Origin of the sequence: Bradyrhizobium sp. R2.2-H (assembly GCF_004346455.1) — a bacterium.
Taxonomy (GTDB): domain Bacteria; phylum Pseudomonadota; class Alphaproteobacteria; order Rhizobiales; family Xanthobacteraceae; genus Bradyrhizobium; species Bradyrhizobium diversitatis.
On sequence record NZ_SMBR01000001.1, the window covers coordinates 281,144 to 393,185 of the forward strand.

At 63.1% G+C, this 112,042-nt stretch carries 111 protein-coding genes, 1 tRNA gene, 2 pseudogenes and 1 riboswitch (1 of these 115 only partly in view); of the genes and pseudogenes, 68 read left to right on the top strand and 46 right to left on the bottom strand.

The annotated features are described in order from the left end of the window. Positions 1-10: 10 nt before the first annotated feature. Positions 11-384 (top strand): annotated as a pseudogene (locus EDE08_RS01325) (PRC-barrel domain-containing protein). A gap of 21 nt (positions 385-405) precedes the next feature. Continuing rightward, positions 406-564: a hypothetical protein gene (locus EDE08_RS38175; RefSeq protein ID WP_165935696.1), complete on the top strand. Its 159-nt coding sequence runs from the start codon at positions 406-408 to the stop codon at positions 562-564. A 168-nt stretch (positions 565-732) separates the two neighbouring features. Here EDE08_RS38175 and EDE08_RS38940 read toward each other — a convergent pair. Further along, positions 733-843: pseudogene (locus EDE08_RS38940) on the bottom strand (winged helix-turn-helix transcriptional regulator); the annotation flags it as partial. Between the two features lie 122 nt (positions 844-965). Between EDE08_RS38940 and EDE08_RS01335 the strand changes: the two are divergent. The 4 genes from EDE08_RS01335 (at position 966) to EDE08_RS01350 (ending at position 5,145) form a co-directional block, all read left to right on the top strand. Beyond that, positions 966-1,967: an NAD(P)H-dependent flavin oxidoreductase gene (locus EDE08_RS01335; RefSeq protein WP_131866437.1), complete on the top strand. Its 1,002-nt coding sequence runs from the start codon at positions 966-968 to the stop codon at positions 1,965-1,967. Between the two features lie 109 nt (positions 1,968-2,076). Continuing rightward, positions 2,077-2,496: a hypothetical protein gene (locus EDE08_RS01340; protein WP_131866439.1), complete on the top strand. Its 420-nt coding sequence runs from the start codon at positions 2,077-2,079 to the stop codon at positions 2,494-2,496. Between the two features lie 118 nt (positions 2,497-2,614). After that, positions 2,615-4,180: an alkaline phosphatase D family protein gene (locus EDE08_RS01345; RefSeq protein WP_131866442.1), complete on the top strand. Its 1,566-nt coding sequence runs from the start codon at positions 2,615-2,617 to the stop codon at positions 4,178-4,180. A 146-nt stretch (positions 4,181-4,326) separates the two neighbouring features. Next, complete coding sequence (locus EDE08_RS01350; RefSeq protein ID WP_131866444.1) at positions 4,327-5,145, top strand: aldo/keto reductase; 819 nt, start codon at positions 4,327-4,329, stop codon at positions 5,143-5,145. Between the two features lie 60 nt (positions 5,146-5,205). Here EDE08_RS01350 and EDE08_RS01355 read toward each other — a convergent pair whose 3' ends face one another. Next, complete coding sequence (locus tag EDE08_RS01355) at positions 5,206-5,436, bottom strand: hypothetical protein (RefSeq protein ID WP_061878705.1); 231 nt, start codon at positions 5,434-5,436, stop codon at positions 5,206-5,208. A 173-nt stretch (positions 5,437-5,609) separates the two neighbouring features. Further along, positions 5,610-6,059 carry a hypothetical protein gene (locus EDE08_RS01360; protein WP_245524688.1) on the bottom strand — a complete coding sequence of 150 codons (450 nt, stop codon included), beginning with the start codon at positions 6,057-6,059 and terminating at the stop codon, positions 5,610-5,612. Positions 6,060-6,219: 160 nt separating this feature from the next. Here EDE08_RS01360 and EDE08_RS01365 point away from each other — a divergent pair, with 160 nt between their 5' ends. Then, positions 6,220-6,492: a helix-turn-helix domain-containing protein gene (locus tag EDE08_RS01365; protein ID WP_061878412.1), complete on the top strand. Its 273-nt coding sequence runs from the start codon at positions 6,220-6,222 to the stop codon at positions 6,490-6,492. 2 nt (positions 6,493-6,494) lie between these two features. Here the strand turns inward: EDE08_RS01365 and EDE08_RS01370 are convergent, their stop codons facing one another. Further along, positions 6,495-7,727, bottom strand: a complete 1,233-nt coding sequence (locus EDE08_RS01370; RefSeq protein ID WP_131866449.1) for an aminotransferase-like domain-containing protein — start codon at positions 7,725-7,727, stop codon at positions 6,495-6,497. A 252-nt stretch (positions 7,728-7,979) separates the two neighbouring features. Then, positions 7,980-8,504: a DUF3124 domain-containing protein gene (locus tag EDE08_RS01375; RefSeq protein WP_165935695.1), complete on the bottom strand. Its 525-nt coding sequence runs from the start codon at positions 8,502-8,504 to the stop codon at positions 7,980-7,982. A gap of 67 nt (positions 8,505-8,571) precedes the next feature. Here EDE08_RS01375 and EDE08_RS01380 point away from each other — a divergent pair, with 67 nt between their 5' ends. The 4 genes from EDE08_RS01380 to EDE08_RS01395 all read left to right on the top strand — a co-directional run bounded on the left by EDE08_RS01380 (position 8,572) and on the right by EDE08_RS01395 (position 14,028). Continuing rightward, on the top strand, positions 8,572-10,302 hold the full coding sequence (locus tag EDE08_RS01380) for a cation:proton antiporter (protein ID WP_131866453.1): 1,731 nt from the start codon (positions 8,572-8,574) through the stop codon (positions 10,300-10,302). Between the two features lie 190 nt (positions 10,303-10,492). After that, entirely contained in the window at positions 10,493-11,569 is a 1,077-nt protein-coding gene (gene ribB, locus EDE08_RS01385) for a 3,4-dihydroxy-2-butanone-4-phosphate synthase (protein WP_131866455.1), read from the top strand. Between the two features lie 131 nt (positions 11,570-11,700). Beyond that, positions 11,701-12,915 carry an acyl-CoA dehydrogenase gene (locus EDE08_RS01390; protein WP_131866457.1) on the top strand — a complete coding sequence of 405 codons (1,215 nt, stop codon included), beginning with the start codon at positions 11,701-11,703 and terminating at the stop codon, positions 12,913-12,915. A gap of 189 nt (positions 12,916-13,104) precedes the next feature. Continuing rightward, on the top strand, positions 13,105-14,028 hold the full coding sequence (locus EDE08_RS01395) for an MBL fold metallo-hydrolase (protein WP_131866459.1): 924 nt from the start codon (positions 13,105-13,107) through the stop codon (positions 14,026-14,028). A 114-nt stretch (positions 14,029-14,142) separates the two neighbouring features. Here EDE08_RS01395 and EDE08_RS01400 read toward each other — a convergent pair whose 3' ends face one another. Both EDE08_RS01400 and EDE08_RS01405 read right to left on the bottom strand, forming a co-directional pair. After that, on the bottom strand, positions 14,143-14,997 hold the full coding sequence (locus EDE08_RS01400) for a DUF1499 domain-containing protein (protein WP_131866461.1): 855 nt from the start codon (positions 14,995-14,997) through the stop codon (positions 14,143-14,145). A 204-nt stretch (positions 14,998-15,201) separates the two neighbouring features. Beyond that, positions 15,202-16,830 (bottom strand): fatty-acid--CoA ligase, encoded by a 1,629-nt coding sequence (locus tag EDE08_RS01405; protein WP_131866463.1) that lies wholly within the window; start codon positions 16,828-16,830, stop codon positions 15,202-15,204. A 64-nt stretch (positions 16,831-16,894) separates the two neighbouring features. Between EDE08_RS01405 and EDE08_RS01410 the strand changes: the two genes are divergently transcribed. Further along, entirely contained in the window at positions 16,895-17,977 is a 1,083-nt protein-coding gene (locus tag EDE08_RS01410) for an extensin family protein (protein ID WP_131866465.1), read from the top strand. A gap of 36 nt (positions 17,978-18,013) precedes the next feature. On the opposite strand, the gene EDE08_RS01415 is transcribed toward EDE08_RS01410, so the two are convergent. Next, entirely contained in the window at positions 18,014-18,700 is a 687-nt protein-coding gene (locus tag EDE08_RS01415; RefSeq protein WP_131866467.1) for a L,D-transpeptidase, read from the bottom strand. 331 nt (positions 18,701-19,031) lie between these two features. Here EDE08_RS01415 and EDE08_RS01420 point away from each other — a divergent pair, with 331 nt between their 5' ends. Further along, entirely contained in the window at positions 19,032-20,009 is a 978-nt protein-coding gene (locus tag EDE08_RS01420; RefSeq protein WP_131866469.1) for a magnesium transporter CorA family protein, read from the top strand. 205 nt (positions 20,010-20,214) lie between these two features. Continuing rightward, on the top strand, positions 20,215-20,433 hold the full coding sequence (locus tag EDE08_RS01425; protein ID WP_131866471.1) for a hypothetical protein: 219 nt from the start codon (positions 20,215-20,217) through the stop codon (positions 20,431-20,433). A 78-nt stretch (positions 20,434-20,511) separates the two neighbouring features. Here the strand turns inward: EDE08_RS01425 and EDE08_RS01430 are convergent, their stop codons facing one another. The 3 genes from EDE08_RS01430 to pdxH are packed head-to-tail and all read right to left on the bottom strand — an operon-like array spanning position 20,512 to position 22,717. Further along, positions 20,512-21,282: a class I SAM-dependent methyltransferase gene (locus tag EDE08_RS01430; protein ID WP_131866473.1), complete on the bottom strand. Its 771-nt coding sequence runs from the start codon at positions 21,280-21,282 to the stop codon at positions 20,512-20,514. 15 nt (positions 21,283-21,297) lie between these two features. Next, positions 21,298-22,050, bottom strand: a complete 753-nt coding sequence (locus EDE08_RS01435; protein WP_131866475.1) for an SDR family NAD(P)-dependent oxidoreductase — start codon at positions 22,048-22,050, stop codon at positions 21,298-21,300. Positions 22,051-22,075: 25 nt separating this feature from the next. Then, complete coding sequence (gene pdxH / locus EDE08_RS01440; RefSeq protein ID WP_131866477.1) at positions 22,076-22,717, bottom strand: pyridoxamine 5'-phosphate oxidase; 642 nt, start codon at positions 22,715-22,717, stop codon at positions 22,076-22,078. 119 nt (positions 22,718-22,836) lie between these two features. Between pdxH and EDE08_RS01445 the strand changes: the two genes are divergently transcribed. Together EDE08_RS01445 and EDE08_RS01450 are read left to right on the top strand one after the other, a co-directional pair. Then, positions 22,837-23,238 (top strand): RT0821/Lpp0805 family surface protein, encoded by a 402-nt coding sequence (locus EDE08_RS01445; RefSeq protein WP_349627613.1) that lies wholly within the window; start codon positions 22,837-22,839, stop codon positions 23,236-23,238. Between the two features lie 106 nt (positions 23,239-23,344). Further along, a complete protein-coding gene (locus tag EDE08_RS01450; RefSeq protein ID WP_131866481.1) occupies positions 23,345-24,310 on the top strand; it encodes a DnaJ C-terminal domain-containing protein in 966 nt (321 codons plus the stop codon). Positions 24,311-24,628: 318 nt separating this feature from the next. Here the strand turns inward: EDE08_RS01450 and EDE08_RS01455 are convergent, their stop codons facing one another. Both EDE08_RS01455 and EDE08_RS01460 read right to left on the bottom strand, forming a co-directional pair. Further along, positions 24,629-25,399 carry an anti-sigma factor family protein gene (locus EDE08_RS01455; RefSeq protein ID WP_131866483.1) on the bottom strand — a complete coding sequence of 257 codons (771 nt, stop codon included), beginning with the start codon at positions 25,397-25,399 and terminating at the stop codon, positions 24,629-24,631. Positions 25,400-25,504: 105 nt separating this feature from the next. After that, a complete protein-coding gene (locus EDE08_RS01460; protein WP_028180365.1) occupies positions 25,505-25,993 on the bottom strand; it encodes a sigma-70 family RNA polymerase sigma factor in 489 nt (162 codons plus the stop codon). Between the two features lie 173 nt (positions 25,994-26,166). Here EDE08_RS01460 and fabI (EDE08_RS01465) point away from each other — a divergent pair, with 173 nt between their 5' ends. The 5 genes from fabI (EDE08_RS01465) to EDE08_RS01485 all read left to right on the top strand — a co-directional run bounded on the left by fabI (EDE08_RS01465) (position 26,167) and on the right by EDE08_RS01485 (position 30,580). Then, positions 26,167-26,982 (top strand): enoyl-ACP reductase FabI, encoded by an 816-nt coding sequence (gene fabI, locus EDE08_RS01465; RefSeq protein WP_131866485.1) that lies wholly within the window; start codon positions 26,167-26,169, stop codon positions 26,980-26,982. A 12-nt stretch (positions 26,983-26,994) separates the two neighbouring features. Then, complete coding sequence (locus EDE08_RS01470; protein WP_131866487.1) at positions 26,995-27,594, top strand: histidine phosphatase family protein; 600 nt, start codon at positions 26,995-26,997, stop codon at positions 27,592-27,594. A gap of 205 nt (positions 27,595-27,799) precedes the next feature. Further along, on the top strand, positions 27,800-28,888 hold the full coding sequence (gene aroC / locus EDE08_RS01475) for a chorismate synthase (protein ID WP_131866489.1): 1,089 nt from the start codon (positions 27,800-27,802) through the stop codon (positions 28,886-28,888). 62 nt (positions 28,889-28,950) lie between these two features. Next, positions 28,951-30,141 carry an adenylate/guanylate cyclase domain-containing protein gene (locus tag EDE08_RS01480; protein ID WP_131866491.1) on the top strand — a complete coding sequence of 397 codons (1,191 nt, stop codon included), beginning with the start codon at positions 28,951-28,953 and terminating at the stop codon, positions 30,139-30,141. A 40-nt stretch (positions 30,142-30,181) separates the two neighbouring features. Continuing rightward, complete coding sequence (locus EDE08_RS01485) at positions 30,182-30,580, top strand: hypothetical protein (RefSeq protein WP_131866493.1); 399 nt, start codon at positions 30,182-30,184, stop codon at positions 30,578-30,580. A gap of 55 nt (positions 30,581-30,635) precedes the next feature. On the opposite strand, the gene clpS is transcribed toward EDE08_RS01485, so the two are convergent. From clpS to EDE08_RS01510, 5 genes are all read right to left on the bottom strand, one after another. Further along, the gene (gene clpS, locus EDE08_RS01490; protein WP_061878702.1) at positions 30,636-30,941 is read right to left on the bottom strand and encodes an ATP-dependent Clp protease adapter ClpS; all 306 of its coding nucleotides are present in this window, start codon (positions 30,939-30,941) and stop codon (positions 30,636-30,638) included. Between the two features lie 43 nt (positions 30,942-30,984). Then, positions 30,985-31,326 (bottom strand): DUF190 domain-containing protein, encoded by a 342-nt coding sequence (locus tag EDE08_RS01495; protein WP_131866495.1) that lies wholly within the window; start codon positions 31,324-31,326, stop codon positions 30,985-30,987. A 2-nt stretch (positions 31,327-31,328) separates the two neighbouring features. Next, positions 31,329-31,757: a fluoride efflux transporter CrcB gene (gene crcB, locus EDE08_RS01500; protein ID WP_131866497.1), complete on the bottom strand. Its 429-nt coding sequence runs from the start codon at positions 31,755-31,757 to the stop codon at positions 31,329-31,331. Between the two features lie 149 nt (positions 31,758-31,906). After that, positions 31,907-32,296: a fluoride efflux transporter CrcB gene (crcB, locus tag EDE08_RS01505; protein ID WP_131866499.1), complete on the bottom strand. Its 390-nt coding sequence runs from the start codon at positions 32,294-32,296 to the stop codon at positions 31,907-31,909. Between the two features lie 19 nt (positions 32,297-32,315). After that, a complete protein-coding gene (locus tag EDE08_RS01510) occupies positions 32,316-33,518 on the bottom strand; it encodes an MFS transporter (protein ID WP_165935721.1) in 1,203 nt (400 codons plus the stop codon). Positions 33,519-33,641: 123 nt separating this feature from the next. Next, positions 33,642-33,719, bottom strand: a riboswitch (Fluoride riboswitch). Between the two features lie 325 nt (positions 33,720-34,044). Between EDE08_RS01510 and EDE08_RS01515 the strand changes: the two genes are divergently transcribed. Both EDE08_RS01515 and EDE08_RS01520 read left to right on the top strand, forming a co-directional pair. Further along, positions 34,045-34,914, top strand: a complete 870-nt coding sequence (locus tag EDE08_RS01515) for a DUF1194 domain-containing protein (RefSeq protein ID WP_131866503.1) — start codon at positions 34,045-34,047, stop codon at positions 34,912-34,914. Positions 34,915-35,079: 165 nt separating this feature from the next. Then, positions 35,080-35,715: a hypothetical protein gene (locus EDE08_RS01520; protein ID WP_061878389.1), complete on the top strand. Its 636-nt coding sequence runs from the start codon at positions 35,080-35,082 to the stop codon at positions 35,713-35,715. 4 nt (positions 35,716-35,719) lie between these two features. Here the strand turns inward: EDE08_RS01520 and EDE08_RS01525 are convergent, their stop codons facing one another. Beyond that, positions 35,720-36,565, bottom strand: a complete 846-nt coding sequence (locus EDE08_RS01525) for a nucleotidyltransferase domain-containing protein (RefSeq protein ID WP_131866505.1) — start codon at positions 36,563-36,565, stop codon at positions 35,720-35,722. A gap of 108 nt (positions 36,566-36,673) precedes the next feature. Here EDE08_RS01525 and EDE08_RS01530 point away from each other — a divergent pair, with 108 nt between their 5' ends. Next, the gene (locus tag EDE08_RS01530; RefSeq protein WP_131866507.1) at positions 36,674-37,273 is read left to right on the top strand and encodes a hypothetical protein; all 600 of its coding nucleotides are present in this window, start codon (positions 36,674-36,676) and stop codon (positions 37,271-37,273) included. On the opposite strand, the gene EDE08_RS01535 is transcribed toward EDE08_RS01530, so the two are convergent. From EDE08_RS01535 to EDE08_RS01570, 8 genes are all read right to left on the bottom strand, one after another. Beyond that, positions 37,270-38,349 carry an Acg family FMN-binding oxidoreductase gene (locus EDE08_RS01535; RefSeq protein ID WP_131866509.1) on the bottom strand — a complete coding sequence of 360 codons (1,080 nt, stop codon included), beginning with the start codon at positions 38,347-38,349 and terminating at the stop codon, positions 37,270-37,272. The two genes, EDE08_RS01530 and EDE08_RS01535, sit on opposite strands and share 4 nt — an antisense overlap. A gap of 103 nt (positions 38,350-38,452) precedes the next feature. Further along, a complete protein-coding gene (locus EDE08_RS01540; protein WP_131867402.1) occupies positions 38,453-39,700 on the bottom strand; it encodes a class I SAM-dependent RNA methyltransferase in 1,248 nt (415 codons plus the stop codon). After that, a complete protein-coding gene (locus EDE08_RS01545) occupies positions 39,693-40,427 on the bottom strand; it encodes a TlyA family RNA methyltransferase (RefSeq protein WP_131866511.1) in 735 nt (244 codons plus the stop codon). Before EDE08_RS01545 ends, EDE08_RS01540 begins: the two co-directional genes overlap by 8 nt. Positions 40,428-40,454: 27 nt before the next feature. Beyond that, a complete protein-coding gene (locus tag EDE08_RS01550) occupies positions 40,455-41,009 on the bottom strand; it encodes a nucleoside 2-deoxyribosyltransferase (protein WP_131866513.1) in 555 nt (184 codons plus the stop codon). 175 nt (positions 41,010-41,184) lie between these two features. Beyond that, positions 41,185-43,113, bottom strand: a complete 1,929-nt coding sequence (gene dxs, locus EDE08_RS01555; protein WP_131866515.1) for a 1-deoxy-D-xylulose-5-phosphate synthase — start codon at positions 43,111-43,113, stop codon at positions 41,185-41,187. A 614-nt stretch (positions 43,114-43,727) separates the two neighbouring features. Beyond that, positions 43,728-43,979 (bottom strand): exodeoxyribonuclease VII small subunit, encoded by a 252-nt coding sequence (locus tag EDE08_RS01560; protein ID WP_008132970.1) that lies wholly within the window; start codon positions 43,977-43,979, stop codon positions 43,728-43,730. Between the two features lie 74 nt (positions 43,980-44,053). After that, the gene (locus tag EDE08_RS01565) at positions 44,054-44,983 is read right to left on the bottom strand and encodes a histone deacetylase family protein (RefSeq protein WP_131866517.1); all 930 of its coding nucleotides are present in this window, start codon (positions 44,981-44,983) and stop codon (positions 44,054-44,056) included. A 122-nt stretch (positions 44,984-45,105) separates the two neighbouring features. Beyond that, positions 45,106-46,755: a bifunctional metallophosphatase/5'-nucleotidase gene (locus EDE08_RS01570; RefSeq protein WP_131866519.1), complete on the bottom strand. Its 1,650-nt coding sequence runs from the start codon at positions 46,753-46,755 to the stop codon at positions 45,106-45,108. Positions 46,756-47,100: 345 nt separating this feature from the next. Between EDE08_RS01570 and EDE08_RS01575 the strand changes: the two genes are divergently transcribed. After that, positions 47,101-48,327 (top strand): MFS transporter, encoded by a 1,227-nt coding sequence (locus EDE08_RS01575; protein WP_131866521.1) that lies wholly within the window; start codon positions 47,101-47,103, stop codon positions 48,325-48,327. Between the two features lie 74 nt (positions 48,328-48,401). Here the strand turns inward: EDE08_RS01575 and EDE08_RS01580 are convergent, their stop codons facing one another. Next, positions 48,402-50,180: an acyl-CoA dehydrogenase family protein gene (locus tag EDE08_RS01580; protein WP_131866523.1), complete on the bottom strand. Its 1,779-nt coding sequence runs from the start codon at positions 50,178-50,180 to the stop codon at positions 48,402-48,404. A 255-nt stretch (positions 50,181-50,435) separates the two neighbouring features. Here EDE08_RS01580 and EDE08_RS01585 point away from each other — a divergent pair. From EDE08_RS01585 to EDE08_RS01600, 3 genes are all read left to right on the top strand, one after another. Beyond that, positions 50,436-50,510 (top strand) — tRNA-Gln (locus tag EDE08_RS01585). 571 nt (positions 50,511-51,081) lie between these two features. Then, positions 51,082-52,770: an amidohydrolase gene (locus tag EDE08_RS01595; RefSeq protein WP_245524666.1), complete on the top strand. Its 1,689-nt coding sequence runs from the start codon at positions 51,082-51,084 to the stop codon at positions 52,768-52,770. Positions 52,771-52,797: 27 nt separating this feature from the next. Continuing rightward, the gene (locus tag EDE08_RS01600) at positions 52,798-53,139 is read left to right on the top strand and encodes a 5-carboxymethyl-2-hydroxymuconate Delta-isomerase (RefSeq protein WP_061878380.1); all 342 of its coding nucleotides are present in this window, start codon (positions 52,798-52,800) and stop codon (positions 53,137-53,139) included. A gap of 25 nt (positions 53,140-53,164) precedes the next feature. Here the strand turns inward: EDE08_RS01600 and EDE08_RS01605 are convergent, their stop codons facing one another. From EDE08_RS01605 to EDE08_RS01615, 3 genes are read right to left on the bottom strand one after another with little or no spacing between them, the layout of a single operon-like run. Continuing rightward, positions 53,165-53,959: an IclR family transcriptional regulator domain-containing protein gene (locus EDE08_RS01605; protein WP_131866525.1), complete on the bottom strand. Its 795-nt coding sequence runs from the start codon at positions 53,957-53,959 to the stop codon at positions 53,165-53,167. Between the two features lie 60 nt (positions 53,960-54,019). After that, positions 54,020-55,258: an NAD(P)/FAD-dependent oxidoreductase gene (locus EDE08_RS01610; RefSeq protein WP_131866527.1), complete on the bottom strand. Its 1,239-nt coding sequence runs from the start codon at positions 55,256-55,258 to the stop codon at positions 54,020-54,022. Continuing rightward, positions 55,255-55,578, bottom strand: a complete 324-nt coding sequence (locus EDE08_RS01615; protein ID WP_131866529.1) for a 2Fe-2S iron-sulfur cluster-binding protein — start codon at positions 55,576-55,578, stop codon at positions 55,255-55,257. Before EDE08_RS01615 ends, EDE08_RS01610 begins: the two co-directional genes overlap by 4 nt. 217 nt (positions 55,579-55,795) lie before the next feature. Between EDE08_RS01615 and EDE08_RS01620 the strand changes: the two genes are divergently transcribed. The 8 genes from EDE08_RS01620 (at position 55,796) to EDE08_RS01655 (ending at position 65,158) form a co-directional block, all read left to right on the top strand. After that, on the top strand, positions 55,796-57,481 hold the full coding sequence (locus tag EDE08_RS01620) for an amidohydrolase (protein ID WP_131867406.1): 1,686 nt from the start codon (positions 55,796-55,798) through the stop codon (positions 57,479-57,481). 57 nt (positions 57,482-57,538) lie between these two features. Then, positions 57,539-58,897 carry an aromatic ring-hydroxylating dioxygenase subunit alpha gene (locus EDE08_RS01625; RefSeq protein WP_131866531.1) on the top strand — a complete coding sequence of 453 codons (1,359 nt, stop codon included), beginning with the start codon at positions 57,539-57,541 and terminating at the stop codon, positions 58,895-58,897. Positions 58,898-58,931: 34 nt separating this feature from the next. Next, positions 58,932-60,374: a glutamine synthetase family protein gene (locus EDE08_RS01630; protein WP_131866533.1), complete on the top strand. Its 1,443-nt coding sequence runs from the start codon at positions 58,932-58,934 to the stop codon at positions 60,372-60,374. A gap of 31 nt (positions 60,375-60,405) precedes the next feature. Beyond that, positions 60,406-61,581 carry an ABC transporter substrate-binding protein gene (locus tag EDE08_RS01635; RefSeq protein ID WP_131866535.1) on the top strand — a complete coding sequence of 392 codons (1,176 nt, stop codon included), beginning with the start codon at positions 60,406-60,408 and terminating at the stop codon, positions 61,579-61,581. Positions 61,582-61,824: 243 nt separating this feature from the next. Beyond that, complete coding sequence (locus tag EDE08_RS01640) at positions 61,825-62,694, top strand: branched-chain amino acid ABC transporter permease (RefSeq protein ID WP_061878373.1); 870 nt, start codon at positions 61,825-61,827, stop codon at positions 62,692-62,694. A 28-nt stretch (positions 62,695-62,722) separates the two neighbouring features. After that, complete coding sequence (locus EDE08_RS01645; RefSeq protein ID WP_245524689.1) at positions 62,723-63,700, top strand: branched-chain amino acid ABC transporter permease; 978 nt, start codon at positions 62,723-62,725, stop codon at positions 63,698-63,700. A gap of 32 nt (positions 63,701-63,732) precedes the next feature. After that, positions 63,733-64,464 (top strand): ABC transporter ATP-binding protein, encoded by a 732-nt coding sequence (locus EDE08_RS01650; RefSeq protein ID WP_131867410.1) that lies wholly within the window; start codon positions 63,733-63,735, stop codon positions 64,462-64,464. Continuing rightward, on the top strand, positions 64,445-65,158 hold the full coding sequence (locus tag EDE08_RS01655) for an ABC transporter ATP-binding protein (protein ID WP_131866537.1): 714 nt from the start codon (positions 64,445-64,447) through the stop codon (positions 65,156-65,158). Before EDE08_RS01650 ends, EDE08_RS01655 begins: the two co-directional genes overlap by 20 nt. A 250-nt stretch (positions 65,159-65,408) precedes the next feature. Here EDE08_RS01655 and EDE08_RS01660 read toward each other — a convergent pair whose 3' ends face one another. From EDE08_RS01660 to EDE08_RS01670, 3 genes are all read right to left on the bottom strand, one after another. Further along, complete coding sequence (locus EDE08_RS01660) at positions 65,409-67,022, bottom strand: MFS transporter (RefSeq protein WP_131867412.1); 1,614 nt, start codon at positions 67,020-67,022, stop codon at positions 65,409-65,411. 318 nt (positions 67,023-67,340) lie between these two features. Next, positions 67,341-68,111 carry an MBL fold metallo-hydrolase gene (locus EDE08_RS01665; RefSeq protein WP_245524668.1) on the bottom strand — a complete coding sequence of 257 codons (771 nt, stop codon included), beginning with the start codon at positions 68,109-68,111 and terminating at the stop codon, positions 67,341-67,343. Between the two features lie 106 nt (positions 68,112-68,217). After that, positions 68,218-69,285, bottom strand: a complete 1,068-nt coding sequence (locus EDE08_RS01670; protein ID WP_245524669.1) for an alpha/beta fold hydrolase — start codon at positions 69,283-69,285, stop codon at positions 68,218-68,220. Positions 69,286-69,351: 66 nt separating this feature from the next. Between EDE08_RS01670 and EDE08_RS01675 the strand changes: the two genes are divergently transcribed. The 3 genes from EDE08_RS01675 to EDE08_RS01685 all read left to right on the top strand — a co-directional run bounded on the left by EDE08_RS01675 (position 69,352) and on the right by EDE08_RS01685 (position 72,224). Beyond that, positions 69,352-70,275 (top strand): ring-cleaving dioxygenase, encoded by a 924-nt coding sequence (locus tag EDE08_RS01675; RefSeq protein WP_165935692.1) that lies wholly within the window; start codon positions 69,352-69,354, stop codon positions 70,273-70,275. A 460-nt stretch (positions 70,276-70,735) separates the two neighbouring features. Continuing rightward, positions 70,736-71,365, top strand: a complete 630-nt coding sequence (locus tag EDE08_RS01680; protein WP_245524670.1) for a helix-turn-helix domain-containing protein — start codon at positions 70,736-70,738, stop codon at positions 71,363-71,365. Between the two features lie 154 nt (positions 71,366-71,519). Next, complete coding sequence (locus EDE08_RS01685) at positions 71,520-72,224, top strand: alpha/beta fold hydrolase (protein ID WP_131866543.1); 705 nt, start codon at positions 71,520-71,522, stop codon at positions 72,222-72,224. A 93-nt stretch (positions 72,225-72,317) separates the two neighbouring features. Here EDE08_RS01685 and EDE08_RS01690 read toward each other — a convergent pair whose 3' ends face one another. Further along, positions 72,318-73,142 (bottom strand): alpha/beta fold hydrolase, encoded by an 825-nt coding sequence (locus tag EDE08_RS01690; RefSeq protein ID WP_131866545.1) that lies wholly within the window; start codon positions 73,140-73,142, stop codon positions 72,318-72,320. A gap of 342 nt (positions 73,143-73,484) precedes the next feature. On the opposite strand from EDE08_RS01690, the gene EDE08_RS01695 reads away from it, so the two are divergent. The 14 genes from EDE08_RS01695 (at position 73,485) to EDE08_RS01760 (ending at position 87,286) form a co-directional block, all read left to right on the top strand. Next, positions 73,485-74,135, top strand: coding sequence for a hydrolase (locus EDE08_RS01695; protein WP_131866547.1), 651 nt, complete (start codon positions 73,485-73,487; stop codon positions 74,133-74,135). A gap of 29 nt (positions 74,136-74,164) precedes the next feature. Beyond that, entirely contained in the window at positions 74,165-74,455 is a 291-nt protein-coding gene (locus EDE08_RS01700) for a XapX domain-containing protein (RefSeq protein ID WP_131866549.1), read from the top strand. Continuing rightward, positions 74,452-76,338: an amidohydrolase gene (locus tag EDE08_RS01705; RefSeq protein ID WP_131866551.1), complete on the top strand. Its 1,887-nt coding sequence runs from the start codon at positions 74,452-74,454 to the stop codon at positions 76,336-76,338. The genes EDE08_RS01700 and EDE08_RS01705 overlap by 4 nt, the downstream gene beginning before the upstream one ends. A 1-nt stretch (position 76,339) precedes the next feature. Next, on the top strand, positions 76,340-76,807 hold the full coding sequence (locus EDE08_RS01710; RefSeq protein WP_131866553.1) for a DoxX family protein: 468 nt from the start codon (positions 76,340-76,342) through the stop codon (positions 76,805-76,807). Continuing rightward, positions 76,804-77,733 carry a VOC family protein gene (locus tag EDE08_RS01715; RefSeq protein ID WP_131866555.1) on the top strand — a complete coding sequence of 310 codons (930 nt, stop codon included), beginning with the start codon at positions 76,804-76,806 and terminating at the stop codon, positions 77,731-77,733. Before EDE08_RS01710 ends, EDE08_RS01715 begins: the two co-directional genes overlap by 4 nt. Before the next feature lie 49 nt (positions 77,734-77,782). Next, positions 77,783-79,168, top strand: a complete 1,386-nt coding sequence (locus tag EDE08_RS01720) for an alginate export family protein (protein WP_502700564.1) — start codon at positions 77,783-77,785, stop codon at positions 79,166-79,168. 1 nt (position 79,169) lies between these two features. Further along, a complete protein-coding gene (locus EDE08_RS01725) occupies positions 79,170-79,850 on the top strand; it encodes a YoaK family protein (protein ID WP_131867416.1) in 681 nt (226 codons plus the stop codon). A 425-nt stretch (positions 79,851-80,275) separates the two neighbouring features. Beyond that, complete coding sequence (locus EDE08_RS01730; RefSeq protein ID WP_131866559.1) at positions 80,276-80,641, top strand: DUF2254 family protein; 366 nt, start codon at positions 80,276-80,278, stop codon at positions 80,639-80,641. Then, entirely contained in the window at positions 80,638-81,723 is a 1,086-nt protein-coding gene (locus tag EDE08_RS01735) for an AI-2E family transporter (protein WP_131866561.1), read from the top strand. Before EDE08_RS01730 ends, EDE08_RS01735 begins: the two co-directional genes overlap by 4 nt. 64 nt (positions 81,724-81,787) lie before the next feature. Further along, positions 81,788-84,007 carry a DUF3141 domain-containing protein gene (locus tag EDE08_RS01740; RefSeq protein ID WP_131866563.1) on the top strand — a complete coding sequence of 740 codons (2,220 nt, stop codon included), beginning with the start codon at positions 81,788-81,790 and terminating at the stop codon, positions 84,005-84,007. Between the two features lie 29 nt (positions 84,008-84,036). Continuing rightward, positions 84,037-84,999, top strand: a complete 963-nt coding sequence (locus EDE08_RS01745) for a phosphate acetyltransferase (RefSeq protein ID WP_131866565.1) — start codon at positions 84,037-84,039, stop codon at positions 84,997-84,999. Between the two features lie 5 nt (positions 85,000-85,004). Beyond that, positions 85,005-86,219 carry an acetate/propionate family kinase gene (locus EDE08_RS01750; protein WP_131866567.1) on the top strand — a complete coding sequence of 405 codons (1,215 nt, stop codon included), beginning with the start codon at positions 85,005-85,007 and terminating at the stop codon, positions 86,217-86,219. Continuing rightward, entirely contained in the window at positions 86,216-87,004 is a 789-nt protein-coding gene (gene fabI, locus EDE08_RS01755) for an enoyl-ACP reductase FabI (RefSeq protein ID WP_131866569.1), read from the top strand. Before EDE08_RS01750 ends, fabI (EDE08_RS01755) begins: the two co-directional genes overlap by 4 nt. Before the next feature lie 18 nt (positions 87,005-87,022). Further along, the gene (locus EDE08_RS01760; protein ID WP_131866571.1) at positions 87,023-87,286 is read left to right on the top strand and encodes a DUF3551 domain-containing protein; all 264 of its coding nucleotides are present in this window, start codon (positions 87,023-87,025) and stop codon (positions 87,284-87,286) included. A 42-nt stretch (positions 87,287-87,328) separates the two neighbouring features. Here EDE08_RS01760 and EDE08_RS01765 read toward each other — a convergent pair whose 3' ends face one another. The 5 genes from EDE08_RS01765 to EDE08_RS01785 form a co-directional block, all read right to left on the bottom strand. After that, positions 87,329-87,787: a MaoC family dehydratase gene (locus tag EDE08_RS01765; RefSeq protein ID WP_131866573.1), complete on the bottom strand. Its 459-nt coding sequence runs from the start codon at positions 87,785-87,787 to the stop codon at positions 87,329-87,331. 13 nt (positions 87,788-87,800) lie between these two features. Then, a complete protein-coding gene (locus EDE08_RS01770) occupies positions 87,801-88,451 on the bottom strand; it encodes a 3-oxoacid CoA-transferase subunit B (RefSeq protein WP_131866575.1) in 651 nt (216 codons plus the stop codon). A 4-nt stretch (positions 88,452-88,455) separates the two neighbouring features. After that, on the bottom strand, positions 88,456-89,109 hold the full coding sequence (locus EDE08_RS01775; protein WP_131866577.1) for a CoA transferase subunit A: 654 nt from the start codon (positions 89,107-89,109) through the stop codon (positions 88,456-88,458). A 91-nt stretch (positions 89,110-89,200) separates the two neighbouring features. Then, positions 89,201-89,800, bottom strand: a complete 600-nt coding sequence (locus EDE08_RS01780; protein WP_131866581.1) for a hypothetical protein — start codon at positions 89,798-89,800, stop codon at positions 89,201-89,203. Then, entirely contained in the window at positions 89,797-90,723 is a 927-nt protein-coding gene (locus tag EDE08_RS01785) for an alpha/beta fold hydrolase (protein WP_131866583.1), read from the bottom strand. Before EDE08_RS01785 ends, EDE08_RS01780 begins: the two co-directional genes overlap by 4 nt. Before the next feature lie 131 nt (positions 90,724-90,854). On the opposite strand from EDE08_RS01785, the gene EDE08_RS01790 reads away from it, so the two are divergent. Genes EDE08_RS01790 through EDE08_RS01800 form a run of 4 tightly spaced genes read left to right on the top strand, consistent with a single transcriptional unit; the run spans position 90,855 to position 94,932 of the window. Then, complete coding sequence (locus tag EDE08_RS01790) at positions 90,855-93,362, top strand: alpha/beta hydrolase (RefSeq protein WP_131866585.1); 2,508 nt, start codon at positions 90,855-90,857, stop codon at positions 93,360-93,362. 8 nt (positions 93,363-93,370) lie between these two features. After that, complete coding sequence (locus tag EDE08_RS01795) at positions 93,371-94,234, top strand: alpha/beta fold hydrolase (RefSeq protein WP_131866587.1); 864 nt, start codon at positions 93,371-93,373, stop codon at positions 94,232-94,234. A gap of 23 nt (positions 94,235-94,257) precedes the next feature. Next, positions 94,258-94,434 carry a hypothetical protein gene (locus EDE08_RS38180; protein ID WP_165935691.1) on the top strand — a complete coding sequence of 59 codons (177 nt, stop codon included), beginning with the start codon at positions 94,258-94,260 and terminating at the stop codon, positions 94,432-94,434. Between the two features lie 60 nt (positions 94,435-94,494). Then, positions 94,495-94,932: a potassium channel family protein gene (locus tag EDE08_RS01800; RefSeq protein WP_131866589.1), complete on the top strand. Its 438-nt coding sequence runs from the start codon at positions 94,495-94,497 to the stop codon at positions 94,930-94,932. Between the two features lie 458 nt (positions 94,933-95,390). Here the strand turns inward: EDE08_RS01800 and EDE08_RS01810 are convergent, their stop codons facing one another. Then, positions 95,391-96,074 carry a helix-turn-helix domain-containing protein gene (locus EDE08_RS01810; RefSeq protein ID WP_131867418.1) on the bottom strand — a complete coding sequence of 228 codons (684 nt, stop codon included), beginning with the start codon at positions 96,072-96,074 and terminating at the stop codon, positions 95,391-95,393. Positions 96,075-96,317: 243 nt separating this feature from the next. Here EDE08_RS01810 and EDE08_RS01815 point away from each other — a divergent pair, with 243 nt between their 5' ends. The 4 genes from EDE08_RS01815 to EDE08_RS01830 all read left to right on the top strand — a co-directional run bounded on the left by EDE08_RS01815 (position 96,318) and on the right by EDE08_RS01830 (position 98,921). Next, positions 96,318-96,950, top strand: coding sequence for a response regulator transcription factor (locus EDE08_RS01815; protein WP_061878357.1), 633 nt, complete (start codon positions 96,318-96,320; stop codon positions 96,948-96,950). A gap of 87 nt (positions 96,951-97,037) precedes the next feature. After that, complete coding sequence (locus tag EDE08_RS01820) at positions 97,038-97,502, top strand: response regulator transcription factor (protein WP_131866593.1); 465 nt, start codon at positions 97,038-97,040, stop codon at positions 97,500-97,502. A 127-nt stretch (positions 97,503-97,629) separates the two neighbouring features. Next, positions 97,630-97,977, top strand: coding sequence for a hypothetical protein (locus tag EDE08_RS01825; RefSeq protein ID WP_131866594.1), 348 nt, complete (start codon positions 97,630-97,632; stop codon positions 97,975-97,977). A 287-nt stretch (positions 97,978-98,264) separates the two neighbouring features. Further along, entirely contained in the window at positions 98,265-98,921 is a 657-nt protein-coding gene (locus EDE08_RS01830) for a helix-turn-helix domain-containing protein (RefSeq protein WP_502700565.1), read from the top strand. A 33-nt stretch (positions 98,922-98,954) separates the two neighbouring features. Here EDE08_RS01830 and EDE08_RS01835 read toward each other — a convergent pair whose 3' ends face one another. Both EDE08_RS01835 and EDE08_RS01840 read right to left on the bottom strand, forming a co-directional pair. Continuing rightward, entirely contained in the window at positions 98,955-99,539 is a 585-nt protein-coding gene (locus EDE08_RS01835; RefSeq protein ID WP_131866598.1) for an invasion associated locus B family protein, read from the bottom strand. A 29-nt stretch (positions 99,540-99,568) separates the two neighbouring features. Beyond that, complete coding sequence (locus EDE08_RS01840; RefSeq protein ID WP_131866600.1) at positions 99,569-100,465, bottom strand: alpha/beta hydrolase family protein; 897 nt, start codon at positions 100,463-100,465, stop codon at positions 99,569-99,571. 260 nt (positions 100,466-100,725) lie between these two features. Between EDE08_RS01840 and EDE08_RS01845 the strand changes: the two genes are divergently transcribed. The 5 genes from EDE08_RS01845 to EDE08_RS01865 all read left to right on the top strand — a co-directional run bounded on the left by EDE08_RS01845 (position 100,726) and on the right by EDE08_RS01865 (position 108,173). Next, positions 100,726-101,406 carry a YoaK family protein gene (locus tag EDE08_RS01845; RefSeq protein ID WP_131866602.1) on the top strand — a complete coding sequence of 227 codons (681 nt, stop codon included), beginning with the start codon at positions 100,726-100,728 and terminating at the stop codon, positions 101,404-101,406. Continuing rightward, entirely contained in the window at positions 101,403-103,094 is a 1,692-nt protein-coding gene (locus EDE08_RS01850; RefSeq protein WP_131866604.1) for a SulP family inorganic anion transporter, read from the top strand. The genes EDE08_RS01845 and EDE08_RS01850 overlap by 4 nt, the downstream gene beginning before the upstream one ends. Positions 103,095-103,240: 146 nt before the next feature. After that, positions 103,241-105,994, top strand: coding sequence for a decarboxylase (locus EDE08_RS01855; RefSeq protein ID WP_131866606.1), 2,754 nt, complete (start codon positions 103,241-103,243; stop codon positions 105,992-105,994). A gap of 11 nt (positions 105,995-106,005) precedes the next feature. Continuing rightward, positions 106,006-107,706 carry an aspartate:alanine exchanger family transporter gene (locus tag EDE08_RS01860; RefSeq protein ID WP_131866608.1) on the top strand — a complete coding sequence of 567 codons (1,701 nt, stop codon included), beginning with the start codon at positions 106,006-106,008 and terminating at the stop codon, positions 107,704-107,706. A gap of 32 nt (positions 107,707-107,738) precedes the next feature. Continuing rightward, positions 107,739-108,173 carry a hypothetical protein gene (locus EDE08_RS01865; protein ID WP_131866610.1) on the top strand — a complete coding sequence of 145 codons (435 nt, stop codon included), beginning with the start codon at positions 107,739-107,741 and terminating at the stop codon, positions 108,171-108,173. 129 nt (positions 108,174-108,302) lie between these two features. Here the strand turns inward: EDE08_RS01865 and EDE08_RS01870 are convergent, their stop codons facing one another. Beyond that, positions 108,303-108,818, bottom strand: coding sequence for a hypothetical protein (locus EDE08_RS01870; protein ID WP_131866612.1), 516 nt, complete (start codon positions 108,816-108,818; stop codon positions 108,303-108,305). 651 nt (positions 108,819-109,469) lie between these two features. Between EDE08_RS01870 and EDE08_RS01880 the strand changes: the two genes are divergently transcribed. Together EDE08_RS01880 and EDE08_RS01885 are read left to right on the top strand one after the other, a co-directional pair. Beyond that, a complete protein-coding gene (locus EDE08_RS01880; protein ID WP_131866616.1) occupies positions 109,470-109,739 on the top strand; it encodes a hypothetical protein in 270 nt (89 codons plus the stop codon). Positions 109,740-110,064: 325 nt separating this feature from the next. Next, entirely contained in the window at positions 110,065-110,808 is a 744-nt protein-coding gene (locus EDE08_RS01885) for an outer membrane protein (protein ID WP_131866618.1), read from the top strand. A 121-nt stretch (positions 110,809-110,929) separates the two neighbouring features. Here EDE08_RS01885 and ppk2 read toward each other — a convergent pair whose 3' ends face one another. Together ppk2 and EDE08_RS01895 are read right to left on the bottom strand one after the other, a co-directional pair. Beyond that, positions 110,930-111,730, bottom strand: a complete 801-nt coding sequence (gene ppk2 / locus EDE08_RS01890) for a polyphosphate kinase 2 (protein ID WP_131866620.1) — start codon at positions 111,728-111,730, stop codon at positions 110,930-110,932. 44 nt (positions 111,731-111,774) lie between these two features. After that, positions 111,775-112,042: the 3' portion of a hypothetical protein gene (locus tag EDE08_RS01895; protein ID WP_131866622.1), read on the bottom strand. It continues 188 nt past the right edge of the window; the window shows 268 of its 456 coding nt (coding positions 189-456); the start codon falls outside the window, past its right edge; its stop codon occupies positions 111,775-111,777.

Sequence of the window (112,042 nt, forward strand, 5' to 3'; positions counted from 1 at the left end):
GAGAATTGCGATGTTGAACCAAGACGAACTGGATCGCAGTGAGACGGGCCGTTTGATCGGCAGCGACAAGGTCGAGGGAACATCGGTCTATGGCGCCGATCGCAACCGGATCGGTTCGATCGAACGCGTGATGATCGACAAGATCAGTGGCCAGGTTTCCTACGCCGTGCTCGGTTTTGGTGGATTCCTGGGCCTGGGCAATGATCACTATCCGTTGCCCTGGCAGTCGCTGAAATACGACACCGAGCTCGGCGGGTATGTCACCGGCATCACCACCAAGGAGCTGGAAGGCGCGCCCAAATATGGCTCACGAAGCGATTGGAACTGGAGTGATGACGCCGCCGTGCGTGTATCAACTCCTATTACGGCGTCCCCTTTGCTTAACGTTTCAGGAAAGTGAGATCGATGAGCAAGGAACGGCCCAACGACGATCCCCGGCAGCAGAACGACTGGGGCTCGCATCGACAGACGGACAAGCCCTGGAAGGGCAACCCCGAGAAGGAGCAGGGATCGGACGAGGTCAAACCCGATCTTGAGAAGTGGCACGAGGCCAAGACGCACTGAAGGTGCGTGCGCCCATGGCGACCTCTTGAGCAAGCGCGGCGTCCATGGTGCCGCGTTGCTCCTTTGAGCCGTGCGTTCACGAATGACAGCGCTGCCGTTGCAGGAGCCGGGGACACTGGCGCAGGCCATTCTGGCGCAGCGCCAGCAATTTCCACCAGAGCCGCCTGCTCACCCCACCGCCTGGTCCCGCCCCGGCCCCGCATGCACATGCACCTGTCTGGCGTGCAGCGGCTCGCCGCACTCCGAGCACACCATCACGGGATCGAACAGCTTGCCGCAGCAGCCTAAGAGCGCCGGACCTTCGAGATGGAGATCCGTCCGTTCGGAGAGAAATGGTGACCGCGGCGCAATAATCCGGCTAGACTGATCTGAACATCAAGCAAATTCCGGGAGGACCTTAAGTGAAGACCGCGATCACCGAACTGTTCGGCATCGAGCACCCCATCATTCAGGGCGGCATGCATTTCGTCGGCTTTGCCGAACTGGCCGCCGCCGTCTCCAATGCCGGCGGGCTCGGCATCATCACCGGTCTCACGCAGAAGACGCCGGAACTGCTCGCGAAGGAGATCGCGCGCTGCCGCGACATGACCGACAAGCCGTTCGGTGTGAACCTCACCTTCCTGCCGACCTTCTCGGCGCCGCCCTATCCTGAATACATTGCGGCCATCGTCGAAGGTGGCATCAAGGCGGTGGAGACCGCAGGCCGCAGCCCGGAAGCCTACATGCCGGCCCTGAAGGCGGCCGGCATCAAGGTCATCCACAAATGCACATCGGTGCGTCACTCCCTGAAAGCCGAACGCATCGGCTGCGATGCCGTCAGCGTTGATGGTTTCGAGTGTGGCGGACATCCCGGCGAGGACGACATTCCCAACATGATCCTGCTGCCGCGCGCGGCGGAAGAGCTGAAGATCCCGTTCGTCGCTTCAGGCGGCATGGCCGATGGGCGCAGCCTGGTCGCGGCGCTGTCGCTGGGCGCGGCGGGCATGAACATGGGCACGCGCTTCATCGCCACCAGAGAAGCGCCGGTGCATCAGAACGTGAAGAATGCACTCGTTGCTGCGACCGAGCTCGACACCCGCCTGATCATGCGGAGCTTGCGCAACACCGAGCGCGTCCTGAGGAACGCCAATGTCGATCGTCTGCTCGAGATCGAGCGCGATAAGGGCGACAAGCTTACGATCGACGACATCCACGACCAGGTCGCGGGCGTCTATCCTAGGATCATGCTGGACGGCCAGATGGACGCCGGTGCCTGGAGCTGTGGCATGGTCGCAGGCCTGATCCACGACATCCCATCCTGCAAGGAACTCATCGATCGCATCATGGCGGAGGCGGAGACCATCATCCGCGGCCGTCTGATGGGGTTCCTGGACGGAACGGGAGCGGCACGAAAGGTCGCCTGACACCGTCAAACTTCTTAACCACGGTGGCATTTGACCGCTGGAATTGCGCGCGGCGCCTCCTAAATAGGGGTAAATTAGCCCTTTAATAAATCGATTTCAGGAGGCGTCCGTGGTCCTGAAAAACGTTCCCTTCGCAGTTGCCCTTGCCCTTGTAATCGCAGGGGGCGGCATTGCGCGCGCTGACGATTACAAGCCTGACGAATATCTCGGCCTCGATCTGTCCAAGGCCGTTCTGTCGCCGAAGCGTCTCGGGCCGGAGACGCGCTTCGCGCCGCTCGCACTCGAAGCGCGTGGCGGCAACGAGGCGCAGGCTCGGGCCGAGCCTGTCGACGTGCCGAAGAAGGTCGCGGCCGAGCGCGTTCGTGTGGTCGAGCCGAAGGCCGCGCATGCCAGGAGCGCAAAGGCGCGCGGGGCGGCCCGTGCGAAGCTTGCGCGCCGCCACGGCAATCCGCTCGACGCGCAGGCAATGGATACCCGCATCCAGACCTGGCCATGTCGCTCCGGCGGTATCTGCAACTGGAAGCGTTAGTCGGGGCCAAAGCCGTCATCGCCACGTCGCAAAACCGTAGGCGCAGAGTCAAGAAACCGTAAGCCGGGAGTCAAGGAGCGCAGGCACCTTCCGTCGTGATTCGACGAAGGTTTCCTGAATGGCAACGCTCCGCGCCCCGCGCGCATGGACCCGGCGGCAGTTCCTGGTCCGCTCCGCCTCCAGCCTCGCGATGGCCTCGCTTGCGAAGCCCTCCATCAGTCGTGCCGCCGACCGCCCGCAGATCGCGGGCGGAATCCAGTCCGGCGACGTCTCGGACGGCTCGGCCGTGATCTGGGCGCGAGCCGACCGGCCTGCACGGATGCAGGTGGAGTGCTCGACCGTCGAGAGCTTCAAAACGATCATTGCGTCGGCTTCCGGCGATGCATCGCCCGACGCCGATCTCACCTCAAAACTGCTGCTGACCGATCTGCCACCGGGCCAGGATATCTTCTACCGCGTGCGCTTCGACGACATTGCCACCGGTCTCGCCGGCGAAGGCCGGCTCGGCCATTTCCGCACCGCGCCGTCAGCTAGCCAGTCGATATCGTTCCTGTGGTCCGGCGATACCGCGGGGCAGGGCTGGGGCATCGACGTCTCGCGCGGCGGCTATCGCAGCTATCGGACCATGCTCGACAACCGGCCGGATTTCTTCATCCACTCCGGCGACCACATCTATGCCGACTGCCCGATTCCATCCGAGTTGAAACTGCCAAACGGCGAGACCTGGCGCAATGTGCTGACCGAGGAAAAGTCCGAAGTCGCGCACACGCTGGCGCAGTTCCGCGGCAATTACAAATACAACCACCTCGACGAACACTTCCGCGCCTTCCACGCCGAGGTGCCGATGTTCGCGCAATGGGACGATCATGAGGTCACCAACGACTGGTCACCGATCGGCAGCCATGATGAGGCCGGATGCGAGGACGACGGCACCCCGCGGCTGGTCGCGCGCGCCCGCCGCGCCTTCTTCGACTTCATGCCGATCCGGGACATCGGCGCGCGGCAGGGTCGGGTCTATCGCAAGATCGCCTACGGCCCGCTGCTCGACGTCTTCATGATCGACATGCGCAGCTACCGCGACGAGAGCTGGAACAAGGGCGACGATCACCGCGGCTGGATCCTGGGCGCCGAGCAGCTCGCCTGGCTCAAGCGCGAGCTCGCCGCCTCGCGCGCAACCTGGAAGGTGATCGCGGCCGACTTGCCGATCGGCCTGATCAGCCTGGACGCCGTCGCGCTCGGCAACGGGCCGCCCGACCGGCGCGAGCACGAGATCGCGGATCTGCTCTCCTCCATCAAGCGTGCCGGCATCCGCAACATCGTCTGGCTCACCGCCGACATGCACTACACCGCCGCGCACTATTACGATCCGAACAAGGCGCAATTCCAGGATTTCGAGCCGTTCTGGGAGTTCGTCTCCGGCCCGTTGCATGCCGGCAGCTGGGGGCCTGGCGAGCTCGACGACACCTTTGGCCCGGTCGCGATGTATCAGCAGGGCTGCAGCGCAGCGCAGGGCGAGAACCTCGCGCCATGTTTCGGACTGCAGTTCTTCGGGCGGGTCGACATCGATGGCCGCAGCGGTGTGATGACCGTGACCTTGAAGGACGTGGACAATCGTCACCTCTGGTCGGTCGATATCGTGCCGCAGCCGCATGGGCGGCCGGCCGTGGTGGCGCAGCATTCCTAAGCGCGAACCCGATCTTGATGATTGGCTGGCCGGCGACTCGCGCGCTATAGTCGCTACTCTCGCCGCCTCTTTCCGTCACCGAAGAGTCTGCTCACGCGGCATTGCTGCGCGCATCGGCGGCCTGCGATATCTCAGGAGCCTGTTTCATGGACCATCTGAAAACACAGGGCATCAGCTTGCCCAAGCTTGGCCTCGGTACCTTCCGCATGCAGGGCGATGCCTGCCGCGCTGCAGTCGAGAGCGCGCTGTCGATCGGCTATCGCCATCTCGATACTGCCGAGATGTATGCCAATGAGGAGCCGATCGGCTCGGCCATCGCGTCGTCCCGCGTGCCGCGCGGCGAACTGCACGTCACCACGAAAGTCTGGCACGAGAACCTCGCCCCTGACGCGATCCGGCGCGCCTTCGATGCCAGCCTGAAGAAGCTCAGGCTCGACCATGTCGATCTCTATCTCGTGCACTGGCCGTCGAAGGCTGCGGACTGGGGCGCGGTGTTCGAGACCCTGATGAAGCTCAAGGAGGAGGGGCGCACGCGGGCCATCGGCGTTGCCAATTTCACCACGGCGCTGCTCAAGGTCGCGGTCGAGGACATCAAGGCGCCGATCGCCTGCAACCAGGTCGAATATCACGCCATGCTCGATCAATCGAAGGTGCTCGGCTATCTCCAGGCCAGGTCGATTCCGCTCGTCGCTTATTGTCCGCTGGCGCAGGGGCGTATCGCCTCGGATCCGGTACTGGCCGAGATCGGCGCCAGGCACGAGGCGACCGCCGCGCAGGTCGCGTTGAAATGGCTGCTCGACCAGGACGGCGTCGCCGCAATCCCGAAGGCTTCGCGCCGCGAGAGCCAACAGGCCAATCTCGACGCGCTCAAGATCACGCTCGACGATTCCGACCGCAAGAAAATCGCCGCGCTGTCGAAGGACAGGCGTTGCGTCAATCCCGGCTTCGCGCCGGCGTGGGATTAGTTCGAGTGCTTGGGCAATAGAAATGGCCCCATGAGGGGCCATTTTCATTCGCGTTGCGCATTAGTCCCAGTGATGGTGGCGGTGGCTGCGCTTGATCACGACCACGCGGTCTCCGCGATGGTGGCGGTGCCAGCCGCGGTCATGATGGTGCATGCGATATTCGGCGCGGGCGCCGTGCGGGCCGTGATGGTGATGACCGCGCTTGATCACCACCGTCTCTGCGCTTGCCAGGGTCGGCGCTGCGATCACGAGCGCACCGAGAGCTGCAACCACATAACCAAGCTTCTTCATGATGTCCTTCTCCAAATGAATGCACATCTAAACCGTGTATTCACGCGAACGTTCCGGAGGAACGGGGAGAGAATTCTGAATGGATGTTCAGGTGGGCATGATCCGGACTCAAAGAGCCGCGTCAGCGCAAAGTGTGCGGCGGTGTCCGATTGGATCATGCTTGGGAATGACGGCTAATCGCAGCGTTGCTGCGCGGGCGTTGGTGCTCCGGTGGCGACGTACTTGCCGTCTTTGATCGTGTACTCGCCGCGCTCGCTGCGATTGTAGATCGCGCGCAGGCTGCCGTCCTTCTGCAGCAGGAGTCCGAATTCGCGAGTCTGATGCAGCGCCGGGAAGAACACCATCACGTCGAGCAGGCCCTCTGCACTGACTGTGGCCGACACCACCTCGTTCTCGTCTTTGGCTTCGCCGAAATTGCGCCGGTACATCACCCGGCCATCCTTCCTGATCTCGTAGGTCAGGAGCGCCCCCTTGTCGCGGTCTGGCCGGGCCGCGCAGTCGACCGCCCACGAGCCGAGCAGGCCCCATTGCTCGACGGTCGCGGCCAGCGTCTCGGCACCGGCCGTGGAGGTGAACGCAACCCACAGCACTACCGCCGCGATCCAGCGGTTCAAACGTCGCATCATGCCCTGAAAAACCCCGCCTCGAAGACTCCAAACTGTACCATCGCGCCCGCGGCCGTTCCACGGCGGCCGGCGATCACTCGTGAATTTGATCCGCGTCAATGAGGCAGCGCATTTCGAGGGTAGGATGGCATTCCCGAAGGCGAACGTGGATAGACCAATGCTGAATCAAGTCGTGGATTTTGCGGGCGAAGTGCTGCCGGGGAGCTGTGCCGTACCGCCTTACTCGGAGGCGGCGTTTCTGACCGAGCTGGGCGATCGCTTGCGGTCCTCGCGCATGCGCTGCGATCTCTCGCGCCGCGAGCTGGCCCGCCGCTCCGGAATCTCCGAGCGCTATATCGCCCAGATCGAGGCCGGCAAGGGCAACGTCTCGATCGTCCTGTTGCTGAGGCTCGCCTCCGCGATCCACGGCAGCCAGCCCCAGGCGGCCTGATATCAGGCCCGCTTCTCGACATTGGCGCTGCGGGCCGGCACGCCGAATTCCTTGCGGCAGACCTCGGCCAGCACGGCGACGCCCTCGCGGATCTGCTGATGCGTGGGGCTTGCAAAGCACAGCCGCAGCCGCGAGCTGGAATGGCTCTTGTTGGTCGACCATTCCGGTCCCGGATTGATCGAGACGCCGGCGGCGAGCGCGGCTTGGTACAGCTTCAGCGTATCGACCTGGTCGGGCAGCTTCACCCACAGGAAGATTCCGCCCTTGGGCTCCTCGAACTCGGCGGCCGTCCCGAACTGCTCGTTGAGCGCTTCCATCAGCGTGTCGAGCTTGGTGCGCAACGCCTTCGTCAGGGCCGGTACGTGGGTCGAAAAATGCGGCCTGCAATATGTGGCGAGCACCATCTGCTCGAGCGCGCCGGACCCGGCATCCGTCTTCAGCGACAGCATCCGCGACATCACCTCCCAGGGCGCGACGATGAAGCCGACGCGCAGCGCCGGCGCGATCGACTTCGAGAACGAGCCGATATGGATCACGCCGCCGTTCGGACTCATCGCGTAGATCGCCGGCGGCCGCTGCCCTGACCACACGAGGTCGGCATAGCAATCGTCCTCGAAGATGGGGACGCCGTATTCGGCCGCGAGCCGCACCAGCTCAGTGCGCCGGCTCTCGGGCATGATGCTGCCGGTGGGGTTCTGCACCGTTGGAATGGTGTAGATGTATTTCGGGCGGATGCCGCGGCTCTTCAGGTCGGCCAGCGTCGTCGCCAGCATATCCATGCGCATGCCGTCCTTGTCGAGGGGAATGCCGACGACATTGACCCCGAGCCGCGCCAGGCGGTTCAACGACCCCTGATAGCTGTCCTGCTCGAAGATCACGGTGTCGCCGCGCGCCAGCAGCGTGGCGTTGACGAGATCGAGCGCCTGGAGGGAGCCCGAGACGATCAGCAGATCGTCCACCGTGCAGGTGATACCGGCATCGCGCTTGAGTTTCGTCACCAGGAATTCGCGCAAGGGGAGGTAGCCTTGCGGGCCGTGCGCGAGCCCGTAGGTGGCGAGCGACCGGCCCTCGCTTTGCAGGGCGGAATTAGTCGCCTCGATCAGGCCGTCGAGCGGCAATTGCTCGGAATCGTTGTTGCCGCCGACGAAGCTGTACTTGGCAAGCCCCGTCCAGCGCGCAGAGGGGGCCGGCAGCCCTGCCGGAAACAGGGGCGCGAAATTGAAGCTGGACGTCATGGGCTTTCCTCGTTTTGTTCTTTTTTGGCGGCCGGCCTTGGCGCCGACCATGCTATTTCGATGGTGACATCATGCCAGTGTTTTGCCCGACGGGTCAAAGGGAATTCGTAAAATCCGCATCGGATCGCGCGTCTTCGACAAGCCATTGATTTTGCAGATCTGGCCTACTGTGCATGGGGTTGTTTTCGCGTTTTCGATCTGTGCTCGCGCCAGCACCTGCGCAGCGTGGCGCGTCACTGTGGTTTGCCTCACCTACTTGCCGGCCGTCCTGGTCGGGCGGCCCTGGCTGATGAAAGCGTAATGCGCATTGGCGATGCCGCCAACCATGAGGGCCTCGACCACCGGCTCTGCGATCTCGCCCGTGGCGGCCCAGTCGACCAGGAAGTTGGCCCCGGTCCCGCCGCGCAAATCGTCGGTCGGAACGAAGATCGAGACGGTGGCGAGCGGCCTCAGCGCCACCGGCTTCTTCAGATAGCTCTCGACCTGCTTGCCTGCGGTGTCGAAATAGGCGATGCGTTTAATGACCAGCGGCTGGGTCTCGGAGGCGTTGTGTACGCTGAGCGTCACCGAAAAGTCGACACGCAACTTGCCCTGGCTCATCGCGACGCTGGAATAGGCCGGCACGTAGAATCCGCCGGAGACCGCGAGGTCCTCCTTCGGCAGAGCGGTAAGCGAATCGGCAAAGTTTTGTTCGATATTGACCTTGGATTGCGCGGTGAGCGAATCGGCAAAGGCGAGGGGACCCAGCAGCATGGCTGCGACGAGCCCTCTCCGCATGTGACGAATTGCTCGCTTGCCGCACCGCAACCCGCCTCTAGGGTGCGGCAAAACGGACCAATATGGCATGCACGAGCTCATTCGCGACATCACTCTCTCAATCCTGTTTGCCTGGATGCTGGGCCTGCTCGCCCATTTCTCCCGGCAACCGCTGATCCTGGCCTACCTTATCGCCGGCTTCTGCATAGGTCCATTCGGCGCCGGCTGGGTCCATTCGCAGGAATCGATCAGCGTCATCTCCGAGCTCGGCCTGATTTTCATGCTGTTCATGATTGGGCTCGAAATCGACCTGAAGAAGATCGTGCGGGCAGGGCGGGTGATCCTGTTCGCGGCGGGCAGTCAGCTGCTCGGCGGCTGTCTGCTCGGCGTTCTGTTCTTCGTCGGCATCGGCCTGTCGCTTGGCGGGGGGCATTTCGATGCGGTCTATCTCTGCGTCGCCTGCGCGCTGTCGAGCACCGTCATCATCGTCAAGGTGCTCTATGAGAAACGCGAGCTCGATACGCTGCCGGGCCGCATCACCCTCGGCGTCCTGGTGCTCCAGGACATCTTCGCGATTCTCTTCCTGGCAGTGCAGCCGAGCCTCGCCAATCTGCAGGTCACCGTCATCCTGCTCTCGATCGGCCGCGTCGCTGTGCTGGTTGCCGCCGCGCTTCTGGTCAGCCGCTACGTGCTGCCGCGCCTGTTCCACCAGATCGCCCGGCGCCCCGAGCTGATCCTGCTCGGCGCGCTGGCCTGGTGCTTTCTCGTCGCCGAGATGGCCGAGCGGCTGTCGCTGTCGCGCGAGATGGGTGCACTGATTGCCGGCGTGTCGCTCTCGACCTTCCCTTACGCCCTCGACGTGACCGCCAAGGTCACCACGCTGCGCGACTTCTTCATCACGCTGTTCTTCGTCGCGCTGGGGATGACCATCCCCGTGCCCGGCCTCTCCGTGATCGGACTTGCCTTGATGATCGCGGCGTTCACGGTGGTGAGCCGCCTCGTCACCACCTTCACCCCGCTCTACCTGATGAAGCAGGGCCTGCGAGCCAGCCTGTTGCCGGCGCTGAACCTCGCGCAAATCTCCGAGTTCTCGCTGGTGGTGATCCAGACCGGTATCGCCGACCACCATATCGCCGCGGAGACGGCAAATGCCGTCTCCTTCGCCTTCGTGGTGCTGGCGGTGCTCTCGACCTTCGTGATGACCCGCAGCGACGAGATCACCCGCTGGGCGATCGGCCCCCTGAAGCGGATCGGCCTGCGCGACCTCGACCATGGCAACGGCCATGCCGAGGACGGGCACGAGGGCGGCCATGGCGAAGCCCGCCGCGTCGTCATCCTCGGCTTTTTCCGTGCCGCGAGCGCGCTGCTGGCCGAGATCGAGCGGCAGGCGCCGGTGCTGCTGGAGCAGATCACGGTGGTCGACTTCAACCCCAATGTGTACCAGACCCTGCTTTCGCGCGGCCTGCACGTGATCTATGGCGACATCAGCAATGTCGATACGCTGCTCCATGCCGGCATCGGCAAGTCCGAGATGATCATCCTCAGCGTGCCGGATTCGCTGCTGAAGGGCGCCACCAACGAGAAGCTGGTCCGCCACGTGCGCGCGCTCAATCCGACCGCGCTGATCGTCGCCACGGCCGACCTCCTGGCCGACGTCGGGGCGCTCTACGAGGCCGGCGCCAGCTACGTCACCGTGACCCGGCTCAGCGACGCCCACGAGTTGTTTACCGTGATCGAAGCCGCCCAGGCCGGCCTGCTCGCCGACAAGCGTGCCGAGCTCGATCAGCGGCTCGGCGAGCGGCGCGAGGTGCTGCCCTGACGGCGTCCGGGCCGCCTTCCTTGCGGGCCTTGCGCGCCTATATCCCTGGTATCTTCGGTGCAAGGCTGAAACCGCGTGGACGGGCCTGCCCCGGGGCATATGCGGTTGCGTTCAGGACACTAGCGTCCCGGGCCAAGTCCAGCTAAGGCGTCCGGCTGAGCCTCCGGCCCATAACCGATAGAGATTGGGAATGCCCGATACCGTCCAGGAAGTCTTGCAGGCCTTTGCCCGGGGTGAGCTCGTGGTCGTCACCGACGACGAGGACCGCGAGGGCGAGGGCGATCTGATCGTCGCAGCCTCGCTCTGCACCGCCGACAAGATGGCCTTCATCATCCGCCATACCTCCGGCATCGTCTGCGCGCCCGTGACGACCGAGGACGCGCGCCGCCTGCGGCTCGATCCGATGGTCGCCCACAACGATTCCGCGCACACCACCGCGTTCACGGTCTCGATCGACTACAAGCCCGATGGCGGCACCGGCATCTCCGCCGAGGAGCGCGCCTCGTGCTGCCGCGCGCTAGCCAATCCCAATGTCGGCGCCAACGACTTCGCCCGGCCCGGCCACATCTTCCCGCTGATCGCCAAGGATGGCGGCGTGCTGCTGCGCTCCGGCCATACCGAGGCTGCCGTGGACCTCTGCAAGCTCTCGGGCCTGCCGCCGGTCGGCGTCATCAGCGAGCTCATGAACGACGACGGCAGCGTGATGAAGGGCGAGCAGGTCGCCCGCTTCGCTGTCCAGCACAAGCTCAGGCACGTCACCATCGCGGATATGATCGCCTACCGCCAGGCGCGTGAAAAACTGATCGAGCGGGTCTCGACCTTCGTCACCGAGAGCCCGATCGGTCCCTTGCAGGGCTATGCCTACCGCTCGCCGTTCGATTCCATCGCTCACGTCGCCTTCGTCTATAACGGCGTCGGCGACGGCAAGAACGTGCTGACGCGCTTCCACAAGCCGAACATCGTCAAGGACACCTTCACCGGTCACAAGCGCATGGCGGCCGTGCTCGAGCATTTCAAGAAATCGGGCCGTGGCGTGCTGGTTTACCTGCGCGATGGCGCGGCCGGCGTCCCCGTGGCGCCGCTGCCGGACGAGTCGTCGACGGAGGCCGACCGCAACCGCCAGTGGCGCGAGGTCGGCGTCGGCGCGCAGATCCTGCGCGACCTCGGCGTCACCTCGATCCGGCATCTCACCTCCTCGGTGCACGACTACAAGGGTCTGTCGGGCTTCGGCATCGAGATCGTCGCCAACGAGCAGCTCGAAAGCTGACCACAACGTTTCCAGGTTCACGCCGTGGCGCGAGCCGGAATGACCGAAACCAGGATGCAATTGAACTTGTTGCCGCGGCGCTTTAGTTTGTCGGGCAATTATTGACGGAACCAGACGCGAAAGGACGTTTCATGAGCGTGCGCCCTCAGGCCAAGGACAAGCCGGCTGCGGCTTCTTTCCAGTGGGACGATCCGTTCCTGCTCGACGAGCAACTGACCGAAGACGAGCGCATGGTGCGCGATACCGCCCGCGCCTACGCCCAGGACAAGCTGTTGCCGCGGGTCTCCAAGGCCTATCTCGAAGAGAAGACCGATCGCGAGATCTTCAATGAGATGGGCGAGCTCGGCCTGATCGGCATCACGCTGCCCGAGGAATATGGTTGCGCGAATGCGAGCTACGTCGCCTATGGCCTCGTCGCACGCGAGATCGAGCGGGTCGATTCCGGCTATCGCTCCATGAACTCGGTGCAGTCCTCGCTGGTGATGTATCCGATCTACGCCTATGGCGACGAGAACCAGCGCAAGAAGTACCTGCCGAAGCTCGCCAGCGGCGAGTGGGTCGGCTGCTTCGGCCTGACGGAGCCTGACGCCGGCTCCGATCCCGCCGGCATGAAGACCCGCGCGGAGAAGGTTTCGGACGGCTATCGCCTCACCGGCAGCAAGATGTGGATCTCGAACGCGCCGATCGCCGACGTGTTCGTGGTCTGGGCCAAGTCGGCCGCGCACGACAACCAGATCCGCGGCTTCGTGCTGGAGAAGGACATGAAGGGCCTGTCGGCGCCGAAGATCGGCGGCAAGCTGTCCCTGCGCGCCTCGATTACCGGCGAAGTCGTGATGGATGGCGTCGTCGTTCCGGAAGACGCCCTGCTGCCCAACGTCTCCGGCCTGAAGGGCCCGTTCGGCTGCCTCAACCGCGCCCGCTACGGCATCTCCTGGGGTGCGCTTGGCGCTGCCGAGGACTGCATGCATCGCGCCCGCCAGTACACGCTCGACCGCAAGCAGTTCGGCAAGCCGCTCGCCGCGACCCAGCTCGTGCAGAAGAAGCTCGCCGACATGGAGACCGAGATCGCGCTCGGCTTGCAGGGCTCGCTGCGCGTCGGTCGCTTGATGGACGAGGGCAAGTTCGCGCCCGAGATGATCTCGATCATGAAGCGCAACAATTGCGGCAAGGCCCTCGACATCGCCCGTACCGCCCGTGACATGCACGGCGGCAACGGCATCTCGATCGAATATCACGTGATGCGCCACGTCCACAACCTCGAGACGGTCAACACCTACGAGGGCACCCATGACGTCCACGCCCTGATCCTGGGCCGCGCGATCACAGGTATTCAGGCGTTTTTCTAGACGCCGCGTTCTTTGGCCGTGGCTAGCTTGTTCCGCTGTCATCGCCCGCCTTGTGCGCAGTTGCGCACTGGGGCGGGCGATCCAGTATTCCAGAGACCTCGCCTTCGCCACAGACGCCGCGGCGTACTGGATACCCCGCCTTCGCGGGGTATGACGGCGCGGGTGGGGCTGTAGTGCACAGGAAGTCCCATGTCCGACAATGACGACGTCCCGTTCAATCGCAACTTTTCGCTGAAGCCCGGCATCGTCGAGGAGGTCCGCCCCGGCGTGCGCCGCGTGCTCTGCAACAATCCGAGCCCGTTCACCTTCACCGGCACGGTCAGCTACATCGTCGGCGAGGGCAATGTTGCCATTATCGATCCCGGTCCGGACGATGAGGCGCATGCGGCTGCGCTGCTCGATGCCGTGCGCGGCGAGACGGTGAGCCATATCTTCGTCACCCACACCCATCGCGACCATTCGCCGAACACCGCGCGCATCAAGCAGGCGACAGGTGCGCCGGTCTATGCCGAAGGCCCGCATCGCGCCTCGCGCCCGCGTTTCGAGAGCGAGAAGCACAATCCGGAATCCGGCTCAGACCGTGACTTCGTGCCGGACATCAGGATCGCAGATGGCGACGTCGTCGAGGGCCAGGACTGGCGGCTCGAGGCCGTGGCGACGCCCGGCCACACCGCCAACCATCTGGCCTTCGCCTGGCCGGAGCGAAAGTTCAACTTCGTCGGCGATCACGTGATGGGCTGGTCGACCTCGATCGTGGCACCGCCGGACGGCTCGATGATCGACTACATGGACTCGCTGGAGCGGCTCGCGGCACGCGAGGAGGATCTCTATTTCTCGGGCCACGGCCCGGAGATCCCCGAGGGCCAGCGTTTCGTGCGTTTCCTGATCCGGCACCGCAAGGCGCGTGAGGCTTCCATCCTGCACCGCCTCGCCAAGGGCGAGACCGACATCCCGACCATGGTTCGCGCAATCTATATCGGCATCGATCCCAGGCTGACGACGGCCGCCGGCTACTCTGTGCTGGCGCACCTCGAAGACCTGGTCGCACGCGGCGTGGTCGCGACGGATGGTGATCCCGTGATCGGCGGGACGTATCGGATGGCGAACGCCTAACTCGCTGTCATTCCGAGGCTCGCGAAGCGAGAGCCCGGAATCCATTCATCGGCAAACTCCGCCGCCCGATGGATTCCAGGTTCGTGCTTCGCACGCCCCGGAATGACAGCGAGGCTATTTCTTCACCGTCTTCGCCGGCGCCTTGGGCGGCGCGACCGGCGTCTTCTTCACCGGCTTGAGCGCGTCGGCATCGGCGGCGGTGTTGAGGTCGTCGATGAACTTCTTGACGCGCGCGGCGTTGCTGCCGAGATCGCTGTCGAAATTGCGCGAAGCGGAGCGCATGTCGACCCGGGAATCATCGCCATCCGGCACGACCCTTATCGAAACGTCCTCGCGAAAACCCATGATCGGCGTGCGCGCCACCGCCTCGATGCGGCCGATGCGGCGCGGCGGCTGCGGCGCGCGCTCGTCGATGACGATCCATTTGCGCTTGTGCACGAGCTGGAGCGCGATTGCATAGGCGCGGTCGGCGGAAATCTCGAGCTCGACGGGCACGATTTCGGGATAGAAGCGGCGCTGCTGCTCCGCCGAGTAGAGGCCGGCATAGACCGCGGTGTTGGTGCCCTCGCCGGTGCGCAGCCGCGCCATCGCGTCGAAGCGCGGCGGATCGATCGGGTCGGTGGTGATGTCGTAGATGGACGGCAGCTTGCGATATTGAAAGGCCAGATAGGCGGGATAGGCAAGGATCGCGCCGTCGATCAGGAGGGCGAGCAGGATGCGTGCCATGCCCCGCGAGCCGTTCTGCCAGATCGCGGCAAAGCCCGCGAGCCCGAACAAGATCGAGAGGCCGGCGATCGCGAGCCCGCCGAAGAAAGTCGCAAGCGCCGGTTTCGGCTCCAGGAAATCGAAGCGGACGACGATGACCGACACCACCACCGCCACCACCGCGAACACGGCCAGATTGCGCGCCCAGCTCGCCAGGTTGGACACGGGCTCCGACTGATAGGGAGCGGAAAACCTGCGGGCCATCGGGTGAGCTCTGCCGGGGTTGGCGATGCCGGCCGATCTGGCGCGACGATGGCTTGTTGAGACCACGGCGCGGCGGCAAATTCAAGGGAGACCGGACTGTTACTGCCCGTCATTCCGGGGCGATGCGGAGCATCGAACCCGGAATCTCGAGATTCCGGGTCTGGTCCTTTGGACCATCCCGGAATGACGTAGCCTGCTGTGCCGCTACGCGGCCGCGTTCGGGAAGCGATAGTCCTTGAACTGGTCGCGCAGCGCCGTCTTCAGGATCTTGCCGGTGGCCGTATGTGGGATGCCTTCGACGAAGGCGACGTCGTCGGGCATCCACCATTTGGCGATCTTGCCATCCATGAACTTCAGGATGTCCTCGCGTGTGGCCTGCTGGCCCTGCTTGAGCTGCACGATCAAGAGCGGACGCTCATCCCATTTGGGATGGAATACGCCGATCACCGCGGCTTCCGCCACGGCCGGATGGCCGACTGCGAGGTTTTCGAGGTCGATCGAGGAGATCCACTCGCCGCCGGACTTGATCACGTCCTTGGAGCGGTCGGTAATCCGCATGTAGCCGTCCTCGTCGATCGTCGAGACGTCCCCGGTGTCGAAGAAGCCTTCCTCGTCGAGGATGTTGGTGTCGACCCGGTAATAGGCCTTGGCCACGGCAGGGCCGGAGACCTTGAGGCGGCCGAAGGTTTTGCCGTCCCAGGGCAGCTCCTTGCCGGCATCGTCGGTGATCTTCATCTGCACCGCGAAGGGCGCATAACCCTGCATCTGAAGCACGTCGAGCTTGGCATCGCCCGTCGCATTGTGGAACGGAGGCTTCAGCGCCGCGACGCTGCCGATCGGGCTCATCTCGGTCATGCCCCAGGCGTGACGGACGTTGGAGCCCATGTCGAGGAAGGCCTTGATCATCGAGCGCGGCATCGCCGAGCCGCCGCAGATCACCATCTTCAGATCCGGCAGCTTGAGATTGTTGGCGGCCATGTGCTGGAGCAGCATCAGCCACACCGTCGGCACGCCGGCGGTGTGCGTCACCTTCTCGGTCGAGAGCAGCTCATAGACCGAGGCGCCGTCGAGCTTGGCGCCCGGCATGACCAGCTTGGTGCCCTGCGAGGGCGCCGAAAAGGCGATGCCCCAGCTGTTGGCATGGAACAGCGGAACCACCGGCAGCATTGTCTCGGACGCGCTGGTGCCGAGCGCGTCGACATTGTTGGCCATCAGCGCGTGCAACACGTTGGAGCGATGCGAGTACAGCACACCCTTGGGATCGCCGGTCGTGCCGGAGGTGTAGCACATCGCCGCCGCCGTGTTCTCGTCAAAGTCCTTCCATTTGAATTTGCCGTCGGCCTCGGCGATCCAGTCCTCGTAAGCGACCACATTCTTCAGCGTGGTCTCAGGCATATGGGCCTTGTCGGTGAGCACGACGTAACGCTCCACGCTGGGCAGCTTGTCCGCGATCTTCTCCAGGATCGGAACGAAGGTGATGTCGGTCATCACGATGCGATCCTGCGCATGATTGATGATCCAGGCGATCTGCTCCGGGAAAAGGCGAGGATTGACCGTGTGGCAGATGGCACCGATCCCCATGATGCCGTACCAGACCTCGAGATGGCGCCAGGTGTTCCAGGCGATCGTTGCGACGCGGTCGCCGAGCTTGATACCATCGCGCTCCAGCATCTGCGAGACCTTGAGCGCGCGCTTGTGGATCTCGGCGTAATTGGTGCGATGGATCGGTCCCTCGACCGAGCGCGTGACCACCTCCTGCTTGCCATGAATCCTGGCGGCGTGTTCGATGATCCGGTGGCAGAGCAGGGGCCAATCTTGCATCAAACCAAGCATTCTCACGTTCCTCCGAGAAGTCGCTGGGCGCGTTATCGCTCTCAGCTTGGGCCAAAGAATTGTCATGACTTTTAGCCTGCCGGACTTTCGCCGCAAATGGTCTTGTCGCGGCTATATGTCCGTCGGCGCGGCAATGGTTACCGCCGCGCTGGGGCTGCTGCTCGTGCCTGTCGAGAGGGCAGAGGCGCGGAAATATCCTGCGCCACTCGATATCTTCGGCCTTGGTACACCACGGCCGCGCGCGGCCGTTCGTACCGCGAAGATTCCCCTGCCAAAACCGCGGCCAGAAGAGGCCCCCAAAGCGACGGACGAGGCTCCGTCCGAAGCAGAGACAAGGCCATCTCCCGACAAGGCGGGCGCGGACAAGCCCGCCGAGGCTGCGCCGCCACCCCAGAAACAGGCCTCAGCCTGCCGCCTCGCGCTGACGGAGGACATTGCGATCGCACCCTCGATCCCGGACATCCGCGGCCCCGGCGCCTGCGGCGGCGAGGATCTGGTGCGGCTGGAAGCGGTCGTGCTGCCGGACAAGCGCAAGGTGACGGTCAAGCCGGCGGCGATCCTTCGCTGCACCATGGCGTCCGCGATCGCCGATTGGCTGCGCAAGGACATGGTGCCGCTGGCCACCAGCCTCGGCTCGCCCATCAGCGACCTCGACAATTTCGATTCCTTCGAGTGCCGCGGTCGCAACCGCGTCGCCGGCGCGATGCTGTCCGAGCACGGCAAGGCCAATGCCATCGACATCCGCGCCATCAAGCTCGCCAATGGGCAGTCGATCGGCCTCACGGACCGCACCCTGTCGCGCGACGTTCGCGAGCGCGTGCTGCACTCGGTCTGCGCGCGCTTTTCCACCGTGCTCGGTCCTGGCTCGGACTGGTACCATGAGGACCACATCCATCTCGATCTGGCGCAGCGCCGCAACGGCTACCGCATCTGCCAGTGGAACGTCTGGGATCCTCTGCCGCAGGTCGCCCCGCTCCTGCCGGCGGAACGTCCCGAGGAGGCGCCGCCGCGCGAGGTCGCAGCCAAGCCTGAGGCGAAGGAAGGTGCTGACGACGAGCCGGCGGAGAAATCGTCTTCACCTGAAGAGAAATCGCCCCCTGCCAAGAAGTCTCCATCGTCCAAGCAGGCAACAAAAAAGCGCCGGTAAAACCGGCGCCTTTTGTTGTCCAGAGGTCGTTGGCGATCAGTAGCTGGCCGCCTGGCCGGTTTGGCTGTTGCCGAGCGCCAGTCGCGAATTGTACGGCGAGTCCCCGTGCTTGGGCTCGAGCACCACGACGAGGGTCCCAACCTTGACGCGATCATAGAGATCAATCGCGTCCTCGTTGGTCAGGCGGATGCAGCCTGACGAGATCGAGGCGCCGATATATTCCGGCTGGTTGGTGCCGTGGATGCGGAACAGCGTGTCCTTGCCGCCCGAATAGAGGTACAGCGCGCGGGAGCCCATCGGATTGTCGGGGCCGGGGGCGACATAGGTCGGCACGCCCAGACGCGAAATTTCGCCGGGGGTGGGGTGCCAGGCCGGCCACTCGGTCTTGCTGCCCACCTTGGCGATGCCCGACCAGGCCATGGCCTCTTCGCCAACGGTGATGCCGTAGCGGATCGCCTTGCCGCCATCGAGCACGTAATAGAGGTAATGGTTGTCGGAATCGACCACGATCGAGCCCGGCGATTCCTTGCGGTGGTATTCGACGATGGCGCGGCGGAACGGCTCAGCGACCGGGGTGTTCTCGTACTTGACCTTGGCGAGCAGTTCCTTGTCCTTCGGCTTGAAGGACTTGGTGTCAGTCGCCTCATAATGAGTGGCCTGCATGCAGCCCGACAGCATCAGGCCGGCGGCAAAAATCCCCAACATAACTTTCAGCGACGACATGGTTTGGTTCCAATCAAAACAATACCGCACGGAAGGCTTGAGCTTGGCGCCCAAGTTCCTCGACTCCGTTAGGCCCATTATCGTTGAAATCTGCCGCAATTCCAGCTCTGAAGGGCTTATCCCACGCTACGAGAGCCCAGCTGTGGCTTTTCTGCCGCAAATTTTGCGCTGTTATGCAGATTTTTCGGCCGGATACGCCGAACTGTCGATTCCGTGCCACAGTTGAGCCTGGGATCGCCACAAGTCCAAACGCTCCGTTAATGTTGTTGTCATCGTGAACCTGCCAGAATCGCGCTAAGGGCTGGCTGTCGCAGGATCTCTGGAGCTTTTCATGTTTTCGGTATTTGTTCCCTCCGAGTCCGCCCTCAAGAAGGCTGTCATCGAGGATCTTGCGGCCGTGCCGGAGAACGCCGTCTGGATCGACCTCGTCAATCCGAGCGCGGCCGAGGACAAGGCGGTGGAGCGGCTCGCGGGCATCGCCATCCCGACCCGGGAAGACATGCAGGAGATCGAGATCTCCAGCCGCCTCTATATGGAGAACGGCGCGCGCTACATGACTGCGACGCTGATGTGCCACTCCGATACCGACATGCCCCGGACCACGGCGGTGACCTTCATCCTCGGCGACCACCGCCTGGTGACGGTGCGATATGACCAGCCGAAGCCGTTCGCGCTGGTCGAGGCCAAGCTCTCTCGCTCCTGCACGCCTTCCGTCACGGGCGAGATGGTGCTGATGGAACTGCTGGATGCGGTGATCGACCGCTGCGCCGATATTCTGGAGCGTTGCGGCGCCGAGATCGATCAGGTCTCGCACGACATCTTCGAGCCCGAGAGCGAGCGCCATGGGCAGGCAAAGAGATACTCCCAGATCCTGATCTCGATCGGCCGCAAGGGCGATCTGACCTCCAAGGTTCGCGAGAGCCTGGTCTCGATCGGCCGCGTCGTCACCTTCCTGTCCGCGGTGGTCGAGGGCGTGAAATGGTCGAAGGACATGCGCGAGCAGCTCAAGACCATGCAGCGCGACGTCGCCTCGTTGACCGACCATGCCTCCTATCTCTCCAACAAGATCACCTTCGTGCTCGACGCCATGCTCGGCGTCGTCAATCTCGAGCAGAACAACATCATCAAGCTGTTCTCGGTGATGGCCGTCGTCCTGATGCCGCCGACGCTGATCGCCTCGGTCTACGGCATGAACTTCAGAGTGATGCCGGAACTCGAATGGGTGCACGGCTATCCGATGGCGCTGGTGATGATGCTGATCGCCGCGGTCGTCCCGTACTGGATCTTCAAATGGAAGAAGTGGCTGTAGGAGTCGCGCTCGAGCGAAGATACCTACCGAGACCTTACGCCGCTCGTAGAGACAAAGTAGAACGTGTCGCAGAATAGATCGGGATTGAGGCGGCGCCGTGATGTCCGCGCCATGCCGCAATTCCTCCGGTAAAATTTGAGCGGTGGGCTGAACGTTTGCGCGAAACTTGTCTGCGATAAGCAGTGCGTAGCCGCGAGGAACAGCCATGGTTGAGAAACACATAACGACGCCCCGCAACGTCATCGATCTGGCGAACTATCGCCAGGTCCTGGCGAGCGGCAAGGCGCCGTCGATGTCGGCACGCATGTGCCGGCACTGTGGTGCTCCGCTGCTCGATGGTGAGAACGACGACGACTGCTCGACTGCATTCAGCACGGCCGCTCCGCGGTCGCGCGAGAGGTCGCGTCGGATTCGACTCGATTGAGGAACGGAAGGTAAGGGCGATCCAGGCCTTGCGGCGGCGTTGTCTGGATCGCCTTGCTTCCACTCTTCGGCAAATCTACTAGGGCTTAACTATCTGCGCCGTCGAGACGATGGTCTCTTCGATCGCATAGTCGCGGCTGAACGGGACGAGATGATGCAAGACCTCGCTCAGCATCGCCTCGACATTCTCGCCCAGTGCATCCCGTGACGAGGACGAATAAGTAAGCGTGCGCTTCGCCAAATCGTGCAGGCCGACCAGATGGCTGGTCTCGACGGTGACAAGCTCGGCGAGCTGCAACGGGCTGCCGTGGAAGAACGCAGAAAGGTCGCGATGTGTCCGCGTGCCCCGTCCTGCCTCCTCCCAGAGCTGCGCAGGCGACCAGCGACGGCGAATTTCGTTGTAACCATCGAGCCATGGGTTACGGCCGTCGGTAGCCGAGAACGAAGCGCAGATCGCGATCGCGCCCCCATGTGCGACCAGCTGGCTGAGTTGGGCCACCGTCGCATCGCGATCCATCCAATGCAACGCACGGCCGATCGTGACGATGTCGAAAGTGCCGATATCGGGTGGAAGCGTCTCTGCCTTGCCTTCAATCAGCGTGACATGTCGACCCGCGCCCGAAGCGGCAAGCCGCGCGGCGTCGAGCATCGCGGGCTCCGGATCGACTCCGACGACACGGCCGACATAGGGGCCGAAGCCGAGCGCCAGCAGCCCGGGTCCGGTACCGAGATCGATCAGGCTGCTCTGTTTGGTGAGACCGAGTTTTTGCGCGACGCAGCGGAAGAATTCGCGCGGATACGGCGGCCGCAAATGCTCGTAGAGTGAGGCAGTGCTTGCGAACCGGCCCATGCTTTCGTGCCCTGCCTACACGTGCTGGCCGCCGTTGATGTGGATCTCGGCGCCGTTGACGTAGGAGCTGGTATCGGTGCACAGCACGTAGATGATCTTGGCCACTTCGTCGGGCGTGCCGAGGCGGTGCATCGGGATCTGCTGCTCGACGATCTTCTCGGTGCCCGGCGACAGGATCGAGGTGTCGATCTCGCCCGGCGCGATCGCGTTGACGCGCACGCCGATGCGGCCGAAATCGGACGCCATCTCGCGCGTCAGCGACGCCAGCGCGGCCTTCGAGGTGGCGTAGGCGGCGCCCGCGAACGGGTGCACGCGCGAGCCCGCGATCGAGGTGACATTTACCACCGAGCCCCTGGCCGCCTTCAATTCATCGATCAGTCCGCGCGCCATCATGATCGGCGCGAAGAAGTTGACGTGGAAGACGTGCGTCCAGGTGTCGAGATCGGTGTCGACCGAGCCGAGCCGGGAGCCGCCGGGCCCCTTCGGCGAGATCGCGGCGTTGTTGACGAGGGCGTGCAGCATGCCGCCTTCGAGGCGGTTGCGGATCTCGGTGATCGCGCGCGCCGTGTCCTTGGGATCGCCGAGGTCGACCTGGATATGGTCCTCAGGGCCGGCGTCCCACGGGCAGTCCTCCGGGAAGGGATGCCGCGAACAGGTGATGACGCGCCAGCCCGCCGACGAGAAGCGGATCACAGTGGCGTGGCCGATGCCGCGGCTGGCTCCGGTCAGGAGCAGCGTGCGGCGCGGCGCATTGGACGAATGCGGCATGGACATCTTTCAGGCGGCCCAATCTTTACGGATACATCCGCGTCTTGGACCATGGCTGGCCGGCGGCGTCACGGCGAAATTCGATGCGGTCGTGCAGGCGGAACGGGCGGTCGTGCCAGAACTCGATACGCATCGGCGTGATGCGCCAGCCGCTCCAGCCCGGCGGCCGCGGCACTTCGCCGATGACATATCTGGCCGCAACCTTGGCGATGGCCTGCTCGAAGGCGAAGCGGCTCTCAAGCTCTTGCGACTGCTTGCTCGCCCAGGCGCCGATCTGGGCCTGCTTGGGGCGGGTGGCGAAATAGGCGTCGGCTTCAGTGTCGGTCACCGGCGTCACGTTGCCGCGGATGCGGACCTGACGGCGCAGCGACTTCCAGTGAAACAGTAACGCGGCCTTAGGATTTGCAGCGAGTTCGCGGCCCTTCTGGCTGGCGATGTGGCTGTAGAAGACGAAACCTTCGGTATCGAAGCCCTTCATCAGCACCATGCGGACGTCCGGCAGCCCGCCAGGGTCGACGGTTGCGAGCGCCATGGCATTCGGATCGTTCGGCTCGCTCTTGGTCGCCTCGTTCAGCCAGGCCTCGAACAGCGCAAATGGCTCGTCGGCGGCGGTGAAATCACCGGATGTTAAGGGTGTCTGGTGTTTCATCGAGGTCGTGTCGGTCATGTCTGGAGTCCGAGTTGCGTCCCGCGGCCCAAAATGCGTCCTTGTCCGCTACCGCCCTATATAGGGCATGGGATCGCGTTGGCCTATCGGCGATCCGGCCCCCCGGCCTCGTCGTGACGATGATTCTGGTCGGGCTCGGCGCCGGCGGCTGCAGCTTCTCCCGCAATGACATGGGTGCCTACGCCAAGACCGACGACAGCGATCTCACCGGCTCGATCGCGCGGCCGGCGAGAGACGCGGCGCCCACCGAGACCGATCTCGCCTTCGCGCGCAATGCCGCCTCCGACGTCCTCAGCAAGGGCGACAAGGATTCCAGCCAGCACTGGGAGAATCCGGAGACCGGGGCGCGCGGCTCGGTGACGCCGATCGCCCAGTCCTATGCCGCCGAGGACGGACGCAGATGCCGCGACTTCCTGGCGAGCTATGTCAACGGCAGCACCGAAAGCTGGCTTCAGGGCGCCGGCTGCCAAAGGAGCCGTGGCCGTTGGGAGATTCATACGCTAAAGCCGTGGCGGAGCTAGGTTCACCACGCTGCTAGTTGCAAAAATGCCACTCTCTTCCCACATGATCTGCAGGTGGGGCGGGGAGCCCTTTGAACAATTCGATTTCTTGAAGGAGACGTGACGAATGCGCGACCCCTATGAGGTCTTGGGGGTGCCGCGGAGCGCCAGCGCTGCCGCGATCAAGAGCGCCTATCGCAAGCTGGCCAAGAAGCATCATCCGGACAGCAACAAGGGTGATCCGAAGGCCGCCGAGCGCTTCGCCGAGATCAATTCGGCCAACGAGATCCTCGGCGACGAGGACAAGCGCAAGCAGTTTGACCGCGGCGAGATTGATGCCGAGGGCAAGCCGCGCTTCCAGGGTTTTCCTGGCGGCGGGGGGCCGCGCGGCCGCGCGAGTCCCGGCGGGTTCGAAAGCTATACGTTCCGGAGCGGCGGTGCGGGTGGCGGCCCGGGCGGCGGGGCGTTCGAGGATATCCTCAACAGCATGTTCGGCGGCGGGGTGCGCGGCGCCCGGCCTGGGGCCGGCGGCGGCGCCCAGTTCGAATTCGATACCGGCGGTATTGGGCTCGATCTCGATGTGAATGTCGCCATGTCCGTCTCGCTGGAAGAGTCGGTCAAGGGTGGCGAGAAGCGCGTCCGGCTGCCGACGGGCAAGGAACTCAACGTCAAGATTCCGGCCGGCGTCACCGAGGGTCAGCAGATTCGGCTGCGGGGGCAGGGCGAGAGCGCGCAGGGCCATCCGCCCGGCGATCTCCTGATCACCATCAACATCGCGCCGCACCCGTTCTTCAAGGTCGAGGGCGCCGACCTCAGGATCGACCTGCCGGTGACGTTGTATGAGGCGGTGCTCGGCGGCAAGGTCCGCGTGCCCACCCTCGGCAATGCCGTGGAGCTTTCGGTCCCGAAGAACACCTCCAGCGGCCGGACCTTCCGCCTCAAGGGCAAAGGCTTGCCGAAAGCGGGCGCAACCGGGGACCTCTTCGTGACCATCAGGATTATGCTACCGGACGGGAACGACGCCGAGCTCGAAGCATTGATGGAGAAGTGGAGGGACCACCACCCCTACAATCCGCGTAGCGGGCTCGGCTAGGGCGCTATCCGGCGCTACCTCGACGATCAGAGCATTCTCTTCCCGAAAGGATGATGCTCAACTTGCGCCTGAAGCGCATCGCACGTCGATGCTGACTTCAAGACGTGTCGGCTGTCCGGCGGGCAGCCGAGAATAAGGTGCGGCCTCGAGAGGGGGACCAGCGCGGTACCAAAAGCCCCAATCGAGGCCGCCCGCGTCGATCGGCGGATCGAACGCTGCTCATTTTCGCGTGATCATCCGGTGCGATAATGAGACGCGCCGATGTCTTGATTCCAAATTTTCAATGTCGGAATCTGGGCATCGCGCTTATGCGCTTGCTCAGGTGCCGTGTTTCTCCGCTTGGTCGTACACGGCCTGCGCCACCTTGGTCAGCCGCTCGCGATCGCCGCCGCCGCTGACGACGTAGCCGACGCCGCGTTCGGCCCAGAACAGCGCTCCGTCCTTGTCCGTTCTGGCGTAGCGCATCTGCGTCGCACCATTGTCGGTCTTGGTGGCGTAGATCGTGTACCGCTCACCCGAAGCGCCCTCATACATCAGGAACGACGCCGGACCGTTCGGCCCGGGCAGAAGCCGGCCGCCGACGAGCTTCAGACCGCTCGCCTCCAGGTTCGGAGCGAACACCGTCCAGCCGCAACGCCGGGTCAGCCAGGCCTGCAGATGGTCACGCTCGTTGCCGCCGACTTCGACGGGATGGCGGACCTCGACGACGTAGAGGCGGTGGGCATCGAGCGCGTCTGCCGTAAGGCTCTGAAACGTGGAGGGCGTGTTGGCGGCGCCATGTGCCACCCAGCCGGCCGTGCCGCCGGCAACGAAAGCAACCAGCACGGCCGCGGCGGCGCCATAGAACCATTGCCGCGGGCGGCGCTCCAGCCGCTCCAGCTCCAGCCGTGCTGGCACGGGCTCCTGCGCGACGGAATCGTAGCGGGCGTGCAGCATCTCGGCCATGCTCCGCCAGGATTGGACCCGCTCGGCCTCGTCAGGGTGGGCGGCGAGCCAGGCCTCGACATCGGCGCGACGTTCTGCCGGCAGCTCGCCGTCGACATAGGCGTGCAGCTCGTCTTCGGTCACTGGGATATTGCGGTCGTTCATATCGGTCGTCTCTGGCTCTGCGGCCCAAAAAATCGTTCGTGGCTCAACTTCGCTCGCGTCCTCGGCTGGCTGCGGGCGGACGATGTGCGATGCATCACGCTGTCCTCATTTCACCCGCCTGAGCGCCGGACGCTCACCCTCCAGCGAGGCTTTAACGTGGGCCCGTGCGCGTGCCAGGCGCGACATCACGGTGCCGATCGGCACGCCCTGGATGTCGGCGACCTCGCGATAGCTCATGCCTTCCAGCATCACCAGGAGCAGCACCGAACGCTGTTCCTCGACGAGGGTGGCCAGCGCCTTCTCGATGTCACGTCCTTCGGCCTCGGTCCCGCTGGCATCCGGGTTGTTCTCCGTCAGCGGCATGAATTGCGGCCGCCTTGCCAGTGAGCGCCGCCGGTTCTTGTTGAGGTTGGTCAGGATCGTATAGAGCCAGCTCCTGACGTCGCCCCCGAGAAACAGGCGTTCCGAACGCAGCGCGCGCACCAATGTATCCTGCACCAGATCGTCGGCCGCATCCGCATCGCGCGTGAGCGCGCGGGCGTAGCGCCGCAACGCCGGGATCATGACTTCCACACTCTGGCGAAACGCGTTCATTGCAGTCTTGAAGTCCCAGCGTTCGGCGCGAGCGCCTCAACGATCATAACACCCGAGTGGAACGGCTATTCCGGCACTCGAAACAGCGTTAACGCCGCGTATTAGGGCTGTACCGCAGGGGAGGGCTGGTGTACCTCCAGACCTCAACGAGAGCTTCGACGGGACGTTCAAAAATGGCGCAGAATTCAGGTCTGATGCAAGGCAAGCGCGGGGTGATCCTCGGCGTTGCCAACAACCGCTCGATCGCCTGGGGCATCGCCAAGGCATGCCACGCGGCCGGCGCCGAGCTCGCCTTCACCTATCAGGGCGATGCGCTGAAGAAGCGCGTCGAGCCGCTTGCCGCCGAGATCGGCGGTCTCGTGCTCGGCCATTGTGACGTCACGGACGCCGCGACCATCGACGCCGCCTTCGCGGTGCTGAAGGAGAAGTGGGGCAAGATCGATTTCCTGGTGCACGCGATCGCCTATGGCGAACAACTCGACGGCCGCTACGTCGACACGACGCAGGAGAATTTTTCGAAGTCGATGCTGATCTCCTGCTATTCGTTCACCGCGGTGGCGCAGCGCGCCGAGAAGCTGATGATGGATGGCGGCTCGCTCATCACGCTCAGCTACTACGGCGCCGAGAAATGGATGCCGCATTACAACGTGATGGGCGTCGCCAAGGCGGCGCTGGAGGCCAGCGTCCGCTATCTCGCCGCCGATCTCGGCGAGAAGAACATTCGCGTCAACGCCATCTCGGCGGGACCGATCAAGACACTCGCGGCATCCGGTATCGGCGACTTCCGCTATATCCTGAAGTGGAACGAATACAACGCGCCGATGCGGCGCAACGTCTCGACCGAAGACGTCGGCGGCAGCGCGCTGTATTTCCTCTCCGACCTCTCGCGCGGCGTCACCGGCGAGGTGCATCACGTCGATTCCGGCTACCATGTGCTCGGCATGAAGCGGCCGGATGCGCCGGACATCTCGCTGGGCGGGAAGGACTAGCCCTGAGCCGGAATGCCCGTGCCCACGATCTACTTCCTTCGCCATGGCGAGACCGAGTGGAACGCGCTCGGGCGACTCCAGGGCACCAGGGACGTCCCGCTGAATGCGCATGGCCGGGCCCAGGCCGTGCAGGCGGCCAGCATTCTGGCCGATCTGTTCGGGCGCGAGGGCAGGGACAGGGCGGCGCTGCCTTACGTGTCGAGCCCGCTCGGCCGTGCGCGGCAGACCATGGAACTCGCGCGCGAGAAGCTTGAATTGCCGGCGTCGGACTATTCGCTCGACGATCGCCTGCGTGAGATCGGCTACGGCGCCTGGGAGGGGCTGACGCTGGCCGAGAGCGAAGCCGCCGATCCGGACGTCTATGCGAGGCGCCTCGCCGACAAATGGACTATCGCGCCTGCGGGCGGGGAGACCTACGCGGCCGTGCAGCTGCGCATGCTCGACTGGTACGAGTCGCTTCTGGTCGATACCGTCGCGGTCGCCCACGGCGGCACCTGCCGGGCCCTGATGGTGGCCCTGGGCATCGAGACCCCTGGCAGCGCTGCGGAGCTCTTTATCGAGCAGGGCGCGGTCTACGTGTTCCGCGACGGCCGGCTGGAGAAGTTCAGTTAACGGCAGCGCCACATCCTCCGCCGTCATGCCCGGGCTTGTCCCGGGCATCCACGCGCTTTTTGCCCGACGTGACCGAGACCGTGGATGGCCGGGACAAGCCCGGCCATGACGGCTGTGGGGACCATTTGACCCCCAATTCAGATCGCGTTACGTCACGTTGACATTCAACATAGTTGTTGCAAGTCAGCGTTAGGCGGCATCCGCGATGTCCTTCAACACCTTCGGCCACATGTTCCGCGTCACCACCTTCGGCGAGAGCCACGGGGTGGCGATCGGCTGCGTGGTCGATGGCTGCCCGCCCATGATCCCGCTCACCGAGGCCGACATCCAGCGTGATCTCGATCGCCGGCGACCGGGCCAGTCGCGCTTCACCACGCAGCGTCAGGAGCCGGATCAGGTGAAGATCCTGTCCGGCGTGATGGCGCATCCGGAGACCGGCGTGCAGGTGACGACGGGCACGCCGATCGGACTCCTGATCGAGAACACCGACCAGCGCTCCAAGGATTATTCCGAGATCAAGGACAAGTTTCGTCCGGGCCATGCCGACTTCACCTATGAAGCCAAGTACGGCCTGCGCGACTATCGCGGCGGCGGTCGCTCCTCCGCACGCGAGACCGCGATGCGCGTTGCCGCCGGCGCGATCGCGCGAAAAGTCCTGCCCGATGTGAGGGTGCGCGGCGCGCTGGTGCAGATCGGCCCGCACAAGATCGATCGCGACAAGTGGGATTGGGACGAGATCGCCAAGAATCCGTTCTTCTGTCCCGACAAGGACAAGGCCGCATTCTTCGAGACCTATCTCGACGGCATCCGCAAGAGCGGATCCTCGATCGGCGCGGTGATCGAGGTCGTCGCCGACGGCGTGCCGGCAGGTCTCGGCGCGCCTATCTATGCCAAGCTCGATTCCGATCTCGCGGCCGCGATGATGAGCATCAACGCGGTGAAGGGCGTCGAGATCGGCGCCGGCTTTGGCGCGGCAGAGCTCACCGGCGAGGAGAACGCAGACGAGATGCGCACCGGCAATGACGGCACGCGCTTCCTGTCCAACCATGCCGGCGGCGTGCTGGGCGGCATCTCCACCGGACAGCCGGTAGTGGTTCGCTTCGCAGTGAAGCCGACCTCGTCGATCCTGCAGCCGCGTCTCACCGTCGATCGCAAGGGCACTGATACCGAGATTTTCACCAAGGGCCGCCACGACCCCTGCGTCGGCATCCGCGCCGTTCCCGTCGGCGAAGCCATGATGGCCTGCGTGCTGGCCGATCACTTCCTGCGCGATCGCGGGCAGGTCGGGCGCTGAACTCGCGGTGCTAGCCCACCGCGCAACTTGACGACTCCGCAACTTCGTCTGCAAATGCGGCCATGAACAGCTCCGAGCTCCAGCGCATCTGCGACTGGCTGATCGACGGCACCTGGGCGGCTCAGGAGCCGGCCGAAGGGATTGCCGCTTTTTGCGAACGTCTGGTCGCTGCCGGCCTGCCGCTGTGGCGGTTCGGCATCTTCATCCGCACGCTGCATCCCGAAGTCTTCGGCCGCAACTTCCTCTGGCGGCAGGGCCAGGGAGTCGAAATCGGCAGCGTCGATTTCGAGATCCTGGACACGCCCGAATTTGCCCGCAGCCCGCTCCGCGTCGTGTTCGAGCAGGGCATCGAGGTGAGGGGACGCGCAAGCGATCCAGACAGCAAGCGATTTCCATTCCTCGATGACATACGAGCCGAAGGCGCGACCGATTATATCGCTGTGCCGGTGCCTTTTCTCGACGGCTCCATCCACGCAACGAGTTGGATCACGCGGCATCCGGATGGCTTTAGCGACGACGACATCGCGGCCATCCGAGCTCTCATCGTACCGCTTGCGCGCATCAGCGAGATTATCAGCCTGCGCCGCACCGCAGAGATGCTGCTCGACACCTATGTCGGCAACCGCGCCGGCGCGCGCATCCTCGGCGGCCAGATCCGCCGCGGTCACAACGACACCATGCAGGCCGCGATCTGGCTGTCGGATCTGCGCGGCTTCACCGCACTGTCGGACCGGCTGCCGCCCGAGACCGTGGTCCAGATCCTCAATCATTATTTCGACTGTCAGGTCTCGGCGATCCGCGGCCATGGCGGCGAGGTGCTGAAGTTCATGGGCGACGGCCTGCTCGCGGTGTTCCCGATCGACGAATATGTCGGCGATACCGCCCATGTCTGTGCGCACGTGTTGGAAGCGGCGCGCGAATCACGTGCCAGTGTCGAGGCGCTCGCCTTTCCGGTCGGCGAGGCCGTCGAGCGCTTCCGCTTCGGCGTCGCGCTACATGTCGGCAACATCCTCTACGGCAATATCGGCGGCGGCAACCGCCTCGACTTCACCTGCATCGGCCCCGCCGTCAATCTGGCGGCACGCCTGGAGAAGATCACGGGGCGCCTGGGACGGACCGTCGTTGCATCCGAAGGCTTTGCCAATGTCTGCCGCCACGATTGGCACGAGCTCGGCGAATTTCCGATTGCGGGATTTTCGAAGGCGCAGCGTGTGTACGGGCTCGCGGAGGAGAAGCCAGTGTTGATGGCGTGAAAGTCGATCCGTGCTTTCGCATTTGAAACGATGGCCATGCTTGGCACTTCTGCTGTGCCTGCCAGCCTGCGGGTTTGTCCAGAACGAAGCGATTGATGGACCTTATCGCCTCGTCGCGGTCGACACGGATAAGGACATGACGCTTTGCCGGTCGGTCGGCACGGGTGGAACTTGCGTTGGCGACGGCCTGCCGGAGCCTACGGTCTTTCAGGCCGGCGCGAATGGCAATTACATCGTGTTCGCTCGCCATCCCTGGAAATCGGGAAGGCAACCGGACCGCTCGGTCACGGAGTTCTACTATATCTCGCGAAAGCCGAATGAATGGGACGTTGCGGTGCGGGTATCCGTGAGCGGTCCCTTCACCGAAGCTGAATACCGGGAGGAGAAGCGAAGGCTGCAGCTTCCGGAGTTCAGCAAGGTCTTTAAGAACTTGAAGTAGCTTACGACCAGACCATCTTGGCGCGCCTCACGCGCTGAGTTGGAAGCAGCACGCCTCACTCCTCCGGCTCGGTCGTGAACAGCAGCGGATAGCCCTTGGCGCGGCCGGCGTCGGTGGCGCGCGTCGCCTTGGTCTCGGCAACATCCTTGGTGAACACCGCGACGACGCAGGCACCCAGCTTGTGCGCGGTGATCATCACCTTGTAGGCCTGATCCTCCGTCATGCGGAATTCGGCCTTCAGCACCATGGTGACGAATTCGCGCGGCGTGTAGTCGTCGTTGATCAGGATGACCTTGTGCAGCCGCGGCCGCTCGACCTTGGTCTTGGTCCTGGTTTTCGGTTTGGTGACGGTGTCGTTCATTCCGCCTCCTGGACACGGCGGTCTCGGTTCCCAGCCGCGGCGATCAGCTCGCGACCTTCGCACCATATTGCAGGACCTGCACTTTCTCCAAGGTGATCAGCCCGCTCGACATCATGCCATCCAGGATGGGCAGGAATGCGTTGATGTTGTCCTCGCTGTCGACGATCTCGATCAGCAGCGGCAGGTCTTCCGAAAGCCGCAGGATCTTCGAGGTGTGCAGCCGGCTGGACTTGCCGAATCCCATCGGCCCGCGCAGCACGGTAGCGCCGGCCAGGTGCCGCTCACGCGCCTTGATCACGATGGCTTCATAGAGCGGCCTGCCGTCGAAATGATCGCTCTCGCCAATGAAGATCCGGAGGGAAACTGCCTGATTGGGAATTTGCATGGTCAGCTCCTTGTCAAGCGGTTGTAGCGGTTCGCCATCATATGGCCGATCCATACCGACACCAGCCAGCAGATCACGGATGCAGCGATGTAGGCTAGGGCCGTGTATTTCATCCCGCCGTGGATCAGGCGGAAGGTCTCCAGGCTAAAGGTCGAAAAGGTGGTGTAGCCGCCGCAGAACCCGGTCATGACGAACTGTCGGTGCTCGGGCCGCGCCAGCATGCGGCCGTCGGGGCCGGTCAGCGTCGCGTAGAAGCCGATGATCAGCGAGCCCATGGCGTTGATGAACAGCGTCGCGAAGGGAAAGCCCGGCCCGGTGTCCAGCGCCAGCCCGACGAGATAACGCGTCAGGCCGCCGACGATGCTGCCGGCGGCAACCCAGGCATAGAGCGTCGCAGTGCGCCAGCGCTCGGCGGAGGAGGGGGATTTCATCGCACGTTGCCCCTTCTCCCTGTCCCTGCGCGCGGGAAGAGGGTTGGGGCGAGGGTGGCTCTCCGCGAGGGAGGTGAGAGTTGGACTCTCCCCGCAACCGTGGAGAGGCGAAGGTGCCGCGCCGCCGATGCTTCTCCAAATTCCATCCGTTAGCCTCCCAGACCGTCCGCGAGGAGGAAGCCGCATGCGACGGCGGTCAGGCACAGCCCGACTGAGGCCACAATATTGCCGAGCGCAGGCATCAGTTCGCCACTCCGCGCGAGCGTCAGCGTCTGCAGGCTGAACGAGGAAACCGTGGTGTAGCAGCCGAGAAAGCCGGTCACCGCGAACAGCCAGGGATTAGGCAAAGCGAAGACCGAGCCCGGATGGGTCGCCAACGCGCCGAAAATGCCGATCAGGAAGGCGCCGGTGACGTTGATCGTCATGGTGCCCCACGGAAACGTCTCGCCCAGCCGGCGCGCGATCGCACCGGAGATGAAATAGCGCGCACAGCCACCCAGGGCGCTGCCGATCATGATCGCGATGGCCCCGCTCAGCATGATGAAAGACTCCGCGTCATCACTTGCCCTCCGTCGCGAGACCGCCGCCGACGGCGAGCAGCCCCAGCAGCGAGACCAGCGCGAAGCCGAGCCCTGCGAGGAACGTGCCTTGGGGACCATATGCGTCCCAAAGCGCGCCGGCGATCACGCTCGCGGCCAGCAGGGCAAGCCCGGTGAAAAGGTTGAAATAGCCGAATGCGGTGCCGCGCAGGCTCGGTGGCGCAGCGTCGGCGACGAGGGCCGAGAGCAGCCCTTGCGTCAGTCCCATATGCAGCCCCCACAGCACGACCCCGAGCGCAAGGCCGGCCAGATTCGGCAACAGCGCCAGCGCGAGGTCGGCACCGGCGAGGAAGACCAGACCGAGTGCGAGCAGGCGGGTCCTGCCGATCCGGTCCGACAGCACGCCGGCCGGATAGGCCGACAGGGCATAGACGATGTTCATCAGCACCAGCACCGCCGGCACCCACATCGCGTTGAGTCCGATGTTCTGTGCGCGCAGAATCAGGAAGGCCTCGCTGAAGCGCGCGAGCGTGAAGACGATTCCGACCGCGACAACGCGCCAGTACACCGCTCCGAGTTGCCGCATTGCGGCGAGATTGAGCGGATTCTTCGCAGGCTTCCGGCTCGGGTCGGGATCCGGCTCGTTCACAGCGAAGGCGATCAGTCCAAACGACAGGAACGCCGGCAGCACTGCCACCCAGAACACGATTGTAAAATTGTCGACCGTCCACCACATCAGGCCGATCGCTGCGAGCGGCCCGACGAAGGCACCGATCGTGTCGAGCGATTGCCGCAGCCCGAAACTCGCACCGCGCAGGCCGACCGGGGCGATATCGGCGATCAGCGCATCGCGCGGTGCGCCGCGAATGCCCTTTCCGACGCGGTCGATGAAGCGCGCCGCCACCAGCCATTCGACGCTGGGCGCCAGCGGGAACAGCGGCTTGGTGAAGGCGGCCAGCCCGTAGCCGAGCGCGGCGAGCAGCTTGCGGCGGCCGAGCCAGTCCGACAGCGCGCCGGAGAAGATCTTCGTGATCGAGGCGGTGGCCTCCGCAATGCCCTCGATGAACCCGACGGTGAGCGTGGAGGCGCCGAGCACGGTGACGAGATAGATCGGCAGCAGCGCATGGATCATCTCGGAGGAGATGTCCATCAGCATCGAGACGAAGCCGAGCACCCAGATTCCTCTGGGCAACATCGTGCGCGCAGCATTCGGTGTCGGCATCGTCACGTCGTCGTCTTCTCCTGGCCTTCTCCGGCTGGCCTTCGTTACAAGACAACAAAAAACCCGCCTTCGGCGGGGTATGTCCATGCTCCCGCCAAAGGCAGAGGCCTTGAGATTGCCTCTCCTCGAGCAGGAGTCATCAGCCAAGCACGGTCATCGACCGCCGGGCGGTTGTCGGGGGACTCCATCCCCATCTGTCCGACCAACCTAGCATGGAAATCGTGCCGGACAAGTAGGCGCGGCGTGCACTCCAGGTTCGCCGCCGCCATTCCGGGGCTCGCGAAGCGAGAACTCCGGCGCGCCCTTGCGCGCCTGAGACTCTCGTCATTGCGGTTCGGCTCTTCGAGCCGCTCCGGATTGACGAACCCTGTAATCGCGCGTCTTCCGGTGACGCAAGCGCGGCGACACGGCGGCGATTTCGCGCTGGCACGCAAATTCTTAACTCGAATGTGAAGCGCAAGCGATCTTCGGCCTTTGCGGCAGGGCAATTGCATGTCACCATCGCGTCATACGACGGGAGACCGCGATGCGTTTGCTGTTCTCGATCGGGGCTGTGCTGGTGGCCGGCATGCTTGCCGGAGGGGACGTCGCGGGCATCGCGGCACCGGGACCCAAATTTGAATCGCCCGAGAGTCGATCTCAATCGAAACGGCTCGCGGCCGACAAGGACGCGCAGGCGGTCGACGTCGAACTGATCCTCGCGGTCGACGTGTCCTACTCCATGGACATGGACGAGCTCGCGGTCCAGCGCGAGGGCTATGCGCAGGCAATCCAATCGAAGGAGTTCCTGCAGGCGCTGAAGCTAGGCCCGAATGGCCGGATCGCAGTGACCTATTTCGAGTGGGCCGCCTCCAGCGATCAGAAGATGATCATTCCCTGGCGCCTGGTCGACGGACCGGAGACGGCGGACGCGGTCGCCGCCGAGATCATGAAAACGCCGATCCGCCGCGCCTCGCGCACATCGATCTCCGGTGCGATCACGTTCGCGATGCCGCTGTTCGACGAGGATCCATATCGGGGCTTGCGCCGCGTCATCGATATTTCCGGCGACGGTCCCAACAACAATGGCGGTCCGGTCACGGTGGCGCGCGATGCCGCCCTGGAGAAGGGCATCGTCATCAACGGCCTGCCGATCATGATCAAAGAGCCGTCCTACTCGACCATGGATATCGACAATCTCGATTTATACTATGAGGACTGCGTCATCGGAGGTCCCGGCTCCTTCGTCATCACGATCAAGGATCGCGACAAGTTCAAGGAAGCGATCCGCACCAAGCTGCTGATGGAAGTCGCCGGCCGCACGCCCGAGCGCCCCGTGATGCGCGTTGCCGACAAGGAGCCGCGCGTCAACTGCCTGATTGGCGAGAAGATCTGGTCGGACCGCTGGGGACGTTAACGTCCCGGCTGAGACCTTTTGCCCATCCCAACCGGCAGTTGAATTTAACTGCCCGTTAACCGGTACATGGCCCTAATCAGACTGTTTCCTTTCGTTTCCAACCGGCATCCCGGCATTGCTGGAGCGAACGAAAGCGGGTTTATCCAACCTGCCTTTGAGCAAGCCATGGCCATCGTCACGTCGAGCACCAACCAGATTTCGCCCGCCAACGAGCGGATGTATCGCCAGAGTGCTCTGGTCGGTGACTGGAAGGGCAATTGGGTGGGCAACAACCAGCCCGTCGGCTTCAAGGTCGTGAACATCCGCGGTGCCCGGGCGCAGGTCGAGTACACCCATAACGGTCGTACCGAGCGCGGCTTTGGCGAGGTCAATGGCACGCTCATCACCTTTGGCGGAGTCACGGTCGGCACCAAGGATGGGAAGAGCATGGTGCTGCTGTTCTCAGTGGGCGGCGCTGGCAAGCAGACCGCGAATCTCGAGAAGCAGGAGCCGCCGGCCTCCGACAGCCGTCTCATGGGAAGCTGGGGTGGCTATTCCAGCGACAACGGCAAGAGCGCGAGCTTCAAGGTGCTCTCCGTCAACGGCAAGGAAGCGCAGGTCAGCGTCACCACCGACGGCATCACTCGTCAGGGCACTGGCATCGTCTACAAGAACGTCATCATGTTCGGACAGACGCAGATCGCGACCGATGACGGACAGAACGGCAAGGTCATCTATCAGGTCGGCACCAAATCCTTCATGGTGCCGGTGACGAAATATCCGCCGGCGGATTCGTCGTCGTCCGTCGACAAGACGGCATAGCCGTTCACAGCGGCGTCCCGCCGGATCGTAACAGCGTCTTCAATTGCTGATCGACCTGCCGCAGGATCGCGCAGGCCTCTGCCAAATCGCCATCCCCGATCAGCCGCCAGATGTCGCCGGACTGTTCCACCAGATGGGGAATCGTAAGGGGCAAGCCGGCCGTCTGGATGAGTGCGCCCTTTTCGTTGATGAGATATCGACGGTTCAATGCAAACAGCACCTGCGCGATGCACGCGAGCGCTCTGTAGACGCAGCCCGCGACGTGGGTCCGCTCGTCGCGAGCTGTCGCAAGTTCCGCATTTTCGATGCTGAACAGGATTTCCCACTGAAAGCGCCGCAACAAGGCGCGGCCCAGATCCTCCGGATAGGGGAGCGCGATTGTCTTGAGCCGCGCGATCAGGCCTTTCGGATCGTGCAAAGGCCGACAATATGCGATCTCGCCCATCCAGATTGCCGAGCAGAAGCCATGTGGATGGCCGGGCTGGTAGGCCATGAGGACTGTACCGTTTCGGCAGTCCATCATGACTCGCTCGACATCGTCGGCGTGACGGTAGAGCAGATCGACCTGTTGTCCCTCGACCGACAGCCATGCGCCGCCGATGATCCATGGCCCCCATTCGCCATATCTCGTTACGGTCGCAGTGCCGGGATCGTCGGCGATTTCCGTCACGACGCTCAGGAGCCGATCCGTATCGAGCGGGGCCGCGCTCGAACAATACAGCCCGATGTCGTAGTCGGACGAGGGATGCGCGCTGCCCCGCGCGCGTGAGCCGCCGAGCACGACGGCGTGAACGCCCGGTACGTCGGCAAGAACGGATGTCAGGCGGGTGAGCAACGGATCGTGCGGCATCAGGTGCAGTTCCCTGGAGACCTGCTGCCGTGACACCGACGCGGTCGCTCCGCTGGCATTGATGATGTTCGCGGAGTATAGTTTGCGAAATTGTCGACGGTAGTCTGAATGTTCAAGCCTGCACTTTCATGTGCTCTTGCAGCTCTCGCGGTGCTCTGCCTCGGCGGAGAGCCGGTTCATGCGCAAGTCGCGCCGCTGAGATATTGGATTCCCGGCGGACCTTTCGGCCTCGGCGGCAGTGCCGGCCAGAGCTCCGACACCTATGGCAACTTCGCGAGCTTCAACGCCGGCGATGCCGATTGGCGCAACAGCTCTGCGAATGGTTTCTTCGTCGGCAGCCAACGCGGCAATCTTGGTTTGAGCGGCTTCAGCCAGGCAGGCTCGATCGGCAATTTCAGCGCGCTCTCTTATGATAGCACGCAGTTCGGCTATAACATGAAGACTGCGGGTGGCATGCCCGTCACGTTCTTTGCCGGTTTCGACACGCTGAAGTTTGGCAACGGCATTGGCAGCTCGCTGGCGCCGCTCAGCTCCAGCGCTGCGCCCGGCTATGGCGGGTTTGCGGGTGTCGAATTCAAGCCGACCTCCAACCTCAGCTTGTCGTTCGGGGCCGGGTTCATCCAGCAGCAATCGGGACTCATGGACAGTGACATCAACTCGTCGATGCTGCCCGGCGAGTCTCCTGTGCTGGGCGGCCTTCGGCGCTAGGATTGCATCACCAGCTCCGGCGGACGCCGCAGCGATTTCGGCAGGTCTGGACCGGTTCCGAAACGCATCACGATATCGGGACGCCGTTCGCCGAGGCCGAGTGAGGCCCCGAATTGCTGCCTCAGCGCCGCCACCTCGACCGGCTGGTTGATGAAGGAATATTTGAGTCCCAGCGCGGTCGCCTGCAATCCGAAGCGCTGGCAGGCGCGGCCGACCGCGATCCAGTGCGACTTGTCGCTGCGATCGGCAGCGAGCACGACGACGCCCGCAGAGCTGTCGAGTTCTTCGCGGTATTTCTTGTTCTCCCCGCTCTCGGTGAAGAAGAGCTTGAGAAGCGGCCGGGCCACCCACGAGGGCAGCGAGGGGTTTCCGGACGCGGGCGAGAATAATCCGTCCATGGTCGCGAGTGCCTCCGCCTCGTTGAAGCGAATCCAGCTGACGAGCTCGCGCATGAAGGCCTTGTCGCGCATTTGCGCCGAGTTGCCTTCGAGTACGTAGTCGGTGACCCCGGCGATCGCGGTGCGTTCGGTCATCAGGATCGCAGCGACGTGCGGTTCGCGACAGGCATCCTCGAGCCGACGCAATGTCTCGGGTGCGGCCGGCCTGCCGTCGAACGCTGCGCGGGTGCATTGCCTGATAGGAATCGCGGCCGCCAGTGCCGATGTGCCCTGCGGGGCCTCCTCGAGCGTGATCACGATGCGGTCGCCGTCGACGGCCGCATCTGCGTGCCAGCCCAGCGTGGACGCGGCGAGGATGAGGTTTTCGGCGGCACAGCCGAGACTGACGAAGAGATGATGATCGTCCGGATCGACGGCCGGACAGCGGCGCTTGAAGTCAGGCGCAATCGCGATGACGTTGCCGCGGACCGAGAAGATCCACGGCTGGGTGTTGTGGCTGTTGGCTGCGAGGGTGGCAAAGCGCACGAGTTCGCGATCCCGCGGCACGGCTTGCAGCGCAGCCCGTGACGACTTTACCGTCTCGTCATAGGTGTTCGCCGCCGCTGCGGCAGAGGGGCTGGTGATGGTCGCCGCGGACAGCCCCAGCGAAGTCGCGATGAATTGTCGTCGGTCGAGCACGAACGTCCGCTCCGCGTCTCATGGCACGGAACGCTTTTAGCGGCGGCGGAGGGCAGAGCGATTGACCGGTATCAAGGTTGTGGCTCGATGGGGAGTTCGCATCCTACCGCACCATCCGCGCCACCAGCTCCACATGCGGCGTGTGGCGGAACTGATCGACCGGCACCACCGCCTCCAGCCGGTAGCCGCCGTCGATCAGCAGCCGCGCGTCGCGGGCGAAGGTCGCGGCGTTGCAGGACACCGCGATCACGGCGGGCACCTTGCTCGCGGCGAGCTTCAGTGCCTGCGCCTGCGCGCCCTGCCGCGGCGGGTCGAACACCACCACGTCGAAGTCGCGCAGCTCCGGCAGCACCAAGGGGCGGCGGAACAGATCGCGCAGCTCGGCCTTGATCGGCTTGAGGCCCGGTGTGCGCGCGGCCTTCGCGAGGGCCGCGATGGCGCCGGCGTCGCTGTCATAGGCCGTGACGCGGGCCTTCTCGGCAAGCCGCAGGGCGAACGGGCCGACACCGCAGAAGAGATCGGCGACCTCCTTGGCCTTGCCGATGCGCTCGGCGACCAGTGCGGCGAGCGCCTCTTCGCCCGCCACCGTCGCCTGCAGGAACGAGCCCGGCGGCAGCGTTACCTCCGCGCGGCCCATCTTCACCGTCGGCGGCAGGCGCTGCAGCACCAATTCGCCGTGCCGCGTCAGCCGCGCCAGGCGATGTTGCTCGGCGACACGCGACAGCGCTGTGACCAGCGGGGTCGGCAGCGGGCCGGAGCCGCGCACGTCGACATCGAGGCCGTTGGCGGTGGCAGTGACCTGGATGTCGAGCGGCTTCGTCACCGGCATCCTGGACGTCAGCGGCTCGGCCAGCGCCCAGGCCGCGTCGAGCGCGCCGTCGAGCCCGGGATCGAGGATGGGACAGCGATGGATCGGGATGACGTCGTGCGAGCTCGTGGCGGAGAACCCGACCTTGAGGATGTCATGCGTGCCGAACCGGCCGTGCAGCGTGATGCGCCTGCGCCCGGCACCATGGGCGTCGACTAGCGGCGCCACCTCGCAATCGATGCCAGCCTGCGCCAGCGTCTCCATCACGATGCCGCGCTTCCAGGCATGATAGGGCTCCGCGGCCCAATGCTGGATCGCGCAGCCGCCGCAGACGCCGAAATGCGGGCAGAACGGTTCGATCCGTTCCGGGCTTGCAACCTCGACGGCGAGCAGCTTGCGGCGATCGGGATGGTGGCCCACGACGTGATCGACTTCGACGGTTTCGCCGCCGAGCGCATAGGGCACGTAGACCGCATCGCCGGTGGTGAGCGAGACGCCGTCGCCGCGGTGGCCGACATGATCGATGGTCAGACGCTCAACCACGGCGCGCGCCCAGGAAGAATTCGACATTGCCGTCGCCGCCGGTGATCGGCGAGGGGAATATCTCGATGTCGGTGCAGCCGAGCGAAGCGGCAAAGGCCGCGATATCGGCGCAGACCTCCTGGTGCACGGCGGCGTCGCGGATGATCCCTTTCTTGTTATGCTTCCGGTCCGCCTCGAATTGCGGCTTGATCAGCGCCAGCACGCTCGTCGGCGCGGCCGCCAGCGACAGCGCCACGGGCAGCACCGCCTTCAGCGAGATGAAGCTGACGTCGATCACGACGACATCGGGCCGCGCCGGCAGGCGCTTGCCCTCATAGCTGCGGATATCGGTCTCTTCCATCGATACGATCCTGGGATGATCGCGCAGCGAGGGATGCAGCTGGCTGCTGCCGACATCGATCGCAAACACCAGGCTGGCGCCGTTCGCCAGCAGCACCTCGGTGAAGCCGCCAGTGGAGGCGCCGACGTCGAGGCAGACATGGTCCTCGATGTCGATCGGGTAACGCTCCAGCGCGCCAGCGAGCTTGACGCCGCCGCGGGAGACGTAGGGATGTGCCGGCTCGGCCTGGATCACCGCGTCCTCTGCGATCGTCTCCGACGGTTTCGAGACCTGCTTGTCGTCGGCCATGACGAGCCCGGCTTCGATCGCTGCGCGTGCCCGCGCCCGGCTCTCGAACAGGCCGCGCTCGACCAGCAATACATCCGCGCGCTTGCGGGGAGGGGGCATCGAAACTCCGACAGACGACTGAAGAGCTTATGTAGCGATCAATCGCGCGGCCGCCATCCGGACGCAAGCCTCGAACGCGGCGAGATCGTGCCAGACGTCGATCGGCATCGTGGCCGGAGTTACCAGCGGGCAGCCGCGCAGCTCCAGCGCATGGATCATCATGAGATTGTCAACGAGGCCAAAGTCCTCGACTATCAGCCCCTGTGCATCGACCAGCCGGCCGTCCTCGGTGGTGACGTCCATGAAACGGCCGACACGGTCGGCATAGGCTGCGCCGTCATTGGAATAGGCGAGACAGAATTTGCCGCGGCCGGCCATGTAGCCGAGCTCGTAGACGGTACCGGGATCGGCGCCGGCGCCGCGGAACGGGGTGAGGTTGGCAATGATGGCAACCGCCTCGTCCATCATCGCCTCGTTGCCGCAAAATATCTGTCGCGAGGCGTCGGGCGCGGCGAGGTCGATGGCGTTGTCGAGCGGATAGAGGCCGGTCAATCCGTGAGCCGCGCAGATATCGACCTTGCGCCGGCCGATCTCGACCGCGTCCGGCAGGAAAACGTCGGGGCCTGCCAGGTAGATCTTCATGAGACGAACCTGCCGAACGCCGAGCGCGGTGCAACACCTCTCCCATCGGGAGAGGTCGGCGCGTAGCGCCGGGTGAGGGGTTAAGCTTTCACGAGGGACCTCAACCCCTCAGCCGGATCGCTGCGCGATCCGACCTCTCCCTTTGGGAGAGGTGGGATCAGCGCCCGTATGGCTATCAAGCCAGCTTCACCGTCTCGGCCTTGACGTCCTTGCCGAGCGCTTCGAACACCTTGGCGACGATGCCCTTGGCATCGAGCCCGGCGCGGGCGTACATCGCCGCGGGCGTGTCGTGGTCCTGGAACACGTCGGGCAGCACCATCGTGCGGAACTTGACCATGCCGGTGTCGAGCGCGCCCTGGTCGGTCAGGAACTGCGCGACATGCGAGCCGAAGCCGCCGACCGAGCCTTCCTCGATCGTGATCAGGATCTCATGGTCGCGCGCGAGCTTGAGCACCAGCTCGGTATCCAGCGGCTTCATGAAGCGCGCATCCGCGATCGTGGTCGAGAGGCCGTGCGCGGCGAGCTCGTCGGCGGCCTTCTCGCATTCGGCGAGGCGCGTGCCGAAGGAGAGCAGGGCGATCTTGCTGCCCTGACGGATCATCCGGCCCTTGCCGATCTCGAGCGGAACGCCGACGTCGGGCATCTCGACGCCGCGGCCTTCGCCGCGCGGATAGCGCAGCGAGCTCGGACGGTCGTCGATCGCGACCTGGGTCGCCACCATGTGCACGAGTTCGGCCTCGTCCGCCGCCGCCATGATCACCATGTTGGGCAGGCAGCCGAGATAGGCGTTGTCGAACGAGCCGGCATGGGTCGCGCCGTCGGCGCCGACGAGGCCGGCACGGTCGATGGCGAAGCGGACGGGCAGGCTCTGGATCGCGACGTCATGCACGATCTGGTCGTAGCCGCGCTGCAGGAAGGTCGAGTAGATCGCGCAGAACGGCTTGTAGCCTTCGGTCGCAAGACCCGCGGCGAAGGTCACCGCATGCTGCTCGGCGATGCCGACGTCGAAGGTACGGTCGGGGAAGGCCTTGTTGAAGATGTCGACGCCGGTGCCCGACGGCATCGCCGCGGTGATGGCGACGATCTTGTCGTCCTTCTGCGCTTCCTTGACGAGGCTCTGGCCGAACACGTTCTGGTAGGCCGGCGCATTCGGCTTGGCCTTGGCCTGGGTGCCGGTCGCGACGTCGAACTTCACGACGGCGTGGTACTTGTCGGCGGAAGCTTCCGCCGGGCCGTAGCCCTTGCCCTTCTGCGTCACGACGTGGACCAGGATCGGGCCTTCTTCCATGTCGCGGACGTTCTTGAGCACCGGCAGAAGATGGTCGAGGTTGTGGCCGTCGATCGGGCCGACATAATAGAAGCCGAGCTCCTCGAACAGCGTGCCGCCGTCCATCATGAAGCCGCGGGAATATTCCTCGACACGGTTGGCGCGGTTGGCGAGGATCTTGGGCAGGCGCTTGTTGATCTGCTTGGCCGCATCGCGCAGCGTGCGATAGGTCTTGCCGGAATAGAGCCGCGACAGATAGGCGCTCATGGCGCCGACCGGCGGGGCGATCGACATGTCGTTGTCGTTCAGGATGACGATCAGGCGCGAGTTCATCGCACCCGCATTGTTCATGGCCTCATAGGCCATGCCGGCTGACATCGCGCCGTCACCGATCACGGCGATAACGTTGTTGGTGCCGCCGGAGAGGTCGCGCGCCACGGCCATGCCGAGGCCAGCGGAGATCGAGGTCGAGGAATGCGCCGCGCCGAACGGATCGTAGTCGCTTTCGCTGCGCTTGGTGAAGCCGGACAGGCCGCCGCCGGTGCGCAGGGTACGGATGCGGTCGCGCCGGCCGGTGAGGATCTTGTGCGGATAGGCCTGGTGGCCGACGTCCCAGATCAGCCGGTCGCGCGGCGTATCGAACACGTAATGGATCGCGGTGGTGAGCTCGACCACGCCGAGGCCTGCGCCGAAATGACCGCCGGTCACCGAGACGGCATCGATGGTCTCCTGCCGCAGCTCATCGGCGACCTGGCGAACCTGCTCGACCTTGAGCTTGCGCAGGTCTTCCGGCGTCCGGATGGTGTCGAGAAGCGGCGTCTTACTGTATGCGTTCACGGCGATTTCCAATTTGTCAGCGCCGGAAGGTCATTCCGGTGCGCGATGGGTTTGCACAATATCGGCGCAGCGCGAGTCCTCAAACCGTCGGAGCCACCTGCATGGGGCAAGGCCCCCGTCTTCAAGCTTAGGTAAGCTTAAGTGCGCTCCGGTTCAGTCTCTGTGATCCCTGTCACTCAGATCGGCTTCGTCCGTCCCAAGCCAATTTCATTAGCAGTTTGAAGCGCTTGTCGTCGGCAATCGGTGCCTACGCAAGGCTTGCAAAAAGCCACACTCCGCGCAGCTTTACACCAAAGCTTGGGCCAAAGCCAACCCGCCGCACCGATGAGTGGTATGCAGGTGCAACTTGCGGGCCGGATTGGTTAACCTTGGCCCGGGATGAGGGGTTCCGGCCTTGCTCGGTTCCGCGGCAGGCTTTTTTCGCCTGAATGAGAGCCTTTGTCTCCGGCGGCCGAATCTCGCATGGGATTTGCCATTGGCCCGCCCGCCCCAGGCCGCGGTTCGGCGGAACAGCCCCGTGCGATCATTGAAAGCGGCACAGGAACCATGTCCGCAAAGACGTTTTGCGGGCCACCGGTCGTCAGGCGACCGAGCCGGGAAAGTTCCCGGCGGACTTACTGGACGTCGAGCGGCGCAGTACCGGTGGCCTGGCCGCTGGCATCGGTGGTGATCTTGTCGACGCGCGCCTCGGCCTGACGCAGCAACTCTTCGCAGCGCCGCTTCAGGGCCTCGCCGCGTTCATAGATCGTCACGGATTCTTCGAGCGGGACCTTGCCGTCTTCGAGCCGCTTCACGATCGTTTCGAGTTCCTCGATCGCGCGCTCGAAGGTGAGCCGGGAGACGTCGACTTGAGTATTTTCGGCCATATCCGTTTCCGATTGCCCGATTCGCTTGCCTTACAGTGAAGGCGGGTTTTGCGGGCTTAATGTGGCGGGCGTCCTCAGGCGCCCATCAAGGCGCCGACATGCGCCGTAACAGATTCTTTCAGTCCTTGCAGGTCATAGCCGCCCTCGAGCACCGAAACAACGCGGCCGCCTGCGGTCTTGTCGGCGAGGTCCATCAGCTTGCGCGTCACCCAGGCATAATCCTCGGCGCGCAGGTTCAGCGAGGCCAGCGGGTCGCGGTAATGCGCGTCGAAGCCGGCGGAGATGACCACCAGCTCGGGGCTGAATTTTTCGAGCTGCGGCAGGATCAGGTTCTCGAACGCGGAGCGGAATTCCGGCCCGCCGTCTTCGGAAGCGAGAGGCGCGTTGACGATGGTGTCGTGATCGCCGCGCTCGCTTCTAGCGCCGGTGCCTGGAAACAGCGGCATCTGGTGCGTCGAGCAGTACATCACGGTCGGGTCCGACCAGAAGATGTCCTGCGTGCCGTTACCGTGATGCACGTCGAAGTCGACGATGGCCGCGCGCTCGATGCCGTATTTGCGCTGCGCGTGGCGCGCCGCGATGGCGACGTTGTCGAAGAAGCAGAAGCCCATCGGCTTGCCGATCTCGGCGTGATGACCGGGTGGGCGGATCGCGACGAAGGCGTTGCGGTGCTCGCCCGCCATCACCGCCTCGGTCGCCGCGACTGCGCCGCCGACGCCGCGCATCACGGCTTCCCACGTGCCCGGTGACATCGAGGTGTCGCCGTCGATATAGATCTGCCCGCTGGACGGAGCGATGTGGCGCAGCTCGGTGACGTAATGCTCGTTGTGGCACAGCGTGACGAGATCGAGATCGCCCTCCGGCGCCTCCTCGCGCACCAGGAACTGGAAACGCTCGTGCGACAGCGCTTCTTCCACCGCGCGCAGACGATCCGGTCTCTCAGGGTGTCCCGGCGGCGTGACATGGTCGAGGCAGGCCTTGTGGGAAAGGAGAAGCGTGCTCATCAGGTCGGCCTCATGGGATGCGGACTTTTGACGTCGTTGGCGCATCCAGCGCCAAAACGCAATGCAAAACCCAATCTAAGCGCGTGGCCGGGAATGGCAAAGCGCCGGCGGTTTGATCCCGATCAATTCACGCGCAGGATGCGGATCGGCGGCAGCGGACCGATCGGGCCGTGTGCCCGGAAGAACGCGAACAGCGCGTCCGCATCGTAGCCGCCATATTGCGGCGCCGTGCCCTGTTTGGCGACGGTAAACCCGTCTCCGCCGACGGCGAGGTAATCGTTGAGCGTGACGCGGTAGCCGCTTCCAGGTTCGACCGGCCTGCCGTTGAGCGTGATCTTCTCGAGGCTGACGCGCTCGCCGAATGGCTTCGATGCGTCCCAAGTATAGCTGAACCCGTTCGACACCTGGAGAATCCGTGGCCGCTTCGGGTCCAGCCATTGCTGCTCGAGCAAGTCCTTGAGCTGGCTGCCCGTCAGCGTCATGGTGACGAGGCGGTTGCGGAACGGCTGGCTGGCGAAGACATCGCCGAACGTGATCGCGCCATTCTCCTTCGGAACGATGTCGGTGCGGATGCCGCCGGGATTGGTGAGCGCGATGACAGCGCTGCCATCCTTCGTGTCGCGGGTTGCGAGCAATTGCGCGTCGGCAATGATATCGCCAAGCGCGCTTTCCCCGGCCTCGTTCGGCACGCGCGACAGCGTCTGCGTCACCGAACCGGCCGGCCGATTGGCGATCGGCGCGGAGAGCTTGTCATAGGCGTCGATCAATGCGGTCTGCTCGGGATCCTTGGCCAGCGAAGCGTTGGCGACGATCACATTTTCGGCTTTGGCACTGACGATGTCGCGCGTTGCGGGATCGAGCTCGAGGTCGATCGCGGTGACCAGCGTGCCGTATTTGTCGCCGCTGGTGACGAGCCGCCCGTCGATATCGCAGACATAGGCGCGGTGGGTGTGGCCGCTGACTACGACGTCGACGGCACGATCGAACTTCTTGACGATGTCGACGATCGGCCCCGTGATGGCAGGGCATTCGTTGTAGTCGCCGGCGGGCTCGCCGCCCTGGTGGATCAACACCACGATCGCTTCGACGCCACGCGCCTTCAGCTGCGGCACGAGCGCGTTCACCGTCTCGGCCTCGTCGCGGAATTCGAGCCCGGCAATGCCCGCTGGCGAGACGATGCCGGCGGTCTCCTTCAAGGTCAGCCCGATGAAGGCGACGGGGATGCCGTCGAATTCCCGGATCTCGTAGGGCGGCAGCACGCTCTTGCCGGTTGCGGTCTCGACTGTGGACGCCGCGAGGTAACGGAACTTGGCGCCCGTGAAGGGATGCGGTCCCTGGCAGCCGTCGACCGGATGGCAGCCGCCGTTCTGCATGCGCAGGAGCTCGGTCTTGCCCTCGTCGAATTCGTGATTGCCGACCGAGCTGATCGCAAGGCCCATCATCGAGAGCGACTCGATCGAGGGCTCGTCGTGGAACATCGCCGACAGGAACGGGCTCGCGCCGATCAGATCGCCGGCGGCGACGAAGATGGTGTTCCTGCGCCCCTCGCGCAGCTGCTTCACCAGCGTCGCCATGTATTCGGCGCCGCCGGCCGCCACCATCACCTTCTTGGTCTTGTCCTCAGGGTCGTTGATGCGGATGCCGCCCGGTGGCGGGCGCAGATTGCCGTGGAAATCGTTGATCGCGAGCACGCGCAACTCGACCGGAGCGGCGGGCTGCGCCGAGGCAGGGACGGCGGCGAGGATGGTCAGGATCAGAAAGACGTATCGCATGGGACAAGACTAGACGCAGCGCGCGAAGATTTCACGATGCTTTGTCGTGAACACGCGTGTCGACACGTATGAAATCCTTGATGTCGGCCGTGCAGACGCCTGGGATGATCATGCCACGGATATGGTGCGCCGCGACGCTCGCGGGACTTTGCGAGGCATCAGCCTACATCATCTCGCAGGCGTGCCAATGCGTCGCTCAACCTTTTCGACGCGGGCGTCCCACAATTCTCATGCATGGTACCCGCTGCCGTCACGTGTCGCAACAATTAGCTACAACGTTTCATTTGAATAACCTTTGGTTGTGGTGCATGATCTCGTGCCGTTCCATGGCCGACCGCCCGATTGATGATTGCCGCAACCCGGATTGACGAATCCTCGCTGCACTATCGTGGCTGGCGTGTCGTGCTGGCCTGCTTCCTGATGGCCTTCTTCATGTTCGGCTTCGGTCTCTACGGCCAAGGTGTCTATCTTGCCGAGCTTCAGCGCGCCCACGGCTGGCCGGGCACGCTGGTCTCCGCGGCAAGTACCTTCTCCTTTCTCCTGAGCTCCGTCCTCGTCATCTTCACCGACGATCTGCTCGAGCGCATCGGGCTGCGCTCGCTGATCCTGAGCGGCCTGACGGCGCTCGGCGCTTCGACCGTGCTGCTGGCGTTGATGCAGACGCCTTGGCAGCTCTATCTCGCCTATGCGCTGATGTCGGTCGGCTGGACCGGCATGGGGACCGTGGTGATCGCGACCGTGCTCAATTCCTGGTTCGAGCGACGCCGCGGGCTCGCGCTCAGCCTTGCCTTCAACGGCGCGACCTGCGGCGGCATCATCCTCGTCCCGCTGCTGCTGTCGCTGACCGGTAGCATCGGCTTCCGCTCCGCCATGCTGGCGGCCACGTTCGCGATGATGGTGCTGCTGTTGCCGGTGGTCGTGACCTTCATCGGCTGGCCGGCCCGGATGTCACAGGCATCTGACGGACGCCGGACCGCTGGCGGCGCGGCCGCGCCAGGCCATTCCCGCAAGGCGCTGCTCGCCAACGCGTCGTTCTGGACCATGGTGCTGCCGATCGCGATGGCGCTACTGGCGCAGATGGGCTTCATCATCCACCAGGTGACGTTTCTCGAACCGCTGATCGGCCGCTCCGCGGCAGGGCTCGCGGTCACCATCATGGCGGCGATGGCGGTGGTCGGGCGCCTGTCGCTTGGCCTGTTCGTCGACCGGCTCGATCCGCGTCTCGCCTGCGCTGCGTCGATGACGAGCCAGGCGGCGGCGTTGTTCGTGCTTCTCCAAAGCACGAATCCGACCGTACTGCTGGCCTGCTGCGCCGTCTACGGCTTCTCGATCGGCAACATGATCACGTTCCCGCCCTTGATCATCCAGCGCGAGATCGGCTCTACCGCCTTCGCCGCCGCGATGGGGTTGGGCACATCGATCAGCGGCATCGTCAGCGCCTTTGGCCCGGGCATCGTTGGCGTCGTGCGGAGCTTGACGGGCAATTACACCACGGCGTTCGCGCTGTGCGTCGTGCTCGATCTCATCGCGACGGGCATCGTGCTGTGGCGGCCGGGAAAGAGCGCAGCCTGAATCTCCGCAAGCCAAGGCCAGACTAAGGGGAAGGCTCGCGCAAGATATTCGAGGTCGTGGCGAGCCGATCCGACTTACCCCAGCAGCACCGCATCCGCCGCCGCGACCGACTCTGCGCTTTCCGTCACCGTGCGCTCGAGCGCTCCCGCCTGCACCGTGATGTTCTCAGCAAAGAAGCGCGCCAGGGCGACGTAGCGCGCAGCGTCCGCGTTGCCGTCGGCCTTGGCGGCGAGCGCCTCGGAGGCGAGCAGGCAGCCGCCGAGCGTGGCGCCGAACTGCTGCAAATAGGGCGTCGCGCCGGCGAGCGCCTCGTTCGGTGCGGAGGCAACGCGCTCCAGGAGCCATTTGCTGGTGCGCCTCAAGGCGTCGAGCGCCTCGCGCAGCTTTGCACCCGTGGTGCCGAAGCCGGGATCGTTGGAGGCCTCGACCTTGCTGATGGTCGCTGCGAGCTCGTCGAGCAGCGCCCACACCGCCGCGCCGCCATTGGCTGCGAGCTTGCGCGTGACGAGATCGATCGCCTGGATGCCGTTGGTGCCCTCGTAGATCGCGGTGATGCGGGCATCGCGGTAGTGCTGGGCCGCGCCGGTCTCCTCGATGAAGCCCATGCCGCCATGCACCTGCACACCGAGATAGGCGACCTCGTTGCCGATGTCGGTGGAATAGGCCTTGGCCATCGGCGTGAGCAGCGCCGCGCGTGCGGCCGCTTCGGTGCGCACCTTCGGGTCCTTGGCGCGCGTCGAGACGTCGATCGCAACGGCCGTCGCGTAGCAGATGGTGCGCGCGGCCGCGGTCTGTGCCCGCATCCGCATCAGCATGCGCTTGACGTCGGGATGCACGAAGATCGCATCGGAGCCGTCGCCCTTCTTGCCGACCGCGCGGCCCTGCTTGCGCTCCTGCGCATACGACAAGGCCTGCTGGTAGGCGCGGTCGGCAACGCCGACACCCTCCAGGCCGACGCCGAGGCGGGCCTGGTTCATCATCGTGAACATGCAGCGCATGCCCTGGTTCTCTTCGCCGATGAGGAAGCCGATCGCGCCGCCATGATCGCCCATGGTCATGGTGCAGGTCGGGGAGGCGTGCATGCCGAGCTTGTGCTCGACGCCGGAGGCGTAGATGTCGTTGCGCTGACCCAGCGAGCCGTCCGCATTCACCATGAACTTGGGGACGAGAAAGAGCGAGATGCCCTTGGTGCCGGCGGGCGCATCCGGCAGGCGCGCCAGCACGAAATGCACGATGTTGTCGGTCATGTCGTGCTCGCCATAGGTGATGAAGATCTTCGTCCCCTTGATGCGATAGGTGCCGTCGGCCTGCCGATCGGCCCGGGTGCGCAGCGCGCCGACGTCGGAGCCGGCCTGCGGCTCGGTCAGCTGCATCGTGCCGGTCCATTCGCCGGAGACGAGCTTTTCGAGATAGATCTTCTTCAGCTCGGCGCTGCCATGCGCGTCCAGCGCCTCGATCGCCGAGGCTGTCAGCAGCGGGCAGAGGCCGAAGGCGACGTTGGCGGCGCTCCAGATCTCCGTGCAGGCGGCGTTGATCGCGAGCGGCAGGCCCTGGCCGCCGAAATCCTCCGGGCCGGACACGGCGTTCCAGCCGCCCTCGGTCCAGCGCTTGTAGGCGTCCGGCCAGCCGGGCGCGGTCGTGACCTTGCCGTCGCTGAGCTTGATGCCATGTTCGTCGCCGATCTTGTTGAGCGGCGCCAGCACGTCGGATGCGAACTTGCCGGCTTCCTCCAGCACGGCGGCCGCGAGATCGGCGTCGAAATCGCCATAATGGCCGGCCTCCATGGCGGCCTTGAGGCCCGCGCCATGGTTGAGCGACAGCAGCATGTCAGAAATCGGCGCGCGGTAGGTCATGTCTCACTCCCGGGGGGGCAAATCTTGACGCCGTATTCTCACGAAACGAAGGCAGTCTCAATGGTCGGGAGATGGGCAGAGGCCGGCCGGAAACGGAGCCGATGCGGGCCATGGAGCATCAAGCGCGGCCGATCCCGGGTCTGCGGTATTTTGCCCCTCCAGACGGTTGAAATGCTGCCCTGCTCCCTATAGACCGGCTGCGACTGGAGAGAATCCGTGGTAGCCCGATCTTCCGCCATTCCGTCAGTCGCCTGGTGGGGCGTAGCCAAGCGGTAAGGCAGCGGATTTTGATTCCGCCATTCGGAGGTTCGATCCCTCCCGCCCCAGCCAAGCAGTCGTGTCCCCGGAGGTGGTGTAGCTCGGTAGAGCGGCATCGTTACGCGGTTGCGGTCAACAAGGATACGGCAAGTCGCGGCGGCTCCACTTTCATTCACGACCAGATCCGTGCGGGATACGGTCACCGCGTCCGGTCCGCGCAACGACTTCGCGCTCGTCGAGCACGCGGATCATTCGATCCTGATTGCGGGCGGGATCGGCATCACCCCGCTGCTCGCCGCGAGCTTTTCCTGCATGGAAGACTGCGGCATCTGCGAGACGCGCGTCCTGGAGGGCATACCCGACCACCGCGGCCCTGTTCGGGCGCGAAGGCAGCGCGACGGCATTTTTGCTGAGGACAAGTCAGGAGCAACGCGCACTAGGCGCGAGGGCAGCTGTGGATCGCCGGCCGGAACGATTCTGCTTGTCGGATGCCTCGCTGAGCGCGAGTCACACGGTGCAGGTGCAATCTGTCGTCCTCCAAGGTCGCCAAAGCCTAGTCTTTGACAATTGCAGATCGGACGCTTAAAAATCCAAGATATACGAACAATCGTTCGGTAGTCGAACGAAGAACTAAAGTGGATGGATGATGGTTTCACGTGGCCATAGTGCCCGCGGCGCGAACCGCAGCGAGTCCATCGGCGCACCCGACACGATCTACACCAACGGCAAGTTCCTCAAGGTTGACCCGCTGTTTGGCGTGGCGAGCGCGGTCGCTGTGCGAGACGGCCGCTTCGTCGCGGTCGGCAAGATCGATGAAATATCTGCGCTCGCGGGCCCGAACACGGCCGTCATTGATTTGGGCGGTCGAACCGTCCTTCCGGGCCTGATCGATACCCATGCTCATGTCGAGCAGGCAGGATTGATCAAGTACACGGTGCAGCTGAACGACGTCACCACGGTCGAGCAGGCATTGGCCCGTATCGGGGAACACGCTGGCAGATTGCCCAAGGGGAAATGGGTGCGCGGTGCACAATGGCACCCGGTCTCGCAATTGGCCGAAAAGCGCTTCTTGACGCGCGAGGAGCTCGATCGGGCGGCTCCCCACAATCCGGTATGCTTGCCGATTGGCCACTTCACTCTCGTCAACTCGGAGGCCTTGGCCCTCGCGAAAATTACGAAGGACACGCCTGATCCGGATGGCGGGATCATCCATCGCGACAAATCCACCGGCGAGCCGAACGGTACATTGGAGGAGGCCGCGGAGGACCTCGTTCACGCCCTTCTGCCCGAATGGTCGGACGAGGATCGCGATGAGCAGATGAAGTTCGCGATGCGATACTTCAATCAATTTGGGCTGACCTCCGCAATCAGCGCGGCAGTCGATCCCGCAACTTTCCGCGCCCATCAGCGAGTCCGGCAATCCGGCCAGGCGTCTTTGCGCATCAGCGCCATGTACGCGCCGACGGGCGGCCTCAATCCCAGCATGACGATCGAAGAATGGGAGCTGTTCTTCTCTCGCATCGGCGCAGCTTCAGACTTCGGCGACGATTGGTTGAGTTATTCCGGCGTCAAGCTTCAGATCGACGGCGGGATGACATTGCGGACAGCCGCGATGCGGGACGGTTACCCCGACGATCGCGAATACAAGGGGACCATCGTCATCGAGCCATCCAGGTTCAATGCCCTGGTTGCAGCGGCCAATCGCTATGGCTGGCGCGTCGGTGTTCACGCCGTTGGGGATGCCGCCATCGACCGTGTCTTGGACGCCTACGAGTTCGCGGATGCTGAGAGATCTATCGAGGGAAGGCGCTTTATCGTCATCCATGGCAGTCTTATGCGACCGGATCAAATGCAGCGTGCCAAGAAATTGGACGTGCGTGTCGATGCGCAGACCTCGTTCCTCTGGGACAAGGCGGCTGTCGTGGCGAAATTTCTCGGCAAAGATACCGCCGACCGGGCCTTCCCCATGCGAACCATGATCGACATCATGGGCTTGAAGTTGATTGGGCAAGGTACCGACTATCCGATCAACCTCCTAAATCCATTCGTCAATATGTATGTCATGGTGACCCGCCGCGACAAGGATGGCGACGTGTATGGAGAAGGCGAACGGATCAGCCGGAAGGAAGCTATCCAGCTCTACACGAGCGCGGCATCTCGATATTCGTTTTCAGAGGACAAAGTCGGATCAATAGAACCGGGCAAGTATGCCGACATGGTTGTTCTGTCCGACGATATCATGACGATCCCGGAAGAAAGCATCAAGGACATCACGGCTGTACGGACCATCGTTGGGGGGCGAATGGTCTACGACGGTGAGGCCATCTCATGAGCGCGACCTAAAAACGAGAACAACGTCATGCCGCACTTGGTGATCGAATACTCGGAAGGGGCGCTCGCTCGCGACGACGTAACAGGTTTGATGGAAGCGCTCTTTGAAGCCGCTTGGCGAACGGGGATCATGAAGGCGGAGGACGTCAAGGTGCGGGCGTGCGTCTACAACGATTTCCTAGTTGCCGGGAAGCGTGACAGCTTCGTGCATCTGTCGGTCTACTTGCTCGAAGGTCGGTCGCCCGACCAGAAGGTCGAGCTGAGTACGAGCTTTCGACGGACGATGACAGAGCGATGCCCTGATGTGGTCAGCATAAGCGTGGATGTCCGTGACATGGACCCGGTCGCCTACAAGAAACGGCTGAAATGACGGGTGCTCGCCAAAAGGCAGCTTCTCAGACGAGCAGGGGCTGCGCGGCGAGGGACATCTCCTTGAGGAGAGGCAGGAAGCGATCGATCATCTCACCGGTCGTGATGCGATCGACATGAGCGCCAATATTTGCGGCTGCGATGACGGCGCCATCGTAGCGGCGAATCGGCACCGATATGGAGCGAAAGCCCTCTTCGGCTTCCTGATCGACAAGGCTATACCCTTTGGTGCGGTCGGCAATGATTGTCGCAATCACTGCCGATTTGTCGAGCAGCGTCGACTGGGTCTGAGTCGCCAGCTTCATGCCGTCGACCGTTCTCGTCAGCTCGTCGTTTGCCAATCTGCCCAGCAGAACGCGTCCCACTGACGTGCAGAAAGCCGGCAGCCGATATCCTATGTCCAGTCCGGTCGAAAATACCCGCGCCGGACTCGAACGGGCGATAAAGACGACCTCTTCGCCATCCAGGATCGCAAGGGAGCAGACCTCCTTGGCCCTGCCAGCGACCTCGTCCATCAACGGCTGCATCACGGTGCTGATTTGGTTCGACGTCAAATAGGCCGAAGCCAAAAGCAGCACTCTGGGCGTTAGCGAAAACAACCGCTCGTTGCCCGCGACGAATCCGGATTTGACGAGGGTCATCAGAATCCGGCGCACCGTCGCCCGCGGAAGATTCGCGCTCTTGGAGAGGTCGCTGAGGGTCATTGGACGGCGATCGATGCCAAACGACTGTATCACGCGAAGACCCCGATCCAGGGTCTCGATGAACTCGCCTCCCTCCCGCGCCTTTTCCTCTTCTTCCGTACGCTTCAGCCTCGGCATTCTATTGGGCGGTCCCTGTCGGCGGCCTCTCGGAAGTGAGAACCATCACAAATACGCGGGTCAGGCGCCAGCCTTGTCTGCGGCTGTCACCAGGGATTTGAGGTCAAAGGAAGGGTCTGCGGCTTGCTCCGGTGCAGGGGAGATCCCCGCGGCAATCAGGCGCCGGGCTGCCATTTGCTCGCCTGGCCGGTTGACGCTGTCCACCGCGACCAACCGCCCTTGGCGATAGTAGAAGACCGAGAACCTTCCGTCGTCGACCGAACCTCGGACCGCCTGCCGATCATACTGTCCGGCCAGCCCGACGATCTGCAGCTTGACGTCATATTGGTCGGACCAGAACCTCGGCACGCTCTCATAGGGCGCGGGAGCGCCGGCGATCGCCAGTCCAGCTGCCTTTGCTTGATCCTGGGCGTTTTGCACCGATTCCAATCTCACCCAGCTTTCGCAAAAGCGGTTGAAGTGGTTGGCGCAGTCACCGGCGGCGAAAATGTCCGATGTCTCGGATCGTCCGTGCTCGTCAACAACAATTCCATTCGTGCATCTAAGCCCCGCCGAGCGCACGATATCGTCGTTGGCGACACCACCAATCCCCACCAGCACCAGGTCGGCGTGGACACTGGCACCGTTGCCCAGCACGACAGCGGAAACTTTTCGATCGCTTCCTTTGAAGGAAGTCACCGTTTCGTTGAGCATCACGTCGACGCCAGCCCGCAGATGCGTATCAAGAAGAAAGGTCGACAAGACCGGCGAGACTGCACGCTCAAGCAGGCGGCTGCTCGCTTCCACGACGGTGACCTTCTTGCCCAGCTTTGCCGCGGAGGCCGCAACTTCCAGCCCTATAAAGCCGCCCCCGACGATGACGATCTCCGCGGCATCGGCCAGACGTGCCTTCAGCTCGATCGCATCAGTCACCGACCGCAGATAGAAAATTCCATCGAAGTCCGCGCCCTCGACCGCGATGCGCCGTGCGCGCGAGCCTGTGGCGATGAGGAGTTTTTCAAACTCCAGAGCGTTGTCGCCGGCCAGAGTGACCTGTCGCGCGCGCAAATCAAGCAGCGTGGCGCGCTGCCCAAGAACGAGATTGATCTGCTTGCCTTCGAAGAAAGTCTCGTCGCGCAAGATCAGATTTTGCTCGCTGATGCGCCCGAGAAGGAAGTCCTTGGATAGCGGCGGCCGCTGATAGGGCAACCACTCTTCGTCGCACACAATGGTGATGGGCTGAGAATAGCCGGCGTCACGAGCTGTGAGAGCGGCTTGAACGCCGGCATATGAGGCGCCGATGATGACCAGCCCCGTCACGATTGCCTCGCCGGCACATGGACCACCAGCTCGTCGAGAGGGGCCAGCACCTTCAGCTGGCAACTCAGCCGACTGTTCGGCTTTCGCTCTCCCGAGACGGCGGATAGCAACTCGAGCTCTTCTTCGCTCGGCTGAGGGAGAGAGCTTGTTTGTTCTTCATCGACGTAGACGTGACAGGTCGCGCAATCGAGGCAGCCGCCGCATTCGCCATCAATACCGGGAATACCGTTGCGAACGGCTGCGAGCATCACGCTCACCTCGCGTCCGACCTCGATGGATTTTTCGCAGCCGTCTTGCTGGACAAATCTCACTCGCGGCATCCGACCTCCGCTCCCTTGGTGTTGTTCGATATAAGAACATAAGTTCGTTAGACGGTTAAACCAATTCTAGCGACCCCTCAACCTCGACTTGTTACCGCCGCTGCGGTTCCATTAGGCAGGATTTGCGGAAATATTTTGCTTGCTTGCTCGTCACACTGGAGTCATTCTGAATAATATCGAACGGTTGTTCGTCTACCGAACTAGCGGAGAGGGCGCAATGAAGCTGACGACAGCGATCGTGGGAGTGGTGCTGACATCAAGCGCGGCGTTTGCCCAGCAGCAGGAGGCTAGTGCTCCCTCGCTTGCCTTGCTCAACGGCAAGATTCTCACCATGGACGGTCAGTCAAAGGTTGCGGAAGCGCTTGCCGTTCGCGACGGAAAAATCTTGGCCGTAGGAGACACGGCGACGATCAAGGCGTTGGCCGGAAATCGCACCCGCACGATCGACTTGCAGGGCAAGACTGTGGTTCCCGGGCTGATCGACACGCACGCGCATTTCAAGGCCGCCGGTCTGTCGGACTACGTCGTGAGTATGAGCGGCGCCAAGACTGTTGCGGATGCCCTCGCGAGCATCAAGCAGTTCGTGGCGAAGAAGAAGCCCGGCGAGTGGATCATCGGAAGCGCCTGGCATCCCCCGTCACAACTCGCGGAAAAGCGCTACCTGACACGTCAGGAGATTGATGGCGTCGCGCCGAACAATCCGGTCTATCTCCGGACCGTTGGCCATTTCTCGATGGCCAATTCGATGGCGCTCGAGAAGGCCGGCGTAACCAAGGCCACGCCAAACCCAAGCGGCGGATCGTTTGAGCGCGACAGTGCTGGTGAGCTGACCGGCGTTCTGGTCGAGACGGCGATCGACAAGGTCGAAAAGGCCGTTCCGGAGTGGACCGCGGACGACGAGTTTCGCCAATTCAAGCTCGCGGAAGGTGTGCTGAACTCGTTCGGGATCACCAGCGCCGTGGAAGGGGCCACCTCGCCCAGGGACATCGCGGCCCTGCAGCGAGTGGCACAGGCCGGTGAAGCAACGCTACGGGTCGGTCTCATGTGGCGCCCGGAGCCCCCCGCCGAGAACGCGGCCTGGGAGGCCATCATGCGAGGCAACGGCGCCTCATCGGGCTTTGGCGATAATTGGCTGAAGTTCGCCGGGATCAAGATCCTTTACGATGGCGGCATGACGCTCAAGACGGCGCTCATGCGTGAGGCCTATCCAGACTCGCATGATGACTACCACGGCATTGCCCAGCAATCGCCGGAACGTCTCAAGGAGCTGGTGTCCATTTGCAATCGCCACAATTGGCGCGTGGGTATCCATGCCGTCGGCGACAAGGGCATCGACCAAGTCCTTGATGCCTTTGAAGCGGCCGACAAGGAAAAATCGATCAAGGAGCGGCGTTTCGTCCTGATCCATGGAAGCTTGATAGTGCCCGAGCAAATGGAGCGCGCGAAGCGCCTCGGTGTCAGAGTGGACTTCCAGAACGTGTTCATGTGGGACAAGGCGGTCACCGTCGAACGCTTCCTGGGTGCGGCGGTCGCCAATCGGGCTGTGCCCACGAAAACTCTCATCGAGAAGGTGGGGCTGAACAGCCTCGGCGCAGGCACCGACTTCCCGGTGAACACGATCAATCCCTTCATCAACATGTACATCATGGTGACCCGCAAGGATCCCGCCGGACGCGTTTATGGAGCGAACGAAGCCGTCAGCCGCGAGCAGGCGCTGCGCCTCTACACCAGCGCGGCATCGCACTATATGTTCGAAGAGAACGAGAAGGGGACGATCGAGGCCGGAAAACTCGCGGACCTGACCGCGCTGTCGGCGGACCTCATGACGGTCCCCGAGGAGCAGATCAAGGACATCAAAGCCGACCTGACGATTGTCGGCGGCAAGATCGTGTTTCAGCGTTAATCTGCGTCCCGAAAGCATGAGGACGCATCTCGAAGCCGGAGAGAGGAGATCCAAGTCATGATGAGCCAAGAGCAGAACGACCTCATTACCCGCGTCGGACCGAAGGCGCCTGCGGGAAAGCTGATGCGGATGTATTGGCAGCCTGCTGCGCTCGTCGACGAACTCGAGGAGGGGCGCCCGATCAAGGCCGTCAAGCTTCTCGGCGAGAACTTCGTTCTGTTCAAGGACGAAACGGGGCGCTATGGCCTGCTCGATCGCGACTGCCCGCATCGGGGTGCCGACCTCGCCTTCGGCCGGCTCGAGAACGGTGGCCTGCGTTGCGCCTTCCACGGGTGGCTGTTCGACGCTACGGGACAGTGCCTCGAGACGCCTGCCGAGCCTGCAAACTCCTCGCTCTGCAAAAACATCAAGCAGCGGTCCTACCCTGTCCTGGAGAAGGGTGGAATCCTGTGGGCGTATTTGGGTGAAGGCGAGCCGCCCGCGTTTCCGGAGATCGACTGCTTCGCGGCGCCGGGGGAATACACCTTCGCCTTCAAGGGCCTGATCGAATGCAATTGGCTGCAGGCCCTGGAAGTCGGCATCGACCCGGCTCATGCCTCGTTCCTTCACCGGTTCTTCGAGGACGAGGATACATCGGCGGCCTATGGCAAGCAGTTTCGCGGTGCGTCGGCCGACTCGGAAATGCCCATGACGAAGGTCCTGCGCGAGTACGACCGGCCGATCATCAATGTCGAGCACACCGAATACGGCCTGCGGCTCATCGCCTTGCGAGAAATCGACGAGCAGCGCACCCACGTTCGCGTCACCAACCAGCTATTCCCGCATGCGTTCGTCATTCCGATGAGCACGGAGATGACGATTACCCAGTGGCATGTGCCCGTCGACGACGTGAATTGCTATTGGTATGCGATTTTCACCAGCTACGCCGCGCCCGTCGACAAGGCGAAAATGCGCGCGCAGCGCCTCGAGCTTTACGAGTTGCCGGAATACCGCTCGCGCAAGAACAAGTCGAACGACTACGGCTTCGACCCGCACGAGCAGGCGACCGAGACTTACACCGGCATGGGCGCGGACATCAACGTCCACGACCAGTGGGCCGTCGAGTCGATGGGCGCCATTCAGGACCGGACGCGTGAGCATCTCGGGCAATCCGACAAGGCGATCATTCAGTACCGCCGGCTGCTTCGCCAGGAGATCGAGAAGGTGGCCGCCGGAGGCAAGCCGCTGTTGTTCCTCGACGCTGCCAGCGCGCGCAGCATCCAGGGGCCGGCCACAATGGACGGTATCGGTCCGACGAAGGGCTGGGAAACCTACTGGATGGAAGTGGACGTCAAGCGTCGTCGGGGCGCTCCCTGGGCCGCGCCGGTGCCCGCCGAGCTCGCCAAGAAGGTGCCTCACCTGACCGCCGCCGAATAACCCAGGCCGGCCCAGCTCAGCAAAGGAGATGTCGTTGAGTTTCGTCGAAAAGCACGGTCTCTGGTCGGCCGAACAGAAGGAGGCTGCCATCCGCATGCGGCGGATGGCGGACGAGCAGGAGTTGCATACGATCCGGCTCTCCTTTCCGGACCAGCACGGCATCTTGCGCGGCAAGGCGCTGGTCGCTTCCGAGGCGCTCTCGTCGATCGAGAGCGGCTGCTCGATAACGACGACATTGCTCGCGAAAGACACCTCTCACCGCACGGTGTTTCCCGTCTTCACCGCCGGCGGCGGGTTCGGGATGCACGAGATGCAAGGGGGAGGCGACATCATGATGGTCGCCGATCCCACCACCTTCAAGGTTCTCCCCTGGGCACCAAAAACCGGGTGGGTGCTTTGCGACCTCTACTTCTCCGACGGACGACCCGTGCCCTTCGCCTCCAGGGGCCTGTACCAATCCGTGCTGGGGCAGCTCAAAGACCGGGGCTATGACTTCAAAGCGGGCCTCGAGGTCGAATGCCACATCTTCAAAGTCGAGAACGCCCGACTAGCGCCCTCGGACGCCGGCAGTCCCGGGCAACCGGGTGAGCCTCCGGAGGTCAGCCTGCTTTCGCAGGGCTATCAGTACCTGACGGAGCAACGCTATGACCAGATGGAGCCTGCGCTCGAGCTGATCAGGCAAAACATCGCGGCGCTGGGCTTGCCGCTTCGGTCGATCGAGGTGGAATACGGGCCGAGCCAGTGCGAGTTCGTGTTTCAGCCCACCGTCGGCATTGAGCCGGCGGACACCATGGTGCTGTTTCGTACGGCGGTGAAGCAGATCTGCAACCGCCACGGCTATCACGCGACCTTCATGTGCCGGCCGCGGATACCGAACGTGATGTCATCGGGGTGGCACCTTCACCAATCGCTGGTCTCCCGAAAAGACAGCGCCAACGCGTTCATGACGAGCGAACCGGCCGGTCTGTCGAAACTTGGCAAGCACTATATGGCCGGGCTGCTGGAGCATGCCAGGGCATCCACGGTCTTCTCGACGCCGACGATCAATGGCTACAAGCGCTACCGTTCCTATTCGCTGGCTCCGGATCGGGCGATCTGGGGACGCGACAACAGGGGCGTCATGATCCGCGTGCTGGGCGGTCCCGACGATAGAGCCACCCGGCTCGAAAACAGGATCGGCGAGCCAGCCGCAAACCCCTATCTGTACATGGCGTCGCAGATTCTGGCCGGCCTCAACGGCATTGATCGTCAGCTCGATCCCGGTCCGTCGGCGGACACCCCCTACGAGACCAAGGCAAACCTCCTACCGACCTCCTTGCGCGAGGCGGTGTTCGCGTTGCGCGATGACCCCTTCTTCCGCGAGGCTCTGGGAGAGAAATTCGTCGACTACTACGTTTTCATCAAGAACGCGGAAATCGAGCGCTTCCAATCGACGGTCACCGAGTGGGAGCAGCGAGAATATTTCGAAATGTTCTGAAATGGCATCACCGAAGCAGGAGAAGAGAGACATGGGCTTGAGGTTTGGACTTGTTGGGGCCGTCGCGATTGCCACTGCCTGGATCTCGCCGGCGCAGTGCGACACGATCAAGGTGGGGATCATTGGCACCATGTCCGGTCCGTATGCCTTGTTCGGCCAGAACTTCAAGTACGGCATTGACGCCTGGGTGGCCAAGCATGGATCGAAAGTCGGCGATCATCAGATCGAGTTTGTCTATCGCGACGAAGAATCGCCGAACCCCGCCAAGTCGAAATCATTGGCTCAGGAGTTGATCGTCAAGGAGAAGGTTCAATACATCGCGGGACTGTACTTCACTCCGGACGCCCTGGCCGTCGCTCCGCTTCTTGAGGAAGCGAAGGTGCCTATGGTCGTCATGAACGCGGCGACGTCGGCGATCGTCGAGAAGAGTCCTTATATCGTGCGGACGTCCTTTACGATGTGGCAGAACACGGTCCCCGCGGCAAAGGTGGCGAAGGCCAGAGCGGCCAAGAAGGTGGCGATCGCCGTCAGCGATTACGGCCCCGGCATCGATGCCGAAGCAGCCTTCAAAAAGACGTTCGAGGCAGATGGAGGCACCATCGTCCAATCGGTCAGGATGCCGCTCAATACGACCGATTTCGGTCCAATCATGCAAAGGATCAAGGATTCCGGCGCAGACATGATCTTCACGTTCTTGCCGGCCGGTCCGCCAACCTTGGGTTTCGTCAAGGCCTATATCGACAACGGACTGAAAGCGTCCGGCGTGAAGTTGCTGTCCACCGGTGATGTCGTGACCGAGCCAGATCTTCCGAACATTGGTGACAGCGGCGAAGGCATCCTGTCGACTTACCACTACGCGGTCTCGCACGACTCTCCAGAGAACAAAGCCTTCCTGGCCGATATGATCAAGGCGGGCGCCAAGCCTGACGACATCACCATGGCGTCGGTCGCGGCCTATGACGGTGCTCGGCTCATTTACAAGATGGTCGAGGCCACGAACGGTCAAAAGGATCCGGACAAAGCCCTTGCGGCCGTGAAGGGCATGAAATGGGTCAGTCCGCGCGGACCCGTGTCGATCGACCCGGATACCCGGCATATTCGTCAGAACGTATATCTGCGCGAAGTCGTGAAGCAGGACGGCAAGTTCCTCAACAAGGAACTGCAAACGTTCGATGCGCAGCCGGACTGGGGTCTGGCGAAGAACTAGAGCGGATTGCTCGCGAAATAAATCTCGCGAGCAATCTCTTCATCGTGTCGGAGAGGGGCTCAGAATGAGTGGTCGGTCGCAGTCTATTCGCTTCGTCAGCGCTCGCATCTATGGCGATGCCAGCGACCGGGACCCGTTCGACCTGTCCGTCGACCTGAGGTCGGTCAAGACCTTGATGACGGTGGTCCGTCGGCATGACGTGTTGGGGTCGCAACATTTCAAAGCCGCGGAAGTATTCAGCTAATGGCGTGGACGGGTCTCAGCATCGGGCTGGATGCCCTTTCGTACGGCATGGTGCTTTTCATCATCTCCATCGGGCTGTCCATCATGATGGGCCTGATGAGGGTCGTGAACCTTGCTCATGGCGCATTTGCGATGATCGGGGGATATCTCGCGTCTTTCGCGCTCAAGAGCGCAGGAGTTGGATATCCGCTCGCGATTGTCCTGGCGGTCCTCGGCACCATCGCGATCGCCTTTCCGCTCGAGTTTCTTCTCTATCGCCGGATCTATCGCAAGTCCGATGAGCTGACCCAGATTTTGCTCACGATCGGCATCGCGTTCGTCATCATCGGCGTTGCCAACTACATTCTTGGCCCGACGACCAAATCCATTCCGCTGCCTCCGCTGCTGAGCGGTCCCGTCGATCTCGGCTTCCGAATGATCCCAGCTCATCGGATTTTCGTGATGATTTGCGGAGTGTGCACCGCGGGCTTGCTCTGGCTGCTGATCGACCGCACCGAGTTCGGGATCCGGCTGCGTGCCGCGGTCGACAACGGTGATATGGCCGAGTCGCTCGGAATCAAGACGCAGATCCTTTTTTCCGCGACATTCGCGCTTGCGGTCGGCCTGGCGGCGTTCGGGGGTGTGGTGGGCGCCGAGCTCTTGCCCGTCGAACCATTTTACGCGCTCAGATACATGGTGACTTTCCTTGTCGTCGTCTCGGTCGGCGGGGCGGGATCGATCCCAGGCGCCGTGGCGGCATCGATATTGCTTGGCCTTGCGGACACGACCGGCAAGTACCTTGCACCCGAATATGGTGAGTTCTTCTTCTATCTTGCGGTCATCCTGGTCGTATTTCTGTTTCCGAACGGCCTTTTGGGCAGGAGACACTGACGTGACCGATCGAATCATGGTCGATGGCATGAGCGCGCCTCGTTTCTCCGTCCCGGTCGAGCTGCGCGCTGTCGCGATCACGCTGGCGCTCGGAGCGCTCGGCTACACGCTTTTTCCTGATGACCTCGCGTTTCTGACGCGACTGATCAGCATCACGCTTCTGGTGCTGTCGCTCGATCTGGTCACGGGGTATTGCGGTGTCGCCACCCTTGGACATGCTGCGATCTACGGTGTGAGCGCCTACGTCGTGGGCAACGCCTGCCTTGCCGGACATTCCGACCCCCTGCTGTTGTTGCTCGTGGGGGCAGTGACCGGTGCCGTGATGGGGCTGGTCTCAGGGCTCCTTGTCACGAGGTTCAAGGGGCTCCCCCAGCTCGTGCTGTCCATTGCGGTCGGACAGCTCATCGCGGCGCTAGCCAATAAACTGTCCAGCCTGACGGGCGGAAGCGACGGATTGTCCGGCATTTCGCCTGGACGAATCTTCGGGGTCTATGCGTTCGACATGTACGGTCGCACCGGCTACGTGTTCTCCGTTGCGGTGCTCATGGTCGTGTTCGTGGTGCTGCTTCGAATCGTGCACTCTCCCTTCGGCCTGCTTTGTCAGGCAATCAAGGATGACAGCCTTCGAGCTCGGATGATCGGTGCCCGCGTGTATCCGCGGCTCGTGCTGATGTATGGCGTGTCGGGGGTTGTTGGCGGAATTGGCGGTGCTCTCAACGCCATCAATACGGGCGTCGTGGGACTGGATAGCGTCGGATTTGAGCGGTCGGCTGAAGCTCTCGTCATGCTCGTCCTGGGTGGCGCAGGCAGTCTCTGGGGCGCGCTGATCGGATCCATCGTCTTCCAAGTGTTCGAGCACTATGTCTCGGCTGCAAATCCATTCCATTGGATGACCATGGTCGGTGCGTTGCTGATCGCGGTCGTTTTGTTCGCCCCGAAGGGCCTGGTATCCCTGGGAGGCTTGCTTGCTGGTCGCACCGCCTCGGCGCTGAGGAGACGCCCGTGAGCCAGTCGCTGCTCGAACTGCGAAACGTGTCGATGTCCTTCGGCGGGATGAGGGTAAACGATGATATATCCTTCAGTATCGGGAAGGGAGAAAGGGTCGCGTTGATCGGCCCGAACGGCGCGGGGAAAACCACGCTCGTCAACGTCATCTCCGGTGACTTGACCCCTTCACAAGGCTCCGTACACCTCGCCGGGGTTGATGTGACCGCGCTACCGATTTCCGATCGCGTCGATGCCGGCTTGATCCGGACATTTCAGATTACGAGGCTCTTCAAGAGCCTGACCGTCGCACAGAACGTCGCGCTCGCCGTGATGCAACGAATGGGGCTCACGAGGAATATATTCTCTTCCCCGATGGATCGGCCGGACGTTCGTCGGGAGTGGGAGCGGGCGCTTGGAACGCTCGGTATCGCCCATCTGGCCGACAGGCAGGTCTCGCAACTGGCGTACGGCCAGCAGCGCCTTCTTGACCTGGCAATCGGGCTTGCTCTCGAGCCGAAGGTCCTGCTCCTGGACGAGCCCGCGGCAGGGGTGCCGTCAGAGGAGTCCTCCAAGATCATCGAGGCGATCGACAGATTGCCTTCTGATATCGCGGTTTTGATGATCGAGCATGACATGGACCTGGTCTTCAGATTTGCCCGCCGTGTGCTCGTTCTCGCCAACGGAAAGCTGATCTTCCAGGGCGATCCGGCAGAAGTCACGCACCATCAGGAAGTCCGTCGTGCTTATCTAGGTAGCTACGCAGATGCCCGCCACGCGTCTTGAAGTCAAAGGTCTCAGTGCCGGGTATGGCCCCACCCGCGTCATCGATGACGTCTCTTTCGAGGTTCTGCCCGGAGGTCGTCTCAGCGTCCTTGGTCGAAACGGAGTCGGCAAGACGACCTTGCTCGCATCGCTCATGGGTCTGACAACCCATCATGGCGGGAAAGTATTCCTGGGCGAAGCAGATCTCACGGAGTCCAAGGCATCTACACGTGCTCAGCGAGGTTTCGGCTACGTACCGCAGACGCGCGACATTTTTCGGTCGCTGACTGTCGAAGAAAACCTGGTCGCAGGTCTTAAAGATCGAGGTCGAGAGGCGCTCGACGAGGTCTACGTGATGTTCCCGAGGTTGGCCGAACGTCGACGCCATTTCGGGACGCAATTATCGGGCGGCGAGCAGCAGATGCTCTCGCTCGCCAGGACGCTGCTGGGAAGGCCTTCAGTTCTCCTCTTGGATGAACCGCTCGAGGGGCTCGCGCCAGTGATCTGCGATCAGATCATGGAAATCATCACTGCGCTGGCGAGTTCTGGTGAGATGACCATCGTTTTGGTCGAGCAGCAGATCGAACGAGCGCTGCGCTTTGCCGATCATGTCATGGTGGTTGAACGCGGCAAAGCGGTCTGGAGTGGGGAATGCGCGCACTTGCGGGACGACCCCAAGATGGTCGAGCGCCTGCTCGGTGTTGGGGTGCACTGACGCATGCCCGAGGCCTTTCAGCGTTCCTCTGCTGCGCTTGCACTTTGGGATCACGAACTGTCCGAAGCGAAAGAGTGGATGAGATATCGTAGGTTCGGTTGGTGTGGGGACAGCGCTTCCGAAATAGTGGGTTTAACGGTGTAGCGGACCCCCGCTACGCCAAACTACGATTTCTCGCGATGCTATACCCCTGACGGTAGCGTCCGGGGTTAGCCGTTCAGGCTGTACCGCCGCGATATCCTATTGGCGGCTAATGACGGACCGCTAGCAGATGTGTAACTTTGGGTTCGGTCGCAGCGCCGAACTGGATGATCGCGTCCTGGACTACCTTGTCTGCGTTCGTCACGCGTTGATGCTGCCTGAGGTGTTCCAGCCAGGACGCGACCATGAACGTTTCCAGGAAGCGTCCGCTCTCCGACACGTCTTCGAAGATGTCCCATGCATAGGCGCCGTCCCGTCTTCTCGCCCGGCCCAATTCCATGACCGCGGACAGGAAGGTATCGCGTCTCTCCTGAGCAATGACGTACTCGACCGTGACGAGCACAGGTCCACGGTCGGCGTCGGTATCGATCGACGATATCGGCGCCGGCCAATGCATCGACGGAGCGAGATCGAGGCTCGCACCGCCTTGAAGCTTGTAGCGCCAAGTTAGGACGATTCCAGCCACGGCGCCTGCTGCGGCGATGAGGAGCGCGGCTGGCAGCCCGAGGCTGGAGGCAAGCTGTCCCCAGAGGACGCTGCCGGCCGTCATCGCACCAAAGAAGACGGTGACGAACATGGCCAAACCGCGACCGCGGACCCAGTCGGGCAACGAGACCTGGACGGAAACGTTGACGGTCGCGAGAACGGCGATCCATGAGATACCGGCAATCGCGCAAGCCGCGACACCGACCGCCGCATCTCTGGCGAAGCCGAGCAGGATCAGAGTGAGCGCCGTACCCAACGTTCCCGCGGCGACCAGACGGTCAGGTCCGAGGGACTTCCTCATCCAGGATAGCGCCAACGCACCGGCGATCGCACCGAGGCCGATGGCGCCCAGCAGGATTCCGTAGAGCTCAGGGCCAGCGGCGATTCGATCGCGTGCCACAAGCGGCAGGAGAGCCCAATAGCCGCTTGCAAAGAAGAAGAAAGCCACCGCCCTAATGAGCGTTGCGCGGAGGCTCGGATTGAACCGTGCGTGACGTAGGCCCACCATCATCGCGCCGGTCAGACGTTCCGGGGGCAGCGTATTGCCGGAGGGGGACGCCGGGCGCCACCAGATGAGCGCCCCGATCACCGCGACATTGCTCAATGCGTTGAACCAGAACGGCGCCGCGATGCCCAAACCACCGATGACTACGCCGCCGAGAGCCGGCCCGATGGCGCGGCTGATGTTGACGCCGACCCCATTGCTGGCGACCGCTGCGGCCAGATCCGCTTTGGGAACAAGCTGTGGCACCACCGACTGCCAAGCGGGCGCGGTGAACGCGGCGCCGGCGCCAAGCAAGAAAGTGAACAGCAGGAGGACAGGTGGCGTAACGACGTTCAGACCGACGACGATCGCGCTGGCAGCTGCGACGATCGTGAGAGCCACCTCGCAGCCGATCAGGAAGCGGCGCTTGTCGACCGTATCCGCAAGCGCGCCGGCCGGCAGCGCGAAGAGAAACATCGGAAGGCTGCTTGCCACCTGTACCAGCGAAACGGTGAGGGGATCGGCGTCCAAATTGGTCATCAACCATCCGGACGCGGCGTTGTACATCCAGGTCCCGACATTCGCGACCACCGTCGCAATCCAGACCACCGTGAACGTCGTGTGACGAAAGGCTATCCATGGCGACGAGCCGGTGGAAACGTCCGCCGCTTCACGTGTTTGGTCAGAAGACATCGTGCTCACTTGGCCGATCCGATTCTGGCCGCGACAGCCGGCCTGGCTGGCTCAGTTGTTCGGGCGCACGCTTGATTCATGCGAAGGGCTCAGGACCGTCGTGTAGTTGGCAGGCAACCATTCGAACTGGCCATCGGCCGATCGGACGTGTCCTATCCCCGGGAAAGAGATATGAGCCGCGGCGATCCATGTTCCCTGCCGAGCGGTTCGGGAGAACATTTCCGTTCGCCGTGCCTCCGCCGACATTGGATCGCTGTCATAGGTCACGGTGATTGCGGGGTCCGGAAACTGGATTGGTGCGACGTGGACGAGGTCGCCTCAAACCAAGAGCGTCTGGCCGTCGCTGACGACTTCGTATGAAGTATGTCCGGGGGTGTGACCAGGAGTTGGCACGGCACGAATCCCAAGCGACAACTCCTGTCCATCGTCGAAAGGCTTCACATGCCCCGCGTCGATGTAAGGCTTCAGCGAAGCCCGGTCCCCGTCGAACATGGGCTTCAGGAATGTGGGGGCTGCGTCCTCGCTCCTGGGATCGAGCCAGTAGCGGAGATCTTTCTGGCTGACCCGCACGATTGCGTTGGGAAAGACAGGCTTGCCATGCGGAGCGATGCCGCCGACATGATCCGCGTGAAGATGCGTCAGATAGATCTCGTCGACCTGCTCCGGCTTGTAGCCCGCCGCTTGGAGGTTTTCCAACAGATGTCCGCAGCAGGTGCCGTACAGGCTACCGGCGCCGCTGTCGATCAGGACGAGCTTGTCGCTCGTGTTGACGAGGAAGGCGTTGATCGATCCTTCTAGCGGTACCCCGAGATCCGAATCCGCAAGGAGCGCATCGGCCTTGCCAGGATGGCCCGCCGCAAGTTTCACTGCCTTCCGCTCCCCGCCGATCTGCGTCTCGTTTCGTGTCATCACGTCGTGGACCGGAAATGGATGCGTGCCGTCGAGCAGCGCGGTTATCTCGAAGCGACCCAGCATCATTCGATAGAACCCGGGAGCTTGCGTCCTCACCTGCGGGGCAGCGGCCTGCGCCGTGCCGTTGCAGCACAGGACAATGACCGGCAACAGCGTCGTGAATTTGATGCCCCGCATCTTGTCCTCGCTCAGTCTCTGGCGGCACGAATGGCAGCCCGTTTCCAACAATGCTGCGGTCCTTTCTTGTCCGGCCTCAAGGCAGATTGGACTTTTGGCCGGGGTGTCAGGCCGCCCAGCCCTCGAGGAAGTCGAGGAGCAGCCTGTTGACGATGTCGGGTTGCTCCTCCTGGGGAAGATGTCCGCAACTCCGGATCGGAGCGACGGTCAGATCTTCCGCCATCTCGCTCCAGACCGCCTTCATGTCGAACAGGCGGCCGACTGCGCCGAAATCCTCGCCCCACAGCGATAGCACTGGGCACATGATCTTCCTTTCGGCATCGACCAGGTCCTGGGCGATGTCCTCCGCGCTCGCGCGGTAGTCGGCCATCGCGCCACGAACGGCGCCGGGCGCCTTGTAAGCTTGTACGTAGGTCTCGAACGCATCGCCGTTGATGGTGGACGGATCGTGACACCAGTCGGAAAAGAAGTGGCGCAGCCAGATGTCTTCGCGGCCTGCGATCAGCGCCTCAGGAAGGTCGGGAATCTGGTGGAACATGAAGAACCAGTACTGGCGCGCGATCTTCGCGTTCATTTCACGCGCCACAATGCGGGTTGGCACGTTGTCCATGACGACCAGGCGATCGACGCGCTCGGGATGGTCTTTGACCAGCCGGGTGGCGACGCGCGCACCTCGATCATGACCGATGAGAGCAACCCGTTCGATGTCGAGTTCCTTGAGCAGTTCGACGATGTCATTGGCCATCGTCCGCTTGTCATAGCCGCTCGCGGGCTTGTCGGTCTCGCCGTAGCCGCGAAGATCCGGAGCGATGACGCGATAGCGGGAGGCCAAAGCCGGGATCTGGAAACGCCAGGCAAAGCTGGTTTCCGGAAAGCCGTGCAGCAGGACGATAGGTGGGCCGGTTCCGGCCTCGAGGTAGAACTGTCTGATGCCGCTCGCCCGACATGTCGTGCGGCGAATTTCGGTCATGATCTGATCTCGCGGGCCAATTTCGGGGGTCAAGTTCACCCAACTCGTCCTGGGGCGATTGGAGATTTTGGCGGCGGCTTGTACGATTGCGTCGCTCCGGGGCGGCCGTTTGGCAGTTGCAGCGGAGAACGGCTTGCAGCACTCTCGAGATCGGGAAAAAGTCCAAGATTTGGGGCCTTCTTCGCGCTTCTGTCTTCGGAACAACCCGCGATCAGCACTTAAGCGTGCGGCATCAAAACAGGACGGGCAGAAACGGGCGAGGGCCCCTCATTGGCAAGCAACCATCTAAATGCGCGAGGACTTCACCACGTTACGGCAATCATTCGTGAGGTTCGCCGCTCTTCCAATTTCTACGGCAATATCCTGGGATTGAAGCGGGTCAAGAAGACGGTCTGCTACGATGATCCGGGCAGCTATCACTTGTATTACGGCGACGACCTCGGCAATCCGGGCGCCGTCATGAGCACGCTCGCCTGGAACTGCGTAACCCCGGGCATGATCGGCGTCGGCGAAGTCGTGCAGACCGCCTTTCGGATCGCTCCCGATTCGCTCGAGAGCTGGGCTGAGAAGTTCGAGTCCTTGAACATTCCCCACCGGCTGGAAGCGACGCCGTTCGGCGAGCGCATGGTCTGCATAACCGACCCGGACGGTGCAGCCATCGCGCTCGTGGAGACCGGGGGGCCGGCGGTCGAAGCCGCCGATCCCCAGCCGTTGGCCGGACTCCACGGGGTCACGTTGAACGTCAGGGACGAAGATATGACGACCGAGATTCTTCAGGATGTGCTCGGCTTCTCCCTGCTCTCCCGGGCCAACGGGGCGGTGCGGTTTGCGGCCCACGATGGCGCCGGCGGGTCGCTGACGTTGAGGACCATAGGAAAATCGTCACGCGGACGACTGGGCGGCGGCACGATCCGGCACGTGGCTTTCCGGGCGGCCGACGAGGAGGACCGCTCCGCGATGGTGGAGAAGCTCCGGTCCACGTATGGCATTGCAGTCAGCGATCCGATCGAGCGAACCTATCTAAGCGCAGTCGGCTTCAGAGCGCCGTGCGGCGTTCTGTTCGAGATTGCGACAGATGGCCCCGGCTTCTGCGTCGACGAACCCCGCGAGAGCCTCGGCAAGGTCCTCAAGCTTCCTGCTTTTCTGGAAGAGCGTCGACCGGAGCTCCAGATGCTTCTCGCGCCATTGGACTGATTTTTTTGGTTCGCACGTCTGACATGCATCGACGGACGGGCACAGCGATCCGAGTCTTGTCTTTGACATGCTGTGCTGGATATATCGTTCCGCCGCGCGAAATGCACCGAGGTCTCGGCTTTTCGCTTAATTTGTGAGCATTTCCAACAGCGGATCGATGCACGTGACCGGTCAATTCGACCACGCCAATGATGGATTCTTCGGAAAACGCCTGAGCCAGCACCTGGGAATGGAGGGTGATTGTCTCCTTCAGGTGAAACGACATGAAAAGCTCGCTTTGGCGGCAACCCATCTGACCTGCCCAAGCTTCCTGCGAGGCCGAACCGCCCCGATCCCGTCGGAGCCGGCCTACAGCATTCTCCACCAATTGGGCGACTTGGATCGACACGCCTGCTGGCTGACTGGGCGTCCACGATATTCCGGGTCTTTCGGAGCAGGGACCGTCAGTGTCATCGATCTGATGGACAATCCGCAGTGCGAGTTCCGCGGGCCTGTCGACGCGATCCAATACTACGTGCCTTACCAGGCGCTGGACGAGTTCGCCTACGAGAATGGCGCCAAGCCCGTATCGACGCTTGCGTGGAAGCGCGATGCCCGCGACCCCTTCCTGTCCACGCTGTCGAGTATTCTGCTGACCGCGATCGAGCAGGATCCCTCCACAGACCAACTCTTCGTCGATCATCTCGGGTTGAGCCTGTTGGCCCATTTCGCGCAGACCTATGGCGGCATGCGTCGCCGGAATGGGACGGCGGAGGGCGGTCTGGCGCCCTGGCAGGAGCGTCGCGCCAAGGAGATCATGCGCGTTCGTCTGTCGAGCAACCTGACGATCGCCGACGTCGCGGCCGAGTGCAAATTGACGCCCAGCCATTTCGCGCGGTCGTTCCGGCGCAGCACCGGTGTCGCTCCGCATCAATATCTCTCGCAGCTTCGCATCGAGGAAGCCAAGCGGATGATGCTGACGACCAAGCTCCCGCTCGCCGACATCGCATTGATCTGCGGCTTCGCCGATCAGAGCTACTTCACGAGGGTCTTCTCCCGCAGCGTCGGCGCCAGTCCAGGAGCCTGGCGAAGAGACCGGACCGCCAGCTGATCGGCGGCGACCAAGCACAGATTTCTTGTCGCCTTGACGAGGCGAGATAGCGCAAAAAGGTCCAATCCGGCTTCCAAGCCCACAAGAAGCGGGCTCGATCGTCTCCTAGATCCGACAGGCATCATTCCGTCGGTTATCAAAGGAGTTCAATATCATGGATAAGGCCCCGTCGTTTGGTCCCACGGTCGTTTTGGTCCACGGTGCGTGGGCGGACGGCTCGAGCTGGCGCCTTGTGATTCCGTATCTTCTGGAGAGGGGTATTCCCGTCCTATCGGTGCAGAATCCGACAACGTCGCTCGCCGAAGATGTCGCCGCAACCAGGCGAACGTTGGCCGCCATCGACGGCCCGGTGGTTCTCGCGGGCCATAGCTGGGGTGGTGCCGTGATTACCGAAGCCGGACGCGATCCGAAGGTGAAGGCCCTCGTCTATGTCGCCGCGTTCGCGCCCGGGGCGGGCGAATCGGTCGGTGACGAGGTCGGCGGGCACGCGGCTCCGCCAGCGCTGTCCAAGATCATCGACAGCGGTGACGGCTTCCTCAAGCTGAGCGAGGAGGGCTGGATCAGCGACGTGGCTCAGGACCTGGCGGAGAAAGACGCGCGCCTCCTGTCGATTCTCCAGACGCCGCTTTCCAAGTCCACCTTCGGTGACAAGATCACGGAAGCCGCTTGGGAGGCACGGCCGAGTTGGTATATCGTTTCGACCGAGGATCGGGCTGTCAGCGTCGAACTGCAGCGTAGTCTCGCGGCGAGGATGAAGGCGAACACGACCGAACTCAAGGCAAGTCACATGTCCTTGCTGTCGATGCCCGAGGCTGTTGCGGCCGTCATCGTCGATGCCGTCAATGCGACGAGGCCGTGAGGCCGCGCCTGCTGCCGGGAGACCACTTGGGACTCTCGGCAATTGACGAATGCCACGGGCGATCGTGTCGATCGCCCGTGGCAAGCCCCGGTATCAGCCCTTGATGAACGCAAGCAGATCGGCGTTGATCGTTTCCGCCTGGGTCGTCGGCATCCCGTGCGGGAATCCCTTGTAGGTCTTGAGCGTGCCGTTCTTGAGCAGCTTGGCGCTCAATGCCCCGGAGTTGGCGTAGGGAACGATCTGGTCGTCGTCGCCGTGCATGACCAGCGTGGGAATCCCGACTTTCCTGAGGTCTTCGGTGAAGTCGGTCTGGGAGAAGGCGACGATGCCATCGTAGTGCGCCTTGGCGCTGCCCATCATGCCCTGCCGCCACCAGTTTTGGACGACACCTTCGATCGTCTTCACACCCGGCCGATTGAAGCCGTAGAACGGCCCTGCGGGAAGATCGCGGTAGAATTGCGCACGATTGGTCGCGACCTGCTGCTGCAGCCCGTCGAAAACGTCCTTCGGCAATCCGCCGGGATTTGCGGCCGTCTTGACCATGATCGGCGGAACGGCTGCGATCAAAGCGGCTTTTGCGGCCCGGCTCTCGCCGTGACGTGCAAGGTAGTGGACGACCTCGCCGCCGCCGGTGGAGTGTCCGACGTGGACGGCGTTCTTCAGGTCGAGATGGGCCGTCAGCGCGGCGAGGTCGTCGGCATAGTGGTCCATGTCGTGACCGTCGGCGACCTGGGCCGAGCGGCCGTGCCCGCGGCGGTCGTGAGCGATCACGCGGAAACCCTTGCCTGCGAAAAACAGCATCTGCGCGTCCCAATCGTCGGATGACAGCGGCCAGCCATGGCTGAAAACGATGGGCTGGCCGGAGCCCCAATCCTTGTAGAAGATCTCGACTCCATCCTTGGTGGTAATCGTCGGCATTGCACTCTCCGGGTTCTTTCGCGTTGGAAGATCGGCAGCTGTTTCGCATGGCCCTTGCGGCCGCGATCGGCAGCGCCGTCATGTTGCGAACATGAGCACGTCTTGCGATCGCTAAACGATCGGTCCGGGAGATTGCTTGGATGGCTTATGCGCCATTTGGACTGGCTTGCGATTTCGGTCGAGGCGCCCGCCAATTCGCCGCACCGGCATTGATCATCGTGCTGGAATCCAAGCCACGACAGAATTGTCCAAGCCGCGGAAGCGATAGTTGCCCACCATGTGCTCGTTCGCAACCATTCCCGGTCGTTCGATCGCAACTGCCGATCGCAAGGAGCCATCCTGATGTCCAAGCTCGAAATGCTCACCCCTGAAAACAGCGCGATCGCGCTCATCGACTATCAGCCCGCGATGTTTCAGGGCGTCCAGTCGCACGACCGCCTGGTTACGCTCAACAACGTACAGATCCTCGCCAAGGCCGCCAAGCTCTTCAAGATTCCGACTGTTCTTTCGACGGTCGCGGAAGCGTCCTTTTCCGGCCCGTTCATCCCCGAAGTGACCTCGCTGTTTCCAGACCACGACATCATCGACCGGACTTCGATGAACTCGTGGCTCGACGCCAATTTCCGCAACGCGGTCGCTGCGATCGGCCGTAAGAAGTTCGTGCTGGCGGGACTTTGGACCGAAGCATGCGTGCTGTTCCCGACGCTGGACATGCTGCGGGAAGGCTACGAGATCTACATCGCCGCCGACGCCTGCGGCGATCTCTCGCTCGAAGCGCACAACCGGGCCATGGAGCGCGCGATCCAGGCCGGCGCCGTGCCGATCACTTCCTCGCAGTACGCCTATGAGCTCCAACAGGATTGGGCCCGCAGCGAAACCTATGAGGGCATGATGGACATCCAGCGCGCGCACTCGCCCTACGGCATCCAGATCCGCTTCTCGAAGTGGGCGCTCGGCGAACACGCCTCCGAGGGTGGCACGAAGGCGGCCTGAGGTCGGCAGGCCCGGCCGAAAATGATGCCATGAAAATCTATCTCCTGTCGTTGGGCGCCGGCCTTCTGGTCGGCGTCGTCTACAGCCTGCTCAACGTGCGTTCGCCGGCTCCGCCACTGGTGGCGCTGGTCGGGCTTCTCGGCATCCTCGCTGGCGAGCAGATCGTCCCGGTCGCTCGCCAGTTGCTCTCGGGCGAGGGCCTCGCGGCCGCGTGGCACCAGGCCAAGTGCGCGCCGCACCTCTTCGGAATGTTGCCGGGGCGCGATAGCGATCAAGCGAACAGCAAGCCTTCGCTCGAAGGCACGGAGAAGCATTCATGAGCCCGGCACCCGACATCATCCTGCATCGCGGCTTGTTCACGACGCTCGATCGCTCGAACCCCACGGCTTCTGCCGTGGCCATCGCCGACGGCCGGTTCGTCGCCGTCGGATACGATCACGACGTCATGAAGCTAGCGGGCCCCTCGACCAGGATCGTCGATCTCAAGGGGCATCGCGTGCTGCCCGGATTGATCGATAACCATCTCCACATCATCCGCGGCGGGCTGAACTTCAACATGGAGCTGCGCTGGGACGGGGTTCGATCTCTCGCCGATGCGATGGACATGCTGAAGCGGCAGGTGGCGATCACGCCGCCGCCGCAATGGGTGAGGGTTGTCGGCGGGTTCACCGAGCACCAGTTCGTGGAAAAGCGCCTCCCCACGATCGACGAGCTCAACGCGGTCGCGCCGGATACGCCGGTGTTCCTGCTGCATCTTTACGATCGGGCGATCCTCAACGGCGCTGCGCTACGCGCCGTCGGCTATGCCAAGGACACTCCGGAGCCGCCCGGCGGCGAGATCGTCCGCGACGCGAACGGAAATCCGACCGGCTTATTGTTGGCCAAGCCAAACGCGAACATCCTCTACGCGACCCTCGCCAAGGGACCCAAACTGCCGTTCGACTACCAGGTCAATTCGACCCGGCATTTCATGCGTGAGCTCAACCGGCTCGGCGTGACCGGGGCGATCGATGCCGGCGGCGGTTTCCAGAACTATCCGGAGGACTACGCCGTCATCCAGAAGCTGAGCGATGAGGGCCTGCTGACGATCCGCCTTGCCTACAACCTCTTCACTCAGAAGCCCAAGGGCGAGAAGGAAGATTTCCTGAACTGGACGAGGACATCGAAGTACAAGCAAGGCGACGACTATTTCCGTCACAATGGCGCCGGCGAGATGCTGGTGTTCTCGGCCGCGGATTTCGAGGATTTCCGGGTTGCGCGACCGGACATGCCGCCGGAGATGGAGGGCGAGCTCGAAGAGGTGGTTCGGGTCCTCGTGCAGAACAAGTGGCCGTGGCGGTTGCATGCGACCTACGACGAGACGATCGCGCGGGCGCTCGACGTGTTCGAGCGGGTCAACCAGGACATGTCGCTCGAGGGCCTGCACTGGTTCTTCGATCACGCCGAGACGATCTCGGACCAGTCGATCGACCGTATCGCCGCGCTCGGTGGCGGCATCGCCGTGCAGCACCGGATGGCCTATCAGGGCGAATATTTCGTCGAACGATACGGTGCCGGTGCCGCCGAGGCGACACCTCCGGTCCGGAAGATCATCGACAAGGGCGTCAAGGTGTCGGCCGGCACCGATGCGACCCGGGTGGCGTCCTACAATCCCTGGGTCTCGCTGTCCTGGCTCGTGACCGGGCGAACCGTCGGCGGATTGCGGATCACGCCGCAACGGAACTGCCTGGACCGCGAGACCGCGCTGCGGATGTGGACGGAGAACGTCACCTGGTTCTCGAACGAGGAGGGCAACAAGGGGCGTATTCAGGTCGGCCAGCTCGCGGACCTCGTCGTTCCCGATCGCGACTACTTCTCCTGCGGCGAAGCCGAAATCGCCGACACGACGGCGCTGCTGACCATGGTCGGCGGCCGGATCGTGTACGGAGCCGGTGACTTCTCGAAACTGGAGGCGGTCACGCCGCCGCCGGCAATGCCGGACTGGTCGCCCGTTCGCCGCTTCGGTGGCTACGCCGCCTGGGCGGACGACAGGGCGAACGGGAAGCAAGGCAGTCTGGCGATGCGCGCCATGCAGGCGTGCGGCTGCTCGAATTCCTGTGGCGTGCACGGGCACGATCATGCGTCGGCCTTTGCGAGCCGCTTGCCGGTCTCGGACCTCCGGAGCTTCTGGGGCGCTCTCGGATGCGCGTGCTGGGCGGTTTGACATGGCGTCCGGCACGTCCCCGAGCTGGATCGCCTGGATCCTGCGCTGGCCGCCTCTGGGGCATGCGGCCCGTCTTGCCCTCGTCTCCGCCTACATCCTCGGCGGCTTCGCGAAACTGTTCGACTTCCCGGGCGCGGTGGCCGAACAGGAGCATTTCGGGCTCAATCCCGGATGGTTATGGGCCTCGGCCGCGATCGCAATCGAACTTGGCGGCTCCCTGCTCGTGGTGGTCAACAGGCTGGTCTGGCTGGGAGCGGGCGGGCTCAGCGTTCTGACCTTCGTGGCGATGCTGACGGCAAACGCCTTCTGGACCATGAACGGTCACGAACGGTTCATCGCCACCAACAGCTTCTTCGAACATCTCGGACTGATCGCCGGACTGGTCGTCGTCGCGATCATGTCCGAGCAAACCTCTTGCCGCACGGCCGTCGTTGGGCCATCGACAATCGTCCACGGAGCTTCCCGATGAAATTGACCAGATCCATCTTGCTTTGGGGCGCCGTTGTCGCGGTCGCTGCGGTTGGACCTTCCGTTGCCAAGGAGCCGGCGAAGAAAGACACGCTGGTTGCCGTCGCCCCGCAATACGACACCACCCACGTTTATGTCGCGCCCGAGTACGTCGACAAGTTCGTCAGCAGCTTCCTTGCGACCTTCGGCGGCAAGAGCACCAAGCAGGTCGTCGCCACGGTGACGCCGACGCCGAGCAGCACGACATCGCAACTGCTGCAGACGCCGGTTGGCACCGTGTCCCTGTTCGGCTTCAAGACTCCGATCCCCTATCCGTTCGGTGCGGAACGCAATGGCTATCTGGTCACCGACATCGACTTGGCGATCAGGCAGGCTCGTGCCGCCGGTGCCGATGTGATCGTATCCACCTTCCCCGACCCGATCGGACGCGACGCCGTGATCCAATGGCCGGGCGGCGTCAACCTGCAGATCTACTGGCACACCACCAAGCCCGATTACGCCGCCTTCGAGCACATCCCTGAAAACCGGGTCTACGTTTCGGTGGATCGGGCTGCGGCCTTCACGCGCAGCTTCCTTGCCTTCTCGCATGGCAAGGTGGTTTCCGACGAAACCAAGGCGCCGGGCGTCGAGATCGGGCGACCGGATGCGACCTTCCGCCGGATCCGGATCGAGTCCGCGTTTGGCAAGATGGCCGTTCTGGTCACCGATGGTCATCTGCCCTATCCATACGGGCGGGAGACGACGGGCTACGAAGTCGCCGATTTGGCTGCCACCATCGGAAAGGCCAAGGAGTCCGGAGCAACCGTGCTCGTCGAACCCTACACATCGGAGGGTCGCTTCGCGGCTATCGTGATGTTCCCGGGCGGCTATGTCGCCGAAATCCACTCTTCGGCGCAGAAGAGCGCGATGCAAGCCGGCGGCAAATGAGGTGAAGTTGGTCTGGTCGCCTCGAGCCGTTGTATGCAGCTTCTGGATCGTGCTTGCGCTTGGAAGCTTCGGTGTCGGGGCCGACTGTGCTCGCGCGGCCGACGTGAACGTTGCATCTCCAAAGCGGCCCGCGATCCAGGCGAATCGATGGACCGAGGACTGGTCGGTCCTCGCCGATCCGAGACTGCGTACCGAACCGTTCGATGGTTTCAAGTACGTTCCGCTGTGGGCAACGGATCCGAAGAGCTACATCTCGCTCGGCGCCACCCTGCGCGAGCGCTTCGAGACGAACGATGCTGCAGGCTTCGGGACAGGCAAGACGCCGGGCGACAGCTACCTGCTGCAGCGTCTGCAGATCCATGCCGACGTCCACTTCAACGAAAACTGGCGCGCCTTCGTTCAGCTGGAGGACGACCGCGCCTTCGACAAGAAGAGCATTTCTCCGGTGGATCAGGATCGCCTCGACCTCCGCCTGGCCTTCGTCGAGTACGTCAATACGTTCGGCAGTAGCACTCTGAAAGTCCGCGCCGGCCGCCAGGACTTCGCATTCGACCTGCAACGCTTCGTGTCGTCGCGAGATGGACCGAACGTGCGCCAATCCTTCGACGCCCTGTGGGCGGATTGGGAGACTGGCGACTGGCGCTTCATCGGATTCGTGAGCCGCCCCGTGCAGTATTTCGATGTTCGCCCCTTCGACGATACCTCGAACGACAGCTTCCGCTTCAGCACGCTACGGGTCGAACGCAAGGTCTTCGGGGATGACGAACTGTCGGGCTACTACTCGCTGTACGAGCGCAGCAACGCTAAATACCTCGATGCTTCCGGAGAAGAGCACCGTCATGTCTTCGACGTGAGGTTCGCGGGCAAGAAGAGCGGGTTCGACTGGGACCTGGAAGCGATGGGACAGGTGGGTCAAGTCGGCACGACGGATATCCGCGCGTGGGCTGTCGGCGCGCGAACCGGCTATACGATGGCCGGCACGATCTGGCAGCCGCGACTCGGCCTCCAGTTCGACGCCGGCTCGGGCGATCACCATGCTGGGGACGGTATCGTCGGGACGTTCAATCCGTTGTTTCCGAACGGCTACTACTTCACGCTGGCGGGCTATGCGAGTTACGCCAACATCCTTCATCTCAAGTCGTCGATCACCGTCAGCCCGATCGATCGTTTGAAGGTCACGGCCGCGTTCGGCTTGCAGTGGCGGGAGACCACGGCGGACGCGATCTATGTCCAGCCCAATGTGCCGATCGCGGGAACCGCGGGCACGGGTAGCAACTGGATCGGGTCCTACGGCCAGCTTCGCCTCGACTACGCGTTCAACGACCACCTCACCGGCGCCGTCGAAGCGGTGCACTTCGACGTGGGCGACACGATCATCCGCGCTGGTGGACACACCAGCAATTATCTCGGTGTCCAGCTCCAATATGGTTGGTAACATGCCTCGACAGATTCTCGCGCTTCCACTTCTGATGAGCCTCAACGCGGGGCTCGTAGACACCGCCGGATTCCTGGCGCTTCAGGGACTGTTCACGGCGCATGTGACTGGCAATTTTGTCACCTTCGGCGCCGCGATGGTGCAGGGGACGTCTGGCGGCCTCGCCAAGCTGCTCGCGCTCCCTGTTTTCTGCCTCGTCGTGGTTGGCACCCGAATGTTCAGCTTCTTGCTTCCCTCGATCGGGCTGCCGATCTTCCGCTCCATGCTGGCGTTGAAGGTGCTCCTGCTGGCACTGGGAGGGGCACTTGCGGTACATTACGGCCCGTTCCCTAGAGGTGACAGCCTTCAGGCGATCTGCACCGGCATGGTCCTGGTTGCGGCGATGGCAATTCAGAATGCTGCGCACCGCATCCACATGGGGACGGAGCCGCCAAGCACGTTGATGACTGGTACCACGACTCAAATCATGATTGATGTGGCCGACGTGATGCGTGGCGCACCGATCGCCGTGCTCTCGGTAGCGAAGCCGCGCCTCGGCAAGATGGCAGCGAGTGTGGTGGCGTTCGCGGTGGGTTGCGCCGCCGGCGCATGCCTCTATGCGACGCTCGGGAGCTGGTGTTTCGTCCTTCCGCCGGTGATCGCCCTACCTGCTGTGTTTCTGGCACCCGCCGAACCGAAATGAGACTGCGGCGAACGGGTTCAGTAGGTGACTCATCGCAAGACCATGCTTTGTGGCGTTGACGCCCGGACGAGGCCGACACCGATCGCGAGGAGTTCGACGCCGACATCGGATGCGCCTTCGCAAAATTCCGGATCTGGATCCTATCAACTCACGTACGGCTTTGCCGAGGACGTGCTGCGCGAATTCCGGCGACGCGTTGCCTCGGCGCACCGAGCGGAACGAAACGGTCTCGTTGCTCTCTCCGGTGAGCCGAATAGGCGGGCGTCTGCGCCCGGTCTCTTCGCCAGGCCGGGATCGACGTCATCCTCGGCGTAGTCATTCCTTCGGCATCCCGCGGCACCAATTGAATCGCGAGGTTGTTTGTTCAACGGCGCACCGCCTGCGTGATCTCCCATTCCATCGATCTGCCGACTGCATCCCGACCATTGATCGAGATCAACGAACCGGAGGTCTCCGCGCCGATGCTGGGCGTGGCCAACAGGGGCGACAAGCCCTCCTGCGCTGAGCCGTGGAGACGACGCGGAATGCAGCTCTGGCTGATACCATCCTTCTATGCCGCTGCAAGTATCGTGGCAGGCTTGTTGGTGCCGCGGCTGAAAGCCGGGTTCATGGCGTCTGGTCTTGATCTCTCGACATCGTCTGCCCAGACGTACCTCTCGGCCGTCGCTTCCGGCATGATGGCGTTGACCGGCATCGTCTTCTCGATCGCCTTTGTGCTCGTTCAGTTCAACGCCGTCGTCTATTCGCCAAGCTTCTGTCTCCGACGAGACGGCGGAGAGGGGCGGCCATGAGAACACTCCTTCAACGTCTCACCGGCGAAGACGCGATCCAGCTGTTGATGCGGCTTGGATTGCTTGCTCTGTTGATCTTCTGGACATTCTACCTGGTCCGCCCGTTCGTGACCATTCTGGTCTGGGCCCTCGTGCTTGCCGTCGCGCTCCATCCGGCCTTCGTCCTTCTCGCCGACGCTTTGGGCGGTCGCCCAAAGCTGGCGGCGGCCATCTTCACCGCAATCAATCTCGCCATCTTCATCGGCCCTGCGGCCTGGCTCGGCATGGGTGCGGCGGATGGCATCAAAGACTTCGCCGCGGAGCTGGCCGCGGGCGAACTGACAATTCCATTGCCGCCGCAGACCCTCAAGACCTGGCCGCTGATCGGAGCGCAGCTTTACGAGCTGTGGGAGCAGGCCTCGACGAATCTTCGCCCGGCCCTGTATCAGGTCGCACCTTATCTGAAGCCGTTCGCCGGCACGCTGCTCGGTCTCGTGGGTGATGCTGGCGTGGGAGCAGTCAAGTTCCTGCTCTCGGTCGTCGTCGCCGGCGTCATCCTTCCCTATGGCCCGCAGCTCGTGGCCGCGGGCCGAGGCTTTCTCGCGCGGATCGTGCCCGAGCAGAGCGAGCATTTCCTGGATTTGGCGGGAGCGACCATTCGAGCGGTATCCCAGGGCGTGATCGGTATCGCGGTGGTCCAGGCGCTGCTGGCCGGTATCGGTTTCAAGCTCGCGGGCATCCCGATCGCCGGCCTCCTGGCGGTTCTGGTCCTGCTGCTCTCGATCGTGCAGATCGGCGCAGCCCTCGTCATGATTCCCGTGATCGTCTGGATCTGGACCGACAAGGACGTCACTACCGCATTGCTGCTGACCTGCTTCCTCGGAATCGTCAGCATCCTCGACAACATCTTGAAGCCGCTGGTGATGGGGCGCGGCTTGACCACGCCGACACTCGTCATCCTGATCGGCGTGATCGGCGGAACGCTGGGGCATGGAATCATCGGTCTCTTCATCGGCCCCATCATCCTGTCGGTCGCCTGGGAGCTTGCGGTCGCCTGGATCAGGACGGACGCCGCCCCAGTGCCGGCGGTCGTCGAACGTTGACTTAGATCAACGGTGGCGGCTTCCGGAAGCGCCTTCTGAACGCCTACGACAGCGAGATCGGGACATGACGATGGAAAACTTGAACCTGCCGCGTGGTCCCCTGTCCGGGATGGTCGCCGCGGCCGTCGAATACATGGTCGATGCAGGGCAGCGGAGCGTGTTGTTTCTGGACATCATGCGCCAGCGCGGCGACCAGTATCGCGAGCACGTCGCGCAGACGGCACCGCATGTCCTACAATATGCCGCTGAACTGATCATCGACGGGCGCAAGCTCGACGAGCCCGTCAACTATGCGCTGGTGCGCATCATTCCACCCAAGGGGGTCGAGATCGATCTCGAACGGCGGCCGTTCATCGTGGTCGATCCGCGCGCGGGACACGGTCCGGGAATCGGCGGCTTCAAGGCGGACAGCGAGATCGGCGTTGCGATGAAAGCGGGGCATCCCTGCTACTTCATCGGCTTTCTGCCGGAGCCGATGCCGGGGCAGACCATCGAGCGCATCGCGCGCGCCGAGGCGCTGTTCGTCGAGAAAGTCATCAGCCTGCATCCGAAAGCCGACGGCAAACCCTGCGTGATCGGCAATTGCCAGGCCGGCTGGGCCGTCATGATCCTGGCGTCGCTGCGGCCTGAATTGTTCGGGCCATTGATCATCGCCGGCGCGCCGCTCGCTTACTGGGCCGGCGTGCACGGCAAATATCCGATGCGTTATTCCGGCGGCCTGTTGGGAGGGAGCTGGCTGACTGCATTGACCAGCGATCTCGGCGCCGGAAAGTTCGATGGCGCCTGGCTGGTGCAGAACTTCGAGAACCAGAATCCATCCAACACGCTTTGGACCAAGCAATACAACGTCTATTCCAAGGTCGATACCGAGGCCGATCGGTACCTGGATTTCGAGCGCTGGTGGGGCGGGCACGTCAACCTGAACGCCGAGGAGATCCAGTTCATCGTCGATGAGCTCTTCATCGGCAACAATCTCGCGGTCGGCAAGATCGAGATGTCGGACGGGCAGAAGGTCGATCTGCGCAATATCAGGTCGCCGATCGTGGTGTTCTGCTCCAAGGGCGACAACGTCACGCCGCCGCAACAGGCACTGGACTGGATTCTCGATTGCTATGCAGACGTCAACGAGATCAGGGCATATGGGCAGACCATCGTCTACACCGTTCACGAAAGCATCGGGCACCTCGGCATCTTCGTCTCCGGCGGCGTCGCGAAGAAAGAGCATGCGGAATTCTCCAGCAATATCGACCTGATCGACATCCTGCCGCCTGGACTTTATGAAGCGACGTTCGAAGCCAAGGGTGAGGAGACCGCGAGCTCCGATCTCGTCGTCGGGCAGTGGGTGATGCGTTGCGAGGCGCGAACGCTCGACGACATCCGCGCCATGGGCGGCAATTCGCCCGAGGACGAGCGGCGCTTCGCAGCCGCAAAACGCGTCTCCGAGATGAATCTCGCGGCGTACCGGAAGTTCGTGCAGCCCTGGATCAAGAAGATGGTCACGCCACAGATGGCGGAGACCATGCGCAACCTGCATCCGCTGCGATTGCAGTACGAGGTCCTCAGCAGCCGGAATCCCTGGATGGGCGCCGTGAAGACGGCCGCCGAGGAGATCGAGGAGAAACGCAAGCCTGTGGCAAAGGACAATCCGTTCCTGGCCTTCCAGGAGCAGATGTCCAAGCAGATCGTTCATGCGCTGGATAGCTGGCGCGACGCCCAGGAAGCCCTGAGCGAGACGATCTTCCTCAATGTCTATGGCTCGCCTGCACTTCAGGCGGCGGTCGGGATCGATCCGAACTGGGAGTCTTCGCGCAAGCGCGAGATGTCGGCGGAGCACCGGACAATGCTCGAGAAGCGTATCGCGGAGCTGAAGTCCAGGGTGGGCGAGGGCGGTCTTCGTGAAGCCGCCATTCGTGGCCTGCTCTATATCGGCTCGGCCCGCGGAATGGTCGACGAGCGGAGCATCGAGGCGCTGCGTCGGATTCGCCGCGATGCCGGCGGTTCACGTTTGACGCTGCCCGAGTTCAAGATGCTGGTGCGCGAGCAGTTCTTCATGCTGTTGCTCGATCAGCAAGGCGCCTTGGCAGCGATCCCGAAGATGCTCCCAGAAGATGTCGCGCAACGACTCGCGGCAATCGCAATGATCCGCGAGGTCCTTTCCGCGAGCGGCGAAATCACCGGCGAACGTGCAAGCCGCCTGCAGCGTATCGCCGCGCTGTTCGGTGTCGAGGCGGGAGAGGGGACGTCGAACATTACCCCTTTCGACCCAAAGGCGAAAGCATCTTAGGCGTTCATGGAAGAGGCGGGAACGAGATCATGTCAGCCGATACGAGGCCAGCGCAGTCTCCCAGCAAGTACGATCGCTTGATTGCGGCAGCGAAAGCCGTGCCTCCGGTGCCGACCCTGGTGGTGCATCCTTGCGATGAAACCTCGTTGCGCGGGGCCGTCGATAGCGCGCAAGCCGGGATCATCCGACCGATCCTGGTCGGACCCGAGAGAAAGATCAGGGAGACGGCGGGCAGGCACGATCTCGATATCTCCGGCTTCGAGATCGTCGATGCCGCGCATAGCGAGGAAGCCGCGTCCAGGAGCGTCGAGCTGATCCATGCTGCCAGGGGCGAGATGCTGATGAAGGGCAGCCTGCATACCGACGAACTCATGCGCGCCATCACGGCGAAAACGGGCGGCCTGCGCACCGATCGCCGTATCAGCCACGTCTTCGTGATGGATGTTCCGGCCTATGCCGACACGCTGCTCGTCACCGACGCCGCCATCAACATCTTTCCCGATCTCGATGCCAAGCGGGACATCATCCAGAACGCCATTGATCTGTACAACCAGGCCGGTTTTGGAAAATCGCCGCGCGTGGCGATCCTGTCGGCCGTGGAAACCGTGACCTCAAAGATCCCATCGACGATCGAGGCGGCCGCCCTGTGCAAGATGGCCGACCGCGGCCAGATCAGTGGCGGCGTGCTCGACGGACCACTGGCCTTCGACAACGCCATCGATCCCGAGGCGGCACGGATCAAGGGCATCAAGTCCGAAGTTGCCGGGCGAGCCCAGATCCTCGTCGTTCCCGATCTCGAAGCCGGCAACATGCTGGCGAAGAATCTCGCCTACTTCGCCAAGGCCGACGGCGCCGGCATCGTGCTCGGTGCCCGGGTGCCGGTCGTGCTGACGTCTCGAGCGGACACGCCCCGTGCGCGCATGGCGTCCTGCGCGGTGGCATCGCTCTATGCCAACGCCCGGCGCCAACATGCGCCGACAGTCGCTGCGTGACCGCGATGGATACGATCCTCGTCGTCAACGCAGGCTCCTCGAGCGTCAAGTTCCAGATCTTTTCTGTCGAGGGAGAGGGTATCCTTCGCCGGCAGATCAAGGGCCAGATCGACGGCATTGCCAGCCGACCACGGTTGCGGGCGAGTGGCGCGAACGGTGAGACGCTGGCCGAGCGAGCGTATCCGATCGAGGCAGTCGCAGACGTTCCGGCGGCGATGGAGATCGCCGGGAGCTGGTTGCGGGACGAGCTTCGCATCCACCCGATCGCGGTCGGACACCGCGTCGTGCATGGCGGCCCGGACTTCGACCGGCCCGTGTCGATCGATCACGGCGTTGTCGCCCGCCTGGAGCGCTTCGTCAATCTCGCACCATTGCACCAGCCGCACAATCTGGCGCCGATCCGGTCGATCCTTGCCGGCTTTCCGAGCTTGCCGCAGGTGGCCTGCTTCGATACCGCCTTTCATCGAACGCATAGCGCGGTCGCCGATCACTACGCGATCCCGCATCACCTCCATGCCGAGGGGGTGCGCCGCTATGGTTTCCACGGGCTGTCTTACGAATATGTCGCGAAGGCCCTGCCGCGGATTGCGCCCGACATCGCGAACCGGCGGGTCATCGTGGCTCATCTGGGTAGCGGCGCCTCGATGTGCGCGCTCAACGAGGGACGAAGCGTCGAAAGCACCATGGGCTTCACGGCGCTGGACGGGTTGCCGATGGGCACGCGGCCCGGCCAGCTCGACCCCGGTGTCGTGCTCTATCTCATCTCCGAGAAGGGCATGTCGGCGTCGAACGTTCAGGACTTTCTCTATCGCGATTGCGGACTGAAGGGACTCTCGGGCGTCAGCAACGACATGCGGGAGCTCGAGGCCAGCGACGACGCCAAGGCCAGGCTGGCGATCGACTATTTCGTGTATCGGATCTGCCTCAATGCCGGCATGCTCGCGGCCGCATTGCAGGGTCTGGACGCCTTCGTCTTCACGGCCGGCATTGGCGAGAATTCCGCGACGATTCGCGCCCGTGTGGTCGAGCAACTCGGATGGCTCGGTGTCAGCCTCGACCACGCTGGCAATTCTCGCAATTCGCGGCTGATATCGCGTGCCGAGAGTCGTATCCCCGTCTATGTCGTGCCGACCGACGAGGAACTGATGATCGCGCAACACACGCTGTCGCTGCTGATGAAGCAGCCATCGAGCAACTCCAGACAAGAGAGGGCGTCATGATCCCCGTGTTCCCGGATACCAAGGTTGCCTTGAAGGGTAAGAAGGGCCTCATCGTCGGCATCGCCAACGACCAATCCATCGCCTGGGGCTGCGCGAGGGCGTTTCGTGCCCTCGGGGCGGAGCTCGCCGTCACCTACCTCAATGACCGTGCCAAGAAGCATGTCGAACCGCTGGCGCAGGCGCTGGAAGCACCGATCTTCATGCCGCTGGACGTCATGGTGGAAGGCCAGACTGAACAGGTGTTTGAGCGGATTGCAGGCGAATGGGGACAACTCGATTTCCTGCTGCATTCGATCGCGTTTTCGCCGAAGGAGGCGCTGCACGGCCGCGTGGTGGATGTCGGCCGCGACGGCTTCCTGAAGACGATGGATGTCTCCTGCTGGTCTTTCATGCGGATGGCGCATCTCGCCGAGCCGCTGATGAAGAACGGGGGCACGATGTTCACCATGACCTATTACGGCAGCCAGATGGTCGTGAAGAACTACAACGTGATGGGGGTGGCCAAGGCCGCGCTTGAAGCGGCGGTCCGCTACATTGCGGCCGAACTCGGTCCGAAGGGCATCCGTGTTCACGCGATCTCACCAGGCCCGCTCGCCACGCGCGCGGCATCGGGCATCCCCGAATTCGATGATCTCATGGACAAGGCGCAGTCCACCGCGCCGACCCGCAGCCTCGTCAGCATCGAGGACGTCGGCAATGCCACGGCTTTCCTGGCGCTCGACGGAGCCAAGCTGATCACCGGCGGCGTTCTCTATATCGACGGCGGCTATCACATCATCGACTGACTGACGGAGGAGGTTCTGGTGCGTGCGCTTGGGTTGAGCCTGTTTCTGCTCGCGATCCATTTCGTGCCGGCGCAGGCGCAAACCTACGATCCTCGCTATGCGATATGCATGAAGGTCTATGAAGGGTCCTTTGGCGGAGGCGAATGGATCGATTGCAGCTACACATCGCTGCCGCAGTGTCAGGCTTCGGCATTCGGTCGCGCCGCCACATGCGTGATAAACCCGTACTTCGCTCAGGCTTTCCCCCGTGGGAGATACCCGCGACATCCAGGAGCCTATTGACGGCGTCGTCCATGCCGCCGCGGCTAGCCGTTGGCAGCACACCTAGCGATAATGCAGCGCGATCAGCTCGGCGACGCAGGCCGGCTTCTTGCCGCCCTCGATCTCGATGACGAGGTGATAGTTGACGCGCAGGCCGTCCGGCGGCACGTCCTCGGCTTCGGCGACCGTGATCCGCCCGCGCAGCCTCGATCCGGCGGGGACGGGGGCAAGATATCGAATTCGATCGGCGCCGTAGTTCAGGGTGTTGCGCAGGCCCTTCAGGCCCATCACCGAACGAATGAAAAGAGGCGCAAGCGACAGGGACAGCAGGCCGTGCGCGATGGTGGTGCCGCCTGGCGCTTCCCTCCTGGCGCGCTCCTGATCGACGTGGATCCACTGCTCGTCGCAAGTCGCCTGGGCAAACTGGTTGATGCGATCCTGCGTCACCGCGATCCAGTCGCTGACACCGATCTCGGTACCGACCGCGGATTTGATCTCGTCGAAGTTGCTGAATATGCGCATGATGGTGGCCTGCTCAGATCTTCATTTGCGGGATGTCGTCGGACACGGCCAGCTCGGCGTCCGTCACCGCCATGACCTCGCCCACGCTGATGCCGGGAGCAATCTCCAGCAATGTGGCCTTGCCGTCAGGAAAGCCGATCACCGCCATGTCGGTCACGACCAGCTGCACCGGCCGGACCGACGTCAACGGCAGCGTGCATTTGGCGACGATCTTGGACTTGCCCTTCGCAGCATGCTGCATGGCGACGATGACCCGCTTGGCGCCGCTGACGAGGTCCATCGCGCCGCCCATGCCCGGAACCATCTTGCCGGGGATCATCCAGTTGGCGAGAAGTCCGTGGGCATCGACCTGGAGCCCGCCGAGCACGGTGACATCGACGTGTCCGCCGCGGATCAGTCCGAACGACATCGCGCTGTCGAAGGTGCTGGCCCCCGGCAGCGCGCTGATCGGGCGGCCGCCGGCGTCGGTCAGGAGAGGGTGCTCCAACCCTTGCTCCGGAATCGGGCCGGTGCCGATCAATCCATTCTCCGACTGAAAGAACACGCTCAGCCCCGCCGGGACGTAATTGGCGACGAGCGTCGGAATGCCGATGCCGAGATTGACGAGGTCGCCGTTTCTAAGCTCCCTGGCGACGCGTCGGGCGATGATCTCCTGTGCGTCCATGGCTTCACCCGTTCGGGTTGGTAATGAGATAGTCGACCAGCGGCGCCGGCGTCACGACGTGGTCGGGCGCGATGACGCCAACGGGCACGATGTGTTCCGCCGTCACGATTACGGTGTCCGCCGCCATCGCCATGACCGGATTGAAGTTGCGCGCGGTCAGCGCATAGGAGAGGTTGCCGAGGTAATCGGCGAGAAAAGCGTGCACGAGCGCGAACTGCGCCCGCAATGCGGTCTCGAGCAGGAACGGCTTTCCCTCGACCTCGATCTGGCGCTTGCCCTCCGCGACCAACGTGCCAACGCCGGTCGGCGTGAGGACGCCGCCGAGACCGCACCCGCCTGCGCGAATACGCTCGACGAAGGTGCCTTGCGGAATCAAATCGACTGCGATTTGCTTTGCCAGCATCTGTTGCTGCGCCTTCGGATTGAGGCCGATATGGGTCGCGGTGAGACGCGAGACCAGATCCGCATCGAACAGCTTCCCGACACCCTTGCCGGGCAACGCAGCGTCATTGCTGATGATGGAAAGCCCTGCCTTTTGCTGCCGGACGAGCTCGTCGAGCAGACGCCACGGCGTGCCGACCCCCATGAAGCCCCCGACCATGATGCTTGCGCCTGCCGGGATCATCGCGACGGCTTCTTCGATGGAAACGGCCCTCATGGTCCCAGCTCCAGTCGACAGAGATCAAGGAAGCGACGGTGGGATGCTCGCTTTGCGTTCATCCTGGTCCCTTGATCTGCGTCAAGGCTTCTCATGATTTGTGGACCACGATGCCGACGCCTTCGAGCGCGCTGGTCCATAGTTTGCGAATCTCGACGTGGCGATGTTCGAGCGCAGCGCTGACAGCGTCGCGATGAGGCAGTAGTTCCGGTCCTTTCAGGAATAGGATTTGCGCCTGCAGCAGCCGGCCGCTCTCCAGTTCGATGCGCCGCAGGGCCATGACGAAGGGATCGTCGGCATTGGCCTCCCTCGGGAGCAAAGCTGCCGGCCTTATGCCGGCATGAACGGCATGCGCCAGTGTTGCCAGGCCGACAGCCCGTGCCAGCGGCTGGTCCGGAATGCCCTCGGCTGGTTGCGGAAACCATGCCGTCTCCCAGGACATCGACAGGTATCCCAGCGCAAGGTCCGGGACCCAGGACGTCGCCCGAAGCAGCAGGGAGACGATCTCCGCCTCATGGTAGACCTGAGCGTTCAATTCGGTCTGCCAGGCGGACGCGAGCTTTGCGGGCAGCGCGAACGCGAACTGCCGCGCCAACGCGCCATGGGCGGAGGTCAAGAACGCGGCGACGCGAGTCTGCTGGTGCGGCGGCACACGGCCTTGCGGGTCGAGCGGTCCAAAGAATTCGCTCATGTGGCCGGTCCCTGCACGGGGATGGCACGCAGATGATCGTAGCCGGCAGGAAACGCAATGAGCTCGCCGCCGGCCTCTTCCGGCGCGATCCAGACAGCCTTGTTGCCCTGCCAGCGGCCGGCCAGCACGTCTTCGGCGAAGCGGGCGAGCAAATCCGCGGTCAGCGCCGGCTTCTCCAGCGTGAAGGCGTGATAGGCGCGCTGGATGATCACGAGAGCGCTGTTCGGAATCTCGGCGCGCAGGGTCTCATGGACTGCGCGGGGCGTCAGGAAGTCGAACTCGCCGTTCAGGATCATGGTCGGCAGGGTGATCGACGACAGTTGTGACGTCAGCGGCCGGAAGTCGAGAAAGGACTCCATCAGGTTTTGCAGCGCGTAGACGTCGTTGACCAGCCAGCCCTGCCGTTTCACGCTGTCGAGCTTGTCCAATACCGGTCCCAGCCATTGATCGGAGACGTTCATCGGCAGCAACAGATCCTGGAGGTAGCTGGTGCCGCCCAGGATCAGCGCGGTGCGGAGTGCGTTGCCAAGCAGGAACAGTTGCGGCGGAAGCTCCGCGAAGCAGCTCATCGGCGCCAGCCCGGCCAGCCGCTCGCCGTGCTCGATCGCGTAGCGCAGCGCGATCAGGCCGCCGAAGCTGATACCGGCGAGAAAAATGGGTCCGTCGCCGAGCTCGTCGACCAGGAGATGAAGCGCCGCCACCTGATCATCCTGGCTGATGAAGAGAGCGGGTTTGTCGGACTCCCCCTGGCCGAGCAGGTCGAACGTCGCGACGCGGAATTGGCGCGCAACCAGGGCTTCACGATACGCGGCCCAGAGCTCAGCATATTGTGTAAGCCCGTTGACCAGCACATAGGCGGGAGCGTTCGCTGGCCCGTCAAGCTCATAACGGATGCGATACGAGCCGTGACTGAGAAAGGGCATTGCGCGGTCCGGACCAGATGGATGGCAACCACGATGCTCGTCCGCGAAGACAGCGATCCATTGAGTTAGATCAAGGGTCGGCCACGATCGCGTACCTAGCCTCTTGACAAAATTGCCAGGAGGAAGCCGCCATGGCCGGAAAGAATTTCATTCGGCATTGCTGTGTGAGTCTGCTGTTGCTGTTGGTGGGGACCGCGTTGGCGGTCGCGCAGCCCTACAGCCGCCGCTCGTCGCAGATGCAGCATGATGAGCTGAAGAAGACGGTCGAGATCCCGAACTTTCGCCTCGGCGGCAAGTACGATCTGTCCGATCCGTCGAAATGGGAGAATGGCGGCGAAGGCGGCGTGACGCTGGAGTCGCTCGGGGCGGGCAAGCTGCACTCGGCCTATATCGCCGTCGGCACGCCGCGGCGCAATGCTGCCGGGGAGATCACCAATGCTGTGATCATCAACTCGTACTATTCCGGCGACTCGACGGACATGTACGAGCAGTGGGTCAAGGGTGCTGCCTTGTCGGGTGGCGTGCCGATCATCGGGCCGGGCCGGCCGATCGACACCAATCGCTACTATGTCGTCATGGTCGATCCGCTCGGCACCTGGGGCGCGAGCAAACCGTCCGATGGTCTCGGCATCAAGTTTCCGCAATACAGCTACTACGACATGGTCCAGGCGAACTACCGCATGCTGCGGGACGGCTTGAAGATCGCCCGCGCTGCCTTGGTCACCGGCGTCTCGATGGGAGGCACGCAGACCTATGTCTGGGGCGTCATGCATCCGGAGTTCATGGGCGGCTTGATGCCGATCGGTGGCACCACCCAGTCGGATTCCGAGGACCCCGTCGGCAACTGGACCTTCCAGCTCATGACCGCCGCGATCGAGGCCGATCCGGTGTGGCAGCAGACCAAAGGCGATTACTACAAGCTGCCGAAAGAGAAGCACCCGATTCCCGGCATCGCCTTCGGCTGGTCGGTGCTCGGCCTGACCGGCTACGACTTTGCTTTCCGCACGACGCAGAGCTTTGCGGCCGTGCAACCGGAAGTGTTCTACTGGAATCCGCCGAACGAGAAGGCCGCCAGCAGCGTGATGACTCGCGCCAAGCTCTACGACGCGGTCGATCTCGTCTGGCGCAACAGGGTGGGTGAGATTCACAACGTCAACCCCTATCTGGGCCGCATTCAGGCGCGCACGATGGTGATGCACATCACCAACGATGGCTGGCTGAACTTCAAGCTTGCCGAGCGCGCCGTCGATCGCGTGCCAGGCGCCCAGCTGATCTCCGAGGAGAGCCCGGTCGCCCATTATGGCGTGTTCTCGATCATCAACCACCGCAAGCACGATCCGAAGTTCGTCGCCTTCATGGAGGACGTGGCGAGCCTCGACCGCGCGCAGAAATACGTCGACAAGAATTACCGCGTGCCCGGCGTGGCCGCGAACATCGACCCGGGCAAGTCGTTCTGGAAGGACTTGGTGACCTACCCCTATCCGGTCAAATACGCGACCACGAAAGACCAGCGGGGCACGTCCTGGCAGATCGGCTACATGGACGAGTACGCCGGCACCGAGAAGGATCCAAAGGTGCTCGTCATCATTCATGGCAAAGGCGCGTTCGGCGGGCACTACGGTAACGTCATGCAATATGCCCTGCGTAGCGGCCTGCGCGTGATCGTGCCGGACCTGCCGCACTACGGCATGTCCGGTCCCGGCAATCTCGACAAGAGCCCGGCGCGGACGATGCAGGACATGCGCGAGGCCGTGTACGATCTCGTGGTCAATCAGCTCGGCGTCAAGAAGGCCTATTACCTCGGCCATTCGCTCGGCGGCCAGGTCGTCATGGGCTATGCGCTCACGTGGCCGGACGCCGTCCTGGGCCTTGCGCTCGAAGCTCCTTCGGGCCTTGAAGAGTATCCGCGCGACATCACGATCGCCAAGGACAAGAAGGCGCGCCTGTTCGATCGGGTGTTCGATCATGATTTCGACAAGTGGAAGGAAACCTGGGGGCCGACCGGCATCCTTGCCGCGGAGGTCGGACGCCCGGAGCAGAGCGTCCGCGACTTCTTCTATTTCAAGAAACGTGATCCGGAGACCAACGCCGTGTCGGCGGCGAAGAGCGGATATTTCTACAGCGATAGCGAATATGCCCGCTTCCACACCGAGCAGCGCGTCGGGCTCATCAAGGGCAACCCGAAAGAGCTCGAGCAATGGGCCAACGTCTTCATCTACGACATCTATTCGATAGGGTCCGAGCTGCAGCAGGATGACCCGAAGAATCTCTACCAGCGGGTGGCCCAGATCAAGGCGCCGATCTTCCTCTCCTTCGGCGACAAGGAGCCGTTCATCCCGACGCCGGCGTTCAACGGCTTGACGGATCTCGGACGCGACGTCATCACGCCGTTCATGTCGCGCATGACGAGTGCGGGCAACCGGCCGATCCTCAAGATCTATCCGGAGACCGGTCACTTCATCCACACGGACAATCCGGTGGAATTTCCGGTCGACGTGGTGGACTTCGTGATCAAGGGAACGGTCGATACGTCGTCGCCGCTCGGTACGGATCGGATGATCAAAGGTGCGGTGGTCTCGGCATTGCCGGTGGCGCCGACACCACCCGGCGCCGCACCGACGGCCGGCCTGAACAAGTAGGCTGGACCATGTCAACGGTTGAGGCGGGTGAGGTCCGGTTGGGCTGGCAGGAGTGGGGCCAAGGCGACATCACCGTCGTCTTCATCCACGGCAATCTCGCCAGCAAGGACTGGATCGAGCTCGCTGCGCCGATGTTTCCGAGCGGACTGCGCGTGATCGGAATCGACTGGCGCGGCTGCGGCGACAGCGATCGGCCGAAACCCGCGGCCGACTATGCCAACTACTCGATGCAGCAGCATGCGTACGACATGCTGGCGGCACTGGATGCGCTGGGCGTCGGGTTTTGCCATCTCGCGACCCACTCGACCGGCGGCATCATCGCCGCACGGATGCTGCTGATGCAGCCGCAGCGGTTTGGGCGGGTGTTTGCGCTCGACCCGGTCACGCCGCTTGGAATGTCCTTCAATGCCGATCAGATCGGCCTTTTCCGGGCAATGATGGCGAACAAGCAACTGACGCGGACGGTGATGGCCAGTGCGGCGTCCTCGCTGTTCGTGCCAGAGAGCCTTGCGCCGAACGCGATCCCGCGATTCCGCGAGGGCCTCGGCGAGATCCCGGCGCTGTTCGATCGCATCATTGAGCAGACTTTTGGCGTCTCCGAGGGCGTCTGGATCGGCACGCCGGTCAACCTCACTCGGGAAAAGGAAAACCGGGAGCTGGAGCGCCGCATGCCGCAAATCCGGCATCCGCATCTCGTGCTCTGGGGCGAGCAGGACGGGTGGATACCGCGGGCGGATCTCGAGAGCATGGCGACGGCGATGCCGGACTGCCGGCTCGTGACGGTACCCCGGATGGGTCATTCCATGAATCTGGAGTTGCCGGCGCTTTATGCCGGCTATTTCGGCGCCTGGTTCGGAGGACTGGCGCAATAGCAATTGTTCAACGGAGGATGCGCATGGCTGAAACCAAAAAGCTTTCCGTCGAGAAGGCGCTCGACAAGCTGCGCGGCGAAGAGCAGACGAAGTCAAGGACTGAGCGGCAGGACGAGAAGACCGAGGCGATTCACGAAGAGATCAAGCGCATGAGAGCTCAACGGCTGCGCCTCGACCGGACGCCAGATAAGCGAGGTTGAAGTGTGCTCACGCCATCGGGCGGGCAAGCCTGGCGATCGGGCACGCGGGGAGGAGGGACAATGGTGCTTCAATTCCTGCTTGGCACCATTGTCAGCCTGATCAACATCATGATCCACGCGCTGGTCACGGTCGGCGCGATTGCGATCGCCCGTTCGGCCGGGCTGCGACATACGGTATGGTCGAGACTGCACCTGATGGCAGTGATGGTCGCTACCGCCGCCGTTCTGATGGTGGCGCATACTTTGGAAAGCGTCGTCTGGTCGGCGGCTTACCTGATGGCCGGCGTGGCGCCTGCCGGCAGTGACTTGGTCTATTTTGCCTTCGTCAACTACACCACGCTCGGCTATGGCGACATCACACCGGTCGAGGCGCGCCGCCTGCTGGGCCCAATGACTGCGATGAACGGCATCCTGTTGTTCGGCTGGTCGACCGCGGTATTGTTCGAGGTGCTGCGCAAGACCGTCGAGCACCTGGCGGCGATCGAGACCCGCGACTGATCTATTCCTAGCCCCTGATGCGAGCGAACGAGGACGACTGGACGGTTTCAGCGACGGCCAACTCGATTGACGGGCCCCCCTCGGTTCGCCGGGGTTCCAGGTCGCACTGCTTCGCGGGCGATCGGGCGCGGCCGTAGAACGACCCCGGCTCTCGCGACGCAACTCGGCGGATAATCCACGTACTGGCAGTAAACGACGGCTCCGGCCGGCCGGGTCGTCGCCATCAAGCTCGAAAATGCCACCGTTGTCCCGATGGCCAAGGAGGCCAACGTGAACGAGGCCGAAAATGAGTTGCGTGAACGCATGAATCCCTCCCTGAAATGTCGTACTCCGCGTTCGAAGTATTCCGACCTTGCTACCTGGACGGTGAAGCCGTCGTCTTTCGTTGATTGAAATCAACCGCCGGGTACGATTGGCTGCATGATCACGGCGTAGGTTGCGACCAACGACTCGCGGCTTCAGCTCTGGAGGTCGAGGCTGGCAAGCTTCGCCCGGTCTTGCAGCACGATCTGCCGTTGGGTATTGCCGACGAAGCCGAGAACGCCCAATTCGTGCAGCCGCGACAGAGCACGCGACACCGTCTCCAGCGTCAGGCCGAGGTAATCCGCAATGTCGCGCCGCGACATCGGCAGCGCGATAACGCCCGCGGCGGTCAGGCGCTTATCCATCTCGAGCAAGAAGGCTGCAACCCGCTCAAGCGATGTCTTGCGGCCCAGGAGCAGCATGTGGTCCTCGGCATGATGGAGATTGGCGGTGGTCATGCGAAACAGGTTCTTGGCGACCATGACGTCGCTCTTCGCCACCAATTCGAGACTTTGGCGCCTGATCAGGTGAACGGTGGTGTCGATGATGGCTTCCGCCGTGAAACGATGAGCTCCGCCATTCTCGAGGCCGAAAATGTCGCCCGGGAGGTGAAACGCGCCGATCTGGCGCCGGCCGTCGGTCAGCAGCTTGTAACTTCGCACTGCACCAAGTTTGACCTGATAGACGTACTCTGCCGGCTCTTTCTCCCCGTAGACTTCAGTGCCCTTCTTGTAGGTGAATTCGCTTAGACTGACGATCGTGCTCGAATTGCAGGTCATTCCGAAGTCACGGAGGGAATTGGGGCGCGGGGACCGTTCTGTTGCGATGCGCACAAACATGGACCGCCTCCTCTGGACGCTGAGCTGGTTCGTCGCTGAGATTATTTCGCTGCCGGGAGCGCCTCGCTGTTTCCCGGGCGATTGGTGTACGATGAAGGCCGTGTTATAAGCCATTGCCTCTCAGGTCATTGTACCAAGGGGCAGGGCCGAATACCTTGCTCGACGTGAATCGCCTCAGGCGCGTTTTTTCTTTGGTTGCTTTTGTTGCGCATTTGAAGGTTGCGGGACCCTCCAGGAGGTCAAATGCCCGGCTTGGTTCACGTGGTGGACGACGACGCCTCTTTCCGCACGGCCGTCGAGCGCCGGCTGAAGCTCGCTGGTTATGAGGTCGCCACCTATTCATCGGCCCAGGATCTGCTCGAGCGGCTGCCGGGCGGTGATGGCCCCGGATGCATCTTGCTCGACGTGCAGATACCCGGGTTCTCCGGTCCTCAGCTACAGAGCCACCTCGCCGGGCTCGGGTCCACGCTCCCGATCGTGTTCGTGACGGGCTACGCCGACACGGCGACGACCGTGCGCGCCATCAAGGCCGGCGCCGAAGATTTTCTCACCAAGCCCGTCTCGTCGGAGCAGCTGCTCGATGCGCTCGCGCGTGCCTTGATCCGCCAGCAGGCCGACCACATCCAGCGCACAAAGCTCGGTTTGCTCCAGATGCGGCTGAAGTCACTGACGCCGCGCGAACGCCAGGTGTTCGAATTGATCGTGCGCGGCAAGATCAACAAGCAAATTGCCCACGAACTCGGCACCGCTGAACGCACCGTAAAGGCGCATCGCCATCAGGTGATGGAGAAAATGCAGGTGCAGTCTCTGGCGGAACTTGTGTCGATGGCGGAGCGGCTGGGCGTACTGGATCCCGAAGCCAAACGGCCCGGCTGACGACGCCTGTGGTTCCGGCGGGTCTCTGTCGAGCAACCTGCACACAAGGACTATTTCGAAGCTCGGCAAGGGCATGCTGTAGTCAGGATGCGCGGGCTGCAGTCGGGCTTGTTGTCCGACTGGATCCAAATCGTCCGGCAAGCTGACGCCAACCAATACCTGGAAGGACCCCCGAACTTGTCCTCGTGCAAGCCTGTTCTTGTCGTCGACGACGACGCGTCGATGCGCACGAGCATCAAGCGCCTTTTGCGCGCGCACGGCTTCACTGCGCTGCTGTTCGAATCGGCACATGCGCTGCTCGGCCACGGCGGCTGCGACGAGGCAGCATGCATCATCATCGACATCAATCTGGGCGATGCCTCCGGAATCGAGTTGCGTCGCAGGCTTGCTGAGCATGGGGTTGCGGCACCGGTCATCTATATCACCGGCAACGACAACCATTTGAGTCGCACGGCCGCAATCGAGTCCGGATGTATTGCCTATCTGACCAAGCCGTTCGCGGCAAAGGCGTTGATCGATCCCATCCATCGCGCCTGGTCGACGGCAAGCTAGCGGGCAGCGATTGCCTCTTTATCCCGTATTGGGGGGGTCCGTTGACGCGGATCAACCACATCATCCATGGCGCCGGATATTGAAGTCTGCTTCTCATCGGGAGCAATCGTATGCAGGGAGATGAGGTATGAAACGGCTATTGATGGTCACTGGCATGGCTGCTGCGCTGTCGTCCGGCGCGGCGCTCGCCCAATCGGTTGACCTTACCGGCACTTACACATGCGTCCAGATGTGCCGCGGTGACTTGCCGGCCCACGTTACGCAGAACGGACCCGAGCTCAATCTCACCACCGAGGCAGGCGTGCCATCGCGCGCATGGCCGGACTGGTTCTCGCCAGCGAGCCGCATCTGGATCGATGCTTACGACATAAGCGCTGTCTATACGCCGGACGGCATGACGATCCAGTTCGACAACGGGACCATCTGGCAGCGCTATGTGCCGCCGCCTGCGCCGTCACGTCGCAGGGCGAAATGACCCAAATCCATCGACAAGACCCTGTGGTGGCTTGGTGCCGGCCGACATGGCGCGACCGCTGACTTATGCAAGAAGGGCGTAGGGCCCAATTGCGCAAATTTCCCCCCATGTTGACGCAGAGGAACACATGGCCTTTCGAACTCCTTGGTCCCCGTCCTCACCCGCCTCGGGCCAATACGTAGCTACCGCTTGGAGTTGAGCTAGATCAAAAGCGCTCTTGTGCCATTGCCTAATATTCCCGAAATTCACTGCCAATTCAAATTGTAGGGAGTTCTGCAATGTTGAGCATGACCAGGACGGTGATCCGTCCTGCCAATGACGGGCAATTTGCGGCCCTCGTCGGCGAACAGGTCTTTTGCAGCGAATTCACCTATCGGAGAGGAACGGAAGTCTTTGGAGAGAGCGAGGAGGCCGAGTACGTCTACCAGATCGTGTCTGGTGCGATCCGGACCTACAAACTGCTTTGCGATGGCCGCCGGCAGATCAACTCGTTCCATCTTCCGGGCGATCTGTTCGGGCTGGAGAACGGTGCGGTTCATCGTTTCACCGCAGATGCAGTCATTCAGACCAAGGTTCGCATCACGAGCCGGCGATATTTGCTCGACAGAATCGAGCACCAGGAGGCGGGCCAGGCAAGCCTGCTCGCCCTCGTCACGCGCAATCTTCAGCACGCGGAGAACCACATGCTTCTCCTGGGCCGGAAGACGTCCGTCGAGAAGGTGGCCGCATTCCTTCTGGAAATGGATCGGCGACAGGAACATCCAGACGTGTTGAGCTTGCCGATGAGCCGCCGCGACATCGCCGACTATCTTGGATTGACACTCGAGACGGTATCTCGCGCGCTCTCGACCCTGCGTGATGACAACATGCTGCGGTTTGACGGGCAGACGCAGCGCCAGCTCGTGCTTCTGGATCGCGCAAGACTGGCGCAGCTCGATGCCTGACGTACAGGGACGATGTTCCGTGGGATCGCCGTTTCATTCGTCGATGTCCTGCTCGAGCATCTGCGCCGGAGCGCCCCTGTGGACTGAGCCGAACTGCGCCAGCGGCAGCGAAGTCGTCAGCGACAGCAGATTGGAATCGACCACTTCCAACAGCAGAGCCTTTCCCGCTTCCATGTCTCTGATGATCCTTGGGTCTGCGACATCCGCCGCGATGCAGGCGTTGCTGAGGCACCAGGTGTAGGGGACATGATAGGAATTGCCTTGATCGACCGTGAGCTTGACAGGGTGCTGCAAGTACATGCCGACGGGCACGAACACTTGCAGGCGCCCGTTGCGGTCCCCGTCGCGCTCGATCAAGTCCACACGGACGGCTATTTGGCCGGTTGGAAAGGTGCCGGTCATCGAGGTCCGGCACAGCGTCGGAGCTCCAGCTGCCTTGAAGCACAGCTTGCGCCAGCTTCCGTACGTGATGTCCTTTGCCTCGCGCTGACCCCGGGGTACGACTTCGGCAGGCTTGGCCGCGCGCGGCTTTTCGCGCGCGACCGCCTCCACAACCGGCGCTGTCGTGACGATGGTTGCAATCAGCCAGGCCGACAGGCAGTAACGTGCGGTGATCATGGCCGTGTCTCCAAACATGGCAAATTCGGCTATTTTCGAGCCTCGAGAAACTTCGCGACGAGCGGCGACCAGATCGGGATTGCGTCCGGCGATCCTATGAAGAAGTGGCCCTCGTTGCCGAACGGCGGCATCAGGTGATATTCGGCGCTGCCGCCCGAGGCGGTGAATGCATCGTGCATGCGCTTCGACAATGCGGGGCCGAAAAACGTATCGTTCTCGATATAGATCCAGAGCATCGGTACACGCGAGGTGCGACCGAATTCACGGGTTGCTTCGACAAGCTTGTCGGGCGCGCAGTTGTTGTTCGGCTTGCCGTCGACACGGCCGCCGCGGCCGGCCGCAAAGGTGATGATCGCCCCGACCTGAGGCGGGTTGAGACTGGACAAGGCGATAGACCCCCAGCCGCCCGCGGATTGCCCGACGACGATGACGTCCTTGGGCATGATACGCTTGTCGGTGACCATGTGGTCGATGATCCACAGGTCGGCCTGTGCGAGCGCCATGCCGGCGGAGCGGAAGCTGGGGTTGCTGCACTTGCCGATCTTGGCGAAGAACGGGCCGTACAGCGCGCGCTCCGGGATGTCGATGGCGGAGGCGCCATAACCGGTTCCGACCGGTGCGACGACGAAATGGCCGCGCATGGCGAACCATTTGGCAGCATCCCGGAATTCCACCAGCGGAAAGAAGCTGCGCTCCGTGGGATTGAGCGACACGCCATGGTTCATGATGACGAGCGGAAACGGACCGTCACCGATTGGGCGCACCACGTAGGCGAAGGTCGGCAGCGGCAGCGGCAGCGCCCAGACCTCTTCCTGGATGCGGCGCGAAGCGGCTTGATCGTCCGCGCGGGCTGGCGCCGCGATGCAGGCCAGGAGCAGCAACGTTTTCAGGAGCAGTCGAATGCTTTGATGAAGGCGAGACGTCATGCGCGTGTCCTCACCCAGTGAACGTGCAGGCCACGATGATCCGGCCGAGAACGGTCCCGAGCGCCATCGACAGCAGCAGAAAGATCTCCGGCGCAGTTGAAATGATTCCCCTGACTGCGTTCATCGTCGTGGATCCCGGCGCCTCGTGGCGGGCCAAGCTGGGCTCGCAAGCGGCCGGGATGGTTGATCCAAGTCAACCCTTTCGCGGGCGGGACCACTCTTGATGGTCCAATGCACCCGCGACGAACCGCGCCACGAACATGAGCCTGACGAATACCGCCAGTCCTTCGCTGCGCCGCGACGAGACGGTGTCGATCGCGCTGCTGCTGGCTTTCGTTGGCGGCTATCTCGACGCCTACACCTGGATCATCCATGGCGTGATGGCGAATGCCCAGACGGCAAACCTCGTTCTGCTATGGGTCCATGGTTCGGCCGGGAATTGGGACGACGCGCTTCATTTCGTGCCGCCAATTCTCGCATTTGGGGTCGGCATTCTGCTGGTGTCCTGGCTTCGCGGCGTCATCGGACAGCGCATCAGCGCCATCAGCTCACTCGTCGAGATCCTGCTGCTGGTGACGATCGGCATCCTGCACAACCGCCTGCCGGATCTCGCCGGCACGCTCGGAATCTCGTTCGTTGCTGCGATGCAGACGGCCGCTTTCACCAAGGTCGAGGGCGTGGCCTACAGCTCGGTGATGATCACCGGCAACATGCGCCAGGCCATTGAAGGCGTTCTCATGGCCCTGTCAGGTGGCGGTCCGCCCGGACCACTGCGACGCTCCGGCATATTTGCCGGGCTCTGCGTCGCGTTCGGCGTGGGCGCGGCCGTCGGGGCCTTTGCGACCAAAGGCATTCCCGATCTCACGCTTGGTATTCCCGTGACCGCTCTGCTGATCATTCTGTTGCGCTGCGAAATCGAACGGAGCGAGGTGCCCGCATGAGCTCGCCGTCCGACCGACCCGTGGGATGGTCGCGATTCTTCCCAGTCTCCGGCTGGCTTGTTGCCTATCGTGGCGAATGGCTGGCATCGGACGCAGTGGCCGGAATAACGCTGGCCGCGTACGCGATTCCCGTATCGCTGGCCTATGCGACGCTCGCCGGCCTCGCGCCGCAGGTTGGCATCTATGGCTACATGCTCGGCGGTATCGGCTATGCGCTGCTCGGGTCGTCGCGGCAGCTCGCAATCGGTCCGACTTCGGCGATTTCGCTGATGATTGCCTCCACGGTCGGCGTGCTCGCCGGCGGGGACGCGGTGCTATACGCGCAGATCGCCAGCCTTGCCGCATTTGCGGTCGCGGTCCTGTGCTTCGTCTGCTGGCTGTTCAAGCTCAGCGTCCTCGTGCGCCTGGTCAGCGACAGCATCCTGGTTGGCTTCAAGGCCGGCGCCGGGCTCACCATCATCATGAGCCAATTGCCGAGTCTGTTCGGCGTCGCGGGCGGTGGGCATAATTTCTTCGATCGCGCGTTGCGACTCGTCGCGCAGATCGGCGACACCAACCTTCTCATCGTGACGATCGGCGCGGTGGCGCTCGCGCTCTTGCTGCTCGGCGAACGGCTTTTGCCCGGAAAGCCTGTCGGCATCACGATCGTCGCGCTGTCGATCCTCGCTGCCACGCTGCTCTCCCTTCCGGCCGCCGGCGTACCAGTGACTGGAAAGATCCCCGAGGGATTGCCGACACTGGCTCTGCCGACGTTTGGTCTCCTGCAGTTTGACGATCTCTTTCCGCTCGCCGCAGGCTGCGTGCTGCTGGCCTATATTGAGGGCGTCTCCGCTGCGCGCAGCTTCGCTGCCAAACATGGCTACGCACTGGACGTGCGGCAGGAATTCCTGGGGTTAGGGGCCGCGAATCTCGCTGCGGCCTGCGGTCACGGCTATCCCGTCGCCGGCGGGTTGTCGCAATCCGCTGTGAACGACAGCGCGGGGGCGCGCACGCCACTGGCGCTGCTGATCTGCTCGATCGCGCTGGCGCTGTGCCTGCTGTTCTTCACCGGACTTCTGACAAATCTGCCGAAGGCCGTCTTGGCCGCCATAGTCTTTACCGCAGTGTATCGGCTGGTGGACGTCCAGGCCCTGCTGCGGATGTGGAAGGTCAGCAGGCTCGACTTCTATGCTGCGGCGATTGCACTCGTGGCCGTGCTGCTGCTCGGCATCCTGCAGGGTGTCCTGCTTGCGTCGATTGCATCGATCTTCCTCCTGCTGGCACGCGCATCGCAGCCGAACATTGCATTCCTCGGCAGGCTTCCGGGAACCGGCCGCTATTCCGACAACGCCAGGCATGACGGCGTCGAGCCGCTCGTTGGCGTCATTGCGTTCCGTCCCGAGGCGTCGCTCCTCTACATCAATGCCGAAACCATCCTGGCGGTGGTCCTCGAAGCGCTGCGGAAGTCGTCGGACATCAGGCTGGTGGCCTGCGACCTCTCCGCATCGCCCTACATCGATCTGGCTGGCGCGCGCATGCTGCGAGATCTCCATGACGAGCTCGCCTCTCGTCGCATCGCCTTCTGCATTGTCGGCGCTCATGCGCAATTGCGCGACCTGCTGCAGGCGGAGGGGCTCGCGGAGAAGACCGACAGCTCGCAGTGGCTGCGATCGCTCGACAGCGTCCTCGGTGACTCTCAAGTCAAATAGCCTCTGTTGCAGCGCGAAGCGACGATCCATGCGACGCCGGCGTCCCCGATATCTCGCAACCGTTGACTTGGATCAATGGAGCGGGCTGCCCACCGTCCACGCTCCATCATCACCTTCGCGAGCCGATAGGAAATCGGGAGATACCTATGTCCAAGGACGCCAAGCCCGCGCAGAAGCGCATTGATCAGTTCTTTTCGGGGCCCGGTGCACGGGCTGATGATTGGCGTGATCTGGTGGATGCTGCAAAAGCGTGGGCCCGCGGCGGCGACCGCGCGAAATACGATGCGGCGCTGGCCAATCTCTCGGTCACGGAGGAGTTTCACGGTTATCCCGGCCTGCAACTGATGGGGGCGCTACGCGAAGCAGCGGCCGCTGGCGATGGGGCAACCTCGCTTGCCCTCGCGACACGGATCACCCAGGCGTTGGCGACGCGATCCTTCCGCCAGCATGCCGGCGACTGGAACGCGAAGGACGACGGCGACGGCGATGTGCCCGAGCTGGTCCCACCGACCTTCGGAGCGCATACGACGCGCAGGCCCTATTTCGAGACGCTGATCGTTACCGGGCTGTCTCCCGGCCACTGGCCTGCGCTCGCTGCCGAATGGCGCAAGCTGCGGCGCCCGGTCGATGCCTTCGTCTATGAGCCGGTTATCGTCGGCAACCTCGAAGACGCCTTCTGCGCGACGATGCTCAACCCCAACATCGGGGCCGTCATCATCAACGAGGGGTTTGGCCTGCGCTCGCGGCACAATGCGCCGGTGCTCCGTTCGATCACGGCGTCGGCTGGCCTCAACGACGAATCCGATGCCTCCGCGCTGCGGCTTGCACAGATCATCAAGCGTGTCAGGCCCGAGCTCGATCTGTACATGATCTCGAATCGCGACGTCGAGGAGCTGGCCGGCAACCCCGAAGCCAGCGTCATCCGCCGCATCTTCTATTCGGTCGAGGAACTGCTCGAGCTGCATCTGTCGATTCTCGAAGGCATCCAGGATCGCTACGACACGCCGTTCTTCGACAACCTCAAGAAATACGCACAACGGCCGATCGGGACGTTCCATGCGCTACCGATCGCCCGCGGCAAATCCATCTTCAAGTCGGACTGGATACGCGACATGGGCGAGTTCTACGGCGCGAACCTGTTCCTGGCCGAGAGCAGCGCCACCACCGGCGGCCTCGACAGCATGCTGGAGCCGACCGGCAACATCAAGAAAGCGCAGGAGAAGGCCGCCCGCGCGCTCGGCGCCGACCGCGTCTTCTTCGTGACCAACGGGACCTCGACCTCGAACAAGATGGCGGTGCAGGCGTTGCTCGCGCCCGGCGACATCGCGATCGTCGACCGCAACTGCCACAAATCGCACCACTACGGAATGGTGCTCGCAGGCGCGCAGCCGCTCTATGTCGAAGCCTTCCCGATGACGGAATATTCGATGTACGGCGCCGTGCCGTTGAAGACGATCAAGCAGGCGCTGCTTGGCGCCAGGGCCGACGGCCGGCTCGAGCGGGTCAAGATGCTGGACCTCACGAATTGCACCTTCGACGGCCACATCTACAACACCCGGCGGGTCATGGAGGAATGCCTCGCCATCAAGCCCGACCTGATCTTCCTGTGGGACGAAGCCTGGTTCGGCTTCGCGCGCTTCTCGCCCTTCCTGCGCCGGCGCACAGCCATGGGTGCCGCCAGCGAGATCGAGGCGTGGATGCGTGATCCGAAGTCGGTCGCGGCCTATGAGAAACAACAGGCCGAACTCGGCAAAAGCCCGTCGGACGAGGTGCTGCTCAAGACGCGGTTGATTCCGGATCCACGCCAGATCCGGTTGCGCGTGTATCAGACCAACTCGACCCACAAATCGATGTCGGCGATCCGGCAGGGCTCTATGCTCTCGGTCAAGGACGTCGAATTCCACACGGTCGAGCAGCAGTTCAAGGAGGCCGTCTTTACCCATGCCTCCACCAGTCCGAACCAGCAGCTCATCGCCAGCCTCGACATCTCGCGGCGGCAGATGGAGCTGGAGGGCTACGGCCTCGTCGCCAACGCGATAGAAATCGCGCTCGCCATCCGCCACGCCGTCAACAACAACCCGCTGCTCTCGAAATATTTCCGCATTCTCGGTGCCGACGCCATGGTGCCGGCGCAATACCGCCAGAGCGGGTTCACCGACTATCTCGCACCGGGTATCAACTGGGCAAATACGCTGAAGAGCCTCGACGAGGACGAGTTCTGCCTCGATCCGACCCGGATGACGCTGGTGTGCGGCACGGCGGGCTACGACGGCACCCAGTTCAAGGGCATCCTCGCCAGCGAGTACAACATCCAGGTCAACAAGACCTCGCGCAATTCGGTGCTGGTCCAGTCCAACATCAACAACACCCGCAGCGACGTCGCGCATCTGATCCGCGTCCTCGCCGAGATCGCGGGCGAGGTCGATCGCGGGCTCGCGCAAGGCGGCGCCAACGCGAAGAAGACTTTCGAAGCACGGGTCAAGAGCTTGATGACCGACGTGCCTGACTTGCCGAACTTCTCGCATTTCCACCCGAGCTTCCGCGCCGATGCCGGCACCAAGACAAACGAGGGCGACATCCGCTCCGGCTTCTATGCCGCCTATGACGTGGCGGGGTGCGAGCATATCCGCCTCGACGATCCCGAGATCGACCGGCGGCTGAAGGCCGGGCCAGAGCTCGTCTCCGCCAATTTCGTGATCCCGTATCCACCGGGCTTCCCGATCATGGTGCCGGGTCAGGTCATCACGCAGGAAACCATCGACTTCATGTGCAAGCTCGATGTGAAGGAGATCCATGGCTACGACGCCAAGGAGGGCTTGAAGCTCGTGCGCACCGAAGCGCTGGCGAAGATCGGCCGGCCCAGGCCCGCCGCGACGCCGAAGCTCAAGGCCGCGTCATAGGGAAACCTGACATGCAGAGCTTCTTCACATTCTTGCAGCAGAACCCGTATCTGCTGCTGTTCTTCGTCGTCGGGCTCGCCGTTTGGATCGGGCGGGCCAGCTTCAAGGGCTATGGCCTCGGCATGGTCGCCGGTGCCATCGTGGTCGGCGCCGGCCTGTCGGTGTGGGCGTCCGTCTATGGGGTCAAGCTCGAACTCAATAACTTCGCCAAGAGCCTTTTCTACTATCTGTTCATGTACGGCGTCGGCCTGCGCGTTGGGCCGTCCTTCGTCAACAGCCTGAAGGGCGATGGGCTCAAATTCTGCATTCTGGCGGTGGTGTCCAGCGTCCTTGGTCTGGCGCTCGTCGTCATCTTCTCAAAGCTGTTCGAGCTGCCCGTCGGGGCCGCCGGAGGCATGCTGGCGGGATCGCAGACCATGTCGGCCGCGATCGGCTCGGCCGAACAGGCCATCACGTCGGGGGTCGTCAAGCTGCCCGAGGGCATGAAGCCGGAGGATGCCTCGGGCATGATCGCGCTGTCCTATGGCATCACCTATATCTGGGGGACCGTCGGCATCATCCTGATCTGCAAATACCTGCCGCGCTGGTGGGGTGTGGACGCCAAGGCGGCGGCGAAGAAGTACGAAGAGGAATTCGGCGTCAAGGATCTCGAAGGCGGCGGTCTCACCGGCTATCGCCAGTTCGGTCTGCGTGCCTACCGGCTGGAAAACCCGGCGCAGGTCGGCATGAGCATCGCCAAGTTCCGAGCGGCCAATCCCGAATACCGCATCGTCAACGTGGTGCGCAGCGGCGAATCCCTGGGAGCAGATCCGGGCCTCGTGCTGCAAAGGGCCGACGTCGTCGCGCTTGGCGGCGCGACCGCGCATCTCACCGACAAGATGGGCCTGATCGGGCCCGAGGTCGCGGATGCCAAGACGCTCGGCATTCCCATGGATCAGGCCGACATCCTCGTCACCAACAAGGAGATGGTTGGACGCACGTTCGAATCGTTCCGTGACACCGCATTGGCCGGCCAGTTGCAGGTTACCAAGGTCGAACGCGGCGGCGTGCCGATTCCGGCCGGTCTCAAGACCGAGCTGCAGCGGATGGACATCGTCTCGGTTGTCGGCCTCAAATCGGCCGTCAATGAACTCGGCGAGATGTGGGGACGCATCGCGCGGACCAATACTTCGACCGATCTGCTGACGCTCGCCGTCGGCATGATCATCGGCTTCCTGATCGGCATGATCGAATTTCCGGCTTTCGGCGCCAAGATCGGCCTCGGCAACGCGGGCGGCCTGTTGCTGTCGGGCGTGATCGTCTCCTCCCTGGTCTCGCGGTTGCGTTTCTTCGGCAACACGCCGAACGCGGCGCGTAACGTGCTGGAGGATCTCGGCCTCGTCGTCTTCGTCGCGATCGTCGGTGTCAACGCCGGCGCCGGGCTGCTGGCGCAGCTCACCGGTGCAGTTGCCCTGAAGATCTTCGTTGCCGGCTTCATTGCCTGCACGATCCCGCCTTTCATCGTGTGGGCGATCGGATACCACGTCTTCAAGATCAACCCGGCCGTGCTGATGGGCGGCGTTGCCGGTGCAAGGTCGCATTCAGGCCCGTGTCGCGAAGCTGCGGTCGAGATCCAGAGCTCCGTGCCCTGGATCGGATTTCCCGTCGGCTATGCCGTGTCGGGCATCCTGCTCACGGTGTTCGGCTACTTCGCGATGCTGCTCGCCCAATAGTCCGGCGTCAAAACTCCAAGAGGAATGAAAACATGAGAAAGCCTTTTATTTACGCGGCCCTGATCGCCTCCCTCACCGGCCTCGTCGGATTCAGCACGCCGTCGCGTGCCGAGACCGGCCAGGTTTCGGTCGTCTTCACCAAGGGCGGCTTCATCGTCGGCGTCGGGGGTGGCGAGGGGGTTCTGCTGCTTCGGGGCAAGAGATATCCCTTCACGGTGTCGGGCATGAGCGTGGGCTTCACGGTCGGCGCGTCGACCACCAAGCTGGTCGGCCGCGCTCTCAACCTGAGGGGCCCCGCCTCGATCGAAGGCTCCTATGCCGTAGGCGGAGCGGGTGGGGCGATTGCCGCGGGAGCCGGCGCCGTTCAGTTGCAGAACGCGAACGGCGTCATCCTGCAGCTGAGCGGCCCGAAAATCGGCGCGGAGGTCTCGGCTGCCGTGGGCGGTGTCACCATTCGCCTCAAATGATCGGGACGACGGGCCGCGTCGATGCGTGGCCCGTCCTCCTGCGCGGTGGGATGCGTTTCATGGATCCGTCCTTCTGACGATTTAAGCCCGGAGCGAGCGATAGCGTCTCATGAGCTTCGATCGGGTTCATCAGAAGCCATTGCCGAATCCCTCGAAAAATCTCCACTGCCGCGCGACCTGAAACGTGGGCGGCATCGCACGCCTGTGCGCAATCTTGCGGTTACGTTGCGGCTTTGCGTCTCGCACCTTCTGCGCAGGCGGTAGCTGGGTCGCGTTCGGCGGAGGCAACTGCGCCATTGCGTCCCGCGCCGTGGCAGGCATGTCGGCGGCCAATGCCGGCGCAGCGACGCCGGCCTTGCTCGAGACTTGTGGAGGAATGACTAGCGGGGCGCTCGTATCAAAAACGATGCGCTCCGGCCATTTCCGATCGGAGTGAATGCGGATGACGGGCGAGGAGTCCTCCGCGCTGTCTGCGACCTGCGATTTCGCAAAGTATGCGCTGGAGACGAGCAGCAGCGCAAACAAGCCTGCGCCGACAAAGAGAAAATACCGTGCCAAGGGCATCTTGGCTCCTTCATCCCCGCCCGGATCTGAAGAAAATGCTAGGTGCGTGTCGATTGAGGGTGATGCCGATGTCTCAATCACGCTGAGTGCCGCGGTATCGGCGGCAGGCCGGTCCCCTCAATCGGAGACGGGCCTGTCGGTGTAGTCTAGTAGCAAGGCGGGTATGGTGCGTATCCGCAGCGTACATAGGCTCCAGTCGCGGCGGCTCCGACCGCAGCCGCCCCGACGCCGACCGCCACTCCGCGGCGTACCGGTGCCCGGGTGACGCCAACACCGGGAGCGCCAACGCCAACCCCTGGGCGTCCGACGCCCGCGGCGGCGCGTCCACCGCGTGCAAATGCGTCAGTTGAAACCATCGCAATGCAGCTTATTCCCATGATCGCCGATGCGGCGAGGCAGGTAATGATTTTACGTGACATGATTGATCTCCTTTCAAAGGTTGATCAACTCTAACGCTATTCCTCTTATGCCGGCTGGAATTGATGTAGAACAAAAATCTGATCGTTTGCCGTCACGCATTGTACGCGTTGTGCACTGCGCGTTTGAACTTGCCGGCTGCAATGCATGCCCTCGGGCATTTCCAGGTCGATGGATACATGAGGAGACGCAGAATCCGATTGGCAGTTTGAATATCTCGCAGCATGTCAGCCGCGCTGACCATTGATGCGGATCAACCCGGGGACTCGACTTACGGCCAGCTTGGCGCGGCGGCAGTGCAGCCTGGGGCAGCCAATGGTCTTCACCTGGTACGTCACTTTCGAAGTTCACAAGCGCGGTGCTTTGCCCAAAAGACGAAGCCCGCGGGAAACCAGGACGTTCGAAACGGAGGCGCAAGCCAAGAACTTCGCGCGAGCCAAATCCGACGAGGGGCTGATCGTCTACGCTGGCACAATCAACCCATCGATCCCGAGACGATTGATTCCCTCTGGCGAGATCTTGGATTGGATTGAAGACGGGCAAGATCGAAAGATCCTCGATCCGGATAACGAAGGCACCGGATAGGCTGGAGCGACAGCCGCTTGTCCGCGATGGCAGCCCGCTTCATGCGGAGCCAGGCAGATAGAACTCCGAATTCAGCAGGAGCGCTCCGTTTAACCTCGGCTGAGCGACGGGCTTGCATCCTGACCGTGGGCTCAAGAACGACGAGCAGGCCGGCAACATCATCCGCACGGACGTCTAAACGATCGATCTGCCGCTTTTTCCCGCGTGTGGCCATTTTGATACATGGTCAGCGGGATGACGTGCGTACTGTCGTGAATTGGAAGCGCGCATTGAAAAAATCAACCGTCGTTTAAATCCGAACGGACCAGCGATGAGGGAGACTTGGATGAAGACGTATTTTTTGGTCACGGCTGGGGTAGTGGCATTGTTGGGTGTGGCGCCCGCGTCTGCGGCAGATATGGCCGTCAAGGCAGCACCGCTCCCCGTCATGGCTCCGGTCTACAACTGGACCGGCTTCTATATCGGCGCCAATGGCGGCTGGGGTCAAAGCCATAATTGCTGGGATTTCGTGACGCCGGGAGGTGTGGTTGCCGACGGCTGCCGGGACCGGTCTGGAGGTGTCATCGGCGGGCAGCTCGGCTATCGCTGGCAGGCCGGTCAATTCGTGTTCGGCCTTGAAGGCCAGGGCGATTGGGCCGACCTCAGCAGTTCACGCGCCAGCTTGATCAACCCGGCCTTCTCCACCCGCACCAGGACCGACGGCATCGGCTTGTTGACCGGCCAGATCGGCTACGCCTGGAACGCCGCCCTGCTGTACGTCAAGGGAGGCGCGGCCGTCACCGGCAATACCTTCGACGTATTCAACGCGGCGGGAGTTAGCGTCGCCTCCGCGAGCTCGACCCGATGGGGTGGCGTCGTGGGCGTCGGCTTCGAGTATGGCTTTGCTCCGAATTGGTCGGCAGGCATCGAATACGACCACCTGTTCATGGGTGACGCGAACAACTCGTTCTCGGTCGTAAATCCGATCGTTGCGGGGGCGATAAATCGGATCAGCCAGGACGTGGATATGGTCACCTTGCGCATCAACTACCGGTTCGGCCCCATGTCCCAGTCGGTGGCAAGATACTGACCGATCCGGCTTCGTATCGCTTGGCATGCGGGCCGGCAGAGATGCCGGTCCAGTCGGGAGGCGTGATCGCTTCGCTCGGAAGATCGTCAGCCGGGGGGATGTTCGTTGAGCGTCGCTGCGGTCAATATCGCTCGGCGACGAAGTTCATTCCGCGCAAGCCCGCCTGGTCATTGTAACGTCCCTTGTCGGAGCGTGGCGGCAACTTGACCTTGTCCTTCTTGATCCGCTTGTAGGGGATTGCCTTCAGCAAATGCGCGATGCAGTTCAACCGTGCCCGGCGCTTGTCGTCGGAGCGGATGATGTACCATGGCGCGTGCTTCGTACTGGTCCGCTTGAGCATGAGGTCGCGGGCCCGCGAATAATCGTACCAGCGACGATAGGATTCGAGATCCATCGGGCTCAGCTTCCATTGTCGTACTGGATCATCGATCCTGGCCCTGAAGCGGCGTTCCTGCTCGTCCATTCCGACCTCGAGCCAGATCTTGACCAGGATAATTCCGCCGTCGATCACGTATTTTTCCATTTGAGGGCAGAGGGTCAGAAACCGGTCGTGCTCCCTGGGCGTGCAGAAGCCCATGACATATTCGACCCCCGCGCGATTGTACCAGCTCCGGTCGAAGATCACGATCTCACCGCCGGCGGGAAACTGTTCCATATAGCGCTGGAAGAAGAGCTGCGTCTTCTCCCGATCGGACGGCGCCGGAAGTGCGACGACGCGAAACACCCGCGGACTGACCTTCTCCGTGATGGCCTTGATCGTGCCGCCCTTTCCGGCGGCGTCTCTGCCCTCGAAGAGGACGATGACCCGCAGCTTGGTCGCCTTCACGAAGTCCTGCAGCTGGCACAGCTCGACCTGAAGCTTTTCGAGCTGCTTCTCATAATCCTTGCGCTTCATTCGTTCCGCAGGTTCGTTCTTTGCCATGCGTCCCTCTTCGTAGCTTCTGCTCCGACGGCCTCAGGAAATCGCTACTCGTCTCCCCAGGAGATGGTCACGCCGATGTCTCCCGGCATGCCACCCGGGAAATCGATGATCTGGTAGGCGATGCGATAGCCGCGCGGCTTCAGATAGTCCGTCCAGAGCTGGAAGATCTCCTTCGGAATGCCGGTCAGCGTGTTCTCCCAGCCGGGCTCCATCTGGTTGATGGCGCGCCCCTTGTCCGTGCACAGCGTGTTGGGAAAGCGGTAGACCTGAACTTCCGTGAGGCCGTTTCGCACCGCACGCTGAATGACGGTC

Bases quoted from the DNA above. Each gene is read 5' to 3' on its own strand.
- EDE08_RS38175 (WP_165935696.1), top strand. From the start codon at position 406: ATGAGCAAGGAACGGCCCAACGACGATCCCCGGCAGCAGAACGACTGG.
- EDE08_RS01345 (WP_131866442.1), top strand. From the start codon at position 2,615: ATGGCAACGCTCCGCGCCCCGCGCGCATGGACCCGGCGGCAGTTCCTG.
- EDE08_RS01350 (WP_131866444.1), top strand. From the start codon at position 4,327: ATGGACCATCTGAAAACACAGGGCATCAGCTTGCCCAAGCTTGGCCTC.
- EDE08_RS01355 (WP_061878705.1), bottom strand. From the start codon at position 5,436: ATGAAGAAGCTTGGTTATGTGGTTGCAGCTCTCGGTGCGCTCGTGATC.
- EDE08_RS01360 (WP_245524688.1), bottom strand. From the start codon at position 6,059: ATGCGACGTTTGAACCGCTGGATCGCGGCGGTAGTGCTGTGGGTTGCG.
- EDE08_RS01365 (WP_061878412.1), top strand. From the start codon at position 6,220: ATGCTGAATCAAGTCGTGGATTTTGCGGGCGAAGTGCTGCCGGGGAGC.
- EDE08_RS01370 (WP_131866449.1), bottom strand. From the start codon at position 7,727: ATGACGTCCAGCTTCAATTTCGCGCCCCTGTTTCCGGCAGGGCTGCCG.
- EDE08_RS01375 (WP_165935695.1), bottom strand. From the start codon at position 8,504: ATGCGGAGAGGGCTCGTCGCAGCCATGCTGCTGGGTCCCCTCGCCTTT.
- EDE08_RS01380 (WP_131866453.1), top strand. From the start codon at position 8,572: ATGCACGAGCTCATTCGCGACATCACTCTCTCAATCCTGTTTGCCTGG.
- ribB (WP_131866455.1), top strand. From the start codon at position 10,493: ATGCCCGATACCGTCCAGGAAGTCTTGCAGGCCTTTGCCCGGGGTGAG.
- EDE08_RS01390 (WP_131866457.1), top strand. From the start codon at position 11,701: ATGAGCGTGCGCCCTCAGGCCAAGGACAAGCCGGCTGCGGCTTCTTTC.
- EDE08_RS01395 (WP_131866459.1), top strand. From the start codon at position 13,105: ATGTCCGACAATGACGACGTCCCGTTCAATCGCAACTTTTCGCTGAAG.
- EDE08_RS01400 (WP_131866461.1), bottom strand. From the start codon at position 14,997: ATGGCCCGCAGGTTTTCCGCTCCCTATCAGTCGGAGCCCGTGTCCAAC.
- EDE08_RS01405 (WP_131866463.1), bottom strand. From the start codon at position 16,830: ATGCTTGGTTTGATGCAAGATTGGCCCCTGCTCTGCCACCGGATCATC.
- EDE08_RS01410 (WP_131866465.1), top strand. From the start codon at position 16,895: ATGACTTTTAGCCTGCCGGACTTTCGCCGCAAATGGTCTTGTCGCGGC.
- EDE08_RS01415 (WP_131866467.1), bottom strand. From the start codon at position 18,700: ATGTCGTCGCTGAAAGTTATGTTGGGGATTTTTGCCGCCGGCCTGATG.
- EDE08_RS01420 (WP_131866469.1), top strand. From the start codon at position 19,032: ATGTTTTCGGTATTTGTTCCCTCCGAGTCCGCCCTCAAGAAGGCTGTC.
- EDE08_RS01425 (WP_131866471.1), top strand. From the start codon at position 20,215: ATGGTTGAGAAACACATAACGACGCCCCGCAACGTCATCGATCTGGCG.
- EDE08_RS01430 (WP_131866473.1), bottom strand. From the start codon at position 21,282: ATGGGCCGGTTCGCAAGCACTGCCTCACTCTACGAGCATTTGCGGCCG.
- EDE08_RS01435 (WP_131866475.1), bottom strand. From the start codon at position 22,050: ATGCCGCATTCGTCCAATGCGCCGCGCCGCACGCTGCTCCTGACCGGA.
- pdxH (WP_131866477.1), bottom strand. From the start codon at position 22,717: ATGACCGACACGACCTCGATGAAACACCAGACACCCTTAACATCCGGT.
- EDE08_RS01445 (WP_349627613.1), top strand. From the start codon at position 22,837: ATGATTCTGGTCGGGCTCGGCGCCGGCGGCTGCAGCTTCTCCCGCAAT.
- EDE08_RS01450 (WP_131866481.1), top strand. From the start codon at position 23,345: ATGCGCGACCCCTATGAGGTCTTGGGGGTGCCGCGGAGCGCCAGCGCT.
- EDE08_RS01455 (WP_131866483.1), bottom strand. From the start codon at position 25,399: ATGAACGACCGCAATATCCCAGTGACCGAAGACGAGCTGCACGCCTAT.
- EDE08_RS01460 (WP_028180365.1), bottom strand. From the start codon at position 25,993: ATGAACGCGTTTCGCCAGAGTGTGGAAGTCATGATCCCGGCGTTGCGG.
- fabI (WP_131866485.1), top strand. From the start codon at position 26,167: ATGGCGCAGAATTCAGGTCTGATGCAAGGCAAGCGCGGGGTGATCCTC.
- EDE08_RS01470 (WP_131866487.1), top strand. From the start codon at position 26,995: ATGCCCGTGCCCACGATCTACTTCCTTCGCCATGGCGAGACCGAGTGG.
- aroC (WP_131866489.1), top strand. From the start codon at position 27,800: ATGTCCTTCAACACCTTCGGCCACATGTTCCGCGTCACCACCTTCGGC.
- EDE08_RS01480 (WP_131866491.1), top strand. From the start codon at position 28,951: ATGAACAGCTCCGAGCTCCAGCGCATCTGCGACTGGCTGATCGACGGC.
- clpS (WP_061878702.1), bottom strand. From the start codon at position 30,941: ATGAACGACACCGTCACCAAACCGAAAACCAGGACCAAGACCAAGGTC.
- EDE08_RS01495 (WP_131866495.1), bottom strand. From the start codon at position 31,326: ATGCAAATTCCCAATCAGGCAGTTTCCCTCCGGATCTTCATTGGCGAG.
- crcB (WP_131866497.1), bottom strand. From the start codon at position 31,757: ATGAAATCCCCCTCCTCCGCCGAGCGCTGGCGCACTGCGACGCTCTAT.
- crcB (WP_131866499.1), bottom strand. From the start codon at position 32,296: ATGCTGAGCGGGGCCATCGCGATCATGATCGGCAGCGCCCTGGGTGGC.
- EDE08_RS01510 (WP_165935721.1), bottom strand. From the start codon at position 33,518: ATGCCGACACCGAATGCTGCGCGCACGATGTTGCCCAGAGGAATCTGG.
- EDE08_RS01515 (WP_131866503.1), top strand. From the start codon at position 34,045: ATGCGTTTGCTGTTCTCGATCGGGGCTGTGCTGGTGGCCGGCATGCTT.
- EDE08_RS01520 (WP_061878389.1), top strand. From the start codon at position 35,080: ATGGCCATCGTCACGTCGAGCACCAACCAGATTTCGCCCGCCAACGAG.
- EDE08_RS01525 (WP_131866505.1), bottom strand. From the start codon at position 36,565: ATGCCGCACGATCCGTTGCTCACCCGCCTGACATCCGTTCTTGCCGAC.
- EDE08_RS01530 (WP_131866507.1), top strand. From the start codon at position 36,674: ATGTTCAAGCCTGCACTTTCATGTGCTCTTGCAGCTCTCGCGGTGCTC.
- EDE08_RS01545 (WP_131866511.1), bottom strand. From the start codon at position 40,427: ATGCCCCCTCCCCGCAAGCGCGCGGATGTATTGCTGGTCGAGCGCGGC.
- EDE08_RS01550 (WP_131866513.1), bottom strand. From the start codon at position 41,009: ATGAAGATCTACCTGGCAGGCCCCGACGTTTTCCTGCCGGACGCGGTC.
- EDE08_RS01560 (WP_008132970.1), bottom strand. From the start codon at position 43,979: ATGGCCGAAAATACTCAAGTCGACGTCTCCCGGCTCACCTTCGAGCGC.
- EDE08_RS01565 (WP_131866517.1), bottom strand. From the start codon at position 44,983: ATGAGCACGCTTCTCCTTTCCCACAAGGCCTGCCTCGACCATGTCACG.
- EDE08_RS01570 (WP_131866519.1), bottom strand. From the start codon at position 46,755: ATGCGATACGTCTTTCTGATCCTGACCATCCTCGCCGCCGTCCCTGCC.
- EDE08_RS01575 (WP_131866521.1), top strand. From the start codon at position 47,101: ATGATTGCCGCAACCCGGATTGACGAATCCTCGCTGCACTATCGTGGC.
- EDE08_RS01580 (WP_131866523.1), bottom strand. From the start codon at position 50,180: ATGACCTACCGCGCGCCGATTTCTGACATGCTGCTGTCGCTCAACCAT.
- EDE08_RS01595 (WP_245524666.1), top strand. From the start codon at position 51,082: ATGATGGTTTCACGTGGCCATAGTGCCCGCGGCGCGAACCGCAGCGAG.
- EDE08_RS01600 (WP_061878380.1), top strand. From the start codon at position 52,798: ATGCCGCACTTGGTGATCGAATACTCGGAAGGGGCGCTCGCTCGCGAC.
- EDE08_RS01605 (WP_131866525.1), bottom strand. From the start codon at position 53,959: ATGCCGAGGCTGAAGCGTACGGAAGAAGAGGAAAAGGCGCGGGAGGGA.
- EDE08_RS01615 (WP_131866529.1), bottom strand. From the start codon at position 55,578: ATGCCGCGAGTGAGATTTGTCCAGCAAGACGGCTGCGAAAAATCCATC.
- EDE08_RS01620 (WP_131867406.1), top strand. From the start codon at position 55,796: ATGAAGCTGACGACAGCGATCGTGGGAGTGGTGCTGACATCAAGCGCG.
- EDE08_RS01625 (WP_131866531.1), top strand. From the start codon at position 57,539: ATGATGAGCCAAGAGCAGAACGACCTCATTACCCGCGTCGGACCGAAG.
- EDE08_RS01635 (WP_131866535.1), top strand. From the start codon at position 60,406: ATGGGCTTGAGGTTTGGACTTGTTGGGGCCGTCGCGATTGCCACTGCC.
- EDE08_RS01640 (WP_061878373.1), top strand. From the start codon at position 61,825: ATGGCGTGGACGGGTCTCAGCATCGGGCTGGATGCCCTTTCGTACGGC.
- EDE08_RS01645 (WP_245524689.1), top strand. From the start codon at position 62,723: ATGAGCGCGCCTCGTTTCTCCGTCCCGGTCGAGCTGCGCGCTGTCGCG.
- EDE08_RS01650 (WP_131867410.1), top strand. From the start codon at position 63,733: ATGTCCTTCGGCGGGATGAGGGTAAACGATGATATATCCTTCAGTATC.
- EDE08_RS01655 (WP_131866537.1), top strand. From the start codon at position 64,445: ATGCCCGCCACGCGTCTTGAAGTCAAAGGTCTCAGTGCCGGGTATGGC.
- EDE08_RS01660 (WP_131867412.1), bottom strand. From the start codon at position 67,022: ATGTCTTCTGACCAAACACGTGAAGCGGCGGACGTTTCCACCGGCTCG.
- EDE08_RS01665 (WP_245524668.1), bottom strand. From the start codon at position 68,111: ATGCGGGGCATCAAATTCACGACGCTGTTGCCGGTCATTGTCCTGTGC.
- EDE08_RS01680 (WP_245524670.1), top strand. From the start codon at position 70,736: ATGGACAATCCGCAGTGCGAGTTCCGCGGGCCTGTCGACGCGATCCAA.
- EDE08_RS01685 (WP_131866543.1), top strand. From the start codon at position 71,520: ATGGATAAGGCCCCGTCGTTTGGTCCCACGGTCGTTTTGGTCCACGGT.
- EDE08_RS01690 (WP_131866545.1), bottom strand. From the start codon at position 73,142: ATGCCGACGATTACCACCAAGGATGGAGTCGAGATCTTCTACAAGGAT.
- EDE08_RS01695 (WP_131866547.1), top strand. From the start codon at position 73,485: ATGTCCAAGCTCGAAATGCTCACCCCTGAAAACAGCGCGATCGCGCTC.
- EDE08_RS01700 (WP_131866549.1), top strand. From the start codon at position 74,165: ATGAAAATCTATCTCCTGTCGTTGGGCGCCGGCCTTCTGGTCGGCGTC.
- EDE08_RS01705 (WP_131866551.1), top strand. From the start codon at position 74,452: ATGAGCCCGGCACCCGACATCATCCTGCATCGCGGCTTGTTCACGACG.
- EDE08_RS01710 (WP_131866553.1), top strand. From the start codon at position 76,340: ATGGCGTCCGGCACGTCCCCGAGCTGGATCGCCTGGATCCTGCGCTGG.
- EDE08_RS01715 (WP_131866555.1), top strand. From the start codon at position 76,804: ATGAAATTGACCAGATCCATCTTGCTTTGGGGCGCCGTTGTCGCGGTC.
- EDE08_RS01725 (WP_131867416.1), top strand. From the start codon at position 79,170: ATGCCTCGACAGATTCTCGCGCTTCCACTTCTGATGAGCCTCAACGCG.
- EDE08_RS01735 (WP_131866561.1), top strand. From the start codon at position 80,638: ATGAGAACACTCCTTCAACGTCTCACCGGCGAAGACGCGATCCAGCTG.
- EDE08_RS01740 (WP_131866563.1), top strand. From the start codon at position 81,788: ATGACGATGGAAAACTTGAACCTGCCGCGTGGTCCCCTGTCCGGGATG.
- EDE08_RS01745 (WP_131866565.1), top strand. From the start codon at position 84,037: ATGTCAGCCGATACGAGGCCAGCGCAGTCTCCCAGCAAGTACGATCGC.
- EDE08_RS01750 (WP_131866567.1), top strand. From the start codon at position 85,005: ATGGATACGATCCTCGTCGTCAACGCAGGCTCCTCGAGCGTCAAGTTC.
- fabI (WP_131866569.1), top strand. From the start codon at position 86,216: ATGATCCCCGTGTTCCCGGATACCAAGGTTGCCTTGAAGGGTAAGAAG.
- EDE08_RS01765 (WP_131866573.1), bottom strand. From the start codon at position 87,787: ATGCGCATATTCAGCAACTTCGACGAGATCAAATCCGCGGTCGGTACC.
- EDE08_RS01770 (WP_131866575.1), bottom strand. From the start codon at position 88,451: ATGGACGCACAGGAGATCATCGCCCGACGCGTCGCCAGGGAGCTTAGA.
- EDE08_RS01775 (WP_131866577.1), bottom strand. From the start codon at position 89,109: ATGAGGGCCGTTTCCATCGAAGAAGCCGTCGCGATGATCCCGGCAGGC.
- EDE08_RS01780 (WP_131866581.1), bottom strand. From the start codon at position 89,800: ATGAGCGAATTCTTTGGACCGCTCGACCCGCAAGGCCGTGTGCCGCCG.
- EDE08_RS01785 (WP_131866583.1), bottom strand. From the start codon at position 90,723: ATGCCCTTTCTCAGTCACGGCTCGTATCGCATCCGTTATGAGCTTGAC.
- EDE08_RS01790 (WP_131866585.1), top strand. From the start codon at position 90,855: ATGGCCGGAAAGAATTTCATTCGGCATTGCTGTGTGAGTCTGCTGTTG.
- EDE08_RS01795 (WP_131866587.1), top strand. From the start codon at position 93,371: ATGTCAACGGTTGAGGCGGGTGAGGTCCGGTTGGGCTGGCAGGAGTGG.
- EDE08_RS38180 (WP_165935691.1), top strand. From the start codon at position 94,258: ATGGCTGAAACCAAAAAGCTTTCCGTCGAGAAGGCGCTCGACAAGCTG.
- EDE08_RS01800 (WP_131866589.1), top strand. From the start codon at position 94,495: ATGGTGCTTCAATTCCTGCTTGGCACCATTGTCAGCCTGATCAACATC.
- EDE08_RS01810 (WP_131867418.1), bottom strand. From the start codon at position 96,074: ATGTTTGTGCGCATCGCAACAGAACGGTCCCCGCGCCCCAATTCCCTC.
- EDE08_RS01815 (WP_061878357.1), top strand. From the start codon at position 96,318: ATGCCCGGCTTGGTTCACGTGGTGGACGACGACGCCTCTTTCCGCACG.
- EDE08_RS01820 (WP_131866593.1), top strand. From the start codon at position 97,038: ATGCGCGGGCTGCAGTCGGGCTTGTTGTCCGACTGGATCCAAATCGTC.
- EDE08_RS01825 (WP_131866594.1), top strand. From the start codon at position 97,630: ATGAAACGGCTATTGATGGTCACTGGCATGGCTGCTGCGCTGTCGTCC.
- EDE08_RS01830 (WP_502700565.1), top strand. From the start codon at position 98,265: ATGACCAGGACGGTGATCCGTCCTGCCAATGACGGGCAATTTGCGGCC.
- EDE08_RS01835 (WP_131866598.1), bottom strand. From the start codon at position 99,539: ATGATCACCGCACGTTACTGCCTGTCGGCCTGGCTGATTGCAACCATC.
- EDE08_RS01840 (WP_131866600.1), bottom strand. From the start codon at position 100,465: ATGACGTCTCGCCTTCATCAAAGCATTCGACTGCTCCTGAAAACGTTG.
- EDE08_RS01845 (WP_131866602.1), top strand. From the start codon at position 100,726: ATGAGCCTGACGAATACCGCCAGTCCTTCGCTGCGCCGCGACGAGACG.
- EDE08_RS01850 (WP_131866604.1), top strand. From the start codon at position 101,403: ATGAGCTCGCCGTCCGACCGACCCGTGGGATGGTCGCGATTCTTCCCA.
- EDE08_RS01855 (WP_131866606.1), top strand. From the start codon at position 103,241: ATGTCCAAGGACGCCAAGCCCGCGCAGAAGCGCATTGATCAGTTCTTT.
- EDE08_RS01860 (WP_131866608.1), top strand. From the start codon at position 106,006: ATGCAGAGCTTCTTCACATTCTTGCAGCAGAACCCGTATCTGCTGCTG.
- EDE08_RS01865 (WP_131866610.1), top strand. From the start codon at position 107,739: ATGAGAAAGCCTTTTATTTACGCGGCCCTGATCGCCTCCCTCACCGGC.
- EDE08_RS01880 (WP_131866616.1), top strand. From the start codon at position 109,470: ATGGTCTTCACCTGGTACGTCACTTTCGAAGTTCACAAGCGCGGTGCT.
- EDE08_RS01885 (WP_131866618.1), top strand. From the start codon at position 110,065: ATGAAGACGTATTTTTTGGTCACGGCTGGGGTAGTGGCATTGTTGGGT.
- ppk2 (WP_131866620.1), bottom strand. From the start codon at position 111,730: ATGGCAAAGAACGAACCTGCGGAACGAATGAAGCGCAAGGATTATGAG.